Origin of the sequence: Agromyces cerinus subsp. cerinus (assembly GCF_900142065.1) — a bacterium.
GTDB lineage: Bacteria > Actinomycetota > Actinomycetes > Actinomycetales > Microbacteriaceae > Agromyces > Agromyces cerinus.
On sequence record NZ_FSRJ01000005.1, the window covers coordinates 1 to 112360 of the forward strand.

Annotated in this window: 104 protein-coding genes and 2 tRNA genes (1 of these 106 cut by a window edge); 53 read left to right on the top strand and 53 right to left on the bottom strand. The window is 70.7% G+C overall.

Features of this window, described 5'->3' with window-relative positions:
* Window positions 1-483: 483 nt before the first annotated feature.
* Genes BUR99_RS17370 through BUR99_RS17380 form a run of 3 tightly spaced genes read right to left on the bottom strand, consistent with a single transcriptional unit; the run spans window position 484 to window position 3024 of the window.
* Window positions 484-1314: an aldo/keto reductase gene (locus tag BUR99_RS17370; protein WP_074261671.1), complete on the bottom strand. Its 831-nt coding sequence runs from the start codon at window positions 1312-1314 to the stop codon at window positions 484-486.
* A 56-nt stretch (window positions 1315-1370) separates the two neighbouring features.
* Window positions 1371-2165, bottom strand: coding sequence for a DUF1684 domain-containing protein (locus BUR99_RS17375; RefSeq protein ID WP_074261672.1), 795 nt, complete (start codon window positions 2163-2165; stop codon window positions 1371-1373).
* A gap of 46 nt (window positions 2166-2211) precedes the next feature.
* The gene (locus tag BUR99_RS17380; RefSeq protein WP_074261673.1) at window positions 2212-3024 is read right to left on the bottom strand and encodes a CPBP family intramembrane glutamic endopeptidase; all 813 of its coding nucleotides are present in this window, start codon (window positions 3022-3024) and stop codon (window positions 2212-2214) included.
* Between the two features lie 94 nt (window positions 3025-3118).
* Here BUR99_RS17380 and hrpA point away from each other — a divergent pair, with 94 nt between their 5' ends.
* A complete protein-coding gene (gene hrpA / locus BUR99_RS17385; protein ID WP_234980905.1) occupies window positions 3119-7150 on the top strand; it encodes an ATP-dependent RNA helicase HrpA in 4032 nt (1343 codons plus the stop codon).
* 34 nt (window positions 7151-7184) lie between these two features.
* Here the strand turns inward: hrpA and BUR99_RS17390 are convergent, their stop codons facing one another.
* Genes BUR99_RS17390 through BUR99_RS17400 form a run of 3 tightly spaced genes read right to left on the bottom strand, consistent with a single transcriptional unit; the run spans window position 7185 to window position 9897 of the window.
* Window positions 7185-7937, bottom strand: a complete 753-nt coding sequence (locus BUR99_RS17390) for an amino acid ABC transporter ATP-binding protein (protein WP_143231717.1) — start codon at window positions 7935-7937, stop codon at window positions 7185-7187.
* A 59-nt stretch (window positions 7938-7996) separates the two neighbouring features.
* The gene (locus tag BUR99_RS17395; RefSeq protein WP_074261675.1) at window positions 7997-8998 is read right to left on the bottom strand and encodes an amino acid ABC transporter permease; all 1002 of its coding nucleotides are present in this window, start codon (window positions 8996-8998) and stop codon (window positions 7997-7999) included.
* A complete protein-coding gene (locus BUR99_RS17400) occupies window positions 8998-9897 on the bottom strand; it encodes an ABC transporter substrate-binding protein (RefSeq protein ID WP_074261676.1) in 900 nt (299 codons plus the stop codon). Before BUR99_RS17400 ends, BUR99_RS17395 begins: the two co-directional genes overlap by 1 nt.
* Before the next feature lie 142 nt (window positions 9898-10039).
* On the opposite strand from BUR99_RS17400, the gene BUR99_RS17405 reads away from it, so the two are divergent.
* The 8 genes from BUR99_RS17405 (at window position 10040) to BUR99_RS17435 (ending at window position 17212) form a co-directional block, all read left to right on the top strand.
* On the top strand, window positions 10040-11248 hold the full coding sequence (locus BUR99_RS17405; protein WP_074261677.1) for an MFS transporter: 1209 nt from the start codon (window positions 10040-10042) through the stop codon (window positions 11246-11248).
* A gap of 32 nt (window positions 11249-11280) precedes the next feature.
* Window positions 11281-12114 carry an aldo/keto reductase gene (locus BUR99_RS17410; RefSeq protein ID WP_074261678.1) on the top strand — a complete coding sequence of 278 codons (834 nt, stop codon included), beginning with the start codon at window positions 11281-11283 and terminating at the stop codon, window positions 12112-12114.
* A gap of 88 nt (window positions 12115-12202) precedes the next feature.
* A complete protein-coding gene (locus BUR99_RS17415; RefSeq protein WP_074261679.1) occupies window positions 12203-13144 on the top strand; it encodes a DUF4349 domain-containing protein in 942 nt (313 codons plus the stop codon).
* A 9-nt stretch (window positions 13145-13153) separates the two neighbouring features.
* The gene (locus BUR99_RS17420) at window positions 13154-14317 is read left to right on the top strand and encodes an acyl-CoA dehydrogenase family protein (RefSeq protein ID WP_074261680.1); all 1164 of its coding nucleotides are present in this window, start codon (window positions 13154-13156) and stop codon (window positions 14315-14317) included.
* Between the two features lie 77 nt (window positions 14318-14394).
* Complete coding sequence (locus BUR99_RS20305) at window positions 14395-14571, top strand: hypothetical protein (RefSeq protein WP_159441007.1); 177 nt, start codon at window positions 14395-14397, stop codon at window positions 14569-14571.
* Window positions 14572-14576: 5 nt separating this feature from the next.
* A complete protein-coding gene (locus BUR99_RS17425; RefSeq protein WP_074261681.1) occupies window positions 14577-15458 on the top strand; it encodes an alanyl-tRNA editing protein in 882 nt (293 codons plus the stop codon).
* 45 nt (window positions 15459-15503) lie between these two features.
* Window positions 15504-15998: a cation:proton antiporter regulatory subunit gene (locus tag BUR99_RS17430; protein WP_022894277.1), complete on the top strand. Its 495-nt coding sequence runs from the start codon at window positions 15504-15506 to the stop codon at window positions 15996-15998.
* Window positions 15999-16006: 8 nt separating this feature from the next.
* Entirely contained in the window at window positions 16007-17212 is a 1206-nt protein-coding gene (locus BUR99_RS17435; protein ID WP_074261682.1) for a cation:proton antiporter, read from the top strand.
* Between the two features lie 15 nt (window positions 17213-17227).
* Here the strand turns inward: BUR99_RS17435 and BUR99_RS17440 are convergent, their stop codons facing one another.
* Window positions 17228-18388 carry an LLM class flavin-dependent oxidoreductase gene (locus BUR99_RS17440; protein WP_084184119.1) on the bottom strand — a complete coding sequence of 387 codons (1161 nt, stop codon included), beginning with the start codon at window positions 18386-18388 and terminating at the stop codon, window positions 17228-17230.
* A gap of 189 nt (window positions 18389-18577) precedes the next feature.
* Here BUR99_RS17440 and BUR99_RS17445 point away from each other — a divergent pair, with 189 nt between their 5' ends.
* From BUR99_RS17445 to BUR99_RS17460, 4 genes are read left to right on the top strand one after another with little or no spacing between them, the layout of a single operon-like run.
* Window positions 18578-19231, top strand: coding sequence for an NADPH-dependent F420 reductase (locus BUR99_RS17445; protein WP_074261683.1), 654 nt, complete (start codon window positions 18578-18580; stop codon window positions 19229-19231).
* Window positions 19232-19275: 44 nt separating this feature from the next.
* Window positions 19276-20616: a M20/M25/M40 family metallo-hydrolase gene (locus tag BUR99_RS17450; protein ID WP_074261684.1), complete on the top strand. Its 1341-nt coding sequence runs from the start codon at window positions 19276-19278 to the stop codon at window positions 20614-20616.
* Between the two features lie 48 nt (window positions 20617-20664).
* Window positions 20665-22113, top strand: coding sequence for an MFS transporter (locus BUR99_RS17455; protein WP_074261685.1), 1449 nt, complete (start codon window positions 20665-20667; stop codon window positions 22111-22113).
* A gap of 22 nt (window positions 22114-22135) precedes the next feature.
* Window positions 22136-22828, top strand: coding sequence for a DNA alkylation repair protein (locus BUR99_RS17460; protein ID WP_200802768.1), 693 nt, complete (start codon window positions 22136-22138; stop codon window positions 22826-22828).
* Window positions 22829-22882: 54 nt separating this feature from the next.
* Here BUR99_RS17460 and BUR99_RS17465 read toward each other — a convergent pair whose 3' ends face one another.
* The 6 genes from BUR99_RS17465 to galU all read right to left on the bottom strand — a co-directional run bounded on the left by BUR99_RS17465 (window position 22883) and on the right by galU (window position 28487).
* Entirely contained in the window at window positions 22883-24376 is a 1494-nt protein-coding gene (locus BUR99_RS17465) for an MFS transporter (protein ID WP_084184120.1), read from the bottom strand.
* A gap of 26 nt (window positions 24377-24402) precedes the next feature.
* On the bottom strand, window positions 24403-25533 hold the full coding sequence (locus BUR99_RS17470) for a hypothetical protein (RefSeq protein ID WP_074261687.1): 1131 nt from the start codon (window positions 25531-25533) through the stop codon (window positions 24403-24405).
* Window positions 25534-25696: 163 nt separating this feature from the next.
* Window positions 25697-25769: transfer RNA gene (locus tag BUR99_RS17475), tRNA-Ala, on the bottom strand.
* A 54-nt stretch (window positions 25770-25823) separates the two neighbouring features.
* Window positions 25824-26870 carry a hypothetical protein gene (locus BUR99_RS17480; RefSeq protein ID WP_074261688.1) on the bottom strand — a complete coding sequence of 349 codons (1047 nt, stop codon included), beginning with the start codon at window positions 26868-26870 and terminating at the stop codon, window positions 25824-25826.
* 52 nt (window positions 26871-26922) lie between these two features.
* On the bottom strand, window positions 26923-27585 hold the full coding sequence (locus BUR99_RS17485) for a GNAT family N-acetyltransferase (RefSeq protein ID WP_074261689.1): 663 nt from the start codon (window positions 27583-27585) through the stop codon (window positions 26923-26925).
* Window positions 27586-27587: 2 nt separating this feature from the next.
* The gene (galU, locus tag BUR99_RS17490; RefSeq protein ID WP_074261690.1) at window positions 27588-28487 is read right to left on the bottom strand and encodes a UTP--glucose-1-phosphate uridylyltransferase GalU; all 900 of its coding nucleotides are present in this window, start codon (window positions 28485-28487) and stop codon (window positions 27588-27590) included.
* A gap of 63 nt (window positions 28488-28550) precedes the next feature.
* Between galU and BUR99_RS17495 the strand changes: the two genes are divergently transcribed.
* From BUR99_RS17495 to mscL, 3 genes are all read left to right on the top strand, one after another.
* Entirely contained in the window at window positions 28551-29129 is a 579-nt protein-coding gene (locus BUR99_RS17495) for a 5-formyltetrahydrofolate cyclo-ligase (RefSeq protein WP_074261691.1), read from the top strand.
* Window positions 29130-29172: 43 nt separating this feature from the next.
* Window positions 29173-29451: an FmdB family zinc ribbon protein gene (locus BUR99_RS17500; protein WP_074261692.1), complete on the top strand. Its 279-nt coding sequence runs from the start codon at window positions 29173-29175 to the stop codon at window positions 29449-29451.
* An 83-nt stretch (window positions 29452-29534) separates the two neighbouring features.
* A complete protein-coding gene (gene mscL / locus BUR99_RS17505) occupies window positions 29535-29948 on the top strand; it encodes a large conductance mechanosensitive channel protein MscL (RefSeq protein WP_074261693.1) in 414 nt (137 codons plus the stop codon).
* Here the strand turns inward: mscL and BUR99_RS17510 are convergent, their stop codons facing one another.
* A complete protein-coding gene (locus tag BUR99_RS17510) occupies window positions 29949-30161 on the bottom strand; it encodes a hypothetical protein (protein WP_074261694.1) in 213 nt (70 codons plus the stop codon). It lies immediately after the preceding gene.
* The gene (locus tag BUR99_RS17515; RefSeq protein WP_074261695.1) at window positions 30158-33931 is read right to left on the bottom strand and encodes an ATP-binding protein; all 3774 of its coding nucleotides are present in this window, start codon (window positions 33929-33931) and stop codon (window positions 30158-30160) included. Before BUR99_RS17515 ends, BUR99_RS17510 begins: the two co-directional genes overlap by 4 nt.
* 180 nt (window positions 33932-34111) lie before the next feature.
* Here BUR99_RS17515 and BUR99_RS17520 point away from each other — a divergent pair, with 180 nt between their 5' ends.
* Genes BUR99_RS17520 through BUR99_RS17530 form a run of 3 tightly spaced genes read left to right on the top strand, consistent with a single transcriptional unit; the run spans window position 34112 to window position 36402 of the window.
* The gene (locus tag BUR99_RS17520) at window positions 34112-35761 is read left to right on the top strand and encodes an FAD-dependent oxidoreductase (RefSeq protein WP_074261895.1); all 1650 of its coding nucleotides are present in this window, start codon (window positions 34112-34114) and stop codon (window positions 35759-35761) included.
* Window positions 35762-35803: 42 nt separating this feature from the next.
* Window positions 35804-36112, top strand: a complete 309-nt coding sequence (locus BUR99_RS17525) for a rhodanese-like domain-containing protein (RefSeq protein ID WP_074261696.1) — start codon at window positions 35804-35806, stop codon at window positions 36110-36112.
* Entirely contained in the window at window positions 36109-36402 is a 294-nt protein-coding gene (locus BUR99_RS17530; RefSeq protein WP_074261697.1) for a metal-sensitive transcriptional regulator, read from the top strand. Before BUR99_RS17525 ends, BUR99_RS17530 begins: the two co-directional genes overlap by 4 nt.
* 45 nt (window positions 36403-36447) lie before the next feature.
* Here the strand turns inward: BUR99_RS17530 and ald are convergent, their stop codons facing one another.
* Window positions 36448-37545 (bottom strand): alanine dehydrogenase, encoded by a 1098-nt coding sequence (gene ald, locus BUR99_RS17535; protein ID WP_074261698.1) that lies wholly within the window; start codon window positions 37543-37545, stop codon window positions 36448-36450.
* 144 nt (window positions 37546-37689) lie between these two features.
* On the opposite strand from ald, the gene BUR99_RS17540 reads away from it, so the two are divergent.
* From BUR99_RS17540 to BUR99_RS17555, 4 genes are all read left to right on the top strand, one after another.
* Window positions 37690-38205 carry an Lrp/AsnC family transcriptional regulator gene (locus BUR99_RS17540; protein ID WP_074261699.1) on the top strand — a complete coding sequence of 172 codons (516 nt, stop codon included), beginning with the start codon at window positions 37690-37692 and terminating at the stop codon, window positions 38203-38205.
* 97 nt (window positions 38206-38302) lie between these two features.
* A complete protein-coding gene (locus BUR99_RS17545) occupies window positions 38303-39349 on the top strand; it encodes an ATP-dependent DNA ligase (protein ID WP_074261700.1) in 1047 nt (348 codons plus the stop codon).
* 21 nt (window positions 39350-39370) lie between these two features.
* On the top strand, window positions 39371-40066 hold the full coding sequence (locus BUR99_RS17550; protein ID WP_074261701.1) for a TMEM175 family protein: 696 nt from the start codon (window positions 39371-39373) through the stop codon (window positions 40064-40066).
* 79 nt (window positions 40067-40145) lie between these two features.
* Window positions 40146-43571, top strand: a complete 3426-nt coding sequence (locus BUR99_RS17555) for a DEAD/DEAH box helicase (RefSeq protein WP_074261702.1) — start codon at window positions 40146-40148, stop codon at window positions 43569-43571.
* A gap of 10 nt (window positions 43572-43581) precedes the next feature.
* Here the strand turns inward: BUR99_RS17555 and BUR99_RS17560 are convergent.
* Window positions 43582-43653: transfer RNA gene (locus BUR99_RS17560), tRNA-Arg, on the bottom strand.
* Between the two features lie 91 nt (window positions 43654-43744).
* On the opposite strand from BUR99_RS17560, the gene BUR99_RS17565 reads away from it, so the two are divergent.
* Entirely contained in the window at window positions 43745-44785 is a 1041-nt protein-coding gene (locus BUR99_RS17565) for a lactonase family protein (protein ID WP_074261703.1), read from the top strand.
* Between the two features lie 36 nt (window positions 44786-44821).
* Here BUR99_RS17565 and BUR99_RS17570 read toward each other — a convergent pair whose 3' ends face one another.
* The 5 genes from BUR99_RS17570 to BUR99_RS17590 form a co-directional block, all read right to left on the bottom strand.
* Entirely contained in the window at window positions 44822-45616 is a 795-nt protein-coding gene (locus BUR99_RS17570; RefSeq protein ID WP_074261704.1) for a CHAP domain-containing protein, read from the bottom strand.
* 261 nt (window positions 45617-45877) lie between these two features.
* On the bottom strand, window positions 45878-46987 hold the full coding sequence (locus tag BUR99_RS17575; RefSeq protein ID WP_074261705.1) for a hypothetical protein: 1110 nt from the start codon (window positions 46985-46987) through the stop codon (window positions 45878-45880).
* 114 nt (window positions 46988-47101) lie between these two features.
* On the bottom strand, window positions 47102-47599 hold the full coding sequence (locus BUR99_RS17580) for an HNH endonuclease (protein WP_074261706.1): 498 nt from the start codon (window positions 47597-47599) through the stop codon (window positions 47102-47104).
* Window positions 47600-47962: 363 nt separating this feature from the next.
* Entirely contained in the window at window positions 47963-48820 is an 858-nt protein-coding gene (locus tag BUR99_RS17585; protein WP_143231704.1) for a C40 family peptidase, read from the bottom strand.
* Window positions 48821-49040: 220 nt separating this feature from the next.
* Window positions 49041-49733 (bottom strand): iron-dependent transcriptional repressor DtxR, encoded by a 693-nt coding sequence (locus tag BUR99_RS17590; protein WP_074261708.1) that lies wholly within the window; start codon window positions 49731-49733, stop codon window positions 49041-49043.
* A 70-nt stretch (window positions 49734-49803) separates the two neighbouring features.
* Between BUR99_RS17590 and serC the strand changes: the two genes are divergently transcribed.
* Entirely contained in the window at window positions 49804-50919 is a 1116-nt protein-coding gene (serC, locus tag BUR99_RS17595; protein ID WP_074261709.1) for a phosphoserine transaminase, read from the top strand.
* Between the two features lie 5 nt (window positions 50920-50924).
* Complete coding sequence (locus BUR99_RS17600; protein ID WP_074261710.1) at window positions 50925-51191, top strand: DUF2530 domain-containing protein; 267 nt, start codon at window positions 50925-50927, stop codon at window positions 51189-51191.
* On the opposite strand, the gene BUR99_RS17605 is transcribed toward BUR99_RS17600, so the two are convergent.
* Together BUR99_RS17605 and BUR99_RS17610 are read right to left on the bottom strand one after the other, a co-directional pair.
* Entirely contained in the window at window positions 51164-51889 is a 726-nt protein-coding gene (locus BUR99_RS17605) for a DUF3027 domain-containing protein (RefSeq protein ID WP_074261711.1), read from the bottom strand. The genes BUR99_RS17600 and BUR99_RS17605 overlap by 28 nt on opposite strands.
* Window positions 51882-52262 (bottom strand): cold-shock protein, encoded by a 381-nt coding sequence (locus BUR99_RS17610; RefSeq protein ID WP_056656630.1) that lies wholly within the window; start codon window positions 52260-52262, stop codon window positions 51882-51884. Before BUR99_RS17610 ends, BUR99_RS17605 begins: the two co-directional genes overlap by 8 nt.
* A gap of 109 nt (window positions 52263-52371) precedes the next feature.
* On the opposite strand from BUR99_RS17610, the gene BUR99_RS17615 reads away from it, so the two are divergent.
* From BUR99_RS17615 to BUR99_RS17625, 3 genes are all read left to right on the top strand, one after another.
* The gene (locus BUR99_RS17615; RefSeq protein WP_084184121.1) at window positions 52372-52644 is read left to right on the top strand and encodes a hypothetical protein; all 273 of its coding nucleotides are present in this window, start codon (window positions 52372-52374) and stop codon (window positions 52642-52644) included.
* A gap of 9 nt (window positions 52645-52653) precedes the next feature.
* The gene (locus BUR99_RS17620) at window positions 52654-54516 is read left to right on the top strand and encodes a helicase-associated domain-containing protein (RefSeq protein ID WP_074261712.1); all 1863 of its coding nucleotides are present in this window, start codon (window positions 52654-52656) and stop codon (window positions 54514-54516) included.
* A 186-nt stretch (window positions 54517-54702) separates the two neighbouring features.
* Window positions 54703-56346: a DNA repair helicase XPB gene (locus BUR99_RS17625; protein ID WP_074261713.1), complete on the top strand. Its 1644-nt coding sequence runs from the start codon at window positions 54703-54705 to the stop codon at window positions 56344-56346.
* Window positions 56347-56368: 22 nt separating this feature from the next.
* Here the strand turns inward: BUR99_RS17625 and BUR99_RS17630 are convergent, their stop codons facing one another.
* Both BUR99_RS17630 and folP read right to left on the bottom strand, forming a co-directional pair.
* Window positions 56369-57085, bottom strand: coding sequence for a pyrimidine reductase family protein (locus BUR99_RS17630; protein WP_159441008.1), 717 nt, complete (start codon window positions 57083-57085; stop codon window positions 56369-56371).
* 29 nt (window positions 57086-57114) lie between these two features.
* Complete coding sequence (gene folP, locus BUR99_RS17635) at window positions 57115-57987, bottom strand: dihydropteroate synthase (RefSeq protein WP_074261715.1); 873 nt, start codon at window positions 57985-57987, stop codon at window positions 57115-57117.
* A 119-nt stretch (window positions 57988-58106) separates the two neighbouring features.
* On the opposite strand from folP, the gene BUR99_RS17640 reads away from it, so the two are divergent.
* From BUR99_RS17640 to BUR99_RS17655, 4 genes are all read left to right on the top strand, one after another.
* Window positions 58107-58799, top strand: a complete 693-nt coding sequence (locus tag BUR99_RS17640) for a response regulator transcription factor (protein ID WP_022894322.1) — start codon at window positions 58107-58109, stop codon at window positions 58797-58799.
* A gap of 31 nt (window positions 58800-58830) precedes the next feature.
* Entirely contained in the window at window positions 58831-60681 is a 1851-nt protein-coding gene (locus tag BUR99_RS17645) for a sensor histidine kinase (protein ID WP_074261716.1), read from the top strand.
* Between the two features lie 172 nt (window positions 60682-60853).
* On the top strand, window positions 60854-61144 hold the full coding sequence (locus BUR99_RS17650) for a WXG100 family type VII secretion target (protein WP_074261717.1): 291 nt from the start codon (window positions 60854-60856) through the stop codon (window positions 61142-61144).
* A gap of 112 nt (window positions 61145-61256) precedes the next feature.
* Entirely contained in the window at window positions 61257-61559 is a 303-nt protein-coding gene (locus BUR99_RS17655; RefSeq protein ID WP_143231705.1) for a hypothetical protein, read from the top strand.
* Window positions 61560-61576: 17 nt separating this feature from the next.
* Here BUR99_RS17655 and BUR99_RS17660 read toward each other — a convergent pair whose 3' ends face one another.
* Entirely contained in the window at window positions 61577-62692 is a 1116-nt protein-coding gene (locus tag BUR99_RS17660) for a glycerate kinase (protein WP_074261719.1), read from the bottom strand.
* Window positions 62689-63393: a ThuA domain-containing protein gene (locus BUR99_RS17665; RefSeq protein ID WP_074261720.1), complete on the bottom strand. Its 705-nt coding sequence runs from the start codon at window positions 63391-63393 to the stop codon at window positions 62689-62691. Before BUR99_RS17665 ends, BUR99_RS17660 begins: the two co-directional genes overlap by 4 nt.
* 215 nt (window positions 63394-63608) lie before the next feature.
* Here BUR99_RS17665 and BUR99_RS17670 point away from each other — a divergent pair, with 215 nt between their 5' ends.
* From BUR99_RS17670 to BUR99_RS17685, 4 genes are all read left to right on the top strand, one after another.
* Window positions 63609-64661: a LacI family DNA-binding transcriptional regulator gene (locus BUR99_RS17670; protein WP_074261721.1), complete on the top strand. Its 1053-nt coding sequence runs from the start codon at window positions 63609-63611 to the stop codon at window positions 64659-64661.
* Between the two features lie 195 nt (window positions 64662-64856).
* Window positions 64857-66095, top strand: coding sequence for a Gfo/Idh/MocA family protein (locus BUR99_RS17675; protein WP_084184124.1), 1239 nt, complete (start codon window positions 64857-64859; stop codon window positions 66093-66095).
* Window positions 66096-66097: 2 nt separating this feature from the next.
* The gene (locus BUR99_RS17680; RefSeq protein WP_074261722.1) at window positions 66098-67315 is read left to right on the top strand and encodes a dihydrodipicolinate synthase family protein; all 1218 of its coding nucleotides are present in this window, start codon (window positions 66098-66100) and stop codon (window positions 67313-67315) included.
* Window positions 67312-68196 (top strand): sugar phosphate isomerase/epimerase family protein, encoded by an 885-nt coding sequence (locus tag BUR99_RS17685; protein WP_074261723.1) that lies wholly within the window; start codon window positions 67312-67314, stop codon window positions 68194-68196. Before BUR99_RS17680 ends, BUR99_RS17685 begins: the two co-directional genes overlap by 4 nt.
* A 90-nt stretch (window positions 68197-68286) precedes the next feature.
* On the opposite strand, the gene BUR99_RS17690 is transcribed toward BUR99_RS17685, so the two are convergent.
* The 7 genes from BUR99_RS17690 to BUR99_RS17720 all read right to left on the bottom strand — a co-directional run bounded on the left by BUR99_RS17690 (window position 68287) and on the right by BUR99_RS17720 (window position 76887).
* Window positions 68287-70305, bottom strand: a complete 2019-nt coding sequence (locus BUR99_RS17690; protein WP_074261724.1) for an outer membrane protein assembly factor BamB family protein — start codon at window positions 70303-70305, stop codon at window positions 68287-68289.
* Between the two features lie 275 nt (window positions 70306-70580).
* On the bottom strand, window positions 70581-71588 hold the full coding sequence (locus BUR99_RS17695) for a hydroxyacid dehydrogenase (RefSeq protein WP_234980906.1): 1008 nt from the start codon (window positions 71586-71588) through the stop codon (window positions 70581-70583).
* Entirely contained in the window at window positions 71585-72520 is a 936-nt protein-coding gene (locus tag BUR99_RS17700; protein WP_084184125.1) for a carbohydrate ABC transporter permease, read from the bottom strand. Before BUR99_RS17700 ends, BUR99_RS17695 begins: the two co-directional genes overlap by 4 nt.
* The gene (locus BUR99_RS17705; protein ID WP_084184150.1) at window positions 72517-73452 is read right to left on the bottom strand and encodes a carbohydrate ABC transporter permease; all 936 of its coding nucleotides are present in this window, start codon (window positions 73450-73452) and stop codon (window positions 72517-72519) included. The genes BUR99_RS17700 and BUR99_RS17705 overlap by 4 nt, the downstream gene beginning before the upstream one ends.
* A gap of 56 nt (window positions 73453-73508) precedes the next feature.
* A complete protein-coding gene (locus tag BUR99_RS17710; RefSeq protein ID WP_074261727.1) occupies window positions 73509-74813 on the bottom strand; it encodes an ABC transporter substrate-binding protein in 1305 nt (434 codons plus the stop codon).
* Between the two features lie 88 nt (window positions 74814-74901).
* The gene (locus BUR99_RS17715) at window positions 74902-76056 is read right to left on the bottom strand and encodes a substrate-binding domain-containing protein (protein WP_084184126.1); all 1155 of its coding nucleotides are present in this window, start codon (window positions 76054-76056) and stop codon (window positions 74902-74904) included.
* Window positions 76057-76149: 93 nt separating this feature from the next.
* The gene (locus BUR99_RS17720) at window positions 76150-76887 is read right to left on the bottom strand and encodes a TetR/AcrR family transcriptional regulator (RefSeq protein ID WP_074261729.1); all 738 of its coding nucleotides are present in this window, start codon (window positions 76885-76887) and stop codon (window positions 76150-76152) included.
* An 88-nt stretch (window positions 76888-76975) separates the two neighbouring features.
* Here BUR99_RS17720 and BUR99_RS17725 point away from each other — a divergent pair, with 88 nt between their 5' ends.
* Window positions 76976-78157 carry an FAD-dependent monooxygenase gene (locus BUR99_RS17725; protein ID WP_074261730.1) on the top strand — a complete coding sequence of 394 codons (1182 nt, stop codon included), beginning with the start codon at window positions 76976-76978 and terminating at the stop codon, window positions 78155-78157.
* A gap of 61 nt (window positions 78158-78218) precedes the next feature.
* Window positions 78219-79550 (top strand): GNAT family N-acetyltransferase, encoded by a 1332-nt coding sequence (locus BUR99_RS17730; protein WP_074261731.1) that lies wholly within the window; start codon window positions 78219-78221, stop codon window positions 79548-79550.
* Window positions 79551-79563: 13 nt separating this feature from the next.
* On the opposite strand, the gene BUR99_RS17735 is transcribed toward BUR99_RS17730, so the two are convergent.
* Window positions 79564-79971 (bottom strand): RidA family protein, encoded by a 408-nt coding sequence (locus BUR99_RS17735; RefSeq protein ID WP_074261732.1) that lies wholly within the window; start codon window positions 79969-79971, stop codon window positions 79564-79566.
* A gap of 57 nt (window positions 79972-80028) precedes the next feature.
* Complete coding sequence (locus BUR99_RS17740) at window positions 80029-81159, bottom strand: AI-2E family transporter (protein WP_200802769.1); 1131 nt, start codon at window positions 81157-81159, stop codon at window positions 80029-80031.
* Between the two features lie 212 nt (window positions 81160-81371).
* On the opposite strand from BUR99_RS17740, the gene BUR99_RS17745 reads away from it, so the two are divergent.
* Together BUR99_RS17745 and BUR99_RS17750 are read left to right on the top strand one after the other, a co-directional pair.
* Window positions 81372-82754, top strand: coding sequence for an MDR family MFS transporter (locus tag BUR99_RS17745; RefSeq protein ID WP_200802773.1), 1383 nt, complete (start codon window positions 81372-81374; stop codon window positions 82752-82754).
* 50 nt (window positions 82755-82804) lie between these two features.
* Complete coding sequence (locus tag BUR99_RS17750; protein ID WP_074261734.1) at window positions 82805-84769, top strand: ABC1 kinase family protein; 1965 nt, start codon at window positions 82805-82807, stop codon at window positions 84767-84769.
* A 35-nt stretch (window positions 84770-84804) separates the two neighbouring features.
* Here the strand turns inward: BUR99_RS17750 and BUR99_RS17755 are convergent, their stop codons facing one another.
* Genes BUR99_RS17755 through BUR99_RS17765 form a run of 3 tightly spaced genes read right to left on the bottom strand, consistent with a single transcriptional unit; the run spans window position 84805 to window position 88485 of the window.
* The gene (locus BUR99_RS17755; RefSeq protein WP_074261735.1) at window positions 84805-86250 is read right to left on the bottom strand and encodes a lipase maturation factor family protein; all 1446 of its coding nucleotides are present in this window, start codon (window positions 86248-86250) and stop codon (window positions 84805-84807) included.
* A gap of 53 nt (window positions 86251-86303) precedes the next feature.
* On the bottom strand, window positions 86304-87740 hold the full coding sequence (locus BUR99_RS17760; RefSeq protein ID WP_074261736.1) for a phytoene desaturase family protein: 1437 nt from the start codon (window positions 87738-87740) through the stop codon (window positions 86304-86306).
* 4 nt (window positions 87741-87744) lie between these two features.
* A complete protein-coding gene (locus BUR99_RS17765; RefSeq protein ID WP_084184127.1) occupies window positions 87745-88485 on the bottom strand; it encodes an NUDIX hydrolase in 741 nt (246 codons plus the stop codon).
* Window positions 88486-88541: 56 nt separating this feature from the next.
* Here BUR99_RS17765 and BUR99_RS17770 point away from each other — a divergent pair, with 56 nt between their 5' ends.
* Complete coding sequence (locus BUR99_RS17770; RefSeq protein WP_074261737.1) at window positions 88542-89375, top strand: MBL fold metallo-hydrolase; 834 nt, start codon at window positions 88542-88544, stop codon at window positions 89373-89375.
* A 133-nt stretch (window positions 89376-89508) separates the two neighbouring features.
* On the opposite strand, the gene BUR99_RS17775 is transcribed toward BUR99_RS17770, so the two are convergent.
* A complete protein-coding gene (locus BUR99_RS17775) occupies window positions 89509-90081 on the bottom strand; it encodes an NADPH-dependent F420 reductase (protein WP_074261738.1) in 573 nt (190 codons plus the stop codon).
* 101 nt (window positions 90082-90182) lie between these two features.
* Here BUR99_RS17775 and BUR99_RS17780 point away from each other — a divergent pair, with 101 nt between their 5' ends.
* Window positions 90183-90704, top strand: coding sequence for a MarR family winged helix-turn-helix transcriptional regulator (locus tag BUR99_RS17780; RefSeq protein WP_074261739.1), 522 nt, complete (start codon window positions 90183-90185; stop codon window positions 90702-90704).
* A 62-nt stretch (window positions 90705-90766) separates the two neighbouring features.
* Here BUR99_RS17780 and BUR99_RS17785 read toward each other — a convergent pair whose 3' ends face one another.
* Window positions 90767-91072 carry a DUF1540 domain-containing protein gene (locus BUR99_RS17785; RefSeq protein ID WP_074261740.1) on the bottom strand — a complete coding sequence of 102 codons (306 nt, stop codon included), beginning with the start codon at window positions 91070-91072 and terminating at the stop codon, window positions 90767-90769.
* A 156-nt stretch (window positions 91073-91228) separates the two neighbouring features.
* The gene (locus BUR99_RS17790; RefSeq protein ID WP_084184128.1) at window positions 91229-92173 is read right to left on the bottom strand and encodes a cytochrome b/b6 domain-containing protein; all 945 of its coding nucleotides are present in this window, start codon (window positions 92171-92173) and stop codon (window positions 91229-91231) included.
* Window positions 92174-92332: 159 nt separating this feature from the next.
* On the opposite strand from BUR99_RS17790, the gene BUR99_RS17795 reads away from it, so the two are divergent.
* A complete protein-coding gene (locus tag BUR99_RS17795) occupies window positions 92333-92974 on the top strand; it encodes a ClpP family protease (protein WP_074261741.1) in 642 nt (213 codons plus the stop codon).
* Entirely contained in the window at window positions 92971-93603 is a 633-nt protein-coding gene (locus tag BUR99_RS17800) for a ClpP family protease (RefSeq protein WP_074261742.1), read from the top strand. Before BUR99_RS17795 ends, BUR99_RS17800 begins: the two co-directional genes overlap by 4 nt.
* Before the next feature lie 19 nt (window positions 93604-93622).
* Here BUR99_RS17800 and BUR99_RS17805 read toward each other — a convergent pair whose 3' ends face one another.
* The 3 genes from BUR99_RS17805 to BUR99_RS17815 all read right to left on the bottom strand — a co-directional run bounded on the left by BUR99_RS17805 (window position 93623) and on the right by BUR99_RS17815 (window position 95607).
* The gene (locus BUR99_RS17805; RefSeq protein ID WP_234980907.1) at window positions 93623-94183 is read right to left on the bottom strand and encodes a DapH/DapD/GlmU-related protein; all 561 of its coding nucleotides are present in this window, start codon (window positions 94181-94183) and stop codon (window positions 93623-93625) included.
* 17 nt (window positions 94184-94200) lie between these two features.
* Entirely contained in the window at window positions 94201-94686 is a 486-nt protein-coding gene (locus BUR99_RS19735; RefSeq protein ID WP_084184129.1) for a helix-turn-helix domain-containing protein, read from the bottom strand.
* A gap of 282 nt (window positions 94687-94968) precedes the next feature.
* Window positions 94969-95607: an NAD(P)H-binding protein gene (locus BUR99_RS17815; RefSeq protein WP_074261744.1), complete on the bottom strand. Its 639-nt coding sequence runs from the start codon at window positions 95605-95607 to the stop codon at window positions 94969-94971.
* A gap of 74 nt (window positions 95608-95681) precedes the next feature.
* Between BUR99_RS17815 and BUR99_RS17820 the strand changes: the two genes are divergently transcribed.
* On the top strand, window positions 95682-96161 hold the full coding sequence (locus BUR99_RS17820) for an NUDIX hydrolase (RefSeq protein ID WP_074261745.1): 480 nt from the start codon (window positions 95682-95684) through the stop codon (window positions 96159-96161).
* Between the two features lie 12 nt (window positions 96162-96173).
* Here BUR99_RS17820 and BUR99_RS17825 read toward each other — a convergent pair whose 3' ends face one another.
* Window positions 96174-97667, bottom strand: coding sequence for a flavin monoamine oxidase family protein (locus BUR99_RS17825; protein ID WP_074261746.1), 1494 nt, complete (start codon window positions 97665-97667; stop codon window positions 96174-96176).
* Between the two features lie 335 nt (window positions 97668-98002).
* Between BUR99_RS17825 and BUR99_RS17830 the strand changes: the two genes are divergently transcribed.
* Together BUR99_RS17830 and BUR99_RS17835 are read left to right on the top strand one after the other, a co-directional pair.
* Window positions 98003-98500: an Lrp/AsnC family transcriptional regulator gene (locus BUR99_RS17830; protein WP_074261747.1), complete on the top strand. Its 498-nt coding sequence runs from the start codon at window positions 98003-98005 to the stop codon at window positions 98498-98500.
* Window positions 98501-98503: 3 nt separating this feature from the next.
* Complete coding sequence (locus tag BUR99_RS17835; RefSeq protein ID WP_074261748.1) at window positions 98504-99394, top strand: hypothetical protein; 891 nt, start codon at window positions 98504-98506, stop codon at window positions 99392-99394.
* 23 nt (window positions 99395-99417) lie between these two features.
* On the opposite strand, the gene BUR99_RS17840 is transcribed toward BUR99_RS17835, so the two are convergent.
* Both BUR99_RS17840 and BUR99_RS17845 read right to left on the bottom strand, forming a co-directional pair.
* Entirely contained in the window at window positions 99418-100251 is an 834-nt protein-coding gene (locus BUR99_RS17840; protein ID WP_074261749.1) for an alpha/beta fold hydrolase, read from the bottom strand.
* Between the two features lie 7 nt (window positions 100252-100258).
* On the bottom strand, window positions 100259-100840 hold the full coding sequence (locus BUR99_RS17845; protein WP_074261750.1) for a TetR/AcrR family transcriptional regulator: 582 nt from the start codon (window positions 100838-100840) through the stop codon (window positions 100259-100261).
* Window positions 100841-100964: 124 nt separating this feature from the next.
* Here BUR99_RS17845 and BUR99_RS17850 point away from each other — a divergent pair, with 124 nt between their 5' ends.
* A complete protein-coding gene (locus tag BUR99_RS17850; protein WP_074261751.1) occupies window positions 100965-101795 on the top strand; it encodes an alpha/beta hydrolase in 831 nt (276 codons plus the stop codon).
* Between the two features lie 11 nt (window positions 101796-101806).
* Here BUR99_RS17850 and BUR99_RS17855 read toward each other — a convergent pair whose 3' ends face one another.
* Window positions 101807-102010 (bottom strand): hypothetical protein, encoded by a 204-nt coding sequence (locus BUR99_RS17855; protein WP_074261752.1) that lies wholly within the window; start codon window positions 102008-102010, stop codon window positions 101807-101809.
* Between the two features lie 58 nt (window positions 102011-102068).
* Window positions 102069-102671, bottom strand: coding sequence for a class I SAM-dependent methyltransferase (locus BUR99_RS17860; protein ID WP_074261753.1), 603 nt, complete (start codon window positions 102669-102671; stop codon window positions 102069-102071).
* Between the two features lie 105 nt (window positions 102672-102776).
* On the opposite strand from BUR99_RS17860, the gene BUR99_RS17865 reads away from it, so the two are divergent.
* Window positions 102777-103547 (top strand): EI24 domain-containing protein, encoded by a 771-nt coding sequence (locus BUR99_RS17865; RefSeq protein WP_074261754.1) that lies wholly within the window; start codon window positions 102777-102779, stop codon window positions 103545-103547.
* 69 nt (window positions 103548-103616) lie between these two features.
* Here BUR99_RS17865 and BUR99_RS17870 read toward each other — a convergent pair whose 3' ends face one another.
* On the bottom strand, window positions 103617-104762 hold the full coding sequence (locus tag BUR99_RS17870) for an epoxide hydrolase family protein (RefSeq protein ID WP_074261901.1): 1146 nt from the start codon (window positions 104760-104762) through the stop codon (window positions 103617-103619).
* Between the two features lie 62 nt (window positions 104763-104824).
* On the opposite strand from BUR99_RS17870, the gene BUR99_RS17875 reads away from it, so the two are divergent.
* Together BUR99_RS17875 and BUR99_RS17880 are read left to right on the top strand one after the other, a co-directional pair.
* Window positions 104825-105784 (top strand): helix-turn-helix transcriptional regulator, encoded by a 960-nt coding sequence (locus tag BUR99_RS17875; RefSeq protein WP_074261755.1) that lies wholly within the window; start codon window positions 104825-104827, stop codon window positions 105782-105784.
* A gap of 118 nt (window positions 105785-105902) precedes the next feature.
* Complete coding sequence (locus BUR99_RS17880; protein WP_074261756.1) at window positions 105903-109403, top strand: glycosyl hydrolase family 95 catalytic domain-containing protein; 3501 nt, start codon at window positions 105903-105905, stop codon at window positions 109401-109403.
* A gap of 75 nt (window positions 109404-109478) precedes the next feature.
* Here BUR99_RS17880 and BUR99_RS17885 read toward each other — a convergent pair whose 3' ends face one another.
* On the bottom strand, window positions 109479-110672 hold the full coding sequence (locus BUR99_RS17885) for a hypothetical protein (RefSeq protein ID WP_074261757.1): 1194 nt from the start codon (window positions 110670-110672) through the stop codon (window positions 109479-109481).
* A 206-nt stretch (window positions 110673-110878) separates the two neighbouring features.
* Here BUR99_RS17885 and BUR99_RS17890 point away from each other — a divergent pair, with 206 nt between their 5' ends.
* A protein-coding gene (locus BUR99_RS17890; protein WP_084184131.1) for a galactose-binding domain-containing protein crosses the window boundary here: on the top strand, window positions 110879-112360 show its 5' portion. Its footprint extends 654 nt past the window's final position; 1482 of the gene's 2136 nt are visible here — the first part of the coding sequence; it begins with the start codon at window positions 110879-110881; the stop codon falls past the right edge of the window.

Sequence of the window (112360 nt, forward strand, 5' to 3'; positions counted from 1 at the left end):
AATCCTCCCCCCACCAAACGATGGGGTCGGGGTTCAATAATTTGGCATTGAACATAGTGCACGCTGTTGAGTTCTCAAGGAACGGACGCACCCGAGTTTCGGTCTCAAGACCTGCCCTCAGGGCAACCTACCTACCGTACCACTTCTCTTGCCGGACTCGATCACTCGATGTCATTCAGCCATTCGGATCTGAAGATCACGTGCCTGAAACAGCAGTTGTTCACACAACAAGAACACGACCCGAAGATCATGTTCGTTCTGAAGTGGGGGTTTCATCTTAGGCTTGAAATCACCGAGTCGCAATGCGACTACGAGGCTATTTGGCTAAGAATCTCACCGTCTCGGCCGGGAAGCCCTGATCTCTCAGCCGCTTCCCGCACCGCCGTGGCGATGAGTAAGAATTTACGCGGATCCCGGGAGACGGGCAAATCCCGCCTGCATCCCGGGCGTGTCGCGCTGAGATGCGCGGATCCGCGTCATCCGTCAGTCGACATCGGCAGGGTGGGAGCCGACGCGGCCCTCGCGCTCGAGGGCGGTGATCGCCTGGACCTCCGCATCGCTCAGCTCGAAGTCGAAGACATCGAAGTTCTCGGCCATGCGCTCACGCCGGTTCGACTTCGGGAAGACGATGTGGCCGCGCTGCAGGTGCCAGCGGATGACGACCTGCGCCGGGCTCTTGCCGTGCGCCTCCGCGGCATCCGCGATCTCGGGCACGTCGAAGAGCGGGTACTTGCCCTGGCCGAGCGGGCCCCAGGCCTCGATCGCGATGCCGTGCTGCTCGGCGAACGCAGCGGTGGCCGGCTGCTGATGAGCCGGGTGCAACTCGATCTGGTCGACGGCCGGCACCACATCGGTCTCGGCGAGCAGCCGCTCGAGGTGCGGCACGAGGAAGTTCGAGACGCCGATCGATCGCGCCCGCCCGCTCTCGCGGATCTGCTCGAGCGCCTTCCAGGCTTCGACGTACCGGTCGCCCTTCGGCGACGGCCAGTGGATCAGGTACAGGTCGACCTCGTCGAGCCCCAGTCGTTCGAGGCTCGCGTCGAACGCGTCGAACGCCGACTGCGTGCCGTGATCGGTGTTCCAGAGCTTCGTGGTGATGAACAGCTCTTCACGCGGAATGCCGGATTCGGCGAGCGCGGTGCCGACGCCTGCCTCGTTGCCGTAGATGCGTGCCGTGTCGATGTGCCGGTATCCCACCTCGAGCGCGTCGCTGACGATGCGCACCGTCTCGTGAGGGTCGACCTTGAAGACACCGAAGCCGAGCTGAGGGATCGAGTGGCCGTCGTTGAGCTGGATGCGGGGAACAGAAGTCATGCTTCATCCCACCACGGGTGCACCGGCAGTCGACAGTGCGGTTCGCTGCCCGCGAATCAGGCGGCGTCGACCTCGGCGCCGGCGCCGGCGCCGACCTCGGCGTCGACTTCGGGCAGCGGATGCCGCGTGGCGAGCCGCTCCCCCGCGCGAAGCGCGACTGGCCAGCGGTTGCCGAGCGGCGGCAACGGGCAGACGTACTCGTCGGAGAACGCGCACGGCGGCAGGTAGGCGCGGTTGAAGTCGACGGCGACCGTGCCGTCGGCCGCGGGTTCGGGCACCCGGAGGAATCGGAAGCGGTAGCTCTCGCCGCCGCTCGTGGCATCGGCGAGCACCGCCGAGAGGCCGTGATCGTCTCGCGTGACGGTGAGCTCGACGGGAACGCCGTCGATCTCGAGCTCGATCGCACCGCCGAGGCGGTCGTTCGACTCGTGTCCGTCGACGGAGGTCACGTCGAGGGTCGCTCCGGCGCCCGCGGGCGTGAACCGGCCGGTCACGACGCGTTCGGGCGAGGGCGGGTACGCCTCGATCGCGACGAGCGACGTGCGGCTCGGGGCATCCGGATCGATGACGCGCAGCGCGAGTGCGCCGTCGCGCTCGAAGGCGCGCAACCGCACCCCGTCGAGCTCGAGTTCCTCGCCGGGTGCGAGCCGCGCCTCGGTGCCGTTGCGCAGCGCTCCGACGACGTTCGCGGATTCGGCGTGCCACCGTCCCGGCGCGCCGGCGTACTCGGCCGGCTCGGCCGCGAGCCAATGGGTGTGCCGCAGCGCCGCCGTGCCGTGCGGCGCCGAGACCGCATGCCAGCGCGACTGCTGCCACTCGCGGAACGCGGTCTCGAACTCGTGCTCACCCATGCCGACACCGTAACCGCCCGAGCGGGTCCGATCCGAATCGCGTGCGTCAGGAGGCCAGTGCCGAGTCGGGGAGGAAGAGCAGCACGAGCGCCGGCGCGCTCGTCATGAGGTTGACGAGGAGGTGGGCGATGATGATCGGCATCAGCCGCCGCTGGAAGTGCACGATGAGGCCCGAGCCGAGGCCCCAGACGAAGAACGCCGCGAGGTAGACGAGCACCGCATCGGCGGTCGCCGCGTAGAAGACGTGCTGCAGCGCGAAGATCGCCGACGGCACGACGATCGCCCAGAACGTTGGCCACCGCCGCTCGAGCCCCCACTGCGAGTAGCCGCGGTAGATGAGCTCTTCTGCCGGCGCGTTCAGCGGAGCGAACGTCACGACGGAGACGACGGCGAGGACCGTGAGCCAGGCGCGGTTCAGCGGCGGGGCGGCATCCGCGTCGGAGAAGACCGTCTCGAAGTGCTCGAGCGCGGCGCCGCCGTGGAGGGCGAACATCACGCCGAAGACCGCGAGGATGAACGGCAGCCACAGCACCGCGAGCCAGAGCAGACCCCACAGCACGTCGCGGCCGAGTCTTCGCCACGAGAAGTCGATCAGGTCGCGTGCTCGCTGCCCCGAACGGTGCAGCGCCTGGCGCACGAGCACGATCGAGAGCACGTTCACCGGCAGCATCGTCGCCGCGGCGAACAGCATGCCCGGCGGGAACGGCCCGGGCTCGGCCGTGAGCGCGAGCGCGATCCAGGTGCAGAGGGCCGCGAGACCGACGAGCGCAACCCTCAGGATCGGCAGTCCGAGGAGCGCCCCCGTGCCGCTGACGCGCGCCGGGATCGGCTCCGCCGGTGCCTCGACCTCGGTCGACATGAGGGAGTTCTACCACGACCCCGCTCGCGCCGCATTCGGATACGGCAGGGCTCAGACGTGCCTGACCTCGGTCGACCGCATACGATGGAGGGCTGTGCTTGCCGAGATCACCTACCCCGCCGAGCTGCCCGTCTCCCGGCAGCGTGAGGAGATCGCGCGCGCCATCCGCGAGAACCAGGTCGTCATCGTCGCCGGCGCGACCGGTTCGGGCAAGACCACGCAGCTGCCGAAGATCTGCCTCGAGCTCGGCCGTGAATCCATCGGCCACACGCAGCCCCGGCGGCTCGCCGCCCGCACGATCGCCGAACGCATCGCCGACGAGCTCGGCGATGAGGTCGGCGGGGTCGTCGGCTACCAGGTGCGGTTCACCGACAAGGCGAGCGCCTCGACGCGCATCAAGCTGATGACCGACGGCATCCTGCTGAACGAGATGCACCACGACCGGATGCTGCGCCGGTACGACACGATCATCATCGACGAGGCCCACGAGCGCAGCCTCAACATCGACTTCCTGCTCGGCTACCTCAAGCAGTTGCTGCCGAAGCGCCCCGACCTGAAGGTCATCGTCACGAGTGCGACGATCGACCCCGAGAGCTTCGCCAAGCACTTCGCGGATGCATCCGGCGAGCCGGCCCCGATCATCGAGGTGTCGGGTCGCACCTTCCCCGTCGAGATCCGCTACCGCCCGCTTGTGGCCGAGGACTCGGCGAGCGACGACCCCGATGATGAGCCCGAAACGGTGGGCACAGGGCAGGCGACTGGTCGCGGGCGGGTTTCGACAGGCTCAACCGGCAGGGTGGCGGCCGACGACAAGGACTACCTGCAGGGCATCATCGAGGCCCTCGACGAGCTCGACCGGGAATCGCGCGGCGACGTGCTGGTCTTCCTCTCGGGCGAGAACGAGATCCGCGACGCCGAAGAGGCGGTCCGCGGGCACTACTCCGGGCGGGGGGCCGCCGTCACCGAGGTGCTCCCGCTCTACGGGCGGCTCTCGGCGGCCGACCAGCACCGCGTGTTCCAGCCCTCGACCGTCGCCGGCGTGCGCCGCCGCGTGGTGCTCGCGACGAACGTCGCCGAGACCAGCCTCACGGTTCCGGGGATCAAGTACGTGATCGACGCCGGCACCGCGCGCATCAGTCGCTACTCGGTGCGCTCGAAGGTGCAGCGGCTGCCGATCGAGGCGATCTCGCAGGCCTCGGCGAACCAGCGCTCCGGCCGGTCGGGCCGCACGAGCGACGGCATCGCGATCCGCCTCTACTCCGAAGAGGACTTCGCGCGGCGTCCGGAGTTCACCGAGCCCGAGGTGTTGCGCACGAACCTCGCCGCGGTCATCCTGCAGATGATCTCGCTCGGCCTCGGCGACATCGAGGCGTTCCCGTTCCTCACCCCGCCCGACGCGCGCGGCGTGAAAGACGGAGTGGAGCTGCTGCGGGAGCTCGGGGCGGTCGACGCCTCCGGCGGCGCGGCGGCCGGGAACCGACTGACGAAGGTCGGCCGCGCCCTCGCGAAACTCCCGATCGAACCGCGATTCGGCCGGATGGTCGTGGAGTCCAAGCAGCACGGCGTGAGCCGCGAGGTGCTCGCGATCGTCGCCGGCCTCACGATCCAGGACCCGAGGGAGCGCCCGCTCGAACGCCGCCAGCAGGCCGACGAGCAGCACGCCCGCTTCGCCGACCCGACGAGCGACTTCATCACCCTGCTGAACCTCTGGAATCACCTCGAGACGCAGCAGCGTGAGCTCGGCTCGAGCGCGTTCCGGCGCATGTGCAAGAACGAGTTCCTGAACTACCTGCGCGTGCGCGAGTGGAACGACGTCTACCGGCAGCTGCGGCAGATGAGCCGGCCGCTCGGACTCGAGATCGACGACAAGACCCCCGGTGGCGGCTCGGCTCCCGACGCCGACCTGATCCACAAGTCGCTGCTCGCCGGACTCCTCAGCCACATCGGGCTGAAGGACTCCCCCGCGAGCACGACCCAATCGGGCACCCGCGGCGGCGCGCCATCCGGTGGGCGCAAGCCCAAGGGCGAGTACCTCGGCGCCCGGCAGTCGCGCTTCCTGATCTTCCCGGGCTCGGCGCTCGCGAAGAAGCAGCCCGACGCCATCATGAGCGCCGAGCTCGTCGAGACGAGCCGGCTCTTCGCCCGCATGAACGCGGCGATCGACCCGGCGTGGGCCGAGCCGCTCGCGGGGTCGCTCCTCAAGCGCAGCTACAGCGAGCCGCACTGGGAGAAGCGGCAGGGCTCGGCCGTCGCCTACGAGAAGGTCACCCTCTACGGCGTGCCGATCGTCGCGCGCCGGCGCATCCAGCTCTCCCGCGTCGACCAGGCGTACGCACGGGAGCTCTTCCTCCGGCACGCGCTCGTCGAGGGCGACTGGCCGAACGACATCCGCCGCGATCGGCTCTTCGACTTCGACCGGAAGAACCGGAAGCTCCGCGCCGAGCTCGAGGCCGTGGAGGAGCGCAGCCGGCGACGCGACATCCTCTTCGACGACGAGGCGGTCTTCGAGTTCTACGACTCGCGCATCCCGGGCGACGTCACCTCGACCCGGCTCTTCGAGACCTGGTGGCGCGCGGCGAAGCAGGAGTCGCCCGATCTGCTGACGATGACGGCCGAGGCGCTCGCTCCCGAGGACGCGCCCGCGATCGACGAGGACGCGTTCCCGCCGAACTGGAAGCAGGACGATCAGACGCTCTCGCTGCGGTATCGCTTCGAGCCCGGGGCATCCGACGACGGCGTCACCGCGCAGGTGCCGCTCGTGCTGCTCGCACGGCTCCGCCCCGAGGGGTTCGACCGTCAGGTGCCCGGCCTCCGCACCGAACTCGTCACCGCCATGATCAAGGCCCTGCCGAAGGTGATCCGCCGAAACGTGGTGCCCGCGGCCGACTGGGCCGCGAAGATCGTCGCCGAGCTCGGCGAAGCGGATGCCCCGGCGGGCATGTCGTTCGCCGACGAGGTCGCCGCCGCGATCAAGCGCCTGACCCACACGCCGGTGACGGGCGCCGACTTCGCGATGGACCGGATTCCGCCGCACCTGCAGATGTCCTTCCGGGTCGTCGACGGCCGCGGCAAGCAGCTCGCCGTCGGCAAGGACCTTCGGGCGCTGCAGGCGCAGCTCGCCGACCGGGCCCGCGACGCCGTCGCCGACACGTTCGCGACGCCCGCCCGCGGCGAGCGCGGGCCTCGAGGGCCGCGCCAGGTCGACGGGCCGGTCACGCCCGGCTCGATCGCCGCGGCAGGTGAGGCGCCGGGCGCCGGCATCGAGCGCACCGGGCTCACCAGCTGGGACTTCGCCGAGCTCCCCCGCTTCGTCGACACCACGGTCGGCGGCAACCGGGTGCGCGCCTACCCGGCCCTCATCGACGACGGCACCGCCGTGAACATCAGACTGCTCGCGACGCCCGAGGAGCAGGCGCGGGCGATGCCCGGCGGCATCCGTCGTCTGCTCATGCTCGCGACGCCGTCACCCGTCAACTACGTGCAGCAGCACCTCACGGGCAACGAGAAGCTCATCCTCGCGACGAGCCCGTACCCGAGCACGACCGCGCTCTTCGCCGACTGCCTCGTCGCCTGCGTGAACGACGTGCTGTATCGCGTGAAGGACGACGGCATGCTCTTCACGAAGCTCGAGTTCGACACCGTGCGCGACCGCGTCTCGGGCGTCGTCATGGACACCATGTTCGAGACCGTCGGCCTCGTCGCCCGAACCCTCACGGCGCTCCGCACCGCCGAGAAGACCGTCAAATCGGCGACGAGCATGGCGCTGCTGCCTGCCCTCAGCGACGCCAAGGAGCAGCTCGCCGGCCTCGTCTTCCCGGGGTTCGTCTCGCGCACCGGCCTCGAGCGCCTGCGGCATGTGCCCCGCTACCTCGAGGGCGTCACGATGCGCGTCGGCAAGCTCGTCGACAACCCCGGCCGCGACCGGGTGTGGATGAACGAGGTGCAGACGGCGCTCACCCGCTTCGCCGAAGCCGGGGGCACGATTCCGCTGGCACCGGATGCCCCGGCGAACGTGGTGCGTGCGCGCTGGCTCATCGAGGAGCTGCGCATCAGCCTCTTCGCGCAGGAACTGCGCGCGGCCGAGAGCGTGTCGTTGCAGCGCATCACGAAGGTGCTGCAGGGCTGAGCCTGGTTTCGACAGGCTCAACCCGCAGAGTCGGTTAGAGCACCTTCGAGAGGAACGCCTGCGTGCGCGCGTGCTGCGGGTTCGCAAGCACCTCGCGAGGGTCGCCGGTCTCGACGACCACGCCGCCGTCCATGAACACGAGCGTGTCGGCCACCTCGCGGGCGAAGCCCATCTCGTGCGTGACGACGATCATGGTCATGCCGGTCTTCGCGAGTTCCTTCATGACGTCGAGCACCTCGCCGACGAGCTCGGGATCGAGCGCCGACGTGGGCTCGTCGAAGAGCATGAGCTTCGGATCCATCGCGAGCGCCCGTGCGATCGCCACCCGCTGCTGCTGCCCTCCGGAGAGGTGAGCCGGGTAGTAGTCGGCCCGCTCGGCGAGGCCGACGCGTGCGAGCAGCTCGTGTGCGCGGGCCTTGGCCTTCGACCTCGAGACGCCCTTGACCTGGGTCGGCGCCTCCATGACGTTCTCGAGGGCCGTCATGTGCGGGAACAGGTTGAACCGCTGGAACACCATGCCGATGTCACGGCGCTGCTTCGCGGCATCCTTCGGGTGCATCTCGTAGAGCTTGTCGCCGACCTCGCGGTACCCGACGACCGAGCCGTCGACCGAGAGGCGCCCCGACGAGACCTGCTCGAGGTGGTTGATGCAACGCAGGAACGTCGACTTGCCCGAGCCCGACGGGCCGACCAGGCAGAGCACCTCGCCGCGCCTGACCTCGAGCGAGATGTCCTTCAGCACCTCGTTGGAGCCGAAGCTCTTCGACACGTGCTCGGCGAGCACCATCGGCGTCTGCGACACCGCAACCGACTCGTCGTCGCCTGCGGGCGTCGTCGTCTGTTCGCTCATCGAGCGTCTCCTCCATGCCTGGCGGCGAGTCCCGCCTCGGGATCGACCTGCTCGAGGCCATCGGTCGACATCGCACCCGTGACCGGGCCAGGGCCCGTGTCGGGACGATCCCCGACGCCGCGTGCGAAGCGCTTCTCGAGGAAGTACTGGCCGACCATGAGCACCGAGGTGATCGCGAGGTACCAGATCGACGCGACGATCAGGAGCGGGACCGGTGCGAAGATCGCGGCCGCGATGTCGCGCTGGCGCATGTACAGCTCGAGCGTGAACGGGATCGCCGAGACGAGCGAGGTCGTCTTCAGCATCGAGATGACCTCGTTGCCGGTCGGCGGGATGATCACGCGCATCGCCTGCGGCAGCACGACCCGGCGCATCGTCGTGCCCCAGCCCATGCCGAGCGCCGTCGCCGCCTCGCTCTGGCCCGAGTCGACCGAGAGCAGCCCGGCCCGCACGATCTCGGCCATGTAGGCCGACTCGTTGAGCGCGAGGCCGATGACCGCGAGCCAGAAGGTGTTCAGCAGGGCCGTCGTCGGGAATGAGACCCACGGCTCCATGAACGGCACACCGAGGTCGATCGAGGTGTAGATCGTGGCGAGCAGGCCCCAGAAGACGAGCTGCACGTAGACCGGAGTACCGCGGAAGATCCAGAGCCAGACCCACGCGACGCCCTTCAGCACAGGGTTCTCGGACTGCCGCATGACCGCGAGGATGATGCCCAGCACGACGCCGATGACCATCGAGAGCACGGTGAGGAGCAGGGTGTACCCCGCTGCCTGCGAGATGCGCTGATCGAAGAGGTACTTGCCGACGGTCGGCCAGTCGAAGGCCGGGCGCTGCGCGGCGTCGATGACGACGACGGCGACGATGGCGAGGATGACGACGGCGAAGGCGATGCGCCACGGATGCCGCAGCCGCACGATCTTCGTCGGCACCGGGGCGGCCCCGGGGCCGCCCGCCGGCACGGACGTCTCTGTCCGGCCGGAGGACGCGTCGTTCATCAGGTGCCCGCGTTGATCTCGATGGTGTCGACGCCGCCCGACTCGACGCCCCACTCGGCGAGGATGTCGCCGTAGGTACCGTCGTCGATGAGCGACTGCATCGCGGTCTGAACCGCTGCGGCGAGCTCCGAGCCCTTCTCCACGGGGAAGCCGTAGGGAGCGGAGTCGAACACCTCGCCGGCGGCCTCGAGCTTGCCGTCGGTCTGGGAGATCGCGTAGCCCGTGACGGGCGAGTCGGCGCTCATGGCGTCGGCCTGGCCGAGCACCACGGCGTTCGCCGCTGCGTCCTGCGTGTCGAACGGCGTGATCTGGATCGCGGGCTTGCCTGCGTCGACGCAGGCCTGGCTCTTCGCGGGCAGTTCGTCGGTGTGCTCGTACGTCGTGGCCTGCACGGCGACCTTCAGGCCGCAGGCGTCGTCGGGGTCGACGGTCTTGCCCGCGGGAGCGGCCCACTGGATGCCGGCGCTGTAGTAGTCGACGAAGTCGACCTGCTTCTGGCGCTCGGCATTGTCGGTGAAGCTCGACATGCCCATGTCCATGGTGCCGCCGGTGATCGAGGGGATGATCTTGTCGAAGCTCGCGATCTCGTACTGCACCTCGAGGCCGAGCTTGGCGCCGAGGGCGTCGACGAGGTCGACGTCCCATCCGATCGGGTTGCCGTCGGCGTCCTTGAACTCGTTGGGCGCGTAGGCGGCGTCGGTGCCGACGACGAGCTTGCCGGAATCGGCGATGTCGGCGGGCAGCAGGGCCGCGGCGGCCTCGTCGACCGCGATCGTGGGGGCCGAGGCATCGGTGGCCGGTTCGCCGCCGCCGGTCGTGTTGTCGACACAGCCGGAGAGGAGGAGGACCGCGGCCGCAGCCGCAGCTACGGTCGGAATGAGCAGGCGTCGGGAGTGCATGGGAGAACCTCTGTCGTTGCGATGGGGATCGACGACGAAGACTCTGGCCCCGGCGCCGTTACAGACCGAGCTTATGTCACCTGCGGCGCGCTGGATTCGGCTTCGAGATCACGATCCGGCCATCGATAGAGTTGATCGCACCGTGGGAAGCTACTCCGATCTGCTCAGAACCTCGGGCGTCGCTCGCATCATCGCCGCCCAGTTGACCGCGCGCTTCCCGTCGGGCATGCTCTCGCTGGCCTTCCTGCTGCATGTCGAGCAGCAGACGGGCTCCTACGGGGCCGCCGGACTCGTGCTCGCGGCGACCTCGATCGGCCAGGCCGTCGCCGGCCCGCTCACGAGCCGGCTCATGGGTCGGCTCGGCATGCGGCCCGTGCTCATCGCGACCCTCGCGATCTGCGTGACGGCGATCGTCGCGATCGCGGTGCTGCCGCTCACGGTGCCCCTCTACATGGCGATCGGACTGGTCGCGGGTCTCGCCAACCCGCCCGTGCAACCGGCGGTGCGCACGATCTATCCGAAGATGGTGAACTCCCGCCAGCTCACCCCGCTGTTCTCACTCGATGCCTCGGCACAGGAGATCATCTGGGTCGTCGGCCCCGTGGTCACCACATTCGTCGCGACCCAGATCGGCACGGTCTGGGCGATCCTCCTCGCCGCAGTGCTCATGGTCGTCGGCGGCATCTGGTTCATCTCCTCGCCGGAGCTCGGCCGGGTGCGCATCCCCCGCTCGAAGCGGCGCTTCGGCGCCGTGCTCGGCCGCCCCCCGGTACTCCTCGCGACCATCGTCGGCTTCCTGCTGATCGGCGCCACCGCGGCGATCGAGGCCGGCGTCGTGGCGGTGTTCGGTCACGGCGGCGGCGAAGCCGGCATCGTGCTCGCGATCTTCGCGGTGGGTTCACTCGCCGGCGGCCTCTTCCTCGGCCACGTGCCGATCGGGCCGTGGGCGACCGCCCGCCGCATGTTCATCGTGTTCGCGGGCACGGCGCTCGCTGCCGGCCTCATGGACTTCTGGTGGCTCTCGCTCACCCTCTTCATCGCCGGCATCGGCATCGCACCGGCGCTGGCCGTGCTCTTCGCGATCGTCTCGGCGAGCGTGAAGTTCTCGGACACCGCCGAGGCTTACGGATGGGTCGGCACCGGCCAGCTCATCGGCGCCGCCCTCGGCTCGGCGCTCGCGGGTTTCCTCATCGACAGCAGCGGCCCGCAGGGCGCCTTCTGGGCCGCCGCGGCGCTCGCCTTCCTCGGCTTCCTCGCGGGCCTGTTCGGCCGGCGCTGGCATCCCGACCTCCGCGGGCGCGACGCCAGTCCGATCCCCGACACCGAGCCGGTGCCGGCGCAGCCGAGCTGACGCGCGCCGCAGCCCACTGAGAGAAGCACCGGATGCCACGAGCCCTTCCCGCAGCTCCACGACTCCCGCTCGCCGACGGCTCGAGCATCCCGCAACTCGGCTACGGCCTCTACAAGGTGCCGGCGGCGGATGCCACGGGCCTCTGCCTCGACGCGATCGACGCGGGCTACCGGCACCTCGACACCGCGGCGTTCTACGGCAACGAGCGCGAGGTCGGCGAGGCGGTGCGTGCATCGGGCCTCGCGCGCGACGAGCTGTTCGTGACGAGCAAGGTGTGGAAGGACGACAACGGCTACGAGTCGACGCTGCGCGCCTTCGAGGAGTCGATGCGGCGGTTCGCGCTCGACCGGCTCGATCTCTTCCTCATCCACTGGCCGGTGCCGTCGACCGACCGGTACGTCGACACGTGGCGCGCGCTCATCCGGCTCCGGAACGAGGGCCGGGTGCGCTCGATCGGCGTCTCGAACTTCCACGCCCACCACATCGAACGCCTCGTCGCCGAGACCGGCGAGACCCCCGTCGTGAACCAGGTCGAGCTCCATCCGTGGCTGCCGCAGACGGCGCTGCGCGAGTTCGACGCGGCCCGCGGCATCCGCACCGAGGCGTGGTCGCCGCTCGCGCGGGGCCGGGTGCTCGGCACTCCCCTGCTCGACGAGCTTGCCGCCAAGCACGGGCGGAGCCCCGCGCAGATCGTGCTGCGCTGGCACGTGCAGCTCGGCAACATCGTGATCCCGAAGGCAAGTCGCCCGGAACGGATCCGCGAGAACCTCGACGTCTTCGGCTTCGAGCTCGACGCCGACGACGTCGCCGCGATCGCCTCGCTCGACAGCGGCGAGCGCACCGGGCGCGACCCCGACGACGACTGAGCGGATGCCGCGGAGCGACATCCGATCGTGACCCGACTCCCAGCCGGCTTCCAGACATCGCGTTCCCGGCCCGCCGTACAGTGAGCGCATGAGACGACGACTCGCGCCGACGGCCGCCGTTGCGGCCGTGCTCACCGCCCTGCTCCTCGCCGGCTGCACGGCCGGGCAGAGCACGTCGACGGGCGAGCCCGACGTCACGAGCGGCGAGATGGCGCCCGAAGCCCCGCAGTCCGTCGAAGGCGGTGACGCAGCGGCCGACGCCGACCGGAGCGTCATCACGACCGGCTCGATCGCGATCACCGTCGACGACCCGATCGCCGCAGCGCAGAGCGCCGCCGACATCGCCGATGCGTCCGGCGGGCGGGTCGACAGTCGCAACGAGACCCCCGGCACCGACACGCAGACGCCGAGCGCACGGCTCACCTTGCGCATCCCGGCCGATGAACTCGACGGCGTGGTCGCCGACCTCCGGGAACTCGGCACCGTCACCTCCGTCTCGATGGACGCCTCCGACGTGACCGCCCAGCGCCAGGACCTCGACGCCCGCATCGAGGCGCTCACCGCCTCCGTCGACCGGCTGCGCGAGCTCCTCGCCACCGCGACCTCGATCCCCGACCTCATCGCGATCGAGTCCGAGCTGACCACGCGGCAAGCCGAGCTCGACAGCCTGACCCAGCAGCGCGACGCACTCGCCGATCAGGTCGACTACTCGACCCTCGACGTCGGGCTCGTCACCGAGTCCCAGGCGCCCGCCGCCGCGCCCGGCGACTTCTGGAGCGGCCTCGCCGCCGGTTGGGGTGCCCTCGTCGTCTTCGGATCGTGGTTGAGCGTCGCGATCGGCGTGCTGCTGCCGTGGCTCCTCGCCGCGGCGGTCATCGTCACGATCATCGTCGGCATCGTCATGCTGACGACGCGACGACGACGGGCCCGTCGAGCGGATGCCGCGGCATCCGTCGCCGCGCAAGTGCCGCCGCCGGCCGACCCGGCACCGCCCGTGATCACCCCGCACGACCAGACGCCCGAGGCGTAGTCTGGCGGCGTGAGCACCACGCCTGAGACCCTGCTGCACGACGAGCTGCTCGAACGCTTCCGCGAACGTGCCGCCCGCTACGACCGCGACAACGCCTTCTTCGACGAGGACCTCGCCGAACTCCGCGAAGCCGGCTACCTGACGGCGCTCGTGCCCGTCGAGCTCGGCGGCCTCGGCTGGACGTTCGCCGACGCCGTGCGCGGCCAGATGCGCCTCGCGAGCGCTGCTCCGGCGACCGCACTCGCCGTCAACATGCACCTCGTCTGGACCGGCGTCGCCAAGGTGCTGCGCGACCGCGGCGACGACTCGCTCGACTTCGTGCTGCGCGAGGCGGGCGCCGGCGAGATCTTCGGATTCGGCATCAGCGAGGCCGGCAACGACCTCATGCTCTTCGGTTCCCGCACGCTCGCCGAGCCGCAGCCCGATGGCGGCTACCGGTACACCGGGCGCAAGATCTTCACCTCGCTCTCGCCGGCGTGGACCCGGCTCGGGACGATGGGCCTCGACTCGGTCTCGGCCGATGCACCGAAGCTCGTCTACGGCTTCATCGACCGCGAAGACCCCGACGTGCGGATCCTCGACGACTGGGACACGATGGGCATGCGGGCGAGCCAGAGCCGCACGACCGTGCTCGACGGGGCGTTCGCGGCATCCGACCGCATCGTGCGCCGGCTCGATCCCGGGCCGAACGCCGACCCCCTCATCTTCGGCATCTTCGCGAACTTCGAACTGCTGCTCGCCTCGGTGTACGCCGGCATCGGCGATCGGGCGCTCGACCTCGCCGTCGCGGCGGCGCGACGGCGCACGTCGATGAAGAACGGCGGCGCGCCGCTCTCGCAGGACCCCGACATCCGCTGGCGCATCGCCGACGCCGCGCTCGCCCAGGAGGCGATCGAGCCGCAGCTGCTCGCGATCGCGCGCGATCTCGACGAGCTCGTCGATCACGGCGCCTTCTGGTTCGCGAAGCTCGTGGGCATCAAGGTGCGTGCGACCGAGACCGCCAAGCACGTCGTCGACCAGGCCGTCCGCGTCTCCGGAGGGTCGACGTACTTCGCGGGCTCCGAACTCGGCCGCCTCTACCGTGACGTGCTCGCCGGCATCTTCCACCCGTCCGACGACGAGTCCGCCCATTCGACGGTCGCGAACGCCTGGCTCGGCCCGATCGACTCGTGAGCCCGACCCCGGGGACGCCCGACCGGTAGACTCGACCGGGCGGCGCGGACCGCCACCGGAACTCTCTGGAGGTCGTTGTGAACGTCATCACTTTCCTCATCTCGATGGGACTCTTCGTCTTCGGCATGTGGCTCATGGGCACCGCGCCCGTCATGACCGAATTCCAGGCGCCCGTGTTCTTCGGCGGCATCATCGCCGTGGCGCTGTCGCTCGCGATCCCGTTCCACCTCCTCGGTCGCAGCGACGGCGTCTGAGCTCCATGACGCTCCCCTCGCGCGACACCATCGTCACGTATCCCGGCGGCGCGCTCGAGGCCGAGAGCATCGTGCTGCACATCGCCCCGGCCGGTGACGGTCTCGTCGCGGTCGTCACCGAGACGACGAGCTTCCACCCGGTCGACGCCGCCTGGCCCGACCAGCCGGCCGACACCGGATCATTGTCGACAGGCGGCCCCGAGATTCCGATCGTCGACGCCGTCGTGGCGGCCACCGATGGCACGGAGCTGTTCCTCGGCTCCGACATCCCGGTGCGCAAGGGCAGCGAGGGCTGGTCGTTCCTCGTCGCCCACCTCGTCGCCGACGGCGCAGCGATCGCCGAGGGCGACACGGCGACGGTGCGAGCGGATGCCTCGGCGCGCCGCGCCCTCTCGGTCGGCCACACCGCATGCCACGCGGCGGCGCTCGCACTGAACGCCGCGCTCGCCGGCAATTGGTCGAAGGCCGCGCGCGAGGACGCGCTCGGGGCACCCGACTTCGACGGCATCGCGATCGCGTCAAGCCGCATCGTGCCGGGCGGCTCCGTCGACGTGTACCGCCTGAACAAGTCGCTGCGCCGCGCCGGGTTCGACACGGCCGCGGTCGCCGCCGACGAGCTCGGCGAGCTCGCGGCATCCGTCACCGCGACGATCGCCGAGTGGGCCGCCGCCGGCGCCCCGGTGCGCATCGACCGCGAGGGCGACGGGCTCACCGACCGCCGGTACTGGGTGGCCGAGCTGCCCGTCGGCACCGCCAGCATCGCGTGCGGCGGCACGCACGTCGAATCGCTCGCCGAGCTCGGCGACGTGCGGGTCGAGTTCGAGGCGGGTGACGACGCCGGCACCCCGGTGCTGACGATGCGCACGCACGCCGAACCGCCGCGCTGAGCACCACCGGCCGCGACACCGCCGCGCGGGGTTACGATTACGGATGTGGGTATACGCATCGAGAAGGTCGACCTCCCGGGGATCGGCATTCGTCACGACCTCGTCACCGAGAGCGGGCGACGCATCAGCGTCGTCTCGCACCGTGACGGCGAGCGCGACCTCGGGCTCTTCGACCAAGACGATCCCGACGCCTGCCGCGACTCCATTCCGCTGAACGACGACGAGGCCGCGGCGCTCGCCGACGTGCTCGGCGCCTCCGTCATGCTCAGCCGGCTCACGAGCCTCAGCGACGAGACGGCCGGCCTCTACACCGAGCAGATCGCGCTGCCGACGGACTCGCCGTATCTGAACCGCACACTCGGGGCGACGAAGGCCCGCACACGCACGCACGCCTCGATTGTGGCCATCGTGCGCGACGGTGCGATCATCCCCTCGCCCACGCCTGCAGAGACGCTGCGCGCTGGAGACGTCATCGTCGTCGTCGGAACACGTGAAGGACTCGACGGAGTAGCCCGGCTGCTCGCCAACGGCCCCGACTGAGGCCGCCCATGCACGAGACCACGCTGCTCCTCATCGAAGTCGGCGCGCTGCTTCTCGGCATGAGTCTGCTCGGGCGCCTCGCGCTCGCGTTCGGCATCTCGCCGATCCCGTTCTACCTCGTGCTCGGCCTCGCGTTCGGCGAGGGCGGGTTCATCGCTCTCGACGCGAGCGAGGAGTTCTTCCAGACCGGCGCCGAGATCGGCGTCATCCTGCTGCTCGCCCTGCTCGGCCTCGAGTACACCGCGTCAGAGCTCTTCGGCAGCCTCAAGTCCGCGCGCACCGCGGGCCTCGTCGATGCGGCGCTGAACGCCCTGCCCGGCGCCGCGCTCGCGCTCCTCCTCGGCTGGGGCCCGGTCGCGGCGGTCGCCATGGCCGGCGTCACCTGGGTGTCGTCGTCGGGTGTCATCGCCAAGCTCCTGCGCGACCTCGGCCGACTCTCGAACCGGGAGACGCCGGCGATCCTCGCGCTGCTGGTCATCGAAGACCTCGCGATGGCGTTCTACCTGCCGGTGCTCTCCGCACTCGTCGTCGGCATGAGCCTCATGCAGGGCGCCGTCTCCGTCGCGATCGCCGTGAGCGTCGTCGCCGTCATCCTCTACGTGGCGCTGCGGCACGGGCACATCGTCTCGCGGCTCTTCCCGGCCGACCACTTCGAGCCGCTGCTGCTCGGCGTGCTCGGACTCACGATGCTCGTCGCCGGCCTCGCGGCCGAGGTGAGCGTGTCCGCGGCCGTCGGCGCGTTCCTCGTGGGCATCGCGCTGTCGGGCAGGGTCGCGGCGAATGCGAGCCAGGTGCTGACTCCGCTCCGCGACCTCTTCGCCGCGATCTTCTTCGTCTTCTTCGGACTCACGACCGACTCGTCGGCGCTGCTGTCCATGCTGCCCGCCGCGCTCGCGCTCGCCCTCGTGACGATCATCACGAAACTCATCACCGGTTCGTACGCGGCGCGGCGAGCCGGAGTCGGCACGCTCGGACAATGGCGTGCCGGGCTCTCGCTCGCGCCCCGCGGCGAGTTCTCGATCGTCATCGCGGGGCTCGCGGTCGGCTCGGGCGTCGTCGCCCCCGAACTCGCACCGCTCGCGACGGGATACGTGCTCATCACGATCGTCGCCGGCACGTTCCTCGCGCGCGTGCCCGATGCCCTCTGGTTCCGGGCGGCCGTGCGCCGGCGGCGGGCGGCCGCCGGAGCGAGCGCGGTGCCGCCGGCCGCCTGAGCGCGGCGGACCGGGTCAGTCGGCCGGCTGGTCGGCGGATGCCGCGGCATCCGCTCGATCGGCCGCGGCGAGTTCCGAAGCCGCCCGCTCGGATGCACCGAGGTCGGCGACGGCACTGAGCTCGGCATCGGCGGCATCAGCGGCTGCGAGGAGTTCCCGCACCCGCGGCACGACCTCGGTGGCGTAGAGCTCGATGCTGCGCATCATGGCCTCGTGCGGCAGGGCGCCGTTCGAGTACTTCATGTCGAAGCGGGTCGCCCCGACGGCGCGCATGGCCTCGGCGATCTTCACGGCGACCTTCTCGGGCGAACCCGCGTAGAGCGCGCCGTTCGGCCCGGACTCGTTCTCGAAGTGGTCGCGATCCACCGCACCCCAGCCGCGCTCGCGACCGATGCGGTCGATGCTGACCTTGTAGTGCGGCCAGAGCGTGTCGAGCGCCTCGGCGTCGGAATCCGCGATGAACCCCGGCGAGTGGATCGCGATCGGCTGGAGCGGGTGACCGAACTGATCGAGGGCACGGCGGTACAGGTCGGCGAGCGGCGCGAATCGCGCTGGGCTGCCGCCGATGATCGCGAGCACGAGCGGCAGGCCGTAGTGGGCCGCGCGCACGACGGATTCGGGGCTGCCGCCGACGCCGACCCAGGTCTTCAGCCGGCCGTGCTCGACGGGCGGGAAGACGAGCTGGTCGGTCAGCGACGAGCGCAGCTGGCCGCTCCAGGTGACCGGTTCCTGCGGAAGCAGGGCGGAGAACAGGTTGAGCTTCTCCTCGAAGAGCTCCTGGTACTGGTTCAGTTCGAAGCCGAACAGCGGGAACGACTCGATGAACGAGCCGCGGCCGAGGATGACCTCTGCACGGCCGTTCGAGAGCCCGTCGAGTGTGGCGAACCGCTCGTACACGCGCACCGGGTCGTCGGAGCTCAGGACGGTGACCGCCGAGCCGAGGTGGATGCGCTCGGTGCGACCGGCGATCGTGCCGAGCACGACCTCGGGCGCGGAGACCGCGAAGTCCACTCGGTGGTGCTCGCCGATGCCGAAGAAGTCGAGACCGAGCCGGTCGGCGAGCACGGCCTCCTCCACGACGTTGCGCAGCACCTGCGCGTGCGGCAGGAGGCCGCCATCGGCCCCGCTCGTCACGTCGCCGAAGGTGTCGACCCCGAATTCGTACCGCTCAGACATCGCGATCCCTCTCCAAATTTCCATACGCCTGCATGCAATCCGCACGCGACAATCGGAACCACCGTCGGGACGAGACTATTCCCCGCCATCGGCGCGCGCACCGATCGCGGGAATGCCGGCCGCGACCGGCGCGTTCATTTCCATGACGACGCATCGATCAGGTGCGCCGAGTGATGGGAGAATCGAAACGTGACGGATCGGCCGGTCATCGGAATCTACGGCGCGGGCAAGGTGGGCACAGCCCTCGCCCGCCTCCTCGTGGCATCCGGGCACCGCGTGCTCATCGCGGGTTCGCCGCGTCAGACCGCGCTCGACCTGCTCGTCGGCGTGGTCGCCCCCGGGGCAGAGGTGACCTCCCCCGAGATCCTCGCCGCGACCGCCGACGTCATCATCGTCGCCGTGCCGTTCGGCAAGGCCGGCACCGTGCCCTGGGATGCGTTCGACGGCCGCATCGTCGTCGACGCCATGAACTACTGGCCGCCGGTCGACGGCAACATCGCCGAGATCGACGACGACCCCCGCACGACGAGCGAGATCAACGCCGCACGCAACCCGCGCGCCCGCGTCGTGAAGTCGCTGAACCACCTCGGCTACCACGAGATGGAGGACGACAGCATGGACGCCGGCTCTCCCCTGCGGCGCGCCCTCGCCGTCGTCGGCGACGACGTCGAGGCCCGGGCCGTGGTCGCCGAGATCATCGACGAGCTCGGCTTCGACCCGGTCGACGGCGGCGAACTCCGACACGGCGTCGCCCTCGAGCCGGGGCACCCCGCATTCGGCCGCGAACTCTCGGCGGCCGAACTCGCCGCGCTGCTCACGCCCGCCGTGCATCTCGCCGCCTGAGCGACCCGCGCGAGCCGCGGCATCCGCTCATTTAGGGTGGGTGGATGCCCGATCCCGTGACCGTTCGCGACGGCTCAGCCGAACGTCTCTCCCGCATGGTGCAACTGCCGACGGTGTCGGCCGAGCTCGCCGAACGCGGCCTCGCCGACTTCGACCGCTTCCGAGCGCTCATCGCCGAGCTCTACCCGCTCGTGCACGAGCACCTCGGCTTCGAGCAGGTCACCGAACTCGGGCTGCTCTTCCACTGGCGCGGGCGCGGCGACGGCGACCCGGTCGTGCTGATGGCGCATTTCGACGTGGTGCCGGTCGACGAGCGCGACGGATGGCGCTTCCCGCCGTTCGAGGGACGCATCGCCGACGGCTCGGTGTGGGGTCGCGGCACCCTCGACGACAAGGGCCCGCTGCTCGTCGTGCTCGAGGCGGTCGAGAACCTCCTCGCCGACGGGTTCAGCCCGGCCCGCGACGTCTACCTCTCGTTCGGCGGCAACGAGGAGAGCCACGGGGCGGCGGCAGTGGCCATCACCGCGCTCTTCCGCGAGCGCGGCATCACCCCGTGGCTGGTGCTCGACGAGGGCGGCGCGGTGGTCGACGCACCCCTTCCGTTCGTGCAGGTGCCTGCCGCGATGGTCGGCGTCGGCGAGAAGGGTGTGCTCACCGTGCGGCTGACGGCTCGCGGCGACGGAGGACACGCCTCCGCGCCGCCGAAGACCACGCCGACCGCGCGCATCGCCCGTGCCGTCGACCGGCTGGCGCCGAACCCGTTCCCGAAGCGCATGCCGCGATCGATGCGGGCGATGCTCTCGAGCTTCGTGCCGCACACACGAGGCGCGTCGCGCCTGCTGCTCCGCCTCCTCGTCGCCCTGCCGTGGGTGACGGCGCGCGTCTTCTCACGTCTCGGCGGCGAACCCGCGGCCCTCGTGCACACGACCGTCGCGGCCACGATGCTCGAGGCCGGCACCGCCGACAACGTGCTGCCCTCGCAAGCGACCGCGGCCCTGAACCTGCGCATCGCCGTCGGCGAGACCGTCGAGTCGGTGGTGGCGCATCTGCACCGCGTCATCCGAGACCCCGAAGTCGAGGTGACCGTCGTCGAGGGCAGCGACCCGTCGCCCGAGTCGCCCACCGACTCGGTCCAGTTCGCGGCGATCACGCAGGCCGTCGCAGCCTCATACCCCGAGGCGACGACGGCGCCGTACCTCATGATGGCGGCGACGGACTCGCGATACTTCCACCGCTTCTCCCCCGCCGTCTACCGCTTCGCGCCGATCGCCATGACCGCTGCCCAGCGCGCCTCGATCCACGGGGTCGACGAGTGGGTCACGATCGACAGCCTCGAACGCGGCGAGCGATTCCACCGCGCCCTCATCACCGCGATTCCCGAGTGAGACGGATGACCCATTAGGGTGAATCCACCCCGTCCCGAAGGAGCCCCGATGAAGCGCGCTGCCAGACTCGGTCCCGTCGCCGCGATCGTCGGATTCCTCGCCTTCGTCGAGTTCACGAGCGGCATCCTGCAGGGCTACTACACGCCGCTGCTGACCGACATCGCCAGGCACCTCGGCATCCACGACGCCGACGTGAACTGGCTCGAGGGCACGCAGCTCATGCTCTCCGCCCTCGTCGTTCCGGCGTTCGCGAAGCTCGGCGACATGGTCGGCCACAAGCGCATGCTCGTGTGGTCGACGGCGGTCACCGCCGTCGCCTCGATCTCGCTCGCCTTCACCGACCAGTTCTGGGTCTTCCTCGTCGCGTGGGCGCTGCAGGGGTTCTACGTCGTCTGGCTGCCGCTCGAGATCGCGCTCATCTGGTCGCGCAGCCGCTCGGCCGACCGCCCGGCGGCGATGACCCGCAAGGCGGCGGGCCTGCTCGTCGCGGCGCTCGAACTCGGGGCGATCGCCGGCGCGCTCTCGGCGGGCGCCCTGGCCGAGCTGCTCCCCATGCAGGTGCTGCTCCTCGTGCCGGCCGTCGCCGTGGTCGCCTGCTTCTTCGTCGTGCTGTTCGGAGTGAAGGAGTCGCCCGACCTCACCGGCGGCACGCTCGACACCGGCGGCCTCATCCTCATCTCGCTCGCCCTGCTCTCGCTCACGGGCGGGCTCAGCTTCATGCGCCTGAACGGCCCCGCCGACCTGCTCTCGTGGGCCCTCGTGGCGCTCGGCGCCCTGCTCGTGATCCCGTTCGCACGGTACGAGCTGAAGCACCCCGACCCGCTCATCGACGTGCGCATGTTCCGCGAGCCGACGCTCTGGCCGATCTTCCTCACGGCGGGGCTCTTCGGCGTCAGCGTGCTCGGCGCACAGGCGCCCCTCTCGACGTTCGCCCGAACGGATGCCTCGGTGTACGGCTTCGGGCTCAGCGCGACGACCGGGCAGACGTCCATCCTGGTCGGCGCGTACGTGCTCTCGCTCGTGGTCGGCGCGATGCTCTTCCCGCTCGCGACCCGCTGGGTCACGCCGCGCGTCGCCCTCATCGGCGCGAGCTCGCTCGTCGCGATCGGCTACCTGCTGTTCCTGCCGTTCCACGACGGGTACGCCCAGGTGCTCGCGAACATGGTGATCGCCGGCATCGGCTCGGGCGCGCTCGTCGCGGCGCTCCCGGCCGCCGCCGCCGCTGCCGCCCCTGCGCACCAGACCGGCGTCGCGACCGGCCTCACCAACTCGGTGAAGACCGTCGGCGGGGCGATCGCCTCGTGCGTCTTCGGCATCGCACTGCTGGGCGCCGCGGGTGAGGCCGCCACAGGCACTGCCGGCGCCTTCGGCGGCTACGTCACCGTCTGGCTCGTCTGCGGGCTCACGGCGGCGCTGGCGGCCGTGCTGCTCGCCTTCGTGCCGAAGCTCGCCTTCTCGGATGCCCCTGTCGTGGAGGCCTCGGCCCCCGTACGCTGATCCCGACGACGGGAGGCGCGATTTGGATGCCGCAGCGCTCGTCGCCACGCTCGAGGGCCTTGCGAGTGCAGAGGAGCGCGAGAAGTACACGCGCTACTTCCCGCCCGACCCGGATGCCCCGTTCATCGGCGTGCGCATGGGCGCCGTGTTCGAACTCGCCAAGACGGCCCTCGACCTGCCGGTCGGCGAGCTCGAGGCGCTGCTCGAGCGACCGACGCACGAGGTGCGGGCCCTCGCCTGCAGCATCATGGGAAAGTCCGCCGCACGGCCGAAGACTTCCGAGGCGCGCCGCGACGAGCTCTACGGGCTCTACCTCCGCCGGCACGACCGCATCGACCAGTGGGATCTCGTCGACCTCGCCGCGCGCGACGTCATCGGCGGGTACCTGCTCGAACGCGACCGTGCACCGCTCGCCCGGCTCGCGGCATCCGGGTTCTGGCCCGAGCGCCGCACCGCCCTCGTGGCGACGTTCGCCTTCCTCCGCCGCGGCGAGGTCGACGACGCGTTCGAGCTCTCGGAGACACTCGCCGACGATCCGGAGCCGCTCGTGCAGAAGGCGGTCGGCTGGGTGCTCCGGGCCGCCGGTGACCTCGATCGCGAGCGGCTCACGACGTTCGTCGAACGGCACGCGGCGACCATGCCCCGGGTCGCGCTGCGCGCGGCGATCGAGCACTACGACAAGCCCGAACGCGCCAGGATCCTCGCGATCCGCTGAGCCGGTCGCGACGCAGTCGCCGTCGGGATCGCTGTCGCCGCCGGCGCAGCCCCGTCAGGCGGCCGCCGGCTCCGTTCCGCCGAGGGCGCTGCGCTGGCGCCGCCGCGCGCCGAGATCGGCCACGCCGATCGCGAAGGCGATCGCGACGAAGATCGCGACGGCGAGCATGCCGATGCCGTAGGCGTGGTGGTAGACGGTGAGGTCGGGTTCGCCGTCGGCCTCGCGGAAGATCGTCGAGTAGAAGAGCGAGAGCGTGACGGCGGTGCCGATCGCCGTGCCGATGCGCTGGCCGAGCTGGCCGACCGAGCCGGCGAGACCGCCCTGCTTGACCGGGATGTCCATGAGCGTCAGCGTCTGGTTCGGCGAGACGACGAGACCGCCGCCCGCGCCGCCGATCACCATCGCACCGGCCATCGCCCAGGGCGTGACCGCCGGCTGGGTCGTGAGCGCGAAGAGCACGAGCAGCCCGATGCCGACCAGGAGCAGCGCCAGCCCCCAGACGACGAGCGGCCGGCCGAGTCGATTGACGAGCGTGCCGCCGACCCACGAGCCGACGGCGCTCATGAGGGCGAAGCCGATGCCGACCATGCCCGCGAAGACGGCCTCGAGCCCGAGGCCGTGCTGCAGGTACAGCGTCGTCAGCAGGAACATCGACGGCATCGCCGCGAAGTACACGCTCGCGAGCGCCGTGCCGTTGCGGAACGAGCTCACGCCGAAGAGGGCGAGCGGTACCAGCGGATGCTTGCCGGACGCCGCGTAGTGCCGCTCCCACGCGATGAACGCCGTGATCGCGAGGACGAACAGCACGAGCACCCACCAACGTGCGGGGTTGTCGCTCGGCGACCCCGTCGTGAAGAGGAACGGCCACATGAGGGAGATCACGGTGACCGCGAAGAGCACGAGGCCGACCGGGTCGAGCGACAGCGGCTTCGACGACGGATGCCGCGTCACCGGCAGCAGCCAGATCGCGAGGGCGATCGCGGCGAGGGCCAGCGGCACGTTCATCCAGAAGATGCCGCGCCAGCCGTCTTCGGGTCCGCCGATCGCGATCATCAGCCCGCCGAGGGTGGGACCGAACGCGGTCGCGAGCCCGATGGTCGCTCCGAAGAGACCGAACGCCTTGCCGCGTTCCTTGCCGGTGAAGAGCTCCTGGATGATGCCGAGCACCTGCGGCATCTGGATGCCGGCGGCGACGCCCTGCAGGAGGCGGGCGATGAGCAGCACCTCGATGTTGGGCGCGAGCGCGGCGGCCAGGCTCGTGAGCGTGAAGAGGCTGAGGCCGACGATGAAGAGCGTCTTGCGCGAGCGCTGGTCTCCGATGCGACCGGCCGGCACGAGGGTCAGGCCGAAGGTGAGCACGTAGCCGGCGACGATGAGCTGGAGCTCCGTCGAGCCGGCGCCGAAGGCGTCCTCGATCGCCGGGAGTCCGACGTTGACCTTCGACAGGTCGAGGATCGTGAGGGCGGCGACGGCGACGCACACCCAGTAGGCGCGCCAGCGGTGGCTCTCGGGGAGGGTGATCGACCGGGTCTCTGGCGCTTGCGACATCCGTTCAACCCTACGTCCCCGGCACCTCAGGAGCGCAGCGGACCGCCGCGCTCCTGGCCACGCGCGATCGACGGCAGTGTGATGAGCGCGATGACGGCGAGCGACTGGATCGCGAGGCACCCCGCCATCGCCGTCCAGAGCGCATCGAGCTCGGTGAGGATCATCGCGAGCTGCGTGACCGGGGTCGCGATCGCGAGTGCCACCACCCATCGCAGCGCCGCGGAGCTCAGTCGGCCCCGGCGCGCCGGTGCCAGTGGGTCGGCACGGCCGGCGGTGAGCCCGAGCACGAATGCGCCGGCGACGAGGAGGCCGGTCGCGAGCCAGCCGCAGGTCAGGGGGTCGGCCGCGGTGACGAGGGACGGCGCCGCCGCGAACGGGGCGATCGCGACGAGTGCGGTGCCGAGGAAGGCCCCGATGTCGATGCGCAGCGATTCGCCGCGTACGACCCGTGGATCGGCGGAGCGGCCGCCACGTGCGTTCCAGTCCTGCTTTCTGGCGATCTCCGAGAACGCCACGATGCCGAACACCATCATGCTCTGCGCGCCGAGGAACGCGCCGACGTAGCGCGTCGCCGCGACGGGATCGGCGAACGCCGTCACGATGACGAGCACGGGCACGAGGGCCGCGAGCGCGGCGACCCAGCGCAACGCGACCGGGCTGAGTCGACCGATGCGGCGCGGGGCGCTCGCGCCGCGTCCCGCCGTCGTCGCGAGCACCAGCTCCCCGGCGAGCAGCAACCCCGTCGACACCCAGTAGGCCGCCACGAGATCGAGTCCGGTGAACGCGGGGGCTGCGACCGAGACCGGCGCGAGCGCGATGAGGCCGACGGCGACCACGGCGCCGGGGTCGGCAGGGCGGTCCTCGACGATGCGTGTGGGAATCGCCTTCGGCGCGCGACGCTGCGGACGCGACACCGTCGCAGCGGCACCGCCGATCGGTGCTTCTGCTGCGCCGGCGGCCACCGCCTCGGTGAGCACGCCGCGTCGAACGAGCACCTCGAGTGCGGCACGACGATCGCGCTCCGCCTCGGCGCCGGGAGTCGTGTCGCGCTGGATGAAGTCGAGTTCGACGAGCACCTCGTACGGGTCTCGCGCGGTGGGCCTCTGCTTCGCCCAGTGCCGCAGGCGGGCGTGCGCGGCCGTGAGGTCGTCCCTCATGTCGCACTCCCCCCGATTCGCGGCACTCGAAGGAGTGTCCGTTCGAGGGTAGTGTCCGAGCGGCGGGATCGCGGGAGCGAGTCCCGGATCACGGCGTCGCCAGATGCGATTGCGGGGCGGATGCACGAAGGGCTCCCGCATCTGCGGGAGCCCTTCGACTCGGTGGACCCAGGGGGATTCGAACCCCCGACCTTCTCATTGCGAACGAGACGCGCTACCAACTGCGCCATGGGCCCGAGCGAGAAAGAGCCTATCATCCCGCGGACGATGGTTCCGACCATCGCCCCGGTTCAGCCTGCCTGCCTGCGGCGGCGCAGCACCGCGTCGAGGTCCTCGAAGCCGGGCCGTGCATCGTCGATGATTCCCATGCGAGCATACGGGCTCGCCGGGACGTCGTCGTGCATCGCGGCGGCCTCCGAACGCGTACGCGCCGCCGAAGCGGAGGCGGCGGCCGGCGTGATGACGGGCAGCTCAGGCTCCAGTTCGGCCGCGCGACGCGCGATGTCGTCACCGGCCTCCGCCCGCTTCAGCTCCGCCGCCGCATCGATGGAGGCCATCGCCATCGCGGCGATCGTGCCCCTCGAGAGGTGCAGCGGGCGCGGCAGCGGCTGCGGCACCCAGCCGTCGGCCGGCGATTCGGGTTCGACGAGATCGATCGGCTCGAACGGCCGCGCCTCGACGACGGTCGCCGGACGAGCCGCGACGGGAGCCGCCGGGCGCACCCGTGCGAGCCTGACGAGGCCCGCGAACGCGAGCGCCATGCCGACCGCTCCGATCAGCGGTGTGATGAGCGAGGCGCCGAGGGCGGCGGCGATGCCACCGCCGATGACGGTGAGCAGTGAGATGAGCAGCAGGAGCGAGCACAGCGCCCGTCCGCGACGAAGTCGCTTGCGGGCCAGTGCGCTCATCGATGATCGGGGGCTCTGCACCGGAGCCGCCGGCGCCTCGGCGGGCGCGATGATGGCGATCGGCTCGGTCGCCGCGGCCGCCGCGGCGAGCACCACGCCGACACGAAGGCGCGCGGCATCCACTGCGCCTTCAGCGGCCCAGCGCTCGGCGAGCGCTTCGCGCTCCTCGGCCTCTGCGGTGAGGCGTGCCGTCGCCTCGCGCTGCTGCAGGATGCGCTGCTGCGCCGCGACCTCGCGAGCCGTCGCCTCGACCCGTACGGGCTCGGGCGTCTCGGCGGTCTCAGCGAGGATCCGGAGCGTCTGCTGGAGCCGCACGGCGTTGCGCTCGGTGGCCATGTACTGGCGACGACGCAGCCAGTTCGGCAGGAGGTACGCGATCCACAGCGCGGCTGCAACAGCCACGAGCAGCCCCCCACCGATCACGTCCATGGGACAACGCTAGGTCACTACATGCCCTCAGCCGTACTCGACGCCCGCGTGTTCACCGATCAGGCAGCCGCAAAGGGTGCGCGGATGCCGCGCGATCCTCGTCGCTCACGCGGGCGAGGCCCTCGGGCACCAGCCCGTCGCGCCACCGCCGGAGCACGCCGCGCGGCACCTCCTCGGCCACGAGCCCGAACGCGAAGTGGTCGCTCCAGACCCCGTTGATGTGGATGAACCGCCGCCGGAGCCCCTCGTAGCGGAAGCCGAGCTTCTCGACCACCCTGAGCGACGGCCCGTTCTCGGGCCGGATGCAGATCTCCATGCGATGCAGCCGCAGGGTGGCGAAGCAGTAGTCGGTGGCGAGCGCCACCGCCGTCGGCGTGATGCCGCGACCCGCGACATCCTGGGCGACCCAGTAGCCGATCGTCGCCGACGACAGCGAGCCGTACGTGATCGACGAGACGTTCAGCTGCCCGACCAGCGCGCCGTCCACCTCGACGATGAACGGCAGCGCGTGGCCACTGCGCGCGTGAGCCAGGAGGTTGCGGATGCTCCCTCGCGTGTCGATCACCGAGCCGCCGCCCGGGTACGTCGCCTCCCATTGCCGGAGCCACCCGCGGTTGGCGAGCAGCACCCGCTCGAGCGGCTTCGCGTCGCGGACGCGGATGGGTCGCAGCGTGACGTCGCCGTCTCGCAGGGTGGGCACGGCGACTGCGGGCATGCTCAGACTGTATCGAGTCCTGCCGCGTACTCCACGAGCCACGGGCGGAGATCCGGTCCGAGGTCTTCACGATCCGCGGCGAGTTGGATGACCGCCTTGATGTAGTCGAGCTTGTCGCCGGTGTCGTAGCGGCGGCCTCGGAAGACGACGCCGTACACGCCGCCGGTGCCCTCGACATCCCCCGCCATGGTCATGAGCGCGTCGGTGAGCTGGATCTCGCCGCCCTTGCCCGGCGGAGTGTGCTCGAGGATGTCGAACACCTCGGGCTTCAGCACGTAGCGGCCGATGACCGCGTAGTTCGACGGCGCGACCTCCTTCGCCGGCTTCTCCACGAGGCCCGTGACGCGCACGACGTCGGGGTCGTCGGTGGCTTCGACCGCCGCTGCGCCGTAGAGGTGGATCGAGTCGGGGTCGACCTCGAGCAGCGCGACGATCGAGGCGTCGCGCACGCCCTGCTCCTCGAGCATGCGCGTGAGCAGGGTGTCTCGCGCGTCGATGATGTCGTCGCCGAGCAGCACGGCGAACGGCTGGTCGCCGACGTGCATGCGGGCTCGCAGCACCGCGTGTCCGAGCCCGAGCGGGTCGCCCTGGCGCACGTAGTGCATGTCGGCGAGGTCGGTCGACTCGTTGACCTTGGCGAGCTTGACGGTGTCGCCCTTGGCCTCGAGCGTGGCCTCGAGCTCGGCGACGCGGTCGAAGTGGTTCTCGAGCGCGTTCTTGTTGCGCCCGGTCACCATCAGCACATCGGTCAGCCCGGCCTCGACGGCCTCTTCGACGACGTACTGGATGGCCGGCCGATCGACGACCGGGAGCATCTCCTTCGGCATCGCCTTCGTCGCGGGCAGGAAGCGGGTGCCGAGCCCTGCTGCCGGGATGACGGCTTTCGTGATCCGTTGAGTCATGCGACTCAGCGTACCGGCCGCCCCTCGGAGGGGTTCCGGCCGCTTCGTCCTAGGATGTGTGCCATGCCCGACGATCCGGATGTAGACAAGCGCATCCTCCGCGCCGAACTGCGCGAGCGACGCCGGAACATGCCGGCGCACGAGCGCGAGCTCGCGACCGAGGGCTTCACCGCCCGCCTCGAGGAGCTGATCGGCTCGACCGAGGCGGAGTCGATCTCCTGCTACCTCTCGATGCCGACCGAGCCGAACACGCGGCCGTTCGTGAACTGGGCGGAGGCCCGCGGCATCCGCGTGCTGTTCCCCGTCACGCGCGAGGACGGCCTGCTGGACTGGACCGTCGGCGAGGAGGAGACCGAGACGCTGGGCCTCCACGGCACGCCCGAGGCGGTCGGCGAACTGCTCGGGCCGATGGCCATCAACGACGTCGACCTCATCATCGTGCCCGCCGCGGCGATCGACGCGACGGGCATGCGCCTCGGCTGGGGCAGGGGCTATTTCGACAAGACCCTCGGATCAATGGGAAAATGTCCCCCGGTGTACGCCGTGGTCTTCGACAGCGAGTTCGTCGAGACCGTGCCGCGTGAGGTGCACGATCAAGGCGTCAACGGCGTCGTGACGCCCACGCGCATCATCGCGTTCTGACCGGCTGCGGGCCGGCGCGTCACCCGAGATCGGAAGAAGCTCCATGCCCACGTATTCCTACCGTTGCACCGAGTGCGACAACGCCTTCGACATCCACCAGGCGTTCACCGACGACACGCTCACGGTCTGCGAGGTCTGCGGCGGCAAGCTGCGCAAGCTCTTCAACACCATCGGCGTGACCTTCAACGGCTCGGGCTTCTACCGCACCGATTCCCGCAGCGGCGGATCGGGCTCGTCCGGTTCCGGGTCGTCTTCCGGCTCCTCCAGTTCGTCATCGGGTGGCGGAACGACCGGCGGCGGCTCCTCGTCCTCGTCGAGCTGAGCTTCGGCTAGCGTGGTGCCGGTCGACCCCACGACACACGGATCCGCCGAACCCGGATCCGCCATCGACGAAGGGTACGAGCCATGATCAAGGGCTTCAAAGAATTCATCATGCGAGGCAACGTCATCGACCTCGCGGTCGCGGTCGTCATCGGCGCCGCCTTCACCGCGGTCGTGAACGCGATCGTCGCAGGGCTCATCAACCCCCTCATCGGGCTGCTGTTCAAGGCCGACAGCCTCGACGACATGACCGTCAAGATCGGCAGTGCGACCTTCGCCTACGGCTCGGTCATCGGCGCGATCATCTCGTTCCTCGCCGTCGCCGCCGTCGTCTACTTCGTCTTCGTCATGCCGATGAACCACTTCAAGGAGCGGGCGGAGGCCAAGCGCAAGGCGGGCCAGCCCGACCCCGAAGAGCCCGAGACCGAGCTCACCATGCTCGCCCAGATCCGCGACCTGCTCGCCGAGCGGGGCGCCGCCGGCGTGCATCGCGAGTGATCAGGTCTGCTTCCAGTGGGGAGGCCGGTCGCGGGTCAGGCGTTCGTCGTCGGATGACCCGGGGCCGGCCTTCCGCTTGCGGGGCGTCGCCGGTTCGTCGGGCCGGTCGACCGGCGCCTCGGGCGACGGGTCGGAGCCGGGGGCCGGCGTGAGCCGCGCACGGCGCGCCCGTCCGGCGGCACGCTCGACGCGCTGACGCGGTTCCTCGGTCATCGGCGTTCGGCCGCGACATCCGCCGTTCGCTCGGCATCGGGCCGACCGAGCAGTGACGCGACGCGCGAGGCGACCGCCTCGGGATTGCCGAAGAGCTCGAAGCTGTGCACCCGCAGGTAGTGCCAGCCGAGTCGGCGCAGCACGTCAGGACGCAGCCGCAGCGACTCGCGCAGGCTGAGCCCGGTGAGGGCGTCGTCGGTCTCGACGACGACCGCCTTGCCCGCGTTCGCGGCGGCGAGGGCGAGTCGGCCGCGATGGCCGACACTGACCCGGATGCCGCGGCGCTCCAGCCTCGCGGCGAGGTCGTGCAGCATCGAGGGGGCCTCCCCGGTCGCGCTCGGTCCTGCCGCGCGCTCCTCGGTCTGCGTGAGCACGTTCGCGAGCGCGAGCACGCCGTGGCTCTGGCGATCCTCGTCGATGTCTTCGGGGCGGAACGCCGACACGACGTCCATCGAGCGGCGCGCGCGCGTCATGCCGACCGCGAGCAGCCGGTCGCCGCCGGGCTCGCCGAGCGAGCCGAAGTTCGAGAGCAGCCTGCCGTGCGGGGTGCGCCCGTAGCCGACGGAGAAGATCACCCGGTCGCGACTCTGCGCGACGGCCTGTTCGAGGGTCAGCACCGTGAACGGCTCGGCGCGGTCCTTCAGGATGAAATCGGAGAGGTCGGTGCGCTTGGCGAAGGCCGCGAGCACCGCCTGGTGCACCCGGCCGGCATGCTTCGTGCTCGCGGTGATGACCATGAGCGATTCGCGCGGTCGCTTGACCGCGTGCTCCATGACGAGTTCGACGACCTTCGCGACCTCGGTGTCGATCGATTCGACGGTGCCGGTGACGGTGTCGGGCAGGCCGTTGCCCGCGACGTAGTGCAGCCCGAGGCTGCCGTGGCCGAGGAAGCTGCCCGCCCAGGGCAGCGAGGCGATGCGTCCCGCGTAGAACCGGTTGTTGACGAGCTCGGCGAGGTCTTCGCCGCCGGCACGGTAGCTGCGGGTCAGGGTGAGCGTCGGCAGCAGTTCGCCGAGCCGCGCGAGCGCCGAGTCGGCGTGCAGAGCGTCGACGCCGTGCTCGGTCGACGAGGCCCCTGGCTGGTCCACATCGTCGAGACCGGTCTCGAAGAGCGTGGGGGTCTGGGTGACGGGGTCGCCGAACGCGACGACCTGCTTCGCCCGCCGGATGGCGCCGAGGTTCTCCGCGATGCTCGTGGCTCCGGCGTCGACGAGGATCACCGTGTCGAAGCCGATCGAGTCGTCGATCGAGGCGACGTCGTAGGGCGAGGCCAGCCAGACCGGTGCGAGCGCACGGAAGAGGTGCGGCGTCTCCGCCTGGAGCGCCTCGGGTCGCACCCGGTCGCCCCGCAGCATCCGCTTCAGTCGCCCGGCCTCGTCGGCGTGGTCGACGAGCGCGACCTTCCAGTTCTCGGCGAGGCGCCACGCGAGGAGCGGCCCGGCCGCGGAGGCGTGCGCCTCGTCGACGAGGCGGAAGTCGCCCTCGAGACGGTCGAGCACCGAGGTGTTCGCACCCAGCAGCGCCTTCTCGTTCGCGAGCACCGACTCCAGCACCGACTGCCACCAGGCGAGCTCGAGTTCGGCGGCGACTCCCCGCTCGGGAACGTGGCGCTTGGCCAGGTCGAGCAGCAGCGGGTCGAGGCCGAGGTCGCGCAGGCGAGCGAGCACGGCCGTGCGCTCCTGCAGGTTCGTCAGCACCTCGGACTCTGCGGCGAGGCCTTCGAGCGCCGAGGTGAGCTCGCGAACCGGACGGGACGCGAGCTGGCGCTGCGTGCCGACGATGCCGAGCGGCGCATCGAGCACCGCGAGGTCGGCGACGACGTGCTGATAGGCGACGTGCACGTCGTCGATGCCGACGGGCACGCCGGGGATCGCACCGGCGTCGGAGTAGCGCTGCCAGAGGGTGCGCTGCTGCTGGATGCCGCGGAGGGCCGAGTTCAGGTCGGAGACGTGCACGCCGGGACGCACGAACTCGAGCGCGTGGCGACGCAGGCGCCGTCGGTTGGCACCCGACATGCCCGGAGAGTCGCGACGCGCGGAGGTCGCGGCGATGAGCTCGCCGAGCGGACGGTCGAAGACCGACGGCTGGAAGCGGTCGAGCGTCTCGCGGACGTCGAGGAGCAGCCGCAGGAAGACGCCGAGCTCGGCGACCGACTCGAACTCGCGCAACCGCGTGTGCTCGATGAGGGCGCGGCCTCGGTCGAGCAGTCGCGGCAGGTCGCTGCGGGAGAGTCGTTTCGCGAGCTCGTGCGCACCGGTCGCCTCTTCCGAAGAGGTGAACGACGCCCCGTACCAGGGCGAATCGCCGGGACCGTACCGGAACTCGCCGAGCGCGGCGGCGCGGGCGAGGTCTGCGGCGATCTCCTCGCGACGACCGGCGACGGCTGCGAGTGCGGCATGGTCGAGGCGCGCGGTCGTCGACGGTGGGCTCGGCACGAGCGCGAGGCTCGCGAGCTCGCTGAGCGCGTCGAGCACCGAGACGTGCAGCTCGGGGTCTTTTCGCGTGAGCGCCGAACGGTAGTCGAGCAGCACCTTGCGAAGGCGCACGAGGGCGTCGTCGACGTCGGCGACCCGCGGCCGTTCGGCCTTCTCGTTGCGCGAGATCGACTGGATGAGCTCTCGTCGGAGGCCTGCGGTCGTGACGGCGGCGCCGCCGAGGCCGACCTGGCCGAGGCGGTGCGCGATGCCGTCGAGACTCGCCCGACGCGCGCCGACGACGAGCACGCGCTTGTCCTTCGCGACGAGCGCGCCGATCGCGTTGACGATCGTCTGCGTGCCGCCGGTGCCCGGCAACGTCTTCACGACGACCGAGGTGCCCGATTCGATCTCGGCGATCGCCTGTTCCTGCTCGGGGTCGGCGTCGAGCAGGAGGGTGTCGGTCGAGGGCGGCCTCGCGTCCTGCGAGACCGCGCGCACCCGCTCGCCGGTCGCGGCGACGACCGTCGCGCGGGCGGCGGGGTTGCCGGCGATCGCATCGATGACGGGGTGGTCGAGGTTCGCGGCATCCGCTGCCATCTCGGGGCCGACCTCGGCGAACGAGGAGACGACGAGGCGCGGCGCCACGTGGAACCACGGCAGGTGGCTCGTGAGCCCGCGGAGCCGGTCGATGACGGGCTGCGGCTTGAACACGCCGTTGGTGATCGCGAGCGCCACGAACGCGTCGGCGTCGAGCGTGATCTGGAACTGCTCGCGGAGTTCGCGGGCGAGCGCCGGATTCAGGAACGGCTGGCCCTTGAGCTTCAGCTCGAAGTCGCGGCCGTAGCGGCGGATCGCGAGCGGGCGCAGCAGCACGGGTGCCAGGAACTCCTCGCCGGCGTTGCGCCAGGAGGCGAGGCCGATCGCCAGGTGCACCGACTCGATGCCGCGCACCGAGCGCAGCTCGATGCCCTTCTGGGTGATCTCGGCGGCGGCGAGGCGCGCGTTCCGCAATGCGAGCTCGTCGCGGATGAGACTCGAGAGCAGGGTGGACTTGCCGGTGATGAACTGGGGCAGGCCGCCGGGGTGGGTCGTCGAGAGCTCGATGCGGGTCTGCGCGGTGTCGACGAACCGGGCGAGCGGCGAGCGTCCGCCCACGGCCGCGAGTTCGGCGTTCCAGCGCCGCCATGCGGGTTCGGCGACGTTGCCCGCGACGAGGTCGGGGTCGCCGAGGCTCAATCCGTCGGGGCTCGTGATGTCGTGTCGCATGTGCTCCGGGGTGAGGTTCTCGGCGGCAGCATCGACTTCGGGATCGAGGATGTCCTCCTCGTCGTGATTCCGATCGAGCCGCCGCACACCGACACCATACGTGGAATCCCGCGGATTTCTCGGAGCATCGCCGCGCCCGAGGCTCTTTCGATACCCCCAGGGTATTGTGCTAGCGTCCCCCGGGTGAGTTCAGTTCCTCCCCGACGCCCTGCCGACCGATTCGAAGCGCACGCCGCCCCCGAGCGCGACGGCGCCCGCACCACCGTCATCGTCGGCGGCGTCGCCGGCGGCATGTCCGCCGCGACGCGCCTGCGACGACTCGACGAGCAGCGCGAGATCATCGTGCTCGAACGCAGCCGCGAGGTGTCCTTCGCCAACTGCGGGCTGCCGTACCACGTGTCCGGCGTGATCGCCGATCGCGACGCCCTGTCGCTGCAGAGCCCCGAACGACTCGCCGCGCGATTCCGCATCGACGCGCGGGTGCGACACGAGGTCGTCGCGATCGACCGGGACGCCAGAACCGTCACGGTGCGACGTCTCGACGACGACGCGACCACCGAGATCGCCTACGACGAACTCGTGCTCTCCCCCGGCGCGGCACCGCGGTGGCCGGCGGGCATCGCGACGGATGCCCCCGTGCATGCGCTCCGCACACTCGACGACCTCGACCGGCTCATGGCGGACCTCGACCGCGTGCCCGCCGACGGCGCGGTCGTCGTCATCGGCGGCGGGTTCATCGGGCTGGAGATGGCCGACAACCTGTACCGTCGCGGTCTCGGCGTCACCCTCGTGCAGCGCGGCGCGCACCTGCTCCCGAGCCTCGACGAGGAGATGGCCGCCCCGATCGCCGACCACCTCGGCGCCCTCGGCATCGAGGTGCGACTCGGACGGGTCACGACCGCGGTCGGCATCGACCACGTCGTGCTCGACGACGGCAGCCGGGTCCGCGCCGACCTCGTCATCGCGGCGATCGGCGTGACTCCCGAGACCGCCCTCGCGGCCGCCGCAGGCCTCACGATCGGCGCGGGCGGGGGCATCGCCGTCGATGCGCTCCACCGCACGAGCGACCCCGCGATCTTCGCGATCGGCGACGCGGCCGAGAAGCGCGACGCGATCGACGGCTCGGGTCGCCTCGTCACCTTGGCCGGCCTCGCGAACCGCCACGGGCGAGCGGTCGCCGACACGATCGCCGGCGATGCCGCGCCGTCACGGCCGGCCCTCGGCACCGCGATCATCGACGCGGCGGGCCTCACCGCGGCGAGCGTCGGCTGGACCGAACGCGTCGCACGGGAGCGCGGCCGCGACGTGCGGGTCGTCCACACCCACCCGTCCTCGCACGCCACCTACTACCCCGGCGCCTCCCCGCTCTCGATGAAGCTCGTCATCGACACCGCCGACGACCGCATCCTCGGCGCCCAGGCCGTCGGCACCGACGGCGTCGACAAGCGCATCGACGTCGTCGCCACGGCGATGAGCGCCGGCCTCGCGGCATCCGCTCTGGCCGACCTCGAGCTCGCGTACGCGCCGCAGTACGGTTCGGCGAAGGACCCGATCAACATGCTCGGCTACGTCGCCCGCAACCTCGCGAGCGGCGACGACCGCGTCATCCAGTGGCACGAACTCGACCACGAACTCGCCACCGGCGCCGTGCTGCTCGACGTGCGCGCCGAGGCGCAGCTCGCCGAAGGCACGATCCCCGGGGCGCTGTGGATCCCCGTCGAATCGCTGCGCGAACGGCACGCCGAGTTCGCCGGCCGCCGCGTCGTCGTGCACTGCCGTGTCGGGCAGGGAGCCCACACGGCCGCACGCCTGCTCTCCGAGCTCGGCCACGACGTCGTGAACCTCGACGGCGGATTCCTCACCTGGCGCGACGGTCAGCGCGCCAGGTCGCTCGCCGAACTGCCACTGGCCGCCTAGCGGCCGCCGCGACCACCCACATCCCCTCGAACAGGAGCCCCGATGCGATCCACCACCCCGAACGACGTCCACGCGACCTCCGACGCCGTCATCCTCGATGTGCGCGAGCCGGGCGAACTCGCCCAGGCCCGCATCGAGGGCACCCTCGACATCCCGCTCGGCGAGCTCGTCGAACGGGTGGCCGAGGTGCCGAGCGACACGACCGTCTACGTGCTCTGCCACGCGGGCGGCCGGAGCGCCCAGGCCGCGCAGTACCTCGAGAGCCGCGGCATCGACGCGGTCAACATCGACGGCGGCATCGTGGCCTGGCACCGGGCCGGCCTGCCCGTCATTCTCGGCGGTGCGTCATGACGACCGCGACGGAGTCCAAGGCGGACGCGCAGCGTCGCATCGCGAATCGCCTGAAGCGCGCCCGCGGCCAGCTCAACGCGGTCATCGACGCCGTCGAGTCGGGCGCCGACTGCCGCACGGTCGTCACCCAGCTCTCGGCCGTCTCGAGCGCGCTCGACAAGGCCGGCTTCGCGGTCATCTCGACGGCGATGCGCGAGTGCCTCGCCGAGGCCGACGAGCCCCAGACGGCGGATGCCTCGGAGCGCCTCAGCGTCGACGAACTCGAGAAGCTCTTCCTCACGCTCTCCTGAGCCGGCCGTGGCGGCGCCCGAGGGCGCCGCCACGGTTCGCTCCGATCAGATCGAGGCGAGTTCGAGGCCGTGCGCTGCGGCGACGCCCTCGTTCGTGAGCTTGCCGGCCGTGGCGTTCAGTCCCTTCGCGAGCGCGGGGTCCGCGGCGAGCGCGGCCTCCCAGCCGAGGTCGGCGATCTTCAGCGTGTACGGCAGCGTCGCGTTCGTGAGCGCAGGCGTCGACGTCGCGGGCACCGCGCCGGGCATGTTGGCGACGCAGTAGTAGATGGCGTCGTGCACGCGGAACGTCGGCTCGGCGTGGGTGGTCGGGCGCGAGCCCTCGAAGCATCCGCCCTGGTCGATCGCGATGTCGACGAGCACGGAGCCCGGCTTCATCGTCGCGACCATCGCGTCGCTGACGACCTTCGGCGCAGCGGCGCCCGGCACGAGCACGGCGCCGACGACGAGGTCGGCGTCCTTCAGCTGGCGCGCGATCTCGTAGGGCGAGGAGGCCAGGGTGTGGATGCGGTGGTCGTAGCGCGCGTCGATCTCACGCAGCTTCGGCAGCGAGATGTCGAACACCGTGACGTCGGCGCCGAGGCCGAGCGCGGTCGCCGCGGCCTGCTCGCCGGCGACACCGCCGCCGATGACGACGACCTTGGCCGGCGAGGTGCCCGGCACGCCCGCGAGCAGCACCCCGCGGCCGCCCTTCGAGGCGAGCAGTTCGGCTGCGCCCACCTGCGGGGCGAGACGACCCGCGACCTCGCTCATCGGCGTGAGGAGCGGCAGCGAGCGGTCGGCGAGCTGCACCGTCTCATAGGCGATCGCTGTGACGCCCGAGTCGAGGATCGCGCGGGTCAGCGGCAGGTCGGCAGCGAGGTGGAGGTAGGTGAAGAGCGTGAGGTCTTCGCGGAGGAAGCCGTACTCGGCGGCGATCGGCTCCTTGACCTTCAGCACGAGGGCGGCCGACCATGCCTCGGCTGCGGTCGCGACGATCGTCGCACCCGCCTCGGCGTACTCGGTGTCGAGGTAGCCGGCCCCGTTGCCCGCGCCGGTCTGGATCGCGACGTCGTGGCCGCGGCCGACGAGTGCGTCGACGCCCGCGGGCGTCATCGCGACGCGGAACTCGTTGTTCTTGATCTCTGCAGGCACGCCGATGCGCATGGGTTGCTCCGTTGCTGTGGTCCGAATGTCGTAGTGACGACTGGCATTATTCTCGCCGCTTATTCGCCTGTCCGACAGATCACCCGTACAGAATTCGGTAGGATCGCGATATCCGCTTCACTCATTCGAATCAAGGATGTCTCGATGCCCGACGCACCGCAGATCAGCGCACCCGGCGTCGAGCCCACGCCCGTCGTGCTCGACGCGATCGATCGCCAGATCATCGCCCGGCTGCATGAGAATGCGCGCATCCCCAACGTCGACCTCGCGCGCGCCGCAGGCGTCTCGCCGTCGACCTGCCTCGCCCGTGTGCGCTCGCTCCGCGAACGCGGGGTCATCGTGCGCTACACCGCGGAGATCGATCCCGCGGCGCTCGGCTACCACCTGCAGGCGCTCGTGAGCGTGCGCATCCGGCCGGGCGCCCGCCACCTCATGGAGCAGATCTCCGACGAGCTCCGCACCCAGCCCGAGGTCGCCCAGCTCTTCTTCCTCGGCGGCTCCGAGGACTTCCTGATCCACGTGCGCGTCCGCGACAGCGACCACGTGCGGCAGTTCGTGCTGAAGAACCTCTCGGCGAACCCCGCGGTCGCCCTGACCGAGACGAACCTGGTGTTCGAGCACCACACCGCACTGTCGGCGGGGCTTCGTGCGGTGATCTGAGGGTCGCCAGGGGTGGCATCCGGTTCTCTCGTTGCAGCGCGGTGATCTCAGCCGCCCGCTCTCGCCAGCGGGGACATCCCGTTCTATCGTTGTCGGCATGGCGCCCAACGAGATCGTCGCCCCCATGCTCGCCAAGGCCGTGCCCGGCGTGCCCGACCCCGACTCGGTCGACGGCGGCCTCGCCTACGAGCCGAAATGGGACGGCTTCCGCGGCATCGTCTCGTTCGACGGCGAAGACGTCGAGATCGGAAGCCGGGGGGCGAAACCGCTCACCCGCTACTTCCCCGAGCTCGTCGAGGCGTTCACGCGCCTGCTCCCGGTGCCGTGCGTGCTCGATGGCGAGATCGTCATCTCGACGGCCCGCACCGGGCAGGCCCGCCTCGACTGGGAGGCGCTCTCGCAGCGCATCCATCCGGCGGCGAGCCGGGTCGAGCTGCTCGCGCGCGAAACCCCGGCGATGTTCGTGGCGTTCGACCTGATCGAGGCCGACGACGTCTCGATGCTCGACCGGCCGTTCTCCGAGCGTCGCGCCGCGCTCGAGCGACTCGTCGGCGGGATCGGCGACCCGATCCGGCTCACCCGCATCACGACGGATGTCGCCCTCGCCCGGCGCTGGCTCGAGGAGTTCGAGGGCGCCGGGCTCGACGGCGTCGTCGCCAAGCCCCTCGCGGCGCCCTACTCCCCCGGCAAGCGCGTGATGCTGAAGGCGAAGCACCACCGCACGGCCGACGTGGTCGCGCTCGGCTACCGCATCCACGCCTCTGGAGCGGGCGTCGGCTCGATCCTGCTCGGCCTCTACGACGACGAGGGCCGGCTCCGCAACGTCGGCGGCATGTCGGCGTTCAGCAACGCCAGGCGCCTCGAGCTCATCGACGAGCTGGCGCCCTACGTCGTGCGCGACGACGACGGTTCCGCGATCACCGGCGAGACGGAGCGCAGTCGTTTCTCCTCGGGCCGCGACGTGTCGTTCGTGCAGCTGCGTCCGGAGCTCGTCGCCGAGGTGCGCTACGACCAGCTCGAAGGCGACCGGTTCCGCCACACGGCGCAGTTCGAGCGGTGGCGGCCCGACCGCGAGCCGCGCTCGTGCACCTTCGAGCAGATCGAGCGGCCGGTCGCGTACGACCTCGACGACGTGCTCGGCTGAGGCGACCGGCGGCATCGACGCATGAGCACGGCGACCGGCGGAGCGCACCGCTACGAACGCGACAGCGTCGAATTCACGCGAACGTTCGCGTTCCTCGACGCGGTGTATGCGATCGCGCTCACGCTGCTCGTCGTGAACATCGACCCTCCCGAGGCATCCGCGTGGCGCAACCTGTCGACGCTGCTCTCGAGCGGATTGGGCTGGCAGCTGCTCGGATTCGGCATCAGCTTCGCGGTGATCGCGGTGTTCTGGCGCGCGAACCACCGCATCGTCGCGCGGTTCGGCGCCATCACGCCGGCGACGATCACTGCGAACCTCGTGGCGATCGCCTTCGTCGTGCTCATCCCCTTCTCGACCCAGGGCGTCAGCGATGCCGAACTCGCCGACGAGCCGCTCACCGTGACGGTCTACGCGTTGAACATCAGCATCGCCGTGCTCGCCCAGTCGGCGGTCTTCTTCGTCGCCCGCCGCGACGGAGTGGTCCGCGACCCGCTGCCGCGGCGCGCCGACACGGTGAAGTTCATCGACACGCTCACGACGCCCGTCGTCTTCCTCGCCTCGATTCCGATCGCCTACCTCTTCGGCACCGACTGGGCTCGGTACACCTGGGCGCTCCTCATCGTCATCGGTCCGCTCGTCGGACGCTGGGCCGATCGGCGCATCGCAGCCATCCGCGCCGCAGCCGCGTCCCATCCGTCACGTCGAGACGCCGACTGAGCGGCCGGGTCCCTCGTCGCGCCGAGTGCGGGGGCCCGACGTGTGCGTTCCGACCCTCGCGGGGTGCGACGATAGAAGGATGCCCGTCGACACGTACCCGTTCGTGGAGGAGCTCGCGATCGCGAGGTTCGTCGGTCCGCTGAACCTGAGCCGCGGTCGCACCGCCGAACGTGCGGGCGCCGTGGTCTCCCTGAACTGGGACGCCGCCCATTTCCGGCTGAGCGCCGACGTGCAGGGCACCGCGCCCGAGCCGTACCGCTCGACCGTGAAGCTCGACCTCGGCATGCCCGGGCGGGCGACGATTCTCGCCGGAGCCTGCACCTGCCCGGTCGGGCGCAACTGCAAGCACGTCGCGGCGACACTGATCGCCTCGGCCGAACGCCACAAGCGCGAGCAGTCCGAAGCGGCCGACCTCGACGTTCGCGACGCGGCGAGCGCGGCGGCCTCGGGGTGGCGCGGAGAGCTGGCCGCGCTCGCGGGCACCGCGCACGGTTCCGACGGGCAAGCGGATGACGCGGCGGTCCGGCAGCCGCTCGCACTCCAGTTCGAACTGCGCGAGCGGGTCTCCCGCAAGGCGAGCGCACGCCAGACGGCTCGCGACGAACCCGCGTCTTCGGCGGCATCCGTCGACCGTCTCGCCGTTCGCCCGGTGACCCGCGGCACCCGCGGCGGATGGATCAAGGGCAGTCTCACCTGGCAGAACGTCGGCTTCCAGGGCCGCGCCGGCGGGTTCGACCCGGCGCAGGCGCGATGGTTCGCCGAGTTCTCGCTGCTGAAGGGCACCAGGCACTCCGCGTTCGCCGAGTACGGCTCGGCGTGGATCTCGCTCGACGAGTACGAGAGCCGCACCCTGTGGGCGCTGCTCGACGCGGCACCGCGACTCGGCATCGCACTCGTCGGCGGCACGGCGCGCACGGTGATCGACGTCGCACGACCCGCGGTGATCGGACTCGACGCGCGGCACGCTGCTGCCGCGCCCGGCGACGACCCGAAGTCGGAGCCCGACACGAATGCCGAACCGGACGCCGATGCCGCGGCGGGTGCCGTGCCCGGCCCCGATCCCGACCTCGTGCTCACCCCGGCGGTCACCGTCGGCGGGCGCAGCTACCCGACCGAGCTCGTGCGGCTCATCGGCGACCACGGCGTCTACGCGTTCGACTTCGCCGAAGGCACGATCACGCTCGCGCCGCTCGCCGCGCCGCTCACCGCCGCGGGCCGTGCCGCGGTGCGGCGGCGCACGCCGATCATCGTGCCCGCGGCGGAGGTCGAGACGTTCGTCGAGGAGCAGTACGCGCCGCTGGCACGGTCGCTGCGCCTCGCGAGCGGTGACGGCAGCTTCGCACTGCCCGAGTTGCCGCCCGCGACCCTCGTCGCCACGATGCACCACGAGCCGAACCACGTCGTACGGCTCGAATGGCGGTGGGAGGCCGACGGCGGTCGCCGGTTCGCGCTCGACGCCCCCGACGCCGAGTTCCACGATCCCGAACGGGAGCGGCTGGTCGCGACATCCGCTGCCGCGCTGCTCGCCGACGACCCGGCCGGGCTGCCGGCCGTGACGCCCGGAACGGAACCGCGCCTCCGCCCCGAGGCCGAGCTGCGCGGGCTCGCGAGCGCCGAGTTCACGGCGAGGCTCGTTCCGCGGCTGCAGGAGCTCGAGCGACTGCGGATCGACGTCGTCGGCGACCCGCCCGCCTACCGCGAACTCGTCGAGGCTCCGACGCTCACCGTCACCACCGTCGAGAGCGATCGCACCGACTGGTTCGACCTCGGCGTCGTGGTCACGGTCGAGGGCAGGAAGGTGCCGTTCGGGCCGTTGTTCAGCGCGCTCGCGAAGGGGCGGGCGAAGCTCCTCATGGTCGACGGCAGCTACCTGTCGCTGAAGCAGCCGGTGTTCGACCCGCTGCGCGAACTCATCGAGGAGGCCGGGTCGCTCCGGGAGTGGGAGGCCGGCCTCACCATCAGCCGCTACCAGACGAGCCTCTGGGCCGAGTTCGAGGACCTCGCCGACCAGTCGGAGACGGCCGTGGCGTGGCGCGACACCGTTGCGGGGCTCCGCGCGGCCGACGGCGTCGAGGAGATCGCCCCGCCCGCCGGACTCGCGATGGAGCTGCGCCCCTACCAGCTCGCCGGATTCCGCTGGCTCGCATTCCTGCACCGGCACGGGCTCGGCGGCATCCTCGCCGACGACATGGGCCTCGGCAAGACCGCGCAGACGCTCGCGCTCATCGCGCACGCCCATGAGACCGCGGCCGAGGGCGAGCGCCGCCCGTTCCTCGTGGTGGCACCGACCTCGGTCGTCTCGAACTGGGCGGCCGAGGCCACGCGCTTCGTGCCCGGCCTACGCGTCGAGACGGTCACCGCCACGCGGGCGTCCAGCGGCGCACGACTCGCGGATGTCGCGGCGCGCGCCGACATCGTCGTGACGAGCTACGCGATCCTCCGCCTCGACGCGCCCGAGTTCGCATCACTCGAATGGGCCGGGCTCGTGCTCGACGAGGCGCAGTTCGTGAAGAACCACTCCTCGAAGGCGAATGCGGCTGCACGCGACATCCGTGCGCCGTTCCGCCTCGCCGTCACCGGCACGCCCGTCGAGAACAACCTGATGGAGCTGTGGGCGCTGCTGAAGATCGTCGCGCCCGGTCTCTTCCCCTCGGCCCGCGGCTTCGCCGAGCGCTTCGCGCGGCCGATCGAGAACGACCACAACGCCGAGCGCCTGGCGACGCTGCGACGGCGCATCAGGCCGTTCATGCTGCGCCGTACGAAGGACGTCGTCGCCCCCGAACTGCCGCCGAAGCAGGAGCAGGTGCTGACGGTGCAGCTCGACCCCGAGCACCAACGGGTCTACGACGCGTTCCTGCAGCTCGAGCGGCAGAAGCTGCTGGGCCTCATCGACGACCTCGACCGCAATCGGTTCACGGTGTTCCGCTCGCTCACGCTGCTCCGCATGCTGAGCCTGCATGCGGCGCTCATCGATGCCGAGCAGTACGCCGACGTGCCGTCTGCGAAGCTCGACGCCCTGTTCGACCAGCTCGACGAGGTCGTCGCCGAGGGCCACCGGGCGCTCGTCTTCAGCCAGTTCACGTCGTTCCTGCAGATCGCCGCCGCCCGCCTCGAGGCGGCGGGCGTGCCGTACGCCTACCTCGACGGCGCGACGACGAAGCGGGCCGACGTCATCGCGAAGTTCCGCGAGGGCGACGCGCCCGTGTTCCTGATCAGCCTGAAGGCGGGCGGGTTCGGCCTGAACCTCACCGAGGCCGACTACGTCTTCCTGCTCGACCCGTGGTGGAACCCCGCGAGCGAGGCGCAGGCCGTCGACCGGGCGCACCGCATCGGCCAGTCGAAGTCGGTGAACGTCTACCGCATGGTCGCCGAGGGCACGATCGAGGAGAAGGTGATGGCGCTGAAGGCCCGCAAGGCGAAGCTCGTCTCATCGCTCATGGACGACGGCGAGCTCTTCAGCGAGACCTTGACGGCAGACGACATCAGGGGCCTGCTCGGCGGCTGACACGCATCGGTGCCCCTGGAGGGACTCGAACCCCCAACCTGCTCCTTAGGACGGAGTTGCTCTTCCATTGAGCTACAGAGGCTGGCCGCATCAGAGTTTACCCGCCGCGCGGTAGCGTGTTCTCCGGCGCGCGAGCGCACGCGAAACGCGGCGCTGCCGCAGAACGGGGCGGCATGGGCGAGTCGAAGACCACGAGGTTCTGGGTGGGCGCATCGACGCTCGGTGCGCTCGGCACGGCGGCGCGCGGCATCCGCTCGCTCGACATCGCGGCCGATGGCGGTGCAACGCTCGGCGAGCCCGTCGATGTCGGCCCGAACCCCATGTTCCTCGCGGTCTCCCCCGCGACCGGTGTGCTCGGCATCGTGCACGAGCTCGCCGACGGCCGCGTCTCGACGTGGACGTTCGAGGGCGACCGCCTCTCGCCGTTCAGCCTGCCCGGTGCGACCGGAGCCGCCGACCCCTGCCACCTCGCCTTCGACGAGGCCGGCGGCCTGTTCTTCGCGGCGAACTACTCGGGCGCGCGGCTCTCGGTGCATCACGCGGCTCCGGATGCCCCGGCCGACGTCGCGCTGAGTGCCGACTTCACCGGCACCGGTCCGAACCACGAGCGCCAGGAGTCGTCGCACCCGCACCAGGCGGTCGTCGACAGCGCGCGCGATCGGTTGCTCGTGCCCGACCTCGGCGCCGACCGGGTGCGCGTGCTCGCGCTCGACACGCTCCCCGACGCTCTCGTGCACGACGAAGCGCGCGACATCGTCGTGCATGCCGGTGCCGGCCCCCGACACCTCGTCATCGCCGGCGACCTGGCCATCACCGCGAACGAGCTCGATCGCACGGCGAGTGTCATCGACCTCGTCGAAGGGCGCGAAGTGGCGTGGTGCTCGATCGGCGACGACGTCGAGCCGCGCGGACTCGGCTGCTCGGCGATCCGGCTGACGCGCGGGGGCATCGTGCTCGTCGGCGACCGCGACGCCGACGCGTTGCGCGCCCTCCGCTTCGATCGCGCGACGCGCACGCTCGAACTCGTGGCGACGGTCGTGACGGGTGGGCGGCATCCGCGCGACCTGGAGCTGACGCACGACGAGCGGTTCGCGCTCGTCGCCGATCAGGGCTCCGACTCCATCGCCGTGGTCGCGCTCGACGGAGTCGGCGTGCCGACGGGCGTCGTCGGGGTCGTGGAGACGCCGGCGCCGGCGTGCCTGGCTCGCGTGTAGGTCTCGAGACCGTCGGGTTCGACGACCGCAGGTGGACTATCCCGGCGGGTAGAGGTACAGCGCCTCACCGGCCGGAATGGTGCGGCGGTGGTAGGAGTGGTCGGAGTTCTGGTTGTACTCCTCGATGTTCACGCTGCCGTCGGAGTTGATCGACTGCACGTAGGCCACGTGGTTGTACGGGAACCAGGCGACCGCGCCCACGACCGGCTCGCTCGACGTCGGCCAGCCCCGGCTCGCCCATTCGTCGGCCCACGCGTACGCGCTGCCCGAGGCGAGGTTCGCCCAGTCCCACTTCCACGGGGCGCTCGTGACGCCGGCGTCGCGGTTCAGGCGCCAGGCCACGAAGTCGACGCACTCGCGGTAGTAGTACCGCAGCGGCGACAGGCCTCCGCCGTAGTCGTCGGGCGTCTGGTCCCACCAGGGGTAGTCGTCGCCCTCGGCCTTGACCGTGTAGATCGCATAGCTGCCCGAACCGCGCGAGGCGAGGTTCGCGGCCCACGCCGCCGCGTCCTTCTCCTCCTGCTCGATGCGCGCAGCCTCGATCTCGGCCTTCGTCACGACGCTGTAGCCCTCGGTCGACAGCGGCGCGCCGCTCGCGAGCGAGGAGACCTCGACGTCTTGCGCCTCCGCCTTCGAGAGACTGAAGGTGCCGGACGCCTCGAACGACTCGCCGCCGGGCATGAACGCGTAGGCCGGCAGCGCCACGGTGCCGACGATCGCCGGCACGACGAGCATCGTCGCGAAGACCCGCGCCGGGCCGTTGCGACGAGTGGTCGGCTTCGGCGCCTTGGCCACTGCGGCGGCGACGTCGGCGCCACGGACGGCGGTCACCGGTGGCGCTGCGACGGATGCCGCGGCATCCGCTGCGCCCTGGGCCTGCTTGGAGCGTCGCCGAGCTGATGAGGTGCGTCGTGGGGTTCGACCTCGGTCGGCCGATCGACGTGCGGAGCGCGGGCGCTCCGATGCGTCGTTCGTCTCGTCGGCGTTCAACAGTTGGACCTCCGGGCACCGTTCCGGGGCCGCGGTGCAGCCCGGGAGCGGAGTGGCTTCTCGGGTGTCGACGACCTCACGAGCCGCCGGACTCGTATCACCTTAGGGCACAGCTCCCGCCTTTGTCACGGCCGGCTCGGCGTCGGCGTACGCCTCGGCGTCCGCACCCTGCTCGACCGCGCCGGTGTTGCGCAGGAACACGATGACCCAACTGAAGACCAGCACCGCCACGACCAGCTCGACCGCCGTGAGGTTGTAGTACCCGCTGATGAAGAAGCCCGCGAGCACCACGATGACGCCCACGTAGACGTACCCGAGCATGACGAAGACCTTCGGCATGGAGGGCAGCAGCGCCGGCAGACTCACGACCATCGCGACGTAGACGATCGCCATGCCGGTCGCCGCGAGGTTGTGCGCACCGAGGTACTCGTCGACCGGGAAGATGCCGACGCAGGCGAGCAGGATGCCGATCAGGATGAGCCCGAAGCGCACGAGGTTGCGACCCCGCCGCTCGCCGGCGCCGTCGGCCGGCAGGAACGCGGTCGCGTAGTGCGCGATCGTCGTCACCATCACCCCGGCGATGATGAGCGTGACGTTGAACGTCAGGGCCGAGATGTCGTCGCTGATGCCGAGCGTGCTGAGGTTCTTCGTCCACCAGAGCGGGTCGCTCGCGCTCAGCATGCTCGCGAGCGCGCCGACGGCGAGGAACAACGCCAGCACGAGCGACAGCAGCATCGGCGTGAGGTTCACGGCCGACAGGTACGACATGTACGCGGCGATCGCCATCGCCACTCCGCCGAGCACCGCCGCGGGGATGCCGTAGACGAGGGCGCCGACGAAGCTCTCGCTCAGCAGCGACGCGAGCCCGGTGAAGCCGAGGAGCGCGATCACGCCGAGCGCCAGGGCGAGCGCGGCGACGTCGAACCAGTGCAGGCGGGCGTGGTACCCGGGAATCGAGCGGGCGCGAGAGCGCCGCATCGCGCACCCGAACACGAATGCGGCGATCGCGGCGATGGCACCGCCGACGGCCGCGTAGACGCCGACGGAGCCACGGCCGGAGATCGGCACGTCCTGGTCCCAGAAGACGAAGAGGCCGATCAGCGTTCCGACGACGAGGGCCGCGGCACCCACGAGGAGTGCCGACGACTCCTTGGCCTCCGCGCTTCGCGCCGGTTGCCGAAGCACTCGCGTGAGGGGTGACGAATCAGACATTCCGGTCCTCCTGCACTGCCGCACCATCGGAGCCGAAATGTGCTCCCGATCCGCAGCGTAGACCCCGCGCGCGCCGAACGGAAGGATTCGCGCTCGCGTGGCCGACGGCGCAGATCAGGCCGCCGTCACGAGGTATTCGTCCCACTGCGGCATCGGCCGCTCGAACCCGCGCGCCACCCAGTTGCGCCCGTTCGGACGGCCGGGGGTGAAGCGGAGCTCCCACCCCATCTCGGCCGGCGTGCGATCGCTCTTCGTGTTGTTGCAGCGCAGGCAGCAGGCGACGAGGTTCTCCCAGGTGTCCCGCCCGCCTCGTGAACGGGGCAGCACGTGGTCGATCGTGGCGGCCGGCCGGCCGCAGTACGCACACGCGTGGTCGTCGCGCCGGAGCACTCCGCGTCGGCTCACCGGCGCCTGGTTCACCCGTGGCGCGCGGACGTACCGGGTCAGGAGGATGACGCTCGGCCGCTGCCACGATCCGCTCGCCGCGCAGACCGGGTTGCCGACCTCGTGCTGGATGACGGTCGCCTTGTGGTTCATGACGAGGAGCAGCGCGCGCTTGAAGGAGACGATGGCGAGGGGCTCATAGCCCGCGTTGAGCACGAGTGTGCGCATGGAATGCCTTTCGATCGGGGCTGGATGGCTTCCAGCCGCGTGAACGGATCGGCGGTCCGAGAGGACGTCGGGCGGTGGCGGGCAACGTCGGCCGACCGCGGCTCGAGGGTCCCTGAAAACAGAGAACGGGCACCGTCGTGATGACAGTGCCCGTCGCGGCCTCGGCCCGGTTCGTGCTCGTTCGACTACTGCGCCGTTGGTCGAAGAGCGCGCGCGCATCCGTGGAATGGATGCTGCACGACTTCACCATTGGCTTCCCCTGCCCGGTTTCTCGGATCGTCAGGGTCTCAGGTTAGAACACGAATGGCGCGCCGGGAATGTCCGGCGCGCCATTCACGCGTGGTGTCACGCGATGTTCATCGGTCAGATGCCGATGCGCACGATGTAGTAGTCGCTCGTCCAGATGGGCTGCACGCGAACGGATGCGCCCTCGTAGGGCGCGTGCAGGATCATGCCGTTGCCGGCGTAGAACCCGTCGTGGCCGTCCATGATGACGAGGTCGCCGGGCTGCGCGTCGGCCTCGGAGATCCGGGTGCCCATGTCGCCCTGGCCCGCCGAGGAGTGGGGCATGCTGACGCCGAACTGCGCGTAGACGTACATGACGAAGCCCGAGCAGTCGAACCCGGCGGGCGTGGCGCCGCCGTAGACGTAGGGGACGCCGATGTACGACGTCGCGACGTTGTAGACGCTCGCGAGGTCGAAGTTCGGGTAGGGCGGGTTGGCGAGGAAGTCGCCGACCGACGGGCCCGAGTACGACGCCGCGTACGAGGTCATCGCCTCTTCGGCCGCGACTCGCGCTGCTTCAGCCGCGGCTGCGGCCTCGGCTGCCGCCGCGATCTCGGCGCCCGTGACGGTGTCATAGCTGTCTTTCGTCACCGGCGCGGCGATCACGTCGTCGGTCACTTCGACCGACTGCGCCTGTGCCTTGGTGAGCTTCGTCACGTCGGTCTCGCCGAACTGCGGACCGGCCGAGCCCGGCGCGAATGCGTAGGCAGGGATCGCGAGCGTGCCGACGATGCCGGCAGAGACCGCCATGACGAGCACGTTCGCGAGCGGACCGCGGCGCAGTCGTCGCGTCGACGGCAACTTCGTCGCGACGCGGGCTGCGGCATCAGGCTGGGGGGAAGTGGGGGAAACGGGCGCTTTCGCGGCGATGATCGCCTTCGTCGCGGCCCCGCGGGCGGGGTTCCTGGTGAGCCGCCGCCGTGAGAATCGAGCCAAAATGTGTACCTCCGTCGCCCCACGACATCGGATGTCACCCCACCGGATGCGCACGAGGGCGCTTACGGGTACTTGATCGAGCGGTGGGCTTGGGAGGCGTCTCGACCCTGGTCCTCCGACTGGCTTCTCGCCGGCGGACTCGTATGAGAGTACGCGAGGAGCCCCCGAATGTCACATTCTGATCACGGCGTGGCGCTGATCAGGCCTTTCGGCGGCCGGCTCAGCTGGCGATGAAGAGGTGCCCGGCGACTTCGCTGGGCAGCTCGAGGCCGCCGTCGACGCCATCGACGACGACGAGCACGTAGCCGCCGGCACGGCTGAACGTCGCCATGGCTCCCGGCATGACCCCGGCCTGACGCATCTGGGCGAGGAGTTCGGGATCGAACTGCACGGGCTCCCCCAGCCGGCGCAGGACGCCGCGCACGGGCTCATCGCTCGCCTCGACGGCCTCGACGACGTTCACGACGCCGTCCATGAACGCGTCGGCCGGCGGGAGGCCGAGCTCCTCGAGCCCGGGGATCGGGTTGCCGTAGGGCGATTCGCGCGGACCGCCGAGGATCTCGATGAGGCGGCGCTCGACCTGCTCGCTCATCACGTGCTCCCAGCGGCATGCCTCGTCGTGCACGAACTCCCACTCGAGCCCGATCACGTCGGAGAGCAGTCGCTCGGCGAGCCGGTGCTTGCGCATGACGTGCACGGCCTTCGAACGCCCCTCAGGGGTGAGCTCGAGGTGCCGGTCGCCGGAGACGACGACGAGTCCGTCGCGCTCCATGCGGGCGACGGTCTGGGAGACGGTCGGCCCGGAATGACCGAGTCGTTCGGAGATGCGCGCGCGCAGTGGCACGATGTTCTCCTCCTCGAGATCGAGGATCGTGCGGAGATACATCTCCGTCGTGTCGATCAGGTCGGTCACGCGCCATCCTCCCGTTGTCACAGCCCGTCGTCCAGCCTACCGGGCGGCACCCCATCGCTAGACTCGACCCATGCCGAGCATCGTGATTCCCAGTGACCTGCTGCCCGCCGACGGACGCTTCGGATGCGGCCCCTCGAAGGTGCGCCCCGAGCAGCTCGCCCACCTCGCGGCGGTCGGCCCGTCGATCCTCGGCACTTCGCACCGGCAGGCGCCCGTCAAGCAGCTCGTCGGTCGCGTGCGCACCGGCCTCTCCGACCTCTTCGACCTGCCCGACGGCTACGAGGTCGTGCTCGGCAACGGCGGTTCGACCGCCTTCTGGGATGCCGCGGCCTTCGGCCTGATCGAGGAGCGCGCCCAGCTCGCCTCCTTCGGCGAGTTCGGCGCGAAGTTCGCCGCCGCCGCGGCTGCGCCCTGGCTCCAGGCCCCCGACGTGCGCAAGGCCGACGCCGGCTCCCGCGCCGAGCCCGCCGCGCTCGCGGGCGTCGACGTCTACGCCTGGCCGCAGAACGAGACCTCGACCGGCGTGATGGCCCCGGTCACCCGGGTGGCCGGCGACGCCGGTGCGCTCACCGTCATCGATGCCACGAGTGCGGCCGGCGGCATCATGGTCGACCCGCGGCAGTTCGACGTCTACTACTTCGCACCGCAGAAGAACTTCGCCTCCGACGGCGGCATCTGGTTCGCGCTGCTCTCCCCCGCTGCGATCGAGCGCGTCGAGCGCGTCGCGGCGAGCGGCCGGTACATCCCCGAGTTCCTGTCGCTGAAGAACGCGGTCGACAACTCGCGCCTGAACCAGACGCTGAACACGCCGGCACTCGCGACCCTGCTGCTGCTCGAGAACCAGCTCGAGTGGATGAACGCCTCGGGCGGTCTCGCCTGGGCCGACGCCCGCACCCGCGAATCGTCGTCGGTGCTCTACGACTGGGCCGAGCGCACCTCGATCGCGACCCCGTTCGTCGCCGACCCCGCGCACCGCTCGCAGGTGGTCGTCACGATCGACTTCGACGAGTCGACGGATGCCGCGGCACTCGCCTCGGTGCTCCGCGAGAACGGCATCGTCGACACCGAGCCGTACCGCAAGCTCGGCCGCAACCAGCTGCGCGTCGCGACGTTCACCGCGATCGAACCCGACGACGTCCGGGCGCTCACGGCCTCGATCGACTACGCGCTCTCGCAGATCGGCTGATCCTGATGCGGCTCTGGCTCAGCGACGACGAACGGCGCCCCGACCCGGCGCCGGCCCGGGCCGACGGCCGCAAGGCCGTGGTCGCGGGCACGCTCGGCTGGGTCGTCGCGCTCGTGGCCTGCCTCGTGTTCCGGGAGCCGCTCGAGTCGGCGGGCCTCGGATGGTTCATCGGCGCGGCGATCACCGGCATCGCCATCGGCCTCATCGGCCTCGCGGTCGTGCAGGTGATCCGCCGACGGGCCGATCAGTCGTCGGAGCGCTCGACCGACTGATCGTCGTCGTCGTCGTCGGACTCGTCGTCGTCGTCGTCGTCGGACTCGTCGTCGTCGTCATCGTCGGACTCGTCGTCATCGTCGGACTCGTCGGACTCGTCGTCATCGTCGGACTCGTCGGACTCGTCGTCCTCATCGTCACCGGCGTCATCGGCCGCGCCGAGCGCATCGATGTCGATCCCGTCGAACTCGTCGTCGACGACGTCGTCATCGTCGTGGTCGTCGTCGAGCTCGTCGTCGTCATCGTCGTGCTCATCGTCTTCGTGCACGTCGTCGGCTTCGCCGCCGTCGGCCGCGATCGCCTCCTGAGCCGCGCGGTAGTCGGCCAGCCGCTCCGACCACGGCACCCAGTCGGGCGCGAGCAGGGCGGTCTCTCCGGGCATGAGCTCGGTCTCGAGCACCGTCGGCTCCGCGTTGCCGTCGAACCGCGACAGCGTGACGCTCCAGTGCCAGCCCGGGTACCCGCGGAGGTCGGAGGCGAAGAGGAGGGTCAGCACGTGCTCGCCCTCGACGAGATGCCCGACGACCGATCCGACCGTCTCGGGAGCGGTGACCTCGAGCAGCGCACGCCGGGCGAGATCCACCGACGACAGGAGCACCTCGTCGGCCACGACGACCACTGCGCTCTCGGCGCTCTCCGCGCTCTCGGCCGCAGCCTGCTCGGCCACAGCCTGCTCGGGTTCCGTCGCCTCAGGCATCGAGATCGTCTGCCACCTTGCGCAGCACCGCGGCGACGGTGCGCGCCTTCGACTTCTCGGGGTAGCGTCCGCGACGGAGGTCGGCGCCGATGCCGTCGAGCACCTTCACGACGTCTTCGACGATGATCGCCATGTCGTCGGCGGGCTTGCGGTTGATCTTGGTGAGGCTCACGGGAGTGTCGAGCACGCGCACCGACAGCGCCTGGGCGCCGCGCTTGCCTTCGGCGACGCCGAACTCGAGTCGGCTGCCTGCCTTCACGGTCGCACCGGCGGGAAGTGCGGATGCGTGGAGGAAGACCTCCTGGCCGTCATCGGAGCTGATGAAGCCGAATCCCTTTTCCTCGTCGTAGAACTTGACCTTGCCGGTGGGCATCGTATGAACCTCGCTCATGTCTGCAGGCGCGCTGAACCACAGCGCCGTCCACAGCCCAGTCTATTGCTCGGGACACCCGCGAACGGGCCGCCTGGCCTATTCTGGGAGTGTGAGCGATTCCGGCCCCATCACCGACAATCGCGCCGAGCGCGTCCTGGCGTACATGTTCGCCGCCATCGTCGGCCTGTCCATCATCTGCTTCTTCGCCGTGATGATCGGCACGATCTCCGGCGTCGCCGTCGACGAGATGGGCTCAGGCGTCTGGGCGGTGGTCACGATGCTGCCGTGGTTCGGGCTGCCCATCGCCTTCCTGCTCCTCATCGTCCTGCTCATCGTCAACGGCGTTCGGCGCGGCCGAGCCGCGCGATCCGGATCGAGCTGATCGGAGACGATGCTCGAGCTCGCCGCACGACTCCGCGGGCTGTCGCGAGACTCCCTCGCAGCAGCACTGCACTCGCGCGAGTTCGAGCCGTCGGGAGTGCGTGACCTCTTCGACCTCGCCGAGGCGGTGCTCGCACCCGACTCGATCGACCACGCCGTCGGCCGGCTCGATCGTCGACACCTCGCCGTGCTCGCCGCAGCCGTCGAACTCGTCGCCGACGGCAACACCACGGTCGACGCGGTGCGCGCCGAGCTCGTGGGGCACGCGGCATCCGCTGAACTGTCGGACTCCACGGGCGAACTGCTCGACGAACTGGGCGGCCTGCTGCTGCTGGTGCGCACCGGCGACCGCGTGCACGTGCCCGCCGCCGTCATCGCACGGGTGGCTCCGCACCTCGGCGCCGAACTGCCCACCGTGGCAGAGCTCGCGACGCCGGCGCCGCCCGTGCTCGTCTCGGGCGGCGACGTCGACCGCACGCTCATCGACCGGCGCGCCGCCGAGACCGCCTACGCGACGGTCGCCGCCACGGCGGAGGTGCTCGCCGCACTCGGCACCCAGCCGGCCCGCGAGCTCGCGAAGGGCGGTCTGGCGCTGCCCGACTCGAAGCGCCTCGCGGAGGCGAGCGGCATCGCGCTCGATGCGCTGCCGCGCCTCTTCCACCGGGCCGACGAAGCCGGTCTCGTGCTGCGCGACGGCGCGTTCTGGCTCGAGTCGGACCGAGGCGCCGAGTGGTCGCTCGAGACGACGGCCGGCCGGTGGCGGCGCCTCGCCGAGTGCTGGCGCGCCCGCATCCCCGAGCCGCTCCGCGAACTCGTGGCACGCCGCAGCGAGTCACTCACGGCGAGCACGCTCGGCGAAGACGTGCGCTGGTTCTACCCCGCCGGCGGCCGTTGGATCGACGAGGGGCTCGAACGGCTCATCGGCGAGGCCGAGGCGCTCGGCCTCGCGGTGGCGGGCGAACCGGCACCGACGGCGATCCTCGTGCTCGACGGGGAACTCGACCGTGCCGCCGAACGACTCGCGGCGCATTTCCCCGCCCAGGTCGAGCAGGTCTACCTGCAGCACGACCTCTCGATCGTCTCGCCCGGTCCGCTCGAACCGACGCTCGATGCACGCCTGCGCGGGTTCGCCGACGTCGAGGGCCGCGACCTCGCGTCGACGTATCGGGTCAGCGCGGCATCCGTCAATCGCGGACTCGCCGCCGGCGAGACGGCCGAGTCGATCCTCGAGTTCCTCGGCGGGCTCTCGCTCACCGGCATCCCGCAGCCGCTGTCGTACCTCGTCGACGAGGCGGCCGCGCGGTTCGGGTCGTTGCGCGTCTCGCTCGCCGGCGAAGCGGATGCCCCGGCGCGGGCGAGCGTGCGCTCCGACGACGAGCAGCTCGTGCGCACCCTCGCCGTCGACCAGTCGCTCATCTCGATCGGCCTGCGTCAGGCGAGCCCGAACCGGCTCCTCTCGCGGTTCCCTCCCGAGGTCGTGTTCTGGGCGCTCGCCGACGCGAGGTACCCGGTCGCCGCGGAAGACGCCAAGGGCGAGATCATCCGACTGAGCCGCCACCATCTGGCGGCGGCGCCCGAGCCGGTGTCGAAGCCCGACCCCGTCGAGACGATGCTCGACGTCGTGCTCGCCGAGGGCGAGGCCGGCGCCAGCGAGCAGGCGTGGCTGTCGCGCCAGCTCGAGGCCGCCGCGCGCTCGAAGGAGACCCTCACGGTCACCGTGCGCATGCCGGGTGGCGACACCGCCGACTACCTGCTCGCGCCCGCGAGCGTGGCCAACGGTCGGCTCCGCGCCCGCGACCGCAAGGCCGACATCGAACGCACCCTGCCGTTGTCGGCGATCGCAGCCGTCTCCCCGGCACCGGCCGGCGCCTGACGGCCCCACGTCTCATCGGCGCCCGCCTGCGCCTGAGGCACGCCGTCGCCTCGGAAATCTGCACGGCTTCGGATCGGATCCGCCCGAGACATCCGATCGAGTGCAGATCTCCGAACCGCGGGCGCTGCTGCCCGAACTCGCCCGGCACTGCCGCCCTCCCATGAACCGGGCGTAGACTCGACCGCTATGTCAGACGGCCCACTCATCGTGCAGAGCGACCGAACCGTCCTCCTCGAGGTCGCGCACCCGCTCGCCGAAGACGCGCGCCACGACCTCGCGGTGTTCGCCGAGCTCGAGCGCGCCCCCGAGCACATGCACACCTACCGCATCACCCGGCTGGGCCTCTGGAACGCGCGAGCGGCCGGTCACGACGCCGACGACATGCTCTCGACGCTCGAGCGCTACGCGAAGTTCCCGGTGCCGCAGACCGTCGCCGTCGACATGCGCGAGACCGTCGGTCGCTACGGCCGACTCGTCGTCGACCGCACCGACGACGGTGCGCTGCGGCTGCACAGCGATGACATCGCCGTGCTCACCGAGGTCGCCTCGGCCAAGCGCATCGCGCCGCTGCTCACCGAGCGCCTCGACGACCGGAGCTTCCTCGTCGAGGCCTGGGCGCGCGGCGCGCTCAAGCAGGAGCTCGTGAAGCTCGGCTGGCCGGCCGAGGACCTCGCGGGATACACGCCGGGCACGCCGCACCGCATCGACCTCGAGGAGGCCGGCTGGCACCTCCGCGGCTACCAGCAGCAGGCGATCGACAACTTCTTCGACGGCGGCTCCGGCGTCGTCGTGCTGCCCTGCGGCGCCGGCAAGACGCTCGTCGGCGCAGGCGCGATGGCGACGGCGAAGACCACGACGCTGATCCTCGTGACGAACACCGTCTCCGCCCGCCAGTGGCGCGACGAGCTGCTGCGCCGCACGACGCTCACCGCCGACGAGATCGGCGAGTACTCGGGGCAGGTGAAGGAGGTCAAGCCGGTCACGATCGCGACCTACCAGATCCTCACCGCGAAGCGGAAGGGCGAGTACGCCCATCTCGCATTGCTCGATGCCCTCGACTGGGGTCTCGTGGTCTACGACGAGGTCCACCTGCTCCCCGCGCCCGTGTTCAAGCTCACCGCCGAGCTGCAGGCTCGTCGACGCCTCGGCCTCACGGCGACCCTCGTGCGCGAAGACGGCCGCGAGGGCGACGTCTTCAGCCTCATCGGCCCGAAGCGCTTCGACGCCCCGTGGAAGGAGATCGAGGCCCAGGGCTTCATCTCCCCCGCGGCCTGCTACGAGGTGCGCATCGACCTGCCGCAGTCCGAGCGGCTGACGTACGCGGCATCCGCCGACGACGAGCGCTACCGGCTCGCGGCGACCGCGCCGGCCAAGCTCGGCGTGGTCAAGGAGCTCGTGGCCAAGCACGCCGGCGAGCGCATCCTCGTGATCGGCCAGTACCTCGACCAGATCGACGAGCTCGCCGCGGCCCTCGGCGCGCCGCAGCTGACCGGTTCGACACCGGTCGACGAACGCGAACGGCTCTTCCAGGAGTTCCGCGACGGCCGCACACCCGTGCTCGTGGTCTCGAAGGTCGCGAACTTCTCGGTCGACCTGCCCGAGGCGACCGTGGCGATCCAGGTGTCGGGCTCGTTCGGCTCGCGCCAGGAGGAGGCGCAGCGTCTCGGCCGGCTCCTGCGTCCGAAGGAGTCGGGCCTCAGCGCGAACTTCTACACGCTCGTCTCGCGCGACACCGTCGACCAGGACTTCGCGCAGAACCGCCAGCGGTTCCTCGCCGAGCAGGGCTACAGCTACACGATCCTCGACGCCCACTCGCTCGCAGCCGCCTGACGCGGCCGCTGCGTCGCCGACGTCAGCGACGCGTGTAGCGCAGCAGCAGCAGGTCCCCGACGGGGATCGCGTGCGCCAGACGCATCCGTCGGGGCACCTCGACCTCGGTGCGCGAGATGCGACCCGCGCTGCCGGCCACGAGCATGGGGCTGAGGCTGAGGCACAGCTCGTCGACCACATCGGCCTCGATGAGGGCGCCGAACAGGTGCGGCCCGCCTTCGCAGAGCACCTGCGGGAGCCCGGCGGCGGCGAGCGATGCGAGCATCGTGCGGGGGTCGACGGATGCCTCGCCGCACACGAGCACGTCGGCCACCGCTTCGAGCGCCGCCCTCCGCCCGGCGGGCGCCGCGGCGTGCGTGACGACGATCGGACGCGTCACGGCCTCGGAGAAGAACGGATGCCCCGGATCGAGGTCGAGCGCCGCGGAGACCACCGCCACCCGCGGCTGGTCGGCGAGCCCCTGCTCGCGACGCCACTCGACGTTCGCGGCCCGGAGGCGGAGTCCGCCGTAGCCCTCGGCGCGCACGGTGCCGGCACCGACGAGCACGACGTCGGCGAGGGTCCGCAGCACTCCCATGACGAGCTGGTCGTTCTCGTCGCCGAGGCCGCCGCTGCGACCGTCGAGGGTGACCGCGCCGTCGAGGCTCATGACGAAGTTCATGCGCACGCGCGGCGTGGCCCGGTCGTCGAGCGCGTACGCGGCGAAGAGCGCCGCCCGATCGGGATGGGCCGGTTGCACGTGCCCTTCTTGCACGTGCCCTCCGGCGCTCACTGGTTGTGCTCCAGGAACACGGGCTCGCGCCATCCCTCGATCGCCTCGACCATGCGCATGGCGTCGACGGTCTCGCGCACGTTGTGCACGCGCACGATGCGGGCGCCCTGCATGACGCAGTAGACGGCCGCGGCGATCGACCCCTCGATGCGCTGCTCGCGCGGCCGCCCGAGGCTCTCGCCCACGAAGTCCTTGTTCGAGAGCGCCACGAGGGTCGGGTAACCGAGGCTCGTGATCTCGGCGAGGCGGCGGGTCAGCTCGAGCGAGTGCAGCGTGTGCTTGTTGAGGTCGTGACCCGGGTCGACGATGATGCGATCGGATGCCACGCCTCGCGACTCGGCGAGCGCGACGCGCTCCGCGAGGAAGGCCGACACCTCGGCCACGACGTCGCCGTAGCGCGGCGAGGGATACGGCGTACGGGGTTTCGCGAGGCTGTGCGTGACGACGATCGTCGCCCCCGTCTCCGCGACGACGTCGGCCATGGCCGGGTCGTGGATGCCGGTCGTGTCGTTGACGACGTGCGCGCCCGCCGCGACGGCCGCACGAGCGACCTCGGGGAGGAACGTGTCGACCGAGATGACGGCGCCGGATCCGGCGAGCGCGGCGACGACGGGCACGACCCGCTCGATCTCCTCGTCGGCGGGGATGGCGGGGCCCGGCGCGAACTTCGCGCCCCCGATGTCGATCCAGTCGGCGCCCTGCTCGATGGCGAGGTGCGCTGCGGCGACGGCGGAGTCGAGCGCCTCGGTGCGTCCGCGGTCGTAGAAGGAATCGGGCGTGCGGTTGACGATCGCCATCACGGCGACCTCACGCGAGAAGTCGAACTCGCGGGGGCCGATGCGCCGGATCACCGGGGTTCGATTCGCCATGCTGCCGAGTCTTCCACGGCTGCCGCGGGCCTCCAATCCATGCGTCATCCGACACACCGGATCGGCGACCCTCGAAGAATGTTCAGGAAAGTTCCAGCCGATGCGCAGAGAATCATCACATGAGCGACGGACCACGAATTCTCATCGTCGACGACGAGCCCAACATCCGCGACCTTCTCACGACGAGCCTCAGGTTCGCCGGGTTCGCGGTGCGCGCGGTCGGCAATGGCGCGCAGACGATCTCGGCAGTGCTCGAGGAGGAACCCGATCTCATCATCCTCGACGTGATGCTGCCCGACATGAACGGCTTCGGCGTCACCAAGCGCCTGCGCTCGGCCGGGTACACCGCGCCGATCCTCTTCCTCACGGCGAAGGACGACACGGAGGACAAGATCACCGGCCTCACCGTCGGCGGCGACGACTACGTCACGAAGCCCTTCAGCCTCGACGAGATCGTCGCGCGCATCAAGGCGATCCTGCGCCGCACGATGCACGCCGAAGAAGACGCGGTGATCCGCACCGGCGAGCTGACCATGGACCAGGACACGCACGAGGTGCTCGTCGGCGACGTGCCCGTCGAGCTCTCCCCCACCGAGTTCAAGCTGCTGCGCTACCTGATGCTGAACCCCAACCGGGTGCTGTCGAAGGCGCAGATCCTCGACCACGTGTGGGAGTACGACTTCAACGGCGATGCCGGCATCGTGGAGAGCTACATCTCCTACCTCCGCCGCAAGCTCGATCAGCACTCGGCAGAGCCGCTGATCCAGACCAAGCGCGGATTCGGCTACATGCTGAAGTCCTCCAAGCCCTGACTCAGGAAGGCCCACCTAGACTCGGCCCGCCATGAATCAGATCTCCGAGCGGTGGAACCGCATCTCGCTGCGTACCAAGATCACGGGTGTCACCGTGCTCATGCTCACGCTCGGACTTCTGGTGTCCGGAATCGGCACTGCGGCGATGCTCCGCTCGTACGTCGAAGACCAGGTGAAGGTCAAGCTCGAGGCGATCGCGTCGGGCGACCTGCGCAAGTACTTCACCGACCAGGGTGAGGAGCCGAGCGAGCGGGCTCCCCTCGACGACCTCAGCTTCAAGCCCGATCTCGACGTGTTCGTCGCCGTCTACGACGCGGAGACGGGCAAGGTCGACAAGCACAACTGGCACGATCGCGACGGCGCGGAGCTGCCGCAGATCCCCGAGACGCTGACCGCCGCCGAGGTCAATGCGCGCAACCAGGGCCAGTTCTCGGTCTTCCCGATGATCGACGGCGACGGCAACGCGACCTTCCGCGCCGTCACCGCGCTGACCCTCGCCGACAATCACGGCAACTGGTCGCCGATCATCCTCGCGATCTCCTCGAAGGAGACCGAGCAGCTGCTCGCGATGTACCTGACGATCTTCTTCGGGTTCGGCTTCGGCGTGGTCCTGGTCGGCGCGCTGCTCACCCGGATGCTCGTGACGACCACGTTCATGCCGCTCCGCGAGGTCGAACGCACCGCGGCGGCGATCGCCGACGGCGACTTCAGCCAGCGCCTCGGCGGCGCGACGCCCAACACCGAGGTCGGGCGGCTCAACCGCTCGCTCAACACGATGCTGAACCGCATCGACCGGGCCTTCCGCGACCGCGCGCGCACGATCGACCAGATGCGCCGCTTCGTCGGCGACGCCTCGCACGAGCTGCGCACGCCGCTCGTGTCGGTGCGCGGCTACGCCGAGCTCTACCGCATGGGCGCGCTGCAGTCGCCCGACGAGGTGGGCCAGGCCATGGAGCGCATCGAGAAGGAGGCCATCCGCATGGGCCTCCTCGTCGAAGACCTGCTCGCGCTCGCTCGACTCGACGAGGCGAAGCCGCTCGAGCTCGCCGAGGTCGACCTCGTGCCGCTCGCGCGGGATGCCGCCCTCGACACGATGGCCGCCCACCCCGCCCGCACCGTCACGGTCATCGCACCCGAAGACCTGAGCGCGACGGATGCCTCGGGCGAGCCCGCTCCCGAACTCGAGGTCGAACTCGACCACGCGGGCGACCGCACCTCGCCTCCCACCGGGGCGATCTCGTTCGCCGGGGCGACGCTCGCGCGCCTCCGGGGACGTCGTCCGAAGGGCGAGGCCGCGACCACCACCGGCAGCCGCCGGGCCACGGCGAAGGCCGGCGGCTCGTCGACCGCGTCGAAGCGCGCCGCACGGGCATCGGCGGCGGCCTCCGCGGCTGCGGCCGCGGCTGCAACCGCAGCCTCCGACGCGATCGCCGCACCGCCGACGGCGCACGACTCGGGTGTTCCCGGCTCGCAGATGCCGGTTCGCCGCACCGTGGTGCTCGCCGAAGAGAACAAGATCCGCCAGGTCATCACGAACCTCATGGGCAACGCGATCCGCTTCACCGCACCCGAGAGCCCCATCGAGATCCGCATCTCGGTCGACGACGCGACCGAGCGGGCGATGATCGAGGTCGTCGACCACGGCGAGGGCATCCCGCCGCAGATCCGCGAGAAGATCTTCCAGCGCTTCTGGCGCGCCGACACGTCGCGCACCCGCGAGACGGGCGGGTCGGGCCTCGGCCTCGCGATCGTGTCCTCGATCGTGGCCGCGCACAACGGCACGGTCGACGTCGTCGAGACGCCCGGCGGCGGCGCCACCTTCCGCGTGTCCCTGCCCCTGGCCGGTTCGGCCGCCGCGCCGCAGCCGGTCACCGCCGACTGACCGTCGGTCGCGCGACCGTTCAGCGCGTCCGCGGCTCGTGCCCGGCAACCGCGCCCGGACTCCGCCTCAACAGGCGAGGAGCAGCGGATGTCGCGCACCACCGGCCCTCGATGACGATTCGTTCACCGGCCGCGCCGTAGCGTGGCGCGCACACCGAACGAAAGGGGCCGAGATGGCCGTCTACCACGTCGATGCCGAACAGGTGTCGGCCGCCACCCAGACCGTGCAGGGCACGATCGGGCGCATCCAATCCGAGGTGGCGTCGCTCCTCGGCCAGCTCTCGGGCCTGCAGTCGTCGTGGTCGGGCCAGGCGTCGACCGCGTTCCAGGGCGCGGTCGCCGACTGGCGGGCCACCCAACTGCAGGTCGAAGAGAGCCTCGCGGGCCTGAACCGTGCACTCGGCGTCGCAGCGGTGCAGTATTCCGACGCCGAACAGGCGAATGCGCGGCTGTTCCTGCGCTGAGGTTTCACCATGAGCTGCCGCGGCACCCCTTCCCTTCTGGGCATGGAGACATAGCATGGGGGCGAGACGTCGCCCCCATGACGGCGCCCCGACCAACGATGAGGGAGCGATGATGTCCGAATCGAACCGACCCGCTGAGCCGCAGTCCTCCGACGAGCCGAGCACGCCCGCCGGCACGGTCGACGCCACCGATGACCTCGAGGGCAGCTACACCGAGGTCGACGGCGAGGGGGCGCACGAGCGCACGGTCGCCGGCGCATACGTCCGTACCGATGGCGCCGACGACGACGAGTCGACCGTCGGCGACTACACCTCGACCGACGGTCACGCCGACAGCCACGATCCGGCCGAGCGCCACGGCAAGTTCGTCGGCGCCGAACCGCCGAAGCCGCACCCCGGGCTGCACCACATCTGACGAGGCGCGCGAGCCGTTCAGCTCGTCGCGACGACACCGATCCCGCCGGCGAGCTGAGCGCCTGCGGCCTCGAGCCAGCGCAGCGGATCCGCCATCGCGGGTTCCGCCCCACCGGCGAGCCCGGCCAGGGCGACGGATGCCGCGAACCCACGCGGCTCCGCCGTGATCGCACCGGCGACGAGCGCCACCGGCACGTCGCGCGCCGCAGCCAGCCGGGCGACCTCGCTCGGCGCCTTGCCCGCCTCGGACTGTCCGTCGAATCGCCCCTCACCGGTGATCACGAGGTCGGCGCCGACGAGGTCGGCGCCGAGCCCGACGGCGTCGGCGACGAGTGCCGCTCCGCCGCCCATGACCGCGCCCCATGCGAGCAGGCCGAACCCGGTGCCACCGGCCGCACCGGCGCCGGGGGTCTCCGGTGAGGAGTCGGGAACGAGGCGTGCGAACCGGGCGAGGTTCGCCTCGAGCACGGGGACGGTCGCGGCATCCGCGCCCTTCTGCGGGCCGAAGACGGCTGCGGCTCCCCCCTCTCCGAGCAAGGGGTTCGTGACGTCGCCGAGGATCAGCGCCCCTCCGGGTGGCAGCGAGCGCAGACCCCTGAGATCGACGAGGGCGAGGGCGCCGAGCCCCCGATTGCCGAACGGCACCGGAGCCCCGTCTGCATCGAGGAACCGGGCGCCGAGGGCGGAGAGCGCTCCCGTGCCGCCGTCGCTCGACGCACTGCCGCCGAGCGCGAGCAGGAGCCGGTCGACGCCGGCGTCGAGTGCGTCGGCGATCGCCTCGCCGAAGCCCGCCGAGTGCGCGTCGAGGGGCGCGAGCGGGTCGACCAGGGTGATTCCCGACGTCGCCGCGAGTTCGACGACGCCCGTGCCGTCGGGCAGCAGCAGCCAGTGCGTCGCCACCGGCGCGGACCCCGCCCCGGAGACCGGACCATGCACCGTGACCGGCATCCGCCTCGCGCCCGGCACGGCGGCCTCGAAGGCGTCGAGCGTGCCCTCGCCGCCGTCGGCCATGGGCCGGGCGATCACCTCGTCGTCGGCGCGCACCGAGCGCCATCCGCGCGCGATGGCGGCCGCGGCATCCGCTGCGTTCGCCGTGCCCTTGAACGAGTCGGGCGCGATGACGACCCGGCTCACCGCTCGTTCGCCGTCGGTGCCGGCACGCGCGCGAGCCAGGCGAGCGAGGCGGCGAGGAGCGCCCGATGACCGGCCGAGTCGTAGGAGCGGGCATCGTGGCCCAAGGCGTCGTAGACGAGGCGCGAGCGGCCGAACTCCCGGGCCCACACGAGCGGATGGCGCATGCCCTCGTGTTCGTGCTCGGCGATCGGCTCGATCACGTCGTCGAGCCGGAAGTCGGTGTAGCGCTCGTCGAACACGGTGAAGTCGACGAGTCCCTGGGCGATCGCGTGGTTGCCCACGAGGTGAACCGCAGCCTCGCCGATGGGCGGATGCCACGAGCTGTCGCGCACCCAACGCGCACCGAGTGCCCGCTCGAACGCGGGATAGTCGTGCAGGCTCGCCGCTGCCGTGTGCACGGCGAGGATGCCGAGGCCACGGTCGATCGCCCGTTCGAGAGCGGCGTTCGCCGCATCGAGCACTGCTGCCTCGGGCACGACACCGGTCTCCCCCTCGGGCGCCGGCACGTGCGGGTCGCCGGTGTTCACGACGATGAGCGTGACGTCGTCGGGCAGTGCGGCGAGTGCCGCATCGGCGTCGTCGACGATGTCGACGGCGAACCCGGCCTCTGCGACGAGCTCGGCGAGCGCCGCACTCGTCTCGGAGTGGCGGTGCCACGGGTCGGCGTACCGACCGGAACCGTTCAGAATCACGGCACGCATGGCGCCTCCTCGCGTTTCGGGCATCTTATCGCTCACGCCAGCTCGCGAGCCGTGCCCGGTCATGCCCGCACAACCGCCGTCGCTCACGGACCCGAGTCGGGTAAGCGCTATCCATCATGGTTCAATTCCTACCAGCCGACCGTCGGGCCGCCAAACTCCCCTGACCCCGCGCGATAGGGTCGAGCCGCAGAAGCACCGCACGAGTTGGAGGGCCGATGACCGTCGGAGGCACGAACGGCGAGCGACGCGCACCGGCCACGCTCCACGATGTCGCGCGCGAGGCGGGCGTCTCGTTGGCCACCGCGTCGCGGTCGCTGAACGGCAGCACCCGGAAGGTCAACGAGGAGTACCGACAGCGCGTGCTCGCCGCGGCAGCGAAGCTCGACTACTCGCCGAACCTCTCCGCCCAGGCCGTGGCTCGCGGTACGTCGACGACCGTCGCGTTGCTCGTCGCCGACATCGCGGACCCCTACTTCGCCCAGATCGCCGCCGGCGTCGTCCGCGAGGCGGACCACGAGGGCCTCATCGTCACGATGGCGGCGACCGAACGGGACTCGGAGCGGGAGCTCGAACTCGTCCGGAGCCTCCGAGGCCAGCGCCCTCGTGTCATGATCCTCGCCGCTTCGCGCCGCGCCGACGACCCGGCCGCCACGGCCCTCGCCGAAGAGCTGCGGGCATTCGAGGCCAACGGCGGCAGGGTGGCGTTCATCGGCGCGACCGAGGCCCCCCATCGCAGCGTCGCGCTCGACAACGCGGCAGGGGCCGAGGCACTCGCGCGAGCGCTCGTCCAGGCGGGCTACCGGGGCTTCGCCGCACTCACCGGCGCCGAGGGGCTGCGAACAGCCGAGGACCGCCTCGGCGGATTCCTCGCCGGCCTGGCGGCCTCCGATCTCACCATCGCCCCCGAACACATCGTGCGCCCGGCATTCACGCGCGATGGCGGCTACGACGGCATGCGCACCCTCGTCGAGCTGGGCATCGGCGAGATCGATGTCGTCTTCGCCGCCAACGACGTCATGGCCGTCGGTGCGATGTCCGCGATCCGCGACGCCGGACTCGTCCCCGGACGGGACGTCGCCATCGCGGGGTTCGACGACATTCCGACCGCGCGCGACGTCACCCCTCCCCTGAGCACCGTGCGGCTCCCCCTCGAGGAGGTCGGTCGTCGGGCATTGCGCCTCGCGCTCGACACCATCGGCCCCGGCGACGACCTGCCGGTACGGGCCGAGGTCGTTCTGCGGGCCTCCACGCCGACTCGCGCCCGCTGAGCCGTGTCGCGGTGACCCGCGCCCGCTGAGCCTCGGCACTCGCACACCCGAGCACCCGAGCACCCGAGCACCCGAGCACCCGAGCACCCACGATGTTGCAGATCCGTCACGGCTGTCCTACTCTCGGGTAAACGCTTTCCGGCCGCATGAGGCGAGCAATCGCCGATGGCCGACGACTCGAGAAGGACGAAGCACATGGTCGATCACTCCACCCCCGAATCCATCGGCATCATCATGAACGGCGTCTCGGGCCGCATGGGCTACCGCCAGCACCTCGTGCGGTCGATCCTCGCGATCCGCGAGCAGGGCGGTGTGCTCCTCGCCGACGGCGAGACCCGCGTGCAGGTCGAGCCGATCCTCGTCGGCCGCAGCGAGAAGAAGCTCGCCGACCTCGCGGCCAAGCACGGCATCGAGCACTACACGACGAACCTCGACGAGGCGCTCGCCGACGACCGCTGGCAGATCTACGCCGACTTCCTCGTGACGAAGGCGCGCAAGGCCGCGATCACGAAGGCCATCGCGGCCGGCAAGGCGATCTACACCGAGAAGCCCACCGCCGAGTCCTTCGAGGAGGCCCTCGAGCTCGCCCTCCTGGCTGACGAGGCCGGCATCAAGAACGGCGTCGTGCACGACAAGCTCTACCTGCCGGGACTGCAGAAGCTCAAGCGGCTCATCGACTCGGGCTTCTTCGGCCGCATCCTGAGCGTGCGCGGCGAGTTCGGCTACTGGGTCTTCGAGGGCGACTGGCAGCCCGCCCAGCGCCCCAGCTGGAACTACCGCGCCGAGGACGGCGGCGGCATCATCGTCGACATGTTCCCCCACTGGAACTACGTGCTCGAGAACCTCTTCGGCCGCGTCGAGTCGGTCTACGCCAAGGCCGTCACCGAGATCCCCGAGCGCGTCGACGAGCGCGGCGAGGCCTACCCCGCCACAGCCGACGACGCCGCCTACGCGATCTTCGAGCTCGAGGGCGGCGTGATCGCCCAGCTCAACTCCAGCTGGACCACGCGCGTCAACCGAGACGAGCTCGTCGAGTTCCAGGTCGACGGCACGCACGGCTCGGCGGTCGTCGGCCTCTTCGGCTGCAAGATCCAGCCGCGCAACGCGACGCCCAAGCCCGTGTGGAACCCCGACCTCGCCGACGAGCACGACTACGCCGGCGACTGGATCGAGAGCCCCGGCAACCGCGAGTTCGAGAACGGCTTCAAGACGCAGTGGGAGGAGTTCATCCGCCACGTCGTCGAAGACGGCCCCAACGAGTTCGACTTCCTCGCCGGCGCGCGCGGCGTGCTCCTCGCGGAGCAGGGCCTCGCCTCGAGCCGCGAGGGCCGTCGCATCGAGCTCCCGGTCGTCACGCTCGACTCGGGACTGAGCACTGCGGATGTCGCAACCGACGCCGCCGCGGACGCTGCAGAGTTCGCGGGGGTCCGCTGACCATGACCTCGCTCACCCTCCTCGACGCCGACGGCGCCCTGCGCGCCGCGGAACTCGCCGAGGCTCCGGCATTCGGGAAGCCGCGGCATCCGCTCTCGAGTCGCGTCGCGTACGCGGCCGCGCACGTCGTGCCGAAGGCCCACGCCGACAACACGCCCGGGCAACCGGCCGAGATCGACTGGGACGCCACGCTCGCGTTCCGCCACCACGTGTGGTCGTGGGGGCTCGGCGTCGCCGATGCCATGGACACAGCGCAGCGCAACATGGGCCTCGATGCGGCTGCCACGCGCGAGCTCATCTCGCGCAGCGCCGCGGAGGCGGCATCCGTCGGCGGCAGGCTCGTCGTCGGCGTGAACACCGATCACGTCGACGAGGAGCACATCCCGCTCGATCGGATCATCGACGCCTACAAGGAACAGCTGCACCACGCTGAAGACGCGGGCGCCGGCGTGGTGCTCATGGCGAGCCGCCACCTGGCGCGCGCCGCGCAGACGGCAGACGACTACCGCCGCGTCTACCGCGAGGTGCTCGCCGCCGCGAGCACGCCCGTCGTGCTGCACTGGCTCGGCACCGCGTTCGACCCGGCGCTGGCCGGCTACTTCGGATCCGACGACACGGATGCCGCGGCCGAGACGCTGCTGCAGATCATCGGCTCAGCCGGCGACACGGTGCAGGGCGTGAAGATGAGCCTGCTCGACGCCGACGCCGAGATCGCCGTGCGCCGTCGCCTGCCGGAGTCGGCGCGCATGTTCACGGGCGACGACTTCCACTACGTGGGGCTCATCGAGGGCGACCCTTCGACCGGCTCAGGGCAGGCGGGCACCTACTCCGACGCCCTGCTCGGCGCGTTCTCGTGCCTCGCGCCGAACGCGTCGGCCGCGATCCAGGCGCTCGACCGAGGCGACGTCGCGGCGTACCGCGAGATCCTCGCACCGACCGAACCGCTCTCGCAGCAGGTGTTCGCCTCGCCGACGTACTACTACAAGACGGGAGTCGCGTTCCTGTCATGGCTGAACGGGCACCAGCCGGCGTTCCAGATGGTGGGCGGTCTGCACGCGTCGCGCAGCCTTCCGCACCTGTCTCGCATCGTCGAGCTCGCGAACACGTCGGGCGCCCTCGAGCGCCCCGAGCTCGCGGCGGCACGCTGGCATTCGCTGCTCACGCTGAACGGCGTCGACCTCGCGAATGCCCCGGCGGATGCGACAGAGGTGTTCGCATGAACGCGCACCCCCGTCTCTCGCTGAACCAGGCCACGATCAAGTACGCCTCACTCGACGAGGCGCTCCGCGTCACGGTCGAAGCCGGTTACCGGTCGATCGGCCTCTGGCGCGAGCCCGTCGCCGACCTCGGTCTCGACGAGGCGGCGCGTCGCGTCGCGGACTCGGGCCTACGCGTCTCGAGTCTCTGCCGCGGCGGGTTCTTCACGCTGCCGGAGGGCGTCGAACGTCGAGCCGCGATCGATGAGAACCGTCGTGCGATCGATGAGACCGCGACGCTTGCGGCCGCGGGAGCGTCCGGTTCCGCGGCGGTGCTCGTGCTCGTGGCCGGCGGCATCCCCGCGGGCTCGACCGACCTCGTCGGCGCGCGAGCCCGAGTGGGCGATGCCCTCGCCGAGCTGGTGCCGCACGCGGCATCCGCCGGGGTCACTCTCGCGATCGAGCCGCTGCACCCGATGTATGCGGCCGACCGCGCCGTCGTGTCGACGCTCGGGCAGGCGCTCGACCTCGCCGAGCCGTTCGACGCCTCGGCCGTGGGGGTCGTCGTCGACACGTTCCACATCTGGTGGGACCCGGAGGTGTTCGAGCAGATCGCGCGCGCCGGGGCATCCGGTCGCATCGCGAGCTACCAGGTGTGCGACTGGCAGACGCCGCTCGCGGCGGACGTGCTGCTCTCGCGCCACTACCCGGGCGACGGGGTCATCGACTTCGCGGGCTTCACGCGGGCCGTCGAAGCTGCAGGCTACCGCGGCGACATCGAGGTCGAGATCTTCAACCAGGCGATCTGGGATGCGCCGTGGCGCGAGGTGGCCGCGCGCACGGCGATGGCCTTCGACGCCGTCGTGGCAGCGGAGCTCGATCCGGTCGCCGTCTCCACGACGTAGCCTCGACGCCCCAGGGCGTGGCCGCGAGCCCGCCACCGACGAATGCCGCGCCGATGCATCCGGCGCGGCATTCGTCATCGGCGCCGCAGGTCAGCTGCGCGGACGGTCATCGATCTGCACGAGGTTCCGACCGCGCATCGTGTAGAGGCGCCCCTGCTCGTCGTTGGTGATGTGGGAGCCGCTGTACCAGCTTCCGTTGATGTCGGGAACCACGACCGTGGCAGCGAACGTCGTGGGATCGAAGCGGAACAGGTCGGTGTCCGAGACGGCATAGACCACACCCCTGTTGGTCACCATGGCGGCGTACCCGGAGCTGAGGGAACTGTGGTCGGCGGTGTGCACCACGGTCCGCCGCGTCAGGTCGATGACGAAGAAGCCGCCCCTCCGCGTCAGTCCGTAGAGGTGACGCCCCCGCACCGCGAGGGCGGCGATGCCCGACCCCGGCAGCGGAGCAGTACGCCAGAGCTCTTCACCCGTCACCGGGTCGAAGGCGACGACGGTACCCGGCCCATCGGCGTTCTGGAGACCGCCTCCCAGGTAGGCGACGCCCTCTCGGCTGACGACCGCGCGCACGTACTGCGTGGCGTCGATGGGGTTGGTGAAGAGTTTCGACTGCTCGGTCTGCGGGTCGTAGGTCCAGAGCGACCCGCCTCCCACCGTGTCCGACTGGACGCCGACCAGCGCCAGCCCGTGCACGTCGTCCCAGCACACGTCGTGCGGCCGGTTCTGCTCGCCAGGGAACTCTGCGACCTTGGTGATCGGTCGCCCGTCGCGCGGGTCGTACCTCCAGATGCCTTCCGAGCTGTACTGACCGGTGAGCAGCACGCCCCCGACGACGATGGCGTCCTTGGCCTCGCCGGGCGCACGCAAGTACTCGACCGGTCCGCCCGCGAGCCGGTGGTGCGCCACGGTGCCCGATCCGCCGACGAAGACCGACCCGAGCCCGGCTGCCACACCCATGGCCGCCTGTGCGGCAGCCGGTGCACCTGCGGCCGCCAGGTCGGTGACGACGGATGTCCCCGCCACGGGGTCGATCTGCAGCACGAAGCCGTACGACGAGGTGGCGACGAGCGTGCCGCCCCCGCTGTCGAGTCCCCACACCTCGGCGACCGCCGGGCCATCGAACTCGACCGGCGCGACGACGCCCGACGCGGGCGAGTACGACAGGATCGTGCCTTCGTTCGCGAAGTACACGGTGTCGCCGATCATCGCGAACTTCTTCGCGGTCTTCCCGATCGAGGTTGCGATCGAGTAGCTGGTGAGGTCGTCGAGGTCCATGACGGCGACCTTCGACTGCGCGGTCGATGCGGCCGATCCCACCACGAGCTTGCCGCCGATGACGGCGAGCTCACGGATGCTCGGGTCGTTCAGCATCTCGGCGGGGGTGATGTCGCGGGAGGCGCCGCCGGCACGGTCGTAGGCGAACAGGCCGGCCCGCGCTGCGCCACCGCCGAAGAGCGTGCCTCCGCCGAAGAAGACGGTCGTCTCGGTGGCCGCAACGGCTCGGGCGCCAGTCGCCGCCGGGTCCGGGGTGCCGAGGTTCGCCACCTGACCGGTCACGGGGTCGTACTCCCACAGAGCCGGAGTCCCAGCACCGCTTCCGACCGCGTAGAGCCGACCGTCGGGCGAGACGGCGACGGCGCGCACGTCGCGATCACCGATGCGACCGATTGCTTCAGCCGGCGTTCCGAGCGTCGTGACGTCCCACCGATACAGGTTGGGCTGCGGCCCGCCCGCCTTCTGCAGCACGCCCGCGTAGACGTAGCGACCAGTGGGGTCTGCGGCCATCGCCTGCAGGGAGTGCCCGGTTCCGATCTCGGTCATGCCGATGACCCGGCCGGTCGGGAGGTGAAGGGCGACGATGCGTGCCGGTTCGACGTTGCGCGAGCCGATGTACACGGTGTCGCCGATGGTCACGGAGCTCATCAACGAGAACTGCACCACCGCCGGGCCGAGGTCGGTGATGATCGGCTCGAGCGATTGCGCCGTCGGCGTCGCGCCCGCAGCGTGGGCCGGAGCCGAGGACATGAGCGCAGCGATCACGGCGAGGCCGCCGGCCCCGCCGGCCTGGAGGGCCACGCGTCTCGTGAGCGTCGGGTTGTGGTTCATCAGAACTCCTTCGGTCTGTCGGCGTGCGCTGCACGCCCATCTCAGGAAACCTGCTCGGGAGCAGGACCTCAATGATTCGAACAACTCCGAACATCCCGTTGCCGGGCGAACGTCCGAGAGGGTCCGGGAACGCCGTAAGCCTGCTGAATCATCGCCCCGAAGCCGCTTCGACGGCATGCACAAACCCGGACACGCAGCTCCCTCGCCAGTGATGGCCGACCTGCGCGTTGCGGGCGGATCGGCCATCACGACGCCGGATCACCGGAGTCGCACGATTACGCCGTGATCGACAGCCGGTCCGCCTCCACCTCGTGGGCGAGCGCGCGTCCGTCGATCAACCGCTCGAGCTCGTCGTGCACCACGTCGGCGAGCCGACCGAGCTCGACTCCGAGCGATCCCGCGACGTGGGGCGTGAGCATCACGTGCTCATGGGCGTACAGCGGATGATCGGTCGCGAGCACCCACGGGGTGGTGACGTCGAGGATCGCGAACAGCTCGCCCGCGAGGACGCGTGCGGTCAGGGCATCCTGGTCGATGATCTCCCCCCTGGCAGTGTTCAGCAGGGTCGACCCGACGCGCATCAGGCCGATGCCTCGTGCGTCGATGAGGTTGCGTGTGGCCGGGAGTGACGGCGCGTGCACCGAGACGACATCGGACGTCGACAGGAGTTCGTCGAGTCCGACCACGCCGACCCCGAGCTCGGCGGCGTCGTCCTGCGACAGGAACGGGTCGTAGACCACGACGTCGAGCTCGTACGCGCGCAGCAGTTCGATGACCTTGCGGCCGATCTTCGAGGCGCCGACGATGCCGATGCGCTTGCCGTAGTTGCCCATGCCGGGGAACGCCGCCTCTGCGTCGAACTCCTCCCGCAGGGCGCGATACCTCGCGGCGATCGGCAGCACCTTCTTGTTGGCGAGGACGATCATCGCCGCGGTGTACTCGGCGACGGGCACTGCGTTCGCAGCGGCGGCGGTGCTGACCCGGATGCCTCGCTCCAGCACGTCGTCCGACAGGAACGGCCTGATGGTGCCGGCCGAATGCAGGACGGCCTTCAGTCGCGGTGCCGCATCGAGCACCGCCGCATCGACGAACGGGGCACCCCATCCCGTCACGAGCACGTCCGTTTCGGCGAGCATGCGGCGAGCGGCATCCGATTCGAACTCGCTGAGGGAGCCGAGGACGTCCGCGATCTCCTCGAATCGTGCCATGCGGGCGTCGGGGAAGATCCGCTGTCGCACCTCCGGAGCCATGGCGAATGCGACCCGTGGGCGTGCCGCGATCACTTGACGCTCCCCGCGGAGAGGCCCGAACGCCAGAAGCGCTGCAGCATCACGAAGGCGATCACGAGCGGCACGACCGAGAGGAACGAGCCGGCGATCACGAGCGGGAGGTACTCGGGGTTCTGCTGCACCTGGCTCTGCCAGAGGAAGATGCCGACGCTCGTGGGGAAGAGCTGGCGATCCTGCAGCATGATGAGCGGCAGCATGAAGTTGTTCCAGACGGCGACGAACTGGAAGAGGGCGATCGTCACGAAGCCGGGCACGAGCATCGGGAGCCCGACGCTGAAGAAGCTGCGGATCGGGCCGGCGCCGTCGACCCGCGCCGCCTCGAGGGTCTCGTCGGGCAGGTAGCCGGCGCTGAAGACCCGCGCGAGGTAGACGCTGAACGGGTTGCAGAACGCCGGGATGAGCACCGCCCACATCGTGTTCGTCACGCCCAGCGAGGCGGCGAGGAGGTACAGCGGGATGACCGTCGCCGTGTTGGGGATGAGCACGCCGATCAGGACCGCGCCGTAGAGCGCCCCCTTGCCGCGGAACTGGAACTTGTCGAAGGCGTACCCGGCCATGAGCGCCACGAATCCGCCCACGATCGCTCCCACTGCGGCGTAGAGCACGCTGTTGCCGAGCCAACGGAGGAAGATCCCGTCGTCTTCGGTGAGCAGCCGCTCGAGGTTCGCGAAGAAGGCCCCGCCCCAGGTGAACGCGTCGCTGCCGTAGAGCGCCGAGGCGTCCTTGGTCGTGGCGAACACGAGCCAGAGCAGCGGCAGCACCATGTACGCCGACCCGAGGACGAGGAGTCCGTTGACGCCGAACGTCGCACCGATTCCGCCGCCGGGTGAGCGACGTCGCCGACGAGTGGGTGGGGCACCCGCTCCGTCGGCGGGGACGGAGGGCGAGACCGAGGTCGGCCGCGCAATCGAGGATGTCGTGCTCATCGGGAGTTCCCCTTCGAGGTGAAGCGCGTGACGACCCAGGAGAGCAGGCCCGCGAGGAGCGCGAGGATGATGGAGGCGGCGGCGGCCTGGGGCAGGTTGTTGCGGTTGAATGCAGCGTCGTACGCCCACATGTTCGGCACCCAGGTGCTCGTGACCGCGGTCGTCGCGGTCGAGAGGATCTTCGGCTCGGTGAAGAGCTGCAGCGAACCGATCACCGTGAACAGCAGCGCGACGCCGAGCGCTGGAGCGATGAGCGGGGTCTTGATCGAGAACGCGGTCCGGATCTCCCCCGCGCCGTCGACGCGAGCAGCCTCCAAGACCTCACGCGGCACCGACTGGAGGGCCGTGAAGAGGATGATCACGTTGTATCCCGCCCACTCCCACACCGCGATGTTCACCATGGACGGCAGCACCAGGTGCACCGAGAGGAAGTCGATCTGGATGCCGCCGGAGGCGAGCGCCGAGACGATCGGGCTCACGCCCGGCGTGTAGAGGTAGGCCCAGATCAGGGCGGCGATCACACCGGGAACGGCGTGCGGCAGGAAGAGCAGGAGCTGGAACGCCCGCCGAGCCTTGGCGACGACGGCGTCGAGCAGCAGGGCGAAGCCGAGCGCGACTCCGAGCAGGGTCGGCACGTAGAGCACGCAGTAGAGCGCGAGTCGTGCGAAGCCGGCGATGAAGGTGTCGTTCTGCAGCACGTCGACGTAGTTCCCGAGGCCGACGAACACCGTCTCGGCTCCGCCGAACCCGAGTCCGCTTCGCTGCTCGGCGAACAGGCTCAGGCCGACCGCGTAGACGACCGGGGCGATCATCGCGACGAGGAAGACGGTGAAGAACGGCACCAGGAAGATCGCCGCGGTCCGTCCGCCGGTGCCCTGGATCGGCCGCGGCTTGGTCGTGGACCGGCTCGGCCCACTGGTTCTGACGCTCATGGTCATGCCCTTCGGTTCACGGTGCCGGCAGGGCTGCCTGCCGGCACCGGAGGTTGCTACTCCGAGACGTCGAGACCGAGCTGGTCGAGCCCGTCGACGGTCGCGGACTGCGTCTGCTCGAGTGCGTCGCCGAGCGTCGGCGCCGTGGTGACCGCGTCGCGCATCGCCGTGTTCGTGATGTCGTAGTCGGGGCCCCACGACCATCCGCCGACGACGTGCGACGACGCCTCGTCGAAGACCTCGTAGATGTCGTTCGCGAAGTAGTCGGTCGGTGCGACCTTGCTGGCGACCTCGTTCAGGCCGGGGAATGCGAGGTAGGCGGTGCCGACGTCGCCACGCGCCTCGACGGCTGCGGGGTTCGTCGTGAGGTACTCGAGGAACTTCGCGGCCGCGGCCTGGTTCTCCGAGTTCTCGGTGATCGCGAAGCTCGTGCCGCCGCTGAGGGCGCCGGTCGGCTCGTCGCCCCACGACGGGGGCACCGCGGCGATCCACTTCCCGGCCTGACCGGATGCCTCGGTGCGGGTCTTGAGACCGGACGCGCTCCAGGAGCCGCCGACCCAACCGTTCACGACGCCGCTGTTGAGGTCAGCCGTCCACTCGTCGCTGAATCCGAGCTGCGCCTTGACGAGGTCCTCGTCGATGAGCTTCTGCCAGTAATCGGCGACCTTCGTGCTGGCCTTGTCGTCGATCGCGACCTTCCACTTCTCGTCTTCGATGCTGAACCACTTGCTGCCCGCCTGCCATGACAGCGGCGCGAGCTGCGGCTCGTTCATGAAGAAGCTCGTGAGGTAGGCGCTCGGGTTCGCGGCCTTCACGGCGCGAGCGGCATCCTCGAACTCCTCCCACGTCGTCGGGACCTCGACGCCGGCGGCGTCCAGCACGTCCTGGCGGTACCACATGATCTGCGGCGGCGCATCGTATGGCATTCCGTACGTCGCGCCACCGAAGGTGACGAGCTCGCGAACCTGCTCGCTGTACTCGCCGAGGACGTCCTCGGAGACGAGGTCGTCGATCGGGACGACCTGCTCGGAGGCGGCGAACCCGGGAAGGCTGACGTACTCGATGCCGGCCACATCCGGGCCGGTGCCCGACTCGATCGCCGCGGAGAGCTTCGTGTACCCGCCATTGGCGGCGTTCGGGATCTCCTCGAACGTCACCGTGATGTCGTCCTGGCTCGCATTGAACGCGGCGGCGACGTCGGCCATGCCGCTGAGCGACGACCAGAACGTGATCTCACCCGTGGGGTTCTCGGCCGCGGTCGGCTTGTCGGATTCGGGGGCGGCGCTCGCAGCGCAGCCTGCCAGCAGTACGCCGGCGGACAGCAGCGCTGCTGCCGCGAACGAGGTGCGACGCAGGTTCATGATCGGATTCTCCTTTGAATGTGAAGCGTGCCTGCTACTGAACCTGCTTCAGATCCCGACTGCAAGAAAATCGCCCATTTCGAACATTTCAGAACATAGGTGTCGTGCTCTCGCGAGTCGATTCGCGTTCGATCAACGTCGGAAGCAGCGCCATCCTGGTCACCGCGTGCCCGGCCCCCTCGCGCTGCCGGATGCGGTCGAAGCAGAGCCGCAGGGCGGCATCGCCGAGGTCGTGCTTGGGTGGCGCGACCGCCGTCAACGGAACAGCGGCATACGCCGAGAACTCGTCGTCGTAGGCGACCAGGGCGAAGTCCTCGGGGATGCGGATGCCGCGTTCGACCGCGAGATCGGCGAACGCCATCGAGTCGACGTCGCCGAGCATGATCGCGGCGGTGACCCGGCGTCTCCCACACTCCTCGAGGAACGCTTCGAGCGCGTCGATCGTGGAGTCCGTGCCGATCTTCGGCTCGGGCAGCCGCCACCGGAACGCCTCCTCACCCAGTCCGGCGCGCGCCATCGAGCGCTCGTAGCCGTCGATGAGGCCCGTCGTCGTCGCCGCGTCTCGGGCGGCGAGGGCGATCCTGCGATGGCCGCGGTCGACGAGGTGGCGCACCGCGAGTTCGGCGCCGTACGAATGATCGCTGCGCACGGACTCGAGACGACCGGCGTGCCGCTCGTCGACGCTCCGCTCGACGAGCACGACGGGAATGGGCGACTCGACGAGGAGCGCGTGCAACTCGGTTCCCTCGACGAGTCCGCCGCGCGGGGTGATCATCAGTCCGTCGACACCGCCCGCGATGAGCCGCTCCGCCTGGCGGAGCTCCTCGCGCTCCGAGTAGTTCGTCGTCCCGAGCACGAGACGGCAGTTCAGCTCCCGCGCCGCATCACTGGCTCCGCGGATCACCTGCGGGAAGTAGTAGCTCGCCGACGGCGTCACCATGCCGATCGTCGCCACCGGGCGCCGAGCGGTCGTACCGCTCCGCTCGCCCGCGGAGGCCTGCTGCTGGGCGACCGCATTCGAGACCGCGCCGCCGTGCGCCCGCATGAGGAGGCCGCGCTCCTCCAGCTCGGCGAGGTCTCGACGCAGGGTCATGGCGGACACCCCCATGCGCCCCGCCAGCTGGGAGATGCGAAGTGAGCCCCGTAGCTCGAGTTCCCTCAGGATGGCGTCGTGACGTGCCGCTGCAACCATGTGCCGACCTCTCGAATGTGAGAATTTGTGTGATTCGTGAATATCACACATTCGATCAGGTACGCCACCGGTCGACACTCCCGTGACGACGACGACGAGCCAGGTCACCCAGAGGGTGCGCCGCCGCGCTGCCTTGCTCCGCGATCAGGAAGGAGACGACGAGGATGCCCCGCGCTCGGCGACGAGCGCAGCGACACCGTCGAGCACGCGCTCGAAACCGAATCGCAGGGCGTCGTCGCGGGCCCCGTCGTCATCGGCTTCGGCGAACGCGCTCGCCGTCCTCGGGTAGAGCTCGGCGCGCGTGGCGAGGATCGACGCGAGGCTCGCCGCGAGTTGCTGTTCGGGCGCGCGTGAGGAATCACGTTGGCGGACGAGCGACATCACGTGGCCGACCAGGAGGGTCAGCAGGTCGAGCTTCTCCCCGCCGCGAAGGGGAAGTTCCACCATCGTGCCGAGACCGGCTTCGAACCACGCGAGCTCGCCGGGGCCGGGCGTATGCGGCCGCTGCACGAGTTCGACGACCCACGGGTGCGTCATGGCGCGAGTGTGGACTCCTGCAGCCCACGCCGTCAGTGCAGCGCGCCACTGCACCCCCTCGGCTACGACGGGTGCGCCGAGCGCGGTGTCGAGCATGATCGCGTCGAGCTCCGCGCGCCCGGGAACGTAGCGATAGAGCGCCATCTTCGTCGTGCCGAGTCGTTCCGCGACGCGCTGCATCGTGACCTCGTCGAGCCCGGATTCGTCCGCGATGGCGATCGCGGCCTCGGCGATGCCGTCGAGCGTGTACCTCGGCTTCGGCCCGGGCTTCCGCCCGGACGGCTGCGCCCAGAGGAACGCCGCGGCTTCGACCCGCGACGCCGCGTCGACTTCACCCTCGGTCACGATTCTCCTTCGAACTGATTGCGTCCACTGTACGCGATCGCGTTATTGTGTCCATAAGACGCAATTAATCGGACGAAGGAAGGCACACATGGCAACGACGAAGGTCCTCATCTCCGGCGCGAGCATCGCCGGCCCCGCGCTGGCGCGCTGGCTCGGCCGCAACGGCTTCGACGTGACGGTCGTCGAGAAGGCGCCGACCGCCCGTCCAGGCGGCCAGGCCGTCGACTTCAAGGGGCGGACGCACCACGCGCTGCTGACCCGCATGGGAATCCTCGACGAGGTGCACGCGCGGCGGACTGCGAAGACGGACTGGCGCATGGTCGACGCGAACGACCATGTGAACGCCGTCGTGCCCGGCGAGTTCATCGGCGGCGACGTCGAGATCCTTCGCGGCGACCTCGCCGGCATCCTGCTCGCACAGTCCGCCGCAGACGCCGCCTACGTGTTCGACGACGAGATCACCGCGATCACCGAGTCGGATGCCGGCGTCGACGTCGCCTTCGCCCGTCGACCCGACGAGCGGTTCGATCTCGTGATCGGTGCGGACGGCGTGCACTCCGCGGTACGACGTCTCGCATTCGGACCGGAGGACCGGTACGTCGAGACACGCGGGTTCTACTACGCGGTCGCGAGCGGGCAAGCACCACTCGGTGACCTCGAGACCCGGCTCCCCGATGGGCGCGGCATCGCCTACGGGTACAACGAACCCGGTCGGCTGGCACTCCTCGGCGGCCAGAAGGCGCCGAACCTGTTCGTCTTCCGCGCCGAACGGCCCGACTACGACCGGCGCGACATCGCGTCGCAGCGGGCCTTCCTCGAATCCGCATTCGCGGGCGCCGGATGGCGTGTGCCCGCTGCGCTCGAGGCCAGCCGCGCGGCATCCGATTTCTACCTCGACGCCCTCGCGCGCACCAGGATGACCTCATTCACGCAGGGTCGCGCAGCGCTCGTCGGCGATGCGGGCTACGCGAACACACTCGGCGGATTCGGAACCGGGCTCGCGCTCATCGGCGCGTACGTCCTCGCCGGCGAACTGATCGCCGCGGGCGGCGACCACGCGGCGGCGTTCGCGGCGTACGACCGCCGCATGCGGAAGCCCACGAAGATCGCCCGCACCGGCAACGCCGGCCCCTTCCTCGCTCCGCCGTCGACCGGGCGCATCCGGATGCGGGACTGGACCTTCGCGAACCCCCTGATGTACCGCACGATGATGTGGATGACCGACACCTTCGCGACCGACGACAGCCTCCCCGACTACCCGATGCGCTGAGCGGGCACGGGCCGGGCGGCGCCCTCGCCTCACCGATGGGCGTCACCACTACGATGGATTGATGTCGTTCGACCTGCAGGGATTCCCCGCCGATTCCGAGGCGCTCGCCTCGCTCGCCGCGAGAGGACTCGATTACCGGCTCGTCGACCCCCGCAATGCGGCAGCGGCCGCGGCGTGGGTCGAGGCCGACTTCCGAGGGTTCCATCACGCTCGTCCGAAGCAGATCGAGCTCGACCACGAACTCGGCGTGATCGCCGACCGGCGGGTGCACGGCGTCTACGACTCGACCATCGTCGACCCGGCGATTCCGGTCGCGACCGTCTCGAGCTGGCCGACGGGGCTGAGCGTGCCCGGCGGGCGCAGCGTCGACGCCTGGGCGGTGAGCTCGGTCACGGTCTCGCCGACGCATCGCCGACGCGGCATCGCCAGGGCGCTCATGCTCGCCGAGCTCCAGAACGCCCGTGCGGCGGGCGCCGCGCTCGCGATGCTGACCGCCACCGAGGCGACGATCTACGGCCGCTACGGCTACGCTCCGGCCGCGCGGTCAGCGACGGTGTTCGTCGACCGGCGACGGGTGCACTGGGTCGGGCCGGATGCCCCGGGCCGCGTGCAGTTCGTCGATGCCGCGTCCATTCGCGAGGCGGCCCCCGCGATCGCACGTCGTGCCGTGGCGCGCACCCCCGGCGAGATCGATCGCTGGCCGGGCCTGCTCGACCGGGTGCTCGGACTGCACGACGCCGACAGCGGCCGCTCGCGAGCCCGACGTGTCGTGCGCTACGACGACGAGCGCGGTCAGGCGCAGGGCTTCGCCGTGTTCCACGTGAGCCGTGAGCCCAACGAGCCGGGCGTCGCGGAGTTCGACTTCCTCGCGGCCGCGACCGACGACGCCGAGCGAGCGCTCTGGCGATTCCTCGTCGAGCAGGACTTCGTGTCGGGCACGCGCGGCCTGCTCCGATCGGTCGACGAACCGCTCCCCTGGCTGCTCGAGGACCCGCGGGCCGTCTCGTTCTCCGATGTCGTCGACCACCTGTGGCTCCGCGTGATCGACCCGGTCACCGCGCTCACGGCGCGGCGCTACAGCGCACCCGGTCGACTCGAGATCGAGGTCGACGACCCGATCGGCATCGCGGGCGGGCGCTTCGAGCTCGTCGTCGACGAGGCCGGTCGTGCCGAGGTCACCGCCCTCGAGCACACGGATGCCGCGGCATCCGCGAAGGGCGTTCGCAGCATCAGGCTCGGCGTGCGCGAGCTCGGCGCGATCTACCTCGGCGGGGTGCATCCGTCGGTGCTCGCTCGCGCCGGTCGCATCACCGAACTCGCCCCCGGCTCGATCGCGGCCGCCGACGCCATGTTCGCGGCGCAGCGCGCTCCGCACCTCAGCATCTGGTTCTGAGACCCGACCGGCGTCAGTCGACGACGGCCGCGATCGCCTCGATCTCGACGAGCTGGTGCTCCCAGCCGAGCACGGTCACGCCGAGCAGCGTGCTCGGCACGTCGTGGGCTCCGAACGCGTCGCGCACGACCTGCCACACGACTCCGAGGTCTTCGCGCCGCGATGAGGCGACGAGCACGCGTGTGCTGATGACGTCGTCGATCGTGGCGCCGGCAGCGGCGAGTGCACGCGTCATCGTCTCGATGCAGGCGGCCGCCTGACCCGCGTAGTCGCCGACCGCGACGGTCGAGCCGTCGTCGTCGAGCGGGCAGGCCCCGGCGAGGAAGACGAGTCGCGCCTCCTTCGGCGCGGTCGCGGCGTAGGCGTATTCGGCGACATCGGAGAGTGTCGAGGCTCGGATCAGCTGAACTGCACTGGGCATCCGATCAGCATGGCAGAGCACCGCGGCCGTCGGTGCCGCCGCGGACCCGGTTGCGGGCTAGATGGTGTCCTGCCTGGGGAAGATGACCTTCTCCACGATGATGATGAGCGACGCTGCGACGGGGATCGCGACGAGTGCCCCGAGCACGCCGCCGAGGGTGCCGCCTGCGACGGCCGCGATCACGACGAGTGCTCCGGGCACCGAGACCGCGCGGCTCATGATGCGCGGGCTCAGCACGTAGGCCTCGACCTGCATGTAGATCAGGTAGTAGATCGCGGCGGCGAGCGCGGTCTCCGGCGATGCCGCGAACGACACGAGCGTGATGATGATCGCACCCGTGAGCGTTCCGACGAGCGGCACGAGCGAGAAGAGGAACGCGATGAACGCCAGGAGGATGGGCACCGGAGCCCCGATGATCGACAGGTAGATGAGGCTCAGCACGCCGTTGATCGCGCCGAGGCCGACCTGTCCCATGACGTAGCGCCCGACGGAACCCGTGATCTCCTCGGACACGTCCCGGTAGCCGGGGCGGGAGCTCGCCGGCACGAATCGGGCCGCGTAGCGCTTCATCGAGTCGAGCGAGGCGAGGAAGTAGAGGGTCAGGATGAGCACGATCGTGGCGCCGGTGAAGCCCCCGGCGATGCCTGCGCCCACCGCCAGGAGGCCGCCACCGAGCGAGCCGAGGTTCGCGGGATCGGCGAGCCAATCGCCCGCGGACTCGATCGCGTCCTTGATCGCATTGCCGCTGCCCGTGAGGCCGTTGAGCCAGGTCACGAACGGACTGTGCTGCACATTCGCGACGATGTCGTCCCAGTTCTCGACGATGTTCGTCGTCTGCTCGATGACGATCGGCACGATCGTGGCGATGAGGCCGACGAAGATTCCGATGACTCCCGCGAAGACGATGAGGATCGCGACCCAGCGCGCCATGCCGCGGCGCTGGAGCCAGCTGACGATCGGGTCGAGGCCGAGTGCGAGGAAGAGGGCGAGCGCGACGTAGAGGATCACGGTGCCGAGTTCGCCGACGATGCCGCCGAGCAGCACGGCGAGCAGCACGCCGAGCGCACCGACGAAGCCGATTCGGAACGCGTTGATCCGCACCTCGGGCGCGCGGGAGTCGCCGTCGCTGGTGATCTCCGCCGCGGCTGGAGGCGGCGCGGGTACCGGGCGCTTCGTTCGGATCCTCATGAGTCCGAAGGTAGCGCGCGGCGATCCCGGCGGTCGAACGGCCCGCCCGGCGAGTTCGATCCGATCCCGCGCGAGCCGGAATGAATCCGGAGCGAACGCGTTGGTGGTAGAAGGGCCGGTTCGAGCGCGCCCGCAGACCGAGGGGGAACGTGACCGAGACGACGACCGCTGTGGGATTCCGTTCGGCGCGAGGGCCCGTGCTCATCTCCGTGATGCTGGCCACCGGCCTCATCGCGATCGACTCCACCATCCTGGCCACCGCGGTGCCGTCGATCGTCGCCGACCTCGGCGGATTCACCCAGTTCCCGTGGCTGTTCTCGATCTACCTGCTCGCCCAGGCCGTCTCGGTGCCGATCTACTCGAAACTCGCCGACACCGTGGGGCGGAAGCCCATCATGCTCATCGGCATCGGCATCTTCCTCGTCGGTTCGGTGCTCTGCGGCTTCGCGTGGGACATGACCTCGCTCATCGTCTTCCGCGCGATCCAGGGTCTCGGCGCCGGCGCCGTGCTGCCCGTCTCCATCACGATCACGGGCGACATCTACACCGTGCGCGAGCGCGCCCGCGTGCAGGGCTACATCGCGAGCGTCTGGGCGATCTCCTCGGTCGTCGGCCCCACACTCGGCGGGCTCTTCGCCGAGTTCGCGTCGTGGCGGTGGATCTTCTTCGTGAACATCCCGCTCTGCCTGATCGCCGCGTGGATGCTCATCCGCTCGTACCACGAGTCGGTCCATCGCGAGAAGCACCGCATCGACTACGCCGGTGCGACCGTGCTCACGATCGCGTCGACGCTGGTGATCCTCGCGGTGCTCGAGGGCGGCCAGGCATGGGAGTGGCTGTCGTGGCAGTCGATCGGCGCATTCTCGATCGGCGGCCTGCTGCTCGTCGCGTTCGTGTTCATCGAACGTCGGGCGGCCGAGCCGGTGCTGCCGCTCTGGGTCTTCTCCCGGCGGCTCATCCTCACGACCTCGCTCATCTCGCTCGGTGTCGGCGCGGTGCTCATCGGGCTGACGTCGTACGTGCCGACCTTCCTCGAGGCGACGGCCGGCGCCTCGCCGCTCGTGTCGGGACTCGCGGTCGCCGCCCTGACGCTCGGCTGGCCGATCGCGGCGAGCCAGGCCGGGCGGCTCTTCCTCCGCATCGGATTCCGCAGCACCGCCCTCATCGGCCTGACGATCACCGTGCTCGGCTCGGCGGCACTCGTGGCGGCCTCGCTCACGCCGAACGTCTGGACCACCGCGATCGCGTGCTTCATCGTGGGCCTCGGCCTCGGTCTCGTGGCCTCCCCGACGCTCATCGCCGCGCAGTCGTCGGTGCCGTGGTCGGAGCGCGGCGTCGTCACTGGGGCGAACATGTTCCTCCGCTCGATGGGCAGTGCGGTCGGCGTCGCGATCTTCGGGGCGGTGGCGAACGGCGTGATCGCTCGTTCGGGGCTCGGCGAGCACTCCCCCGTCGCGATCCACGGCGCCTCGACGGCCGTGTTCGTGGCGGTGCTCATCGCGGCGGTCGTCACGATCGCAGGCGGCATCGCGATGCCGAGCGCGCATGTCGACGACATCGAGCACCGACCGGTGAGCGAGCCCGCCGGAGCCTGAGCAATACGCTTGGGGAAGGGTCGCTCGAAACCGGCCCGTTGGGGGCAGGAATGTCGACCGGTTCCATCATCTTGGGCGTGATCGGCGTCACGATCGTGACGATCCTGTTCATGATGCTGCTCACGGGCATCTCGCGGCGGTTCCTCGGCGTGCAGGTCGGCACGGGACGCATCATCGTCGCCGGACTCGTGGCGCTCGTCGCCGAGCTCGGCTTCGAGTCCCAGTTCGTCTGGCAGGGCGGCGGAGCGACGCTGGCGCTGGTGCCGATCCAGCTCGGCATCGTCGTGCTCGTGGCCATCGGGTTCCTCGTCATCGCCGAGCTCATCGTGCCGAGCGGCACGATGCCGCGACCCGATCGCTGGATCCCCGACCTCAAGCGCACCCTCGACCGCGGTCGCCGTTACTCCGAGGTCACCCGCATCGCTGTGCGCAACGGACTCGTGCCGTTCAAGCCCGACCGGTCGCACACGCCGGAGGCGGATCGGACCCGTCGCGCCCAGGCGAAAGCGCTCCGGATCTCCCTCGAGGAGGCGGGCCCGGTGTTCGTCAAGCTCGGGCAGATGCTCTCGACCCGCACCGAGCTGCTGCCCCACGAATACATCGCCGAACTCGAGCGGCTGCAGCAGTCGGTGCCGCCCGCCGCATGGAACGAGATCGACGAGCTGATGCACGACGAGCTCGGAGCCCGGGCCGACGACGCCTTCGCCGAGTTCGACGCCGAGCCGTTCGCCGCGGCGTCGATCGGCCAGGTGCACCGCGCCCGGCTCACGTCCGGGGAGCTCGTTGCGGTCAAGGTGCAGCGGCCGGGCATCATCCCCGGCGTCGAGCGCGACCTCGACATCGTGCAACGTCTCGCCCGCAAGCTCGAGAGCGAGACGGAATGGGGCCGCTCGCTCGGGCTCCGCTCGGTCGCGACGGCGTTCGCCGAGTCGCTCCGCGCCGAACTCGACTACCGCTCGGAGGCGGCGAACCTCGCTGCGATGGAATCGACGCAGGCCCGGCACCCCGAGAGCGAGCGGCTCGCGATCCCGCACTGCTTCAGGGACCTGTCGACGGCGCGCGTGCTCGTCATGGAGTTCATACCCGGCCGAGCGCTCAGCGATGACGACGGCACCCGCCCCGAGTCGGTGCGCAAGGCCCAGGCGTCGCTGCTCTTCCACTCGCTCATCACCCAGGTGATCGACGACGGCGTCTTCCACGCCGACCTGCACCCCGGCAACGTCATGCTGCTCGAGAACGGGCGCCTCGGCCTCGTCGACTTCGGCTCGGTCGGGCGCCTCGACTCCGAGATGCGGGAACGCATCGGCGAGATCCTGATGGCGTTCTACCGCGGCGACGCCCGCGCGATGAGCGACGCGCTGCTCGGCATGGTCGAACTGCCCGACGACGTCGACGAGTTCGTGCTGCGCCGGGAGATCGGCTCGTTCATGGCCGCTCGCCTCGGCCCGGGCTCGGCGCTCGACTCGACGATCGTGGCCGACATGACCCGCCTGCTCTCCGAGAACCGGCTCGCGATCCCGCCCGAGCTCGCCTCCGCGTTCCGCGCGGTCGCCGTGGCCGAGGGCACGCTGCGCGTGCTCGACCCCGAGTTCGACCTGTTGACGGCGGCGGGAGGGCTCGCGAAGGGGCGCATCGCCGACGCCTTCAACCCGAGTTCGCTGAAGGACGCGGTCATCGACGAGGTGGGCACGATGCTGCCGATCCTGCGCCGCATGCCCCACCGCTTCGACCAGATCTCGGGATCCCTCGCGAACGGCCGCCTCAGCGTCAACGTGCGGCTCTTCGCCGACCACCGCGACCGCTCGCTGCTGCGCTCCCTCGTCAACCAGGTCGTGCTCGCGTTCCTCGCCGGCGTGCTCGGCGTGATGGCCGCGATGCTGCTGATCAGCGATGCCGGCCCGCAGGTCACCGAGACGCTCAGCCTCTTCCAGATCTTCGGCTACCTGCTCGTGGTCGTGTCGGCGCTGTTCGTGCTGCGGGTGCTGTTCGACGTCTTCCGGCGACGGCGCGAGTAGCCGCGCGAATCGCCCGCGAACCGCGGCACCGCCCCTCACCCGAGCCCCGACGGCGGTACGACCTCGCCCTCGAGCGTCCGCACCCAGCGATCGCCGGTCCGACGGAACTCGGCGTGCGTCGTGAACCGGTAGCGGTATGCCCGGGCGCGGATCCAGCGCGGTGCGGCGCCGTCGAACGGGTCGGTGTCGAGCAGCGCGAGCGTCGGGGCATCCGCTTCGAGGAGGCGCAGCAGGAACACTTCGAACCATGGTTCCCACATGCGCCCGAGCGGCAGGAACCACATGAGCCAGTCGAGGCGCAGGTGGTACGGCGCCCACTGCCGCGGGATGCGGCGGAGCGCCCCGGGCTTGCCCTTGAAGGCGTACTCGCGCCACTCGACGTCGGGCGAATCGTCGGGTCGCTCGGCGAGCGTGCCCTCGACGACGATCTCGATGCGCCGCTTCGTGACCGTGCCGAAGGCGCCGTAGGCGTTCACGAGCATCCAGCGGTTGAACGAGGCGTTCATGAGCTGACGCCGCGACAGCAGGTTCCTGATCGGCCAGAAGCTCAGCACGACGAGCAGGGCGGATGCCGCGAGCACCACGATCGCCCACCAGATCGGCGTCGCCGCGGCATCCGTGCCCAGGTCGGTCGGGATCGCCGGGATCAGCCAGTGCCAGGCCGAGTCGGTGACCGCGGACGCCGCGAGCACCACGGTGATCCAGTTCAGCCACGCGAAGTTGCCGGTCACGATGAGCCAGAGCTGCGTGAGGATCACGATCGCCGCGGCCGAGGAGCCGACCGGGCCGGGCACGAAGAGCAGGAAGGGCACGATGAGCTGCGCGAAGTGGTTGCCGAGCACCTCGCCGCGGTGGAACCAGCGGGGCAGCAGGTGCGCCTGACGGCTGAGCGGGCCCGGCATCGGCTGGGTCTCGTGGTGGAACGTGAGCGCCGTGAGGTCGCGCCACTCGCGCCCGCCGCGGATCTTGATCATGCCCGCCCCGAACTCGAGCCGGAAGACGAGCCACCACACGGCGACGATGATCGTGATCGGCGGGGGCTGGTCGTTCGAGCCGAGGAACGCGACCGTGAAGAGCGCCTCGCAGAGGAGCATCTCCCAGCCGAAGCCGTAGAAGGTCTGGCCGACGTTCACGATCGAGAGGTACAGGAGCCAGAGCGCGAGGAAGACCGCGAGCGGCAGCCACGGCGGGCCGAGCTGGGGCAGGCCGATGACGACGGATGCCGCGAGCGCGAGCCCGATGACCGCGACGGCGACGAGCCGCCGGTCGGTGTAGCCCCAGCGGAAGACGCTCGGGCCGCGCAGGCGCGACGCGCGACGCAGCAGTTCGGGCACCGGCAGCATCCCGTGCTCGCCGAGGAGCGGCCGGAACTGGTTCAGCGTCGAGAGGAACGCCACGAGCGCGAGCGCACCCACCCCCCGCTGCAGGATCTGCCGTGCGATCTCGTAGTCGTGCGCGTCGAACCAGGCGACCCACTCCACGTGCCCACGCTACGCCTCGCCCGCGACCCGCTGTTGGTTGAGCTCCTGGAAGCTCAGTGCAGGCCGAAGCGCTCCCGCAGGGCGAGCTTGGCCGCGAACCATCCGTTCATGCCGTGCACGGCGGGACCGGGAGGGGTCGCGCTCGAGCAGAGGTACACGCCCTCGACCGGCGTGCGCCACGGCTTCGGCGAGACGACTGGCCGCTTCAGCAGCTGCGCCATCGTGAGGGCGCCCGAGTAGATGTCGCCGCCGACGTAGTTCGCGTTGTACCGGCCGAGCTCGGCGGCGGAACTCGCGGCCGAGGCGAGCACGACGTCGCGGAAGCCGGGCGCGAAGCGCTCGACCTCGGCGGTGACGAGCTCGGTCGGATCGAGCGTCGAGCCGGCGGGCACGTGCGTGTAGGCCCACAGCACATGCTGCCCCGCCGGCGCCCGGCTCGGGTCGGCGACCGTCGGCTGCGCCACGAGCACGTACGGATGCTCCGCTCCCCCGCCGCCCGCGATGCCGGGCTGGTAGCCGCGGGCCACGGCGTTCTCGGCCGCCGCGATCTCGGCGCGGCTGCCGCCGAGGTGCACGGTGGGTGCGAGCCGCACCTCGGCGTTGCGCCACGGCACCGGACCGCTCAGGGCGAAGTCGACCTTCGCCACCCCTGAGCCGTAACGGTAGCGCCGCAGCGCGCGGGCGTAGCGGCCCGGCAGCTCGGCCGTGAAGAGCAGCTCGGGCGAGGTGTCGAGCAGCACGGCGCGTGAGCCCGTGACCTCGGCGAGCGAGGCCACCGGGGCATCCGTCACGATCTCGCCGCCGCGCGAGCGGAGCTCGTCGGCGAGCGCATCCGCGATCGTCTGCGAGCCGCCGATCGGCAGGCCCCACCCGACGCCGTGCCCGTGCATGGCGATCAGGAGGCCGGCCCCCGCCGAGGCGAGCGAGGGCATGCCGCCGGCTGCGTGCGCGACGACGCCGCTGAAGAGCGCCGGCGCGACGTCGCCGACGAATCGGGTGTTCCACGCGGCGGTGCCCTGCTCGAGCGCCCGCAGGCCGAACTTCAGGGCGGCGACGGGGTCGTGCGGCACGCGCAGCAGCTGCGAGCCCGTGAAGTCGACGACCCCTCGGCTGCGGGCGAGGAGCGGGGCGAGGAGGCTCCGCCAGGCCGCGCCGTCGGCCTCGAGGCCGTCGGCGGTGCGGTCGAGGTCGCGCCAGGCGATGCCGGCGCGGCCGCCACCGAGCGGGTGGGCGTACGAGACCTCGGGCACCACCCAGTCGACGCGGTCGAGGAGGCCGAGCTTGCGGAACACCGGGGAGGCGAGGCCGGCCGGATGCACCGTCGAGCACACGTCGTGCCGGAATCCGGGCAGCGTGAGCTCGGCGGTGCGCAGGCCTCCGCCGATCGTCGGCGCCGCCTCGAGCACCCGCACCGAGAGCCCCGCTCGGGCCGCGACCACCGCGGCGACGAGCCCGTTGGGTCCGCTGCCGACGACCGTGACGTCGGTCACGTGCTCAGAATCCGGCGCCGAGGGTGTGGACGTAGATCCACGGCAACCGGTCCATCATGAGCCGGTGGCGATTGCCATCGGCGTCGGGCCCTTCGTCGGGCACCGAGGGGTCGCGGGCCTCGCGCTTGTGCTCGGCGACGTACTCGTCGTCCTCCTGCCAGAGGATCATGTTGTCCTCGTCGACGACCTTCCCGACGAAGGGCTGCACCTCGCCGCCGCGGAGTTCGGCGAGCGCCTCGTCGACGGATGCCGCGTGCGACAACCCGTGCAGGGTGACCCACGTCGGCGGCCACAGCGTCATGCTCCCGGCGGCGTGCCGGTCGAGCGCATCCTGGGGGCGCAACCACGCGGCCTCGGCGACCTCGTCGGGCGCGAGCCGCAACTCGCCGTCGGGCACCCGCACGGCGAAGAACGTCGTGGTGAGCCGCTTCGGGGAGTTCTCGGGCGGGGTCCAGTGCGAGAAGGGCACGAGCTCGTCGCCGTCGAGCACGAGCCCGACCTCCTCGAAGGTCTCGCGCACCGCGGCACGGCGAGCGGCGTCGATGCCGTCGACGGGGCCGCGCCCGGCATCCGCTGCATCGACCGCACCGCCCGGGAAGACCCAGGCGCCGGGAAAGGACCCGCGATCGCGGGGGCGCTCGGCGAGGAGCACCTCTGGGCCGCGCTCGCCGTCGCGCAACAGCACCACGGTCGCGGCCGCACCGACGGCCGCCGGGTTCGTCAGTGACTCCAGCTCGCTGCTCATCTCCTCAGACTATGACTCGGCACGCCGGCGCGCATCGGCGCAGTTACACTTCGGGCATGGATCAGGCTCTCGGCGCACCGGATCGCGTGTCGATGTTCGCCCGTCTCGTGCTGGCCCCCAACGCCGGACCGATGACCCTCGACGGCACGAACTCGTACGTGCTGCAGGCACCGGGTTCCGACAGCGTGGTCGTCGTCGACCCCGGGCCGTCCGACGCGCGCCACCTCGCGACCCTCGCCGGTGCCGGCCGGGTCGAGCTCGTGCTCGTCACCCACCACCATCCCGATCACACCGAGTCGCTCGGCGCGTTCCACGCGATGACGGATGCCCCGGTGCGCGCGATCGACCCGGCGTTCTGCCTTGCCGGGGAGCCGCTGGTCGACGGCGAACGCCTCCGCGCGGGGGGCCTCGAGATCGACGTGGTCGCGACCCCCGGGCACACGGCGGACTCGGTGTGCTTCTCGCTGCCCGGCGACCGGCTCGTCGGGGACGACGAGGCCGGCGATCAGACCGGCGGCCCTCGCGGCACCATGCTGACGGGCGACACGATCCTCGGGCGCGGCACGACGATCATCGCCGACCCCGACGGCGCCCTCGGCCCGTACCTCGACTCGCTCGAAGCGCTGCGCGCCCTCGGCGCGCCCGGGCCGGTCGCCGTGCTGCCCGGCCACGGCCCGGTGCTGCCCGACCTCGCGGCCATCTGCGGCGCCTACCTCGCGCACCGGGCCGAGCGGCTCGACCAGGTGCGGGCGGCGCTGCGCGAACTCGGCGCAGACGCGTCGACGGGTGCGGTCACCGACCTCGTCTACGCCGACACGGATGCCTCGGTGCGCAATGCAGCCGAGGCATCCGTTCGAGCCCAGCTGGCCTATCTGCGCAGTGCAGGCTGACAGACCAGAGCGCATCCGTTCGAGCCCAGCTGGCCTATCTGCGCAGTGCAGGCTGACAGACCAGAGCGCATCCGTTCGAGCGCAATCGGCCTATCTGCGCAGTGCAGGCTGACGCAGGAGACCGAACGCGGGGTTACGCGACGAGCGCGATGCCGGCGTCCCAGCCGACCTTCTCCTGCACGGCGAGGGTGAGCTGCAGGAAGCCGACGGCCTCGAGCTCGCGGGCACGCGAGAGGCGGCCGGCGTCGACGGCGTTCACGCCGCCTGCGCGCACGACCTCGGCGAGGGCGAGCTTCGCGTCGTCGTCGTCACCGGCGATGAGCACGGTGGTGGGGTGGGCGCCGATGGTCTTCGCGGCGAGGGTGGCGGCGAAGTTCGTGTTGAAGGCCTTCAGCACCTTCGCGTCGGGCAGGGCTGCGGCGAGCTCGCTCGCACGCGAGCCGTCGGCCGGCACGACGAGCGAGTCGAAGGTCGAGAAGTCGAGCGGGTTCGTGATGTCGACGACGATCTTGCCGGCGAGCTCGGCGCTGCGCGCGGCCACGATCTCGTCGATCGCGAAGTGCGGCACGGCGAGCACGACGATGTCGCCGGTGATCTGCTGGGCGGTGTCGCGCCCGATGAACTCGACGGTGTTGCCGCCTGCGGCCACGATGCCCCCGATTGCGGTGCCCATGTTGCCGTTTCCGATGATGCTGACGGTCGTCATGTCTTTCCTCCCCGCGCCGTTCGACGCGATTACTTGTTCCGACAACCAACACTGTACGCGCATTCAGTTGTTGCGTCAACCAATGCGGTAGACTCTCAGGCATGACGGATGACACGCGGTGGCTGGCCCCCGAGGAGTCGGCCGCGTGGGTGCGCCTCGTGGCACTCGCCGAGCTGCTCCCCGGAGCGCTCGACGCGCAGTTGCTGCGCGACGCCGGACTCACGCACTTCGAATACGGCGCGCTCATGGCGCTCGCCGCGGCTCCCGAGCGCACGATGCGCATGACCGAGCTCGCCTCGCGCACGAACGCGACGCTCCCCCGCCTCTCGCACGTCGCCAGGCGCCTCGAGGAGCGCGGGCTCATCGAGCGATTCCCGTGCCCGGAAGACCGGCGCGCGACGAACGCCACGATCACCCCGGCCGGGCTCGCCCTGATCTCCGAGGCCGCCCCGGGCCACGTCGAGACCGTGCGCGCGAACGTGCTCGACGCGCTCGCGCCCGAGCAGCTCGAGCAGCTCTACGTGATCGCGGGTGCGGTGCTCGCGCGACTCGACCCCGACGCGCGCCTCTCAGCCACGTCGTGCCAGTTCAGCGAAGGCCCCGTCGACCACGTCGTGGCCTGACGCGCCCACGCCCGGTGCGCGCGCACCGGCGGCGCAGCGATGGCCCCGTCGCCTGGTGAGCCTCAGCGCGGGTCGTAGGTGAGGCAGTCGGCGTCGTCGGTCGACCCCGCGCCGATGCGCACCGAGGCCGCCGTGCACTCGAGCGACTCGTTGTGCACGCACTCGGCACGCTGGCAGGCTCCGACGTGCGTGAGCACCTTGTCGAGGCCGCCCTTCTTGCCGAGCGGGATGAAGGTCGCGCATTCCGCATCGCCGACCGAGCCGCCGATCGTGACCGCGGCGGCATGGCAATGCGAATGGTCGTTGTAGGAGCATCCGGCCACCGAGCATTCGGCGACGGCGGGCAGTTCGTCGAGCGTCATGCTCATGGTGACCTCCCAGTGCGGCGTACGGCCGTTCGATACCGCGATGGTACGCCCGAGCGGACCGAAGACGCAGCACCGACCGGACGGATTTCCGCAGATCAACGCCATTTTCTTCTGAGGTGAGCCTAACCTCATCGAGCGCGACGACCGGTCGGCGGCTCAGCGCGTGACGGTGCCCATGCGGCTCGCGATGGGCTTCAGCACCGCCGGCCGCACGGCGAACCAGGCGCCGATCATGGCCGCGAGCGACACCGCGAAGATCGCGAAGCCGAGCCACGACGCACCGTCGCGACTCGCGAACATCGCGTCGAGGTTGCGCAGCGCACCCGTCGCGAACACGAGGGTGACGTGCACGATCACGAAGGCGACGAACACGAGCATCACCGGGTAGTGCACGGCCTTCGCGAGCTTCGCCGGGTAGAGGCGGTTCAGCCGCTCGGCGCGCTGCGGCCAGACCGACGAGAGCCGGAGGCCGGTGATCACGGCGAGCGGCGCCACGACGAACACGATCGCGAAGTAGCTCAGCACCTGCAGGCTGTTGTAGTTCACCCAGGCGTGCTCGACCGGCCAGTCGAGCGAGGCGTACTGCAGGGCCGCCGAGACGGCGTTCGGCCAGATGTCGGGGCTCGTCGGCACGATGCGCATCCACTGCCCGGTGGCGAAGAGCAGCACGATGAAGACGATGCCGTTCGCGACCCAGAGCACGTCGACCGTGTAGTGCAGCCAGAGGTGGATGCTGACCTTCCACGGCGGGTTCTTCGTGCGGATGAGCCCGTCGTTGTTCCGCACCCACCGCGCCGGCGGGCGGCCGCCCGTGCGCAGCAGCAGCCCCGAGCGCACGAGCAGCACGAGGAAGAAGACGTTCAGGAAGTGCTGCCAGCCGAGCCAGGCGGGGATGCCGACCGGCGCGCCCTCGGGCAACGGCGTCGTGCCGGGGTACCGGGCGATGAACTCCTGCACCGCGGGCTGGGCGCGCAACCAGATCGCGGCGAGCACGACCCCGGCGAGGAGTGCGACCCCGGCGACCACGGCCAGCGCGACCGGCAGCCACCTGGTGCGTCGACGAGTCGCGTGATGCGCAGTCGGGTCGGTGAGGCGGGTCACCGGAATATTTTGGCATGACCGCCCGAGCGCTCGCCGAGGGCGTGACCCGCAAGGTCACGGATGCCGCGACTCCCGCTGCTCTCGGCTGATCCGCTCACGGCAGCACTGCTCTCGGCGGCATCCGCCCCGCGCCCCACCGGCCGCGCGCACGCTTGAGGCATGAGCGAACACGACTCCCCACCGATCCATCCGATCGACGCCGAGCTCACGAGGCGTCTCTTCCACGAGCGCATCATCGTGCTCGGCGACGAACTCGACCAGCAGGGCGGCAACCGGCTCTGCGCGCAGCTCGTCACCCTCGCAGCCGACGACCCGCGCCGCGACATCCGCTTCTGGATCAACTCGCCGGGCGGCTCGGTCTCGGCGATGCTGGCGATCGCCGACGTGATGCGCTCGATCCCGAACGACGTGTCGACGATCGCCGTCGGCATCGCGGCGAGCGCGGGACAGTTCCTGCTCTCGGCGGGCACGAAGGGCAAGCGGTTCGCACTGCCGCACTCGCGGATCCTCATGCACCAGGGCTCGGCGGGCATCGGCGGCACCGCGGTCGACATCGAGCTGCAGGCCGACGACCTGCGATACACCCGCGACACGGTGCTCGGCATCACCGCCGCGAACACCGGCCAGCCGATCGAGCGCATCGCCGAGGACTCGCTGCGCGACCGCTGGTACTCCGCGACCGAGGCCGTCGAGTACGGCTTCATCGACACCGTCGCCGACGGCTTCGGCGAGATGTTCCCCGGGGGCGACCGACCCCTGGTGGGGCTGCAGGCACGCACCGGAACAGGAGCGACGTCATGACGAGCTACACGATCCCCTACGTCGTCGAGAAGCGCGGCAACAGCGAGCGCTCGCTCGACGTCTACAGCCGCCTGCTCTCGGAGCGCATCGTCTACCTCGGCACCGAGATCGACGACGGCGTGGCCAACGTGCTCATCGCGCAGTTCCTGCACCTCGCCTCGGAGTCGAGCGAGACGCCGATCAGCCTCTACCTGAACTCCCCCGGCGGATCGCCGGGCGCGGCGCTCGCGGTCTACGACACCATGCAGCACATCAGGCCGGATGTCGCGACGACGTGCGTCGGCCAGGCGGGCGGGCCGGCCGCGGTGCTCCTCGCCGGCGGCGCGAAGGGCATGCGGGCGATCCTGCCGCACGGCCGCGTCGTGCTGCATCAGCCGTCGACGCAGGGCCGCGGCACCATTCCCGACCTCATCCTCCATGCCGACGAGGTGGTGCGCGTGCGGGCCGAGCTCGAGGCGGCCCTCGCCGCCGACACCGGTCGTGATGCCATGACGCTGCGGCACGACACCGACCGCGACCTCATCCTGCCGGCGGCGGCCGCCGTCGAGTACGGCCTCGCCGACCACGTGCTGACGGCACAGGTCGAGGTGACGGGCTCGGCCGCCGGCGCCTCTGCCGCCAGCAGGTAGGCCGACGGTGCGGCGGGCGCTACCAGCTCCGCCGCACCGTGCCCTTCGGTCCGGCGACCAGGCTCGCCGCCGGCACGTCGTCGGCCACGATGGCCCCGGCGGCGATGACCGCGTCACGTCCGATGCTGACACCGGGCAGGATCGTGGCGCCGGCGCCGATCCACACGTTCTCGGCGACGTCGATGGGTGCGCCGCTGAGGAACCGGCGCCGCTCATCGGGGTCGACCGGGTGCCCCATCGTGATGAACGTGGCCTTCGGACCGACCATCACTCCATCGCCCAACCGGATGCCGGCGTAGTCGAGAAAGGTGCAGCCCTGATTGATGAAGACCCGCTTGCCCAGCTCCAGCCGGAGGCCGTGATCCGTGTAGAACGGCGGATAGATCGTGAGCCCCGCGGGGAGCGGACGGCCCAGGATCCCTTCGAGCATCTCCACCTTGCCCGCCTCGTCGTCGAACGGGAGCGCGTTCAGGCGGGAGGTCAGCGCGGTGACCTGCAGCACCCGTTCGTGCATCGCGGCGAAGTCGGCTCCCAGCACGCGCTCGCCCTGCGCCAGGAGGTCCGGATCGTGGATCGCCATGAAGCGGTCGTCCGCCATCAGGCGGCGAGCAGGTAGGAGTCCGAGACCGCAGGCGCGAATGTCGCGCCGGGCACGGCAGCGAGTGGATGCTCCGGGCCGAGGTCGACGAGAACGCCCGCGTCGGCGCGGAACGCGAACGACGTCTCGATGCGCAGCAGCTCGCGACGCTCTGCCTCGCGCCGATCGGTCTCCCGGCGCTCTCCGAGCAGGGAGCCGACGCGTTCGACGACGTCGACGAGCTCGAGCCCGAGCGCCTCGGCGACCGAACCGAGCACCTCTGAGGAGGGCTCCTTGCGACCGCGCTCGATCTCGGACAGATACTGGGGCGAGACGCCGGCCACCGCAGCGACCTCCGTCAGGATCCGCTCCTGCTCGAGCCGCTCGCCCCGCAGCACCTCGCCGAGCGCGTGCCGCCAGAGCGGCCTCGTCGCATCTCGGCCGGGCGCACTCGACTGCGTGGTCTGCATACCGGGGACCCGTGTGAACTCGACGACCTTGCCCATGACGAGAGGCTAGCCGTGGCATCCGCTCGCCGACAGCTCGATCCGCTCAGAGCAGAACGCCCGCCGTCGACGGGGGTGCTGGCGGTCGGATGCGCCCGCGTGCAGAATGAAGCCACTGACACGGAGGTGGGCGATGTCGACGGAGAGCGTGATCTGGTCGATTCTCGGAACGTTCATTGCGGTCGGAGGCCTCCTGGGCCTCGCGGCGCTCTGGTCGCTGATCCGGCGACCACGCGAGCACTGACCGTTCCGGCGCTCGTGCCAGCGTTCGAGCGGCGCCGGTCAGCCGAGCGCTTCGGCGATCGGCGTGCCGCCGGCGTTGAAACGGATGGTGCGGCGCACCGTCGAGTCACGGTGCACCGCTTCGGCGGCGACGGCCGCGACATCCGCTCGGTCGACGGTGCCGCTGCTCGACGCCTCGACGTCGATGCGTCCGGTGCCCTCGCCGTCGGTCAGCGTGCTCGGGCCGAGGATGGTCCAGTCGAGTGCCGTGCTCGCGAGATGCTCGTCGGCAGCCGCCTTCGCCTCGGCGTACGCGCGGAAGGTGTTGCCCTCGGGCACGGTGTGGTCGGGCGAGCCGAAGTACGAGACCATCACGTACCGCGCGACGCCCGCACTCTCGGCGGCCACCATCGAACGGATCGCCGCGTCGCGGTCGACGGCGTACGTGCGCGCGGGATCGCCGCCGCCCGCTCCCGCCGACCAGATCACCGCGTCGTGGCCGTGCAGGATCTCGGCGAGATCGTGGACGTCGAGCCGCTCGATGTCGGCGACGACCGGGCGTGCGCCCGCGGCAGCGACGTCGGCGGCATGGTCGGGGTTGCGGATGACCGCGTCGACCTCGTCGCCGCGATCGGCGAGCAGCCGTTCGAGTTTCAGGGCGATGTTTCCGTGGCCCCCGATGATCACGATGCGTGCCATGTGCTCCTCCTCCGACCGACTCGCCCCACGCTACTCCCGCGCACGGCGCGCGTGCTCGGGCACGGCGGTGCGCCGTGCCGGTGACCAGCGCGGGCCTGCTGCTCTACCGCGAGCTCCGCGAGCTGCGCGGGCTCGAGGTCTTCATCGCGCACATGGGCGGACCGTTCTGGGCGCGCAGGCAGGCGGGCGCCTGGTCGATCCCGAAGGGCGAGTTCACCGACGAGGAGCCGCTCGCCGCGGCCCGCCGTGAGTTCGCCGAGGAGATCGGCGTGCCGCCGCCCGACATCGGCATCATCGATCTCGGCGCGTTCCGGTACTCCTCCGGCAAGACGGTGCGGGTGTTCGCGGGCAACGCCCCCGACTTCGAGATCGACGAACTGCGCTCGAACACCTTCGAGATCGAATGGCCGCCGCGCTCGGGGCAGCGCCAGCAGTTCCCCGAGGTCGACGAGGCCCGATGGACGCCCGCGTTCGAGGCACGGGAGCTGCTCACGGCAGGCCAGCGCCCCGCCCTCGACGCGCTGCTCGCGGCACTCGACGGCTCGCCCGGCTGAGCTCGACCCTCCCTAGAGCGCCAGGAGGAGTTGATCCGCCTGCGCGACGCCGGACGAGTACGACGCCGACACGGTGCTCGTGCGCATGCCGGCCCAGTACAGGACGCCGCCGACGGTTGCGGCCATGTCCCTCGAGCTGCCGCCGCTGCCGTACGGGCCCCACGAGTAGGGCTCGTTGGCCCAGTCGGTCATCACGGCCTTGTGGTACTGAAGGCCGGGGTCTCCCGCGGACTTGCGCACGACCTCGAGCACGGCCTGGTACTTCTGCTCGAGCGGAAGCGCGTGGAGTTCTCGTGCCGCGGCGCCGGTCTCCCATCCGACGATGGCCTGACCCTTGTAGCCGGGGTAGGCGATCGAGGCGTTCCAGAGCGTGGTCGGGAAGTGATCCATCGATTCGGCGTAGCCCCAGTTGTCGGTGCCGTTGGGAGTGAACACCTTCTCCTTGAACTCGAGCACGCATTTGAAGATGTCGTGGTACTCGAACGCGTCGAAGGCGGCCCACTTGGCGGCAGGCAGGCCGGGGCTGAAGGCGATGTCACGACGCTGCATGACCCCCGCGGGGACGGCGAAGACGACTCGGCGTCCGAACATCGTGCCCTTGGACGTGAGCAGCTCGACACCGTTCGCGGTGTAGCCGACCTCTTGGACCACGGTCCGCAACATGACCGGGACGTCGCCTGCGATGAAGCGCAGCAGCTGGTCGTAGCCGCCGATGATCTTGTAGTCTCCGTCGTCGTACCGCGAGTCGTTCGGATCCAGGATCTCCGGCTCCGGCGCCTGCTCGGGATGCAGCGTGTACCGGATGCAGTCCCGGAGCGGTGCGGCGACGCGAGCGGCGGCCGTGTCGTACAGCGGTTCGCTGTCGTCGGTCAGCTCGTAGTTGAGGCCGGTCGGCGTGTTCGCGGCGGTCACCCCGAGGCGCAGGAGATACGCGTCGGCCATCTCGCCGGGAAGGGCGGCCGGCAGCGGGAGGTTCTGCCCGGCCGGGTCGTACGGGATGAGCGCATCCGGCAGGCCCAGCGGGAAGAGCCACGAGGTCGGAGAGTCCCATTGGTGCCATTGGGAGGACGGCGAGGACGTCGGTGCATCGGCCTGGCGGATGTAGTTGCTCTGGAACATCCGCATGTCGAACCCGGCCTGCTCGATCCACGGGTAGGTCGACGCATAGGGGCCGCCATGGACGAGTTCGCAACCGCGCTCGACCGGGATGCCCATCGACGTCCGGTCGGTGTGCATGCGGCCGCCGATCCGGTCGCGGGCCTCGACGATCACGACACGCAGATCGGGGTTCTGGTCCGTGAGGCGGCGCGCCGCACCGATGCCCGCCGCACCGGCCCCGACCACGATCACGTCCCAGGCGTTCTTGTCGCCCTTCGCGTGCTTCAGCGAGGGCGTTCCGTTGCCGTGGCCGTTCCCAGGGCTGATCGGCTGGCCGGCGGCGTCGACGAGACCTGCGGCGGCGGCGAGTCCGCCCATCAAGAGTCCGCGACGGCTGATGTTCTCCATGGTGCTACTCCTTCGTAGGCGAATCAGTGGAACTGCAAACGGGCGCGATCGCGGCGATGGCCGCGCGTCTGCATGGCCGGAGATTCGGCGATCATGACGCGTGTGCCACTCTCCGTCGAGTGCACGACGACGGCTGCTCATGTCGATCTGAGAGTCATCCTCACGGGAATCTGCTGAATGCACAACAGTTGAGAGGATTTTTGTTGAATCAACAGTTCAGCGTCATTGCTGATCACGAATCGTCACACTGAGCAGGTCAGCTCATCGCCGAACGCGGCGCGGTGCCCGGTGAGCGTGCCCTGCACCCCGCGCCGCGCTGGCGCTAGGTTCGTTCCATGGCCGCACCATTCGAGATGGACGACATCGACCGTCGCATCATCGCCGCCCTCCAGGTCGACGGGCGCCGGTCGTTCCAGCGTCTCGCCGACGACCTCGGGGTGCCCGCCTCGTCGGTGCGATACCGCACCAAGCGGCTGGAAGACGCCGGGATCCTGCAGATCGTCGGCATCGCGAACCCGCTCGCGATCGGCTTCGACCGGCTCGCGATGATCGGCATCCGCGTGACGCCGGGCACCGCCCGATCGGTCTGTGCGGCGCTCGCCGAGCTCCCCGAGACGAGCTACGTCATCCACACCACCGGCCGATTCGACGTGATGGCCGAGGTCATCTGCGAAGACGTGCCGCACTTCATCGACATGCTGAACGGCCGCATCGCGGCGATCACGGGCGTCGTCTCGACGGAGTCGTTCTTCGTGCTCGAGGCGCACAAGCTCTCGTACGGCTGGGGCGTCGGCAGCGTGCGCCCGGCGATCGAGGAGCCGGGCGGGGTGTGACCCGTGCCGCCGGCCGACGCGCTCGAGGACGCCGCCACGGCGCTCTACTCGCTGCGCCCCGACGAGTTCACCGCGGCCCGCAACGCCCGGGCGCAGTCGACCGCCTCCGATGATCGCGAGCTCGCGGCCCGAATCCGCGAGTTGCGCCGCCCCTCCCCCGCCGCCTGGCTCGTGAACCAGCTCGTGCGGCACCGCTCCGACGAGGTGGAGGCGATCCTCGAGCTCGGCGCCGAGGCGCGGCAGGCCCAGGGCCGCTTCGACGCCGTCGAGCTCGCGGAGCTCGGCCGGCAGCGCCGTCGCCTCGTCTCGGCACTCGCACGAGAGGCGGGCGAACTCGCCGAGGAACTCGGCGCACCCGTGCGCACCCCGGTGCTCGACGAGGTCGCGCAGACCTTCCAGGCCGCGATGTCGGATGCCTCGGCCGCCGACGCCGTGCGATCGGGGCGACTCGTGCGCGCGCTCGAGGCCGTCGGCGTCGAGGTCGACCTGCGCGACGCCGTGGCGGGCGGACCACTGCCGAGCGCCGGTCGAGCGGAAGCCGCGGGCGGCGATGATGCCGCACCGGCCGCGCGCGCAGACGCCGACCGTCGCGCTCGGGCCGCGCGGGAACGTGCCGAGCGCGCGGTCGAGGCCGCCGAGCGGCGGGCGGCCGAGGCATCCGCTGCGCTCGAGGCGATCGCCGCCCGACTGGCCGACGCCGATCGCCGCCGCGACGAGCTCACGGCCCGGCGCGACGAGCTCGAGGAGCAGCTGCGCCGAGTCGAGTCGGAGATCGCCGACGCCGATCGTGCCCAGCGCGCGCTCGCCCGCGAACGGGATCGCGCGGCTCGCGACGCCGAGGCCGCGGAGGTCGACGCCGACGAGGCGCGCGAGTCCCGGGACGGCCTGGAGTAGTCGGGCGGCGCACCGCCGGCCGCTCAGCTCCGCTCGAGCAGCCAGTCCATCGCGTCGGGCACGACGTCGAGCACCGAGACGTGTCCGTCGTCGAGCCGCATCCAGAGCGAGGCGCGCGGGATGTGCGCGACGAGCCACGAGGCGTGCTTCGCGGGCACCACGCGGTCGCCCTCGCCCTGCACGAGGAGGACCGGCACGCCGATGCCGCCGAGCTCGACGCCCCATGGCGCGGCGAGGGCCACGTCGTCGTCGACGAGGCCGTCGAGTCCGGCCTCCCCCGCTCGCTGCGCGTCGGCGCCGAGCGATGCCCATCGCCCGTCGAGTGCCGCCCAGTCGACCGGGAGGAACTGCGCCGGGTCGAACTCCTCGGTCTCCGCGGCTGCGGCACGCGCGGCACGCCCCTCGACGGCGGCGCGCAAGCCGCCCGGCGAGGCCATGCCGGCGAACCAGTCGAAGGCGTCGGTGCGCGGGGCGATGCCCGCGAGCGTGACCGCCCCCGTGACGCGCCCCGGCAGCAGCGCGGCGCAGGCGAGTGCGTGGGGGCCGCCGCCCGACGCCCCCATCACGGCGAATCGCTCGATGCCGAGCGCATCGGCGATCGCCGCGACATCCGCTGCCGCCGAGGCGACGTCGCGGCCGGGCCGCGGCGTCGAGCCGCCGTAGCCCGGGCGTCCATAGGAGACGAGTCGGATGCCCCGGGCCGACGCCGCTTCGAGCAGGGGCGCGATCGGCGCGCCCGTCTGCGGAGATCCGTGATGCCAGACGACTGTGAGGGCCGACGAGGCATCCGCCCCGGTGTCGTACGCGTGCAGACTGCCGCCGTCGCGGACGGGCACGTCGAGCTCGAGGAGCGTCATGACGGGATCAGCCCCGCACGCCGGCCGCGCGAACGGCGGCTTCGGTGAACGCGGGGCGCACCCGCTCCCACCCGTCGAGGTAGCCGCCGACCATCGCGGCATCGCGCAGCAGCACGAGCTGGGCGGCTGCGCCCGCGGCGTCCTCCACCTCGGCCGCCGTCAGCACCGACTCGAGCTCGGAGCGGAACCATTCGCGATGCTCGGCGACGGCCCGGCGCACGCCGCTGTCGGCGTCGGGGTACTCGGCGGCGGCGTTGATGAACGGGCAGCCTCGGGTGTGATGGCGCGCGACGTCGTCGGCGAGCCCCTCGATCACGAGGCCCACGAGCTGCTTCGGCTCGGCGCCGGATGCCTCGGCCGCCGCGAACGCGCCGCGGATGTTCGCGTCCTCGACGCCGAGGTAGGCCTCGACGAGGTCCTCCTTGCCCGGGAAGTGCCGGTAGAACGTCGCCCGGGTGACGCCGGCCTCGCCGATGATGCGGTCGACGCCGACCGAGTGGATGCCCTCGCGATAGAAGAGCTCGGAGGCCGTGCGCAGCAATCGCTCGCGCGCTTCGGAGGTGCCCGTGGAGGTGCTTCGAGATGCCATACCCAAAATGATAGAACGATCTTTCTCTTTTTGCTTGACACGGGGTTCGACCCGGAGTAACTTCACAGACATAGACAGAACGATCGTTCTACCACAGGGTGGGACGCCACAGAAGGAGAGCACCATGACCGCCACCAAGACCCCCATCGTCCTCATCCACGGACTCTGGATGACCCCGAAGAGCTGGAACACCTGGGCCGAGTACTTCCGGGCCCGCGGCCACGAGGTCATCGTTCCGGGCTGGCCCGGCATCGACGACCGCGAGGTCGCCGACATCCGCTCGAACCCCGAGGCGCTGAAGGGCATCGGCCTCGCGCAGATCGCCGACCACTACGAGCGCATCATCCGGGCACTCCCCGAGAAGCCGATCATCATGGGCCACTCCTTCGGTGGCCTCCTGGTTCAGATGCTCGCCGACCGCGGACTCGGCGCCGCCTACGTCGGCGTCACCCCCGGCCAGCCCGCCGGCATCACGACCCTGCCGGCGTCGACGCTCTGGACGGGCACGCCGATCCTCGCGAACCCGTTCGCCAAGAACGGCGCGAAGCCGCTCTCGAAGGGCCACTTCCACTTCACCTTCGGCAACGACCTCGACCGCGCGGCATCCGATCGCCTCTGGGAGGAGTTCGCAGTGAACTCGTACAACCGGGTGTTCTTCGAGGGCGTCGCCGGCGCGTTCAACGAGCAGGGCGGCGTCAGCCACGTCGACTTCGGCCGCACCGACCGCGCACCGCTGCTCGTCATCACCGGCGAGATCGACCACGTCGTGCCGCCGGCCATCGGCAAGGCCATCGTGAAGAAGTACCACTCGACGGGCAGCCCCGCCGTCGTCGAGTACCGCGAGTTCGCCGGCCGCACCCACCGCATCGTCAGCCAGGACGGCTGGGAAGAGGTCGCCGAGTACGCCCTCACCTGGGCGACCGAGCACGTCGAGGCAGCCGCGCACGCGGCCTGAGGGTCGACCCCTCAGCGCTCGATCGAGTCTCGGCGGCCGTCATCGGAACGGCCGCCGAAGACGTTGCGCAGCACGAAGTACACGACGACCGCGACCACGGCGACGATCACGAGCTTGCCGATGAACCAGAGCAGGCTGAACAGCACGTCGACGAGGAACCACGCGATGACGACGGCGACGATCACGCCGATGACGGTCCAGACGGTGCGGCTCATGCTCCGAGGCTAGTCGACGGCACCGGATGCCCCGGCTCCGCGCACCGCATCACCGGCGTCAGGGCGCGTGGCCGTCGAAGAGCAGGGTCGGCACGGGGCCGAACGGCATCGACCGTACACGGAGCGGCCGCACGTCGTCGCCGACGAATCCCGCATCGGCGAGTGCCCGAGCGGAGTCCCGATCCCAGTGGCATCCGTGGCAGAACCGTGCCGAGAACGGGGTGGCCATGCGCTGCACCGCCCGCTTGACCGTGCGCGGTGGCGCGACGACGTGGTCGATGAACACGACCCGGCCGCCGGGCACGAGCACCCGCCGCACCTCGGCCAGCGCCACGGCCGGGTCGGCGACCGAGCAGAGCACCCAGGTCGCCACGACCGCGTCGACGGAACGATCGGGCAGGGGAATCGACTCGGCCATGGCGTCGAGCGGCTCGGCGCGATGGCCCCACTCGCGAGCGCGTGTCGCGAGCTCGGCACGTCGCTCGGCGTCGGGCTCGAGCCCGATCCACTCGACGTCGACGTGCAGGGCACCGAAGTTCTCGCCCTCCCCCGCGCCGATCTCGAGCACCCGGCCGCGCACCCGGCCGACGAACTCGCGCTCGAGGTCGTCGAGGCGGTCGTCGTCGATGAGCTCGGATGCCGCGACCTTCGATTGCTCCATCCCGCCATGCGAGCACGATGGCCGCGCCGCGTCAACCTGCGGCGCTCATCCGGGTGCGGCAGCCCGACACGGCAGCCGGGCGCGGCAGCGCCGTAGGCTGGAGCGATGCTCAGGCGATTCCTCTCCGGCGCCGGCCTGCTGCTGCGCGGCTTCGGGTTCTGGGGACGCCGGCCCGGCGTCATGCTGCTCGGGCTCATCCCCGCGGCGATCGTCTTCGTGATCGTGCTCGCCGTGCTCGTGGCACTCGGCATCCAGCTGCCGGCGATCGTCGAGTGGGCGACGCCGTTCGCCGAGCGATGGGACGCATTCTGGACCGCGTCGCTGCGCATCGCCATCGCCGCGGTGACGTTCGCCGGCGCCGTGCTGCTCGCGGCGGTCACCTTCACCGCGGTGACGCTCGCCGTCGGCGACCCGTTCTACGAACGCATCTGGCGCGCCGTCGAGATCGAGCTCGGCGGCGACGTGCCCGATCGGGGCGCCGGGTTCTGGCGCGCGGCCGCCGACGCCGCCGCGCTCATCGCGCTCGGCGTCGTCGCGGCCCTCGGCGTCGCCCTGGTCGGGTTCGTCCCGCTCGTCGGGGCTGTCGTCGCGCCGGTGCTCGGCGTCGTGCTGTCGGGATGGCTCCTCGCGCGCGAGCTCACCGCGCGCGCCTTCGACGCTCGCGGCATCACGGCGGCGGACCGGAAGGCGGTGCTTCGCGGGCAGGGGGCCCGGATGCTCGGCTTCGGCGTCGCGACCCAGCTCTGCTTCATGGTGCCGCTCGGCGCCGTGGCCGCGATGCCGGCCGCGGTGGCCGGCTCGACGATGCTCGCGCGCGGCGCACTCGACGCCGCGGCGGCCGCGAACCTCGCACCCTCGCCCTCTTCCCCCTCCTGATCGGTCAGGAGCTGACGAGCGGATGCCGCAGGCTCGTGCCTGCGGCATCCGCTCGATGCGGCGCGGCCGTCACGCGTCTCGCAGCGAGGCGAAGAAGGCGCGGATGTCACCGGCGAGGAGCTCGGGCATCTCGAGCGCCGCGAAGTGGCCGCCCTGCTCGAACCGGCTCCAGTGCACGATGTTCGAGTTGTCGCGCTCGGCGAAGACCTTGATCGTCTGGAAGTCGTCTGCGAAGACGGCCACTCCGGTCGGCGCGGCGTTCACCTGCGGCTCGGCCTCCGCGCGCGCGTTGTCGAGGTAGCTGCGGCTCATGCCCGCTGCGGCATTCGCGAACCAGTTGACGCTCACCTCGGTGATGATCTGCTCGAGGGTGACGAGCGAGGTGCCGTTGCCGAAGGAGTTGAAGAGCTCGCTGTAGGCGAGCAGCGCGATCGGCGAGTCGCTGAGGCCGACGGCCACCGTCTGCGGGCGGCTCGCGTTCATGGTGTTGTAGCCGCCGACCGACTGGAACCACTGCATGTGCTCGAGTCCCGCGTAGTCCTGCGGTTCGAGGTGCTCGAACTCGGCCGGGTCGCCGCTCGGGAACGAGAAGAGCTGCAGCACGTGCAGGCCGAGGAAGCCCTCGGGGGCGGCGAGACCGAGGTCGCGGGCGACGAGCGCGCCGTTGTCGGAACCGTGGATGCCGTACTCGGCATATCCGAGCCGGTGCATGAGCTCGTCGTAGGCGCGAGCGACGCGCGCGGTGGTCCAGCCGGACTCGGTGACGGGGTTCGAGAAGCCGTAGCCCGGGGCATCCGGAATCACGACGTCGAAGGCGTCCTCGGCGCGGCCGCCGTGCGCGACCGGATCGACGAGCAGGTCGATGAGGTCGAGGTAGTCGACGGATGACCCGGGGTAGGTGTGCGCCAGCAGCAGCGGCGTCGCGCCGGGGTGGGCCGAACGCACGTGGATGAAGTGGATGGGCTGGCCGTCGACCTCGGTGACGAAGTGCGGCACGGCGTTGATGCGCGCCTCGGCGGCACGCCAGTCGAACGCGCGCCAGGCCTCGACGGCCTCGCGGAGGTAGCTGTTCGGCGTTCCGGTGTCCCAGTCGTCGGCGGGTGCCGGCTGGGGCAGGCGTGTGCGCGCGAGTCGCTCCATGAGGTCGTCGAGGTCGGCCTGGGCGACGTCGATCGTGAACGGGCGGATTTCGGTGGGAGCGGTGGGGTTCGTCATGTCTTCGACGGTACGGTGCATATAGGAACATTCAATTCCTAATGAACGATCGAGTTTCCACCATGTCCGATACCGCCGCACGACTGCTCTCGCTGCTCGCCCTGCTGCAGACCCGACCCGACTGGACGAGCACCGAACTCGGCGCCCGGCTCGGCGTGACACCGCGCACCATCCGCAACGACATCGACCGCCTGCGCGAGCTCGACTACCCCGTCGACGCCACGCGCGGGGCCGCCGGCGGCTACCGTCTCGGCGCGGGTGCGAAGCTGCCGCCGCTGCTCCTCGACGACGAGGAGGCGGTCGCCGTGGCGATCGGCCTGCGGGCGGCCACCGGCATCGCGGGCGTCGAGGAGTCGAGCACGCGGGCGCTCTCCAAGCTCGAGCAGGTACTGCCGTCACGTCTCCGCCCCACGGTCGAGGCACTCGCGACCGTGATCGAGCACGCGCCCGAGAACAACGACACTGACGCCCCCGACCCCGAGGTCGACGCCGGCGTGCTCACCGCGGTGGCGGGCGCCATCCGCGGGGTCGAATGGATCCGGTTCGACTACCAGGGCGCGGCCCGCCTCATCGAGCCGTACCGGCTGCTGAGCTGGGCGCGCCGGTGGTACCTCGTGGGCCGCGACCCGTCGAACGACGAGTGGGGCACCTTCCGAGCCGACTGGATCGAGCCGCGCATGCCGACGCGGCGCCGGTTCGAGCCGGTGGCGCTGCCGGGCGGCGACTACACGGCCTTCGCGATGCGCTCGATCGCCGAGAGCGGCTGGAAGGTGCACGCGCGCCTGCGCATCGCGGCGCCGGCCGAGGCCGTGCTCGCCCGCATCCACCACGCGGTGGGCGTCGTCGAGGCCGTCTCCGAGACCGAGTCCGTGCTCGTCACCGGCGCCGACTCCCTCGACACCATCGCCGCCTACATCGGCATGCTGGGCATGGACTTCACGGTGGAGTCGCCCGACGAACTGCGCTCACTACTCCTGACCTACAGCGAACGCTACGCCCGAGCCGCCCGCCAACCGGAGTGAAGCCCGGTCTATACATCTGATCTCTGCTTGTGCAGAATGGGCAATGGCCTGCTGCCTTCGCGCCGTACGGCCGATTCTCGAACCCAAACACCTGATCAATGATGCGCAGGAGACCTCGATGAACTTCACCTTCGACCCCCACCGCCGACGCGTGCTCCAGATCGGCGGTGTCGTCGTGATGGCACCGCTGCTCGGCGACCTGTTCGCCGCACGGCCCGCCGCCGCCGCGCCGTCGACCGCCTTCGCGGCGACGGCCCCCGCGAGGCGGGCCGCGATCGCCGCCCCCTCGCTCTCGGCGAAGTCGCTGTGGTACGGCACACCGGCGACGAACTGGGAGTCGCAGGCCCTGCCGATCGGCAACGGCCGCCTCGGCGGAATGATCTTCGCGAACCCCGACGAAGAAGTGGTGCAGTTCAACGAGCAGAGCCTGTGGGGCGGCGTCAACGACTACGACAACGCGCTCATGGGGCAGCCCGACGGCGCCTACGACACGAGCGTGACCGGCTTCGGTTCGTACCGCGACTTCGGCACGCTGCGCTTCACCTTCGCCGCCGGACCGAGGGTGACCTCCCCCGGCGGCCCGTACAACATCTCCACCGCCGCCGAGGGCGTCGATCGCACCATCGACGCGAAGGCGAGCACCAAGTGGTGCATCATCGCGCCGCCCGCGCAGGTGCTCTGGCAGGCCGAGTTGCCGACCGCCGCGACGGTCTCGAGCTACAGCTTCACGAGCGCCAACGACGTGCCCGTGCGCGACCCCCAGGAGTGGACCCTCTCGGGGTCGGCCGACGGATCGAACTGGACCGCGCTCGACGCTCGAACGGGAGCCCCGTTCGAGAGCCGGGGCCAGACCAAGCAGTACACCTTCACCAACACCACGGCGTACCGGTTCTACCGCTTCACGTTCGTGCCGAAGGCCGGCGTCAGCCATTTCCAGGTGGCCGAGATCTCCCTGGGCGGCGTCAACCTGTCGTCGGGCTCACTCGCGTACGTCTCGTCGCCGAGCGGCATGGCGGCCGGCACGGATGCCACCACCGACCTCACGCGCAGCGTCGACGGCGACCCGACCACGGCGTGGCGGGTCGCCGAGCCCGGCGCGGGAGTGCAGTGGCAGCTGGACCTGCCGGCCGGCGTCGTCGCCACGTCGTACGTGCTGACCGCGACATCCGACTCGCCCGAGCAGGACCCCGGCCGGTGGCAGCTCGAAGGCTCGACGAACGGCGTGACGTGGGTCGCACTCGACTCGCGCGAGCCGGGCGCGCCGTTCGCCGCCCGCGGCGAGGCGAAGACCTTCACGTTCACGAACTCGACGGCGTACGCCTCGTACCGCTTCACCTTCGCGACCGCCTCGGGCGCGACTCCGTTCGCGATCGGCGAGGTCGCCCTCGTCGGCTCGTCGTTCGACTCGCGTGCGCTGCGCACGGTCGCCGAGTACCGCCGCGGGCTCGACACCGCGGTCGGCGTGCACGTCACCAGGTTCGACACGGTCGCGGGGCGGGTCGTGCGCGAGGCGTTCGCGAGCCGCACTGCCGACGTCATGGTGCTGCGCTACACGACCGACGCCGAGTCGGGCCTGTCCGGCGTGCTGTCGCTGACGTCGGGCCAGGGGGCGGCGCCGACCGCCGCTGGTGCCGATGTCGGCGCCGAGCTCTCGTTCGCCGGCGCCATGGCCAACGCGCTGAAGCACGCCTGCACGATCCGGGTGGTCGAGGCCGACGGCACCGTCTCGGTCGAGGGCGGCACGCTCCGGGTCGAGGGGTGCGGCACGCTCACCCTCGTGCTCGACGCCCGCACCGACTACAAGCTCAGTGCGGCCGACGGATGGCGCGGCGCGGCGCCCGAACCGGGCATCGTCGCCGCGATCGACGCGGCGGCGGCCCGCTCCTACGCCGAGCTCCGCGACGAGCACACCGCACAGGTGACGAAGCTGATGTCCCGCGCGACGGTGAACTGGGGCGAGACGGATGCCTCGGTGCAGGCGCTGCCCACCGGCGCACGTCTCGAGCGGTACAAGGCAGGCGGCGCCGACCCCACGCTCGAACAGGCGCTCTACGACTACGGCCGCTACCTGCTGCTCAGCTCCTCGCGCCCGGGAGGCCTCCCCGCGAACCTGCAGGGGCTCTGGAACAACAGCAACCAGCCGCCGTGGGCCTCCGATTACCACACCAACATCAACGTGCAGATGAACTACTGGGGCGCCGAGACCACGAATCTCTCGGAGTCCCACTCGGCACTCGTCGCCTTCATCGAGCAGGTCGCGGTGCCGAGCCGGGTCGCGACGAGGCACGCCTTCGGACAGGATGTGCGGGGCTGGACGGCGCGCACCTCGCAGTCGATCTTCGGCGGCAACGCCTGGGAGTGGAACACCATCGCGAGCGCCTGGTACGCCCAGCACGTCTACGAGCACTGGGCGTTCACGCAGGACGCCGCCTACCTCGAAGACGTCGCCCTTCCGCTCATCACGGAGATCTGCCAGTTCTGGGAGGACCAGCTGAAGGAGCTGCCCGACGGCACGCTCGTCGCGCCCGACGGCTGGTCGCCCGAGCACGGCCCGCGTGAAGACGGCGTCATGCACGACCAGCAGATCATCTGGGACCTGTTCCAGAACTACCTCGACGCCACCGCCGGCCTCACTCCCCAGCCCGCGTACCGGGCGACGATCGCCGACCTGCAGTCGCGGCTCGCGCCGAACAAGATCGGCAGCTGGGGTCAGTTGCAGGAGTGGCAGACCGACCGCGACGATCCCAACGACCTGCACCGGCACACCTCGCACCTCTTCGCCGTCTACCCCGGGCGCCAGATCACGAGCGAGACGCCGGAGCTCGCCGCCGCGGCCCTCGTCTCGCTCAAGGCCCGCAACGGCGAGCGCGACGGCGTGCCGTTCACCGAGGCCACGGTCTCGGGCGACAGCCGTCGCTCGTGGACCTGGCCGTGGCGTGCCGCGTTGTTCGCACGCCTCGGCGACGGCGAGCGTGCGCGCTTCATGCTGCGAGGGCTGCTCCGGTACAGCACCCTGCCGAACCTCTTCGCGAACCACCCGCCCTTCCAGATGGACGGCAACTTCGGCATCTCGGGCGCGCTGACCGAGATGCTCCTGCAGAGCCATGCCGGGGTCATCCACCTGCTGCCCGCGCTGCCCGAGGAATGGGCCGCTTCCGGCTCGTTCACGGGCCTGCGCGCCCGCGGCGGCTACGAGGTCAGCGCCGAGTGGCAGAACGGGCAGGTCACTGCCTTCACCGTGACCGCCGACCGGGCGCCCGACGCCGGTCCCGTCACGGTGCGGGTCAACGGCGAGGATCGCCAGGTCACGCCCGTCGATCCGACCCCGGATCCGACGCTGAACGTGCCCGTCGTCGCCGGCACGCGGATCCTCGGCGGCAAGGTCCACGTGACCGCGAAGGCGACGAACAACGAGCGTGTTCCGATCTCGGTCTCGTTCGGCTCCGCCTACGGCACGAAGACGTTCGCCTCCGTCGCGCCGGGCGCGAACGCCGTGCATTCGTTCACGACTCGGAAGGCGTCGATCCCCGCCGGAGTGGTCACCGCTACGGTCTCGACGCTCGGCGGCGCACCGGTGACGGCGACGATCGAGGCGGGCTACGACGCGGCTTCCCGCTGAGCACCGCCCACCGGCATCGTCCGGCCGCCGCGAGTGGCGGTCGGACGATGCCGATGGGCGAACTGCCGGGTCGGCTCAGCGACACGCCTTCGAGCGCTCGATGAGCTCGTCCGAGGGGCGGCCGTAGAGCCACTCGCCGTTGCCGTTCGCGTCGGTGTGCCCCATGCCGATCGCCCAGGCGACGGCCCACGGCTCGTTGTCGTTCGCGTACTCGCCGACGATGTCGTAGCACTTCGAGGTGATCGCGTGGCCGACCTCGTGCGTGACGAGGGCGGCCATGACCGGGTCGCCCCACTGCTCCGCGATGCTGTTCGAGAGCGTGATCGTCGAGAGGCCGCCCTCCCAGGTGTCCCAGGTCGCAGTGCCTCCCGCGGAGCCGTTCTCGCCGTAGCCGATCACGATCGGGGCCCAGTCGAACTCGAGCAGCACGCCGCCCGCGATCGACCGGGCGTACGCCTCGACCTCGACGCGGCGGTCGTAGAGCGGGCCCGCCTTCTCGGCCTCTTCGGCCGCGTGGGTCGACTGCAGGGCGGCGGCCGCAGCGACGTAGGCGTCGATGCGCGCCGCGGCGTCGTACCCCCACGTGCTGCCGGCGAGCTGCTCGACGCTGTTGCGGTACTCGATGCGCTCGACGTTGCGCGCGGATCCGTTGGCGGCCTCGACCGCGGCGGCGACCGGCGCGATCGCGTCGAGGTACGCGACGCCCGAGTCGGTGACGGCATCGTCGGCGACGGCGAGATCGGCGGCGTACGCGTCGGCCTCGGCGGCCTGCGCGGTGAGCCGTTCGGTCTCGGCGGCCAGCAGGTCGGAGGCGCGGTCGAGATCGGCGAACCAGATCGGGCGCGACAGCGGCCGGGTCGGTTCGGCGAACTCGGTCTCGGGCGCCGAGGCCATCAGGGCGTCGAACTCGGCCGTGACCGTCGTCAGCGCGGCGTTCGCCGCTGCGTCGACGAGCGGGTCGGGTGCGGCCAGCACCGACGCGGCGATCTCCGCGGTCGAAGCGGCCTCCGCCTCGACGGCCGCGGTCGACGCGCCGACCGTCTCGGCCTCGGCGACGGCGTCGCGATGGGCCGCGACCGCCGCGTCGAAGCGGAGGTTCGCGATCGCACTCGCGGCGAGCACGGCAGCGGAGAGGAGCAGGAAGAGCGCCACGCCGAGCACCGTCCATGCGACGGCCGCGCGCGATCGACGCGGGGCGGGAGCACCGATCGCAGCCGGTACCTGGCCGAGGGGATCGAGCGTCGCGCTCTGGGCGGATTCGAGGGTCACTCGTGAAGTATCCCCGGTCGTGAGCGGGCGGGCAATCCGAATGGGCGCCGGGCGCACGTCGAGATGGCGTTCAGCGCGTTCACGGGTGACATTCGGGTGGCTCCCGGCGCACTCCCCACGATCTGCAACCGCGATCATTGAGTTGGACGCTTGACTGGGACGAACGACCCACAATACGCTGCCTCCAACCGAGCAAGGAGGCTCAGATGGCGATCGATCATGCACGCCCAGACCGTGTCCGTTCCGAACGCACCACCGAGCAAGGAAAGCGCAGGTGGCGGGGCCGAACCCTCGGCCTCGCCCTGGCAGCCGCACTCGCGGCATCCGCCCTCGCGGCACTTCCCGCCGCACTGAACACCGCACCGGCCGAGGCCGCACCCTCCGATTGGTGGGAGGCGCCCAACCGCCCCGCCGAAGACGTCGAGCTGAACGTCACCGGCGAACCGTTCGCCGGCACCGACGCCAACGGCGAGGTGCGGGGCTTCATCGACTCGCACACCCACTTGAACTCCAACGAGGGCTTCGGCGGACGCATGATCTGCGGCGCGCCGTTCTCGCCCGACGGGGTCGCAGCCGCCCTGAAGGACTGCCCCGACCACTACCCCGACGGCAGTGCCGCACTCTTCGAGAACCTCGTCAGCGGCGATGCCGACGGCAAGCACGACCCCGTCGGCTGGCCGACCTTCACCGACTGGCCGAAGACCACCTCGATGAGCCACCAGGCCTCGTACTACGCCTGGGTCGAACGCTCATGGCGCGGCGGCCAGCGCATCCTCGTCAACGACCTCGTCACGAACGGCGTGATCTGCTCGCTGCCGATCATGCCGAAGGACCGGTCGTGCGACGAGATGACGGCGATCCGCCTCGAGGCGCAGAAGGCGCGCGAGATGGAGGCGTACATCGACGACATCTACGGCGGGCCAGGCAAGGGCTTCTTCCGCATCGTCACGACGCCCGCCGATGCCCGAGCGGTGATCGAGCAGGGCAAGCTCGCCGTCGTGCTCGGCGTCGAGATGTCCGAGCCGTTCGGCTGCAAGATGATCCTCGACGTCGCGCAGTGCTCGACGGCCGACATCGACCGCGGACTCGACGAGTTCGAGCAGCTCGGCATCTCGAGCATGTTCCTCTGCCACAAGTTCGACAACGCCCTCTGCGGTGTGCGCTTCGACACCGGCACGCAGGGCACGATCATCAACGTCGGCCAGTTCTACTCGACCGGCACCTTCTGGCAGACCGAGACGTGCCCCACCGCCCGCCACGACAACCCGATCGGCAACGCCACCGTGCCCGAGTTCGAAGAGCAGCTGCCGCCCGGCGTCGAGGTGCCCGAGTACTCGGCCGGCAAGAACTGCAACACGCGCGGTCTCACTTCGCTCGGCGCGTATGCGCTCAAGGCGATGATGGCCCGCAACATGATGGTCGAACTCGACCACATGAGCGTGAAGGCGGCCGAGCGCGCCCTCGACCTGCTCGAGGCCCAGGGCTACCCGGGCGTGCTCTCGAGCCACAGCTGGATGGACTCCGGCTGGACCGAGCGGCTCTACCGCCTCGGCGGCTTCAAGACCGGCTACCCGCACGACGCCGCCGGCTTCATCGGCGAATGGCAGGCGGGCAGCGCCCTCCGCGCCCAGTACGACAAGGCCTACGGCTTCGGGCTCGACTTCAACGGCGTCGGCAGCCACCCGGCG

What these genes read in the sequence shown, in the direction of transcription:
- BUR99_RS17370 (WP_074261671.1), bottom strand. Translation starts at nt 1,314, where the DNA reads ATGACTTCTGTTCCCCGCATCCAGCTCAACGACGGCCACTCGATCCCT.
- BUR99_RS17375 (WP_074261672.1), bottom strand. Translation starts at nt 2,165, where the DNA reads ATGGGTGAGCACGAGTTCGAGACCGCGTTCCGCGAGTGGCAGCAGTCG.
- BUR99_RS17380 (WP_074261673.1), bottom strand. Translation starts at nt 3,024, where the DNA reads ATGTCGACCGAGGTCGAGGCACCGGCGGAGCCGATCCCGGCGCGCGTC.
- BUR99_RS17390 (WP_143231717.1), bottom strand. Translation starts at nt 7,937, where the DNA reads ATGGTGCTCGCCGAGCACGTGTCGAAGAGCTTCGGCTCCAACGAGGTG.
- BUR99_RS17395 (WP_074261675.1), bottom strand. Translation starts at nt 8,998, where the DNA reads ATGAACGACGCGTCCTCCGGCCGGACAGAGACGTCCGTGCCGGCGGGC.
- BUR99_RS17400 (WP_074261676.1), bottom strand. Translation starts at nt 9,897, where the DNA reads ATGCACTCCCGACGCCTGCTCATTCCGACCGTAGCTGCGGCTGCGGCC.
- BUR99_RS17410 (WP_074261678.1), top strand. Translation starts at nt 11,281, where the DNA reads ATGCCACGAGCCCTTCCCGCAGCTCCACGACTCCCGCTCGCCGACGGC.
- BUR99_RS17415 (WP_074261679.1), top strand. Translation starts at nt 12,203, where the DNA reads ATGAGACGACGACTCGCGCCGACGGCCGCCGTTGCGGCCGTGCTCACC.
- BUR99_RS17425 (WP_074261681.1), top strand. Translation starts at nt 14,577, where the DNA reads ATGACGCTCCCCTCGCGCGACACCATCGTCACGTATCCCGGCGGCGCG.
- BUR99_RS17435 (WP_074261682.1), top strand. Translation starts at nt 16,007, where the DNA reads ATGCACGAGACCACGCTGCTCCTCATCGAAGTCGGCGCGCTGCTTCTC.
- BUR99_RS17440 (WP_084184119.1), bottom strand. Translation starts at nt 18,388, where the DNA reads ATGTCTGAGCGGTACGAATTCGGGGTCGACACCTTCGGCGACGTGACG.
- BUR99_RS17450 (WP_074261684.1), top strand. Translation starts at nt 19,276, where the DNA reads ATGCCCGATCCCGTGACCGTTCGCGACGGCTCAGCCGAACGTCTCTCC.
- BUR99_RS17455 (WP_074261685.1), top strand. Translation starts at nt 20,665, where the DNA reads ATGAAGCGCGCTGCCAGACTCGGTCCCGTCGCCGCGATCGTCGGATTC.
- BUR99_RS17465 (WP_084184120.1), bottom strand. Translation starts at nt 24,376, where the DNA reads ATGTCGCAAGCGCCAGAGACCCGGTCGATCACCCTCCCCGAGAGCCAC.
- BUR99_RS17470 (WP_074261687.1), bottom strand. Translation starts at nt 25,533, where the DNA reads ATGAGGGACGACCTCACGGCCGCGCACGCCCGCCTGCGGCACTGGGCG.
- BUR99_RS17480 (WP_074261688.1), bottom strand. Translation starts at nt 26,870, where the DNA reads ATGGACGTGATCGGTGGGGGGCTGCTCGTGGCTGTTGCAGCCGCGCTG.
- BUR99_RS17485 (WP_074261689.1), bottom strand. Translation starts at nt 27,585, where the DNA reads ATGCCCGCAGTCGCCGTGCCCACCCTGCGAGACGGCGACGTCACGCTG.
- galU (WP_074261690.1), bottom strand. Translation starts at nt 28,487, where the DNA reads ATGACTCAACGGATCACGAAAGCCGTCATCCCGGCAGCAGGGCTCGGC.
- BUR99_RS17495 (WP_074261691.1), top strand. Translation starts at nt 28,551, where the DNA reads ATGCCCGACGATCCGGATGTAGACAAGCGCATCCTCCGCGCCGAACTG.
- BUR99_RS17500 (WP_074261692.1), top strand. Translation starts at nt 29,173, where the DNA reads ATGCCCACGTATTCCTACCGTTGCACCGAGTGCGACAACGCCTTCGAC.
- mscL (WP_074261693.1), top strand. Translation starts at nt 29,535, where the DNA reads ATGATCAAGGGCTTCAAAGAATTCATCATGCGAGGCAACGTCATCGAC.
- BUR99_RS17510 (WP_074261694.1), bottom strand. Translation starts at nt 30,161, where the DNA reads ATGACCGAGGAACCGCGTCAGCGCGTCGAGCGTGCCGCCGGACGGGCG.
- BUR99_RS17525 (WP_074261696.1), top strand. Translation starts at nt 35,804, where the DNA reads ATGCGATCCACCACCCCGAACGACGTCCACGCGACCTCCGACGCCGTC.
- BUR99_RS17530 (WP_074261697.1), top strand. Translation starts at nt 36,109, where the DNA reads ATGACGACCGCGACGGAGTCCAAGGCGGACGCGCAGCGTCGCATCGCG.
- ald (WP_074261698.1), bottom strand. Translation starts at nt 37,545, where the DNA reads ATGCGCATCGGCGTGCCTGCAGAGATCAAGAACAACGAGTTCCGCGTC.
- BUR99_RS17540 (WP_074261699.1), top strand. Translation starts at nt 37,690, where the DNA reads ATGCCCGACGCACCGCAGATCAGCGCACCCGGCGTCGAGCCCACGCCC.
- BUR99_RS17545 (WP_074261700.1), top strand. Translation starts at nt 38,303, where the DNA reads ATGGCGCCCAACGAGATCGTCGCCCCCATGCTCGCCAAGGCCGTGCCC.
- BUR99_RS17550 (WP_074261701.1), top strand. Translation starts at nt 39,371, where the DNA reads ATGAGCACGGCGACCGGCGGAGCGCACCGCTACGAACGCGACAGCGTC.
- BUR99_RS17555 (WP_074261702.1), top strand. Translation starts at nt 40,146, where the DNA reads ATGCCCGTCGACACGTACCCGTTCGTGGAGGAGCTCGCGATCGCGAGG.
- BUR99_RS17565 (WP_074261703.1), top strand. Translation starts at nt 43,745, where the DNA reads ATGGGCGAGTCGAAGACCACGAGGTTCTGGGTGGGCGCATCGACGCTC.
- BUR99_RS17575 (WP_074261705.1), bottom strand. Translation starts at nt 46,987, where the DNA reads ATGTCTGATTCGTCACCCCTCACGCGAGTGCTTCGGCAACCGGCGCGA.
- BUR99_RS17580 (WP_074261706.1), bottom strand. Translation starts at nt 47,599, where the DNA reads ATGCGCACACTCGTGCTCAACGCGGGCTATGAGCCCCTCGCCATCGTC.
- serC (WP_074261709.1), top strand. Translation starts at nt 49,804, where the DNA reads ATGCCGAGCATCGTGATTCCCAGTGACCTGCTGCCCGCCGACGGACGC.
- BUR99_RS17600 (WP_074261710.1), top strand. Translation starts at nt 50,925, where the DNA reads ATGCGGCTCTGGCTCAGCGACGACGAACGGCGCCCCGACCCGGCGCCG.
- BUR99_RS17605 (WP_074261711.1), bottom strand. Translation starts at nt 51,889, where the DNA reads ATGCCTGAGGCGACGGAACCCGAGCAGGCTGTGGCCGAGCAGGCTGCG.
- BUR99_RS17610 (WP_056656630.1), bottom strand. Translation starts at nt 52,262, where the DNA reads ATGCCCACCGGCAAGGTCAAGTTCTACGACGAGGAAAAGGGATTCGGC.
- BUR99_RS17620 (WP_074261712.1), top strand. Translation starts at nt 52,654, where the DNA reads ATGCTCGAGCTCGCCGCACGACTCCGCGGGCTGTCGCGAGACTCCCTC.
- BUR99_RS17625 (WP_074261713.1), top strand. Translation starts at nt 54,703, where the DNA reads ATGTCAGACGGCCCACTCATCGTGCAGAGCGACCGAACCGTCCTCCTC.
- folP (WP_074261715.1), bottom strand. Translation starts at nt 57,987, where the DNA reads ATGGCGAATCGAACCCCGGTGATCCGGCGCATCGGCCCCCGCGAGTTC.
- BUR99_RS17640 (WP_022894322.1), top strand. Translation starts at nt 58,107, where the DNA reads ATGAGCGACGGACCACGAATTCTCATCGTCGACGACGAGCCCAACATC.
- BUR99_RS17645 (WP_074261716.1), top strand. Translation starts at nt 58,831, where the DNA reads ATGAATCAGATCTCCGAGCGGTGGAACCGCATCTCGCTGCGTACCAAG.
- BUR99_RS17650 (WP_074261717.1), top strand. Translation starts at nt 60,854, where the DNA reads ATGGCCGTCTACCACGTCGATGCCGAACAGGTGTCGGCCGCCACCCAG.
- BUR99_RS17655 (WP_143231705.1), top strand. Translation starts at nt 61,257, where the DNA reads ATGTCCGAATCGAACCGACCCGCTGAGCCGCAGTCCTCCGACGAGCCG.
- BUR99_RS17665 (WP_074261720.1), bottom strand. Translation starts at nt 63,393, where the DNA reads ATGCGTGCCGTGATTCTGAACGGTTCCGGTCGGTACGCCGACCCGTGG.
- BUR99_RS17670 (WP_074261721.1), top strand. Translation starts at nt 63,609, where the DNA reads ATGACCGTCGGAGGCACGAACGGCGAGCGACGCGCACCGGCCACGCTC.
- BUR99_RS17675 (WP_084184124.1), top strand. Translation starts at nt 64,857, where the DNA reads ATGGTCGATCACTCCACCCCCGAATCCATCGGCATCATCATGAACGGC.
- BUR99_RS17680 (WP_074261722.1), top strand. Translation starts at nt 66,098, where the DNA reads ATGACCTCGCTCACCCTCCTCGACGCCGACGGCGCCCTGCGCGCCGCG.
- BUR99_RS17685 (WP_074261723.1), top strand. Translation starts at nt 67,312, where the DNA reads ATGAACGCGCACCCCCGTCTCTCGCTGAACCAGGCCACGATCAAGTAC.
- BUR99_RS17690 (WP_074261724.1), bottom strand. Translation starts at nt 70,305, where the DNA reads ATGAACCACAACCCGACGCTCACGAGACGCGTGGCCCTCCAGGCCGGC.
- BUR99_RS17700 (WP_084184125.1), bottom strand. Translation starts at nt 72,520, where the DNA reads ATGAGCACGACATCCTCGATTGCGCGGCCGACCTCGGTCTCGCCCTCC.
- BUR99_RS17705 (WP_084184150.1), bottom strand. Translation starts at nt 73,452, where the DNA reads ATGAGCGTCAGAACCAGTGGGCCGAGCCGGTCCACGACCAAGCCGCGG.
- BUR99_RS17710 (WP_074261727.1), bottom strand. Translation starts at nt 74,813, where the DNA reads ATGAACCTGCGTCGCACCTCGTTCGCGGCAGCAGCGCTGCTGTCCGCC.
- BUR99_RS17715 (WP_084184126.1), bottom strand. Translation starts at nt 76,056, where the DNA reads ATGTGTGATATTCACGAATCACACAAATTCTCACATTCGAGAGGTCGG.
- BUR99_RS17725 (WP_074261730.1), top strand. Translation starts at nt 76,976, where the DNA reads ATGGCAACGACGAAGGTCCTCATCTCCGGCGCGAGCATCGCCGGCCCC.
- BUR99_RS17730 (WP_074261731.1), top strand. Translation starts at nt 78,219, where the DNA reads ATGTCGTTCGACCTGCAGGGATTCCCCGCCGATTCCGAGGCGCTCGCC.
- BUR99_RS17735 (WP_074261732.1), bottom strand. Translation starts at nt 79,971, where the DNA reads ATGCCCAGTGCAGTTCAGCTGATCCGAGCCTCGACACTCTCCGATGTC.
- BUR99_RS17740 (WP_200802769.1), bottom strand. Translation starts at nt 81,159, where the DNA reads ATGAGGATCCGAACGAAGCGCCCGGTACCCGCGCCGCCTCCAGCCGCG.
- BUR99_RS17745 (WP_200802773.1), top strand. Translation starts at nt 81,372, where the DNA reads ATGCTGGCCACCGGCCTCATCGCGATCGACTCCACCATCCTGGCCACC.
- BUR99_RS17750 (WP_074261734.1), top strand. Translation starts at nt 82,805, where the DNA reads ATGTCGACCGGTTCCATCATCTTGGGCGTGATCGGCGTCACGATCGTG.
- BUR99_RS17765 (WP_084184127.1), bottom strand. Translation starts at nt 88,485, where the DNA reads ATGAGCAGCGAGCTGGAGTCACTGACGAACCCGGCGGCCGTCGGTGCG.
- BUR99_RS17770 (WP_074261737.1), top strand. Translation starts at nt 88,542, where the DNA reads ATGGATCAGGCTCTCGGCGCACCGGATCGCGTGTCGATGTTCGCCCGT.
- BUR99_RS17775 (WP_074261738.1), bottom strand. Translation starts at nt 90,081, where the DNA reads ATGACGACCGTCAGCATCATCGGAAACGGCAACATGGGCACCGCAATC.
- BUR99_RS17780 (WP_074261739.1), top strand. Translation starts at nt 90,183, where the DNA reads ATGACGGATGACACGCGGTGGCTGGCCCCCGAGGAGTCGGCCGCGTGG.
- BUR99_RS17785 (WP_074261740.1), bottom strand. Translation starts at nt 91,072, where the DNA reads ATGAGCATGACGCTCGACGAACTGCCCGCCGTCGCCGAATGCTCGGTG.
- BUR99_RS17795 (WP_074261741.1), top strand. Translation starts at nt 92,333, where the DNA reads ATGAGCGAACACGACTCCCCACCGATCCATCCGATCGACGCCGAGCTC.
- BUR99_RS17800 (WP_074261742.1), top strand. Translation starts at nt 92,971, where the DNA reads ATGACGAGCTACACGATCCCCTACGTCGTCGAGAAGCGCGGCAACAGC.
- BUR99_RS17805 (WP_234980907.1), bottom strand. Translation starts at nt 94,183, where the DNA reads ATGGCGATCCACGATCCGGACCTCCTGGCGCAGGGCGAGCGCGTGCTG.
- BUR99_RS19735 (WP_084184129.1), bottom strand. Translation starts at nt 94,686, where the DNA reads ATGGGCAAGGTCGTCGAGTTCACACGGGTCCCCGGTATGCAGACCACG.
- BUR99_RS17815 (WP_074261744.1), bottom strand. Translation starts at nt 95,607, where the DNA reads ATGGCACGCATCGTGATCATCGGGGGCCACGGAAACATCGCCCTGAAA.
- BUR99_RS17825 (WP_074261746.1), bottom strand. Translation starts at nt 97,667, where the DNA reads ATGGAGAACATCAGCCGTCGCGGACTCTTGATGGGCGGACTCGCCGCC.
- BUR99_RS17830 (WP_074261747.1), top strand. Translation starts at nt 98,003, where the DNA reads ATGGCCGCACCATTCGAGATGGACGACATCGACCGTCGCATCATCGCC.
- BUR99_RS17840 (WP_074261749.1), bottom strand. Translation starts at nt 100,251, where the DNA reads ATGACGCTCCTCGAGCTCGACGTGCCCGTCCGCGACGGCGGCAGTCTG.
- BUR99_RS17845 (WP_074261750.1), bottom strand. Translation starts at nt 100,840, where the DNA reads ATGGCATCTCGAAGCACCTCCACGGGCACCTCCGAAGCGCGCGAGCGA.
- BUR99_RS17850 (WP_074261751.1), top strand. Translation starts at nt 100,965, where the DNA reads ATGACCGCCACCAAGACCCCCATCGTCCTCATCCACGGACTCTGGATG.
- BUR99_RS17855 (WP_074261752.1), bottom strand. Translation starts at nt 102,010, where the DNA reads ATGAGCCGCACCGTCTGGACCGTCATCGGCGTGATCGTCGCCGTCGTC.
- BUR99_RS17860 (WP_074261753.1), bottom strand. Translation starts at nt 102,671, where the DNA reads ATGGAGCAATCGAAGGTCGCGGCATCCGAGCTCATCGACGACGACCGC.
- BUR99_RS17865 (WP_074261754.1), top strand. Translation starts at nt 102,777, where the DNA reads ATGCTCAGGCGATTCCTCTCCGGCGCCGGCCTGCTGCTGCGCGGCTTC.
- BUR99_RS17870 (WP_074261901.1), bottom strand. Translation starts at nt 104,762, where the DNA reads ATGACGAACCCCACCGCTCCCACCGAAATCCGCCCGTTCACGATCGAC.
- BUR99_RS17875 (WP_074261755.1), top strand. Translation starts at nt 104,825, where the DNA reads ATGTCCGATACCGCCGCACGACTGCTCTCGCTGCTCGCCCTGCTGCAG.
- BUR99_RS17880 (WP_074261756.1), top strand. Translation starts at nt 105,903, where the DNA reads ATGAACTTCACCTTCGACCCCCACCGCCGACGCGTGCTCCAGATCGGC.